The 105,611-nt window shown below is 39.2% G+C and carries 98 protein-coding genes and 2 tRNA genes (1 of these 100 cut by a window edge); 52 read left to right on the top strand and 48 right to left on the bottom strand.

The window, feature by feature from the left end; translation table 11 throughout:
• The first annotated feature begins 298 nt into the window (after positions 1-298).
• Together I6F49_RS01280 and I6F49_RS01275 are read left to right on the top strand one after the other, a co-directional pair.
• On the top strand, positions 299-1,612 hold the full coding sequence (locus I6F49_RS01280) for an adenylosuccinate synthase (RefSeq protein ID WP_024600222.1): 1,314 nt from the start codon (positions 299-301) through the stop codon (positions 1,610-1,612).
• Positions 1,613-1,722: 110 nt separating this feature from the next.
• Positions 1,723-2,361 carry a tetratricopeptide repeat protein gene (locus I6F49_RS01275; RefSeq protein ID WP_197178061.1) on the top strand — a complete coding sequence of 213 codons (639 nt, stop codon included), beginning with the start codon at positions 1,723-1,725 and terminating at the stop codon, positions 2,359-2,361.
• Positions 2,362-2,430: 69 nt separating this feature from the next.
• Here the strand turns inward: I6F49_RS01275 and I6F49_RS01270 are convergent, their stop codons facing one another.
• Positions 2,431-4,278 carry a cation:proton antiporter gene (locus tag I6F49_RS01270; RefSeq protein ID WP_166420416.1) on the bottom strand — a complete coding sequence of 616 codons (1,848 nt, stop codon included), beginning with the start codon at positions 4,276-4,278 and terminating at the stop codon, positions 2,431-2,433.
• An 871-nt stretch (positions 4,279-5,149) separates the two neighbouring features.
• Between I6F49_RS01270 and proB the strand changes: the two genes are divergently transcribed.
• A complete protein-coding gene (gene proB / locus I6F49_RS01265) occupies positions 5,150-6,256 on the top strand; it encodes a glutamate 5-kinase (RefSeq protein ID WP_166420417.1) in 1,107 nt (368 codons plus the stop codon).
• Positions 6,253-7,500 (top strand): glutamate-5-semialdehyde dehydrogenase, encoded by a 1,248-nt coding sequence (locus I6F49_RS01260; RefSeq protein ID WP_149593763.1) that lies wholly within the window; start codon positions 6,253-6,255, stop codon positions 7,498-7,500. Before proB ends, I6F49_RS01260 begins: the two co-directional genes overlap by 4 nt.
• Positions 7,501-7,574: 74 nt before the next feature.
• Here I6F49_RS01260 and I6F49_RS01255 read toward each other — a convergent pair whose 3' ends face one another.
• From I6F49_RS01255 to I6F49_RS01240, 4 genes are all read right to left on the bottom strand, one after another.
• Entirely contained in the window at positions 7,575-9,782 is a 2,208-nt protein-coding gene (locus tag I6F49_RS01255; protein WP_197178060.1) for a two-component system response regulator, read from the bottom strand.
• A 59-nt stretch (positions 9,783-9,841) separates the two neighbouring features.
• Positions 9,842-13,060, bottom strand: coding sequence for a response regulator (locus I6F49_RS01250; protein ID WP_197178059.1), 3,219 nt, complete (start codon positions 13,058-13,060; stop codon positions 9,842-9,844).
• Positions 13,060-14,322 (bottom strand): ABC transporter substrate-binding protein, encoded by a 1,263-nt coding sequence (locus I6F49_RS01245; protein WP_166420420.1) that lies wholly within the window; start codon positions 14,320-14,322, stop codon positions 13,060-13,062. The genes I6F49_RS01250 and I6F49_RS01245 overlap by 1 nt, the downstream gene beginning before the upstream one ends.
• A gap of 178 nt (positions 14,323-14,500) precedes the next feature.
• Positions 14,501-14,576 (bottom strand) — tRNA-Ala (locus I6F49_RS01240).
• 169 nt (positions 14,577-14,745) lie between these two features.
• Here I6F49_RS01240 and I6F49_RS01235 point away from each other — a divergent pair.
• Both I6F49_RS01235 and I6F49_RS01230 read left to right on the top strand, forming a co-directional pair.
• Complete coding sequence (locus I6F49_RS01235; protein WP_197178058.1) at positions 14,746-15,141, top strand: hypothetical protein; 396 nt, start codon at positions 14,746-14,748, stop codon at positions 15,139-15,141.
• Between the two features lies 1 nt (position 15,142).
• Complete coding sequence (locus I6F49_RS01230; protein ID WP_197178057.1) at positions 15,143-15,643, top strand: prolyl-tRNA synthetase associated domain-containing protein; 501 nt, start codon at positions 15,143-15,145, stop codon at positions 15,641-15,643.
• Here the strand turns inward: I6F49_RS01230 and I6F49_RS01225 are convergent.
• On the bottom strand, positions 15,610-16,758 hold the full coding sequence (locus I6F49_RS01225; RefSeq protein ID WP_197178056.1) for an MFS transporter: 1,149 nt from the start codon (positions 16,756-16,758) through the stop codon (positions 15,610-15,612). The genes I6F49_RS01230 and I6F49_RS01225 overlap by 34 nt on opposite strands.
• A 198-nt stretch (positions 16,759-16,956) precedes the next feature.
• Here I6F49_RS01225 and I6F49_RS01220 point away from each other — a divergent pair, with 198 nt between their 5' ends.
• The 4 genes from I6F49_RS01220 to I6F49_RS01205 all read left to right on the top strand — a co-directional run bounded on the left by I6F49_RS01220 (position 16,957) and on the right by I6F49_RS01205 (position 20,124).
• Positions 16,957-17,496 (top strand): DUF2058 domain-containing protein, encoded by a 540-nt coding sequence (locus I6F49_RS01220; RefSeq protein WP_197178055.1) that lies wholly within the window; start codon positions 16,957-16,959, stop codon positions 17,494-17,496.
• A gap of 183 nt (positions 17,497-17,679) precedes the next feature.
• On the top strand, positions 17,680-18,003 hold the full coding sequence (locus I6F49_RS01215) for a c-type cytochrome (RefSeq protein ID WP_197178054.1): 324 nt from the start codon (positions 17,680-17,682) through the stop codon (positions 18,001-18,003).
• Positions 18,004-18,154: 151 nt separating this feature from the next.
• Positions 18,155-18,922: a class II aldolase/adducin family protein gene (locus I6F49_RS01210; RefSeq protein ID WP_197178053.1), complete on the top strand. Its 768-nt coding sequence runs from the start codon at positions 18,155-18,157 to the stop codon at positions 18,920-18,922.
• Between the two features lie 26 nt (positions 18,923-18,948).
• Complete coding sequence (locus tag I6F49_RS01205) at positions 18,949-20,124, top strand: mandelate racemase/muconate lactonizing enzyme family protein (RefSeq protein WP_024610450.1); 1,176 nt, start codon at positions 18,949-18,951, stop codon at positions 20,122-20,124.
• A 94-nt stretch (positions 20,125-20,218) separates the two neighbouring features.
• Here the strand turns inward: I6F49_RS01205 and I6F49_RS01200 are convergent, their stop codons facing one another.
• The 8 genes from I6F49_RS01200 to I6F49_RS01165 form a co-directional block, all read right to left on the bottom strand.
• Positions 20,219-20,590, bottom strand: coding sequence for a hypothetical protein (locus tag I6F49_RS01200; RefSeq protein WP_197178052.1), 372 nt, complete (start codon positions 20,588-20,590; stop codon positions 20,219-20,221).
• Between the two features lie 49 nt (positions 20,591-20,639).
• Complete coding sequence (locus I6F49_RS01195) at positions 20,640-21,479, bottom strand: amidohydrolase family protein (protein WP_197178051.1); 840 nt, start codon at positions 21,477-21,479, stop codon at positions 20,640-20,642.
• 24 nt (positions 21,480-21,503) lie between these two features.
• Positions 21,504-22,232, bottom strand: coding sequence for an SDR family NAD(P)-dependent oxidoreductase (locus tag I6F49_RS01190; RefSeq protein ID WP_010554366.1), 729 nt, complete (start codon positions 22,230-22,232; stop codon positions 21,504-21,506).
• A gap of 21 nt (positions 22,233-22,253) precedes the next feature.
• Positions 22,254-22,742, bottom strand: coding sequence for an FKBP-type peptidyl-prolyl cis-trans isomerase (locus I6F49_RS01185; RefSeq protein WP_007586440.1), 489 nt, complete (start codon positions 22,740-22,742; stop codon positions 22,254-22,256).
• 66 nt (positions 22,743-22,808) lie between these two features.
• The gene (locus tag I6F49_RS01180) at positions 22,809-24,278 is read right to left on the bottom strand and encodes a LysM peptidoglycan-binding domain-containing protein (RefSeq protein ID WP_197178050.1); all 1,470 of its coding nucleotides are present in this window, start codon (positions 24,276-24,278) and stop codon (positions 22,809-22,811) included.
• Between the two features lie 55 nt (positions 24,279-24,333).
• Positions 24,334-25,353, bottom strand: a complete 1,020-nt coding sequence (locus tag I6F49_RS01175) for an MBL fold metallo-hydrolase (protein WP_197178049.1) — start codon at positions 25,351-25,353, stop codon at positions 24,334-24,336.
• 63 nt (positions 25,354-25,416) lie between these two features.
• The gene (locus tag I6F49_RS01170) at positions 25,417-25,722 is read right to left on the bottom strand and encodes a cell division protein ZapA (RefSeq protein WP_166420432.1); all 306 of its coding nucleotides are present in this window, start codon (positions 25,720-25,722) and stop codon (positions 25,417-25,419) included.
• Positions 25,722-25,952: a cell division protein ZapB gene (locus I6F49_RS01165; RefSeq protein WP_166420433.1), complete on the bottom strand. Its 231-nt coding sequence runs from the start codon at positions 25,950-25,952 to the stop codon at positions 25,722-25,724. The genes I6F49_RS01170 and I6F49_RS01165 overlap by 1 nt, the downstream gene beginning before the upstream one ends.
• A 238-nt stretch (positions 25,953-26,190) precedes the next feature.
• On the opposite strand from I6F49_RS01165, the gene I6F49_RS01160 reads away from it, so the two are divergent.
• Positions 26,191-27,030: a 23S rRNA (adenine(2030)-N(6))-methyltransferase RlmJ gene (locus tag I6F49_RS01160; protein ID WP_197178048.1), complete on the top strand. Its 840-nt coding sequence runs from the start codon at positions 26,191-26,193 to the stop codon at positions 27,028-27,030.
• 49 nt (positions 27,031-27,079) lie between these two features.
• Here I6F49_RS01160 and I6F49_RS01155 read toward each other — a convergent pair whose 3' ends face one another.
• Complete coding sequence (locus I6F49_RS01155) at positions 27,080-27,646, bottom strand: PhnA domain-containing protein (RefSeq protein ID WP_166420435.1); 567 nt, start codon at positions 27,644-27,646, stop codon at positions 27,080-27,082.
• A gap of 465 nt (positions 27,647-28,111) precedes the next feature.
• On the opposite strand from I6F49_RS01155, the gene I6F49_RS01150 reads away from it, so the two are divergent.
• From I6F49_RS01150 to I6F49_RS01120, 7 genes are all read left to right on the top strand, one after another.
• Positions 28,112-29,377 carry an EAL and HDOD domain-containing protein gene (locus tag I6F49_RS01150; RefSeq protein WP_197178047.1) on the top strand — a complete coding sequence of 422 codons (1,266 nt, stop codon included), beginning with the start codon at positions 28,112-28,114 and terminating at the stop codon, positions 29,375-29,377.
• A gap of 2 nt (positions 29,378-29,379) precedes the next feature.
• Positions 29,380-29,994 (top strand): paraquat-inducible protein A, encoded by a 615-nt coding sequence (locus I6F49_RS01145; RefSeq protein ID WP_197178046.1) that lies wholly within the window; start codon positions 29,380-29,382, stop codon positions 29,992-29,994.
• Between the two features lie 94 nt (positions 29,995-30,088).
• Entirely contained in the window at positions 30,089-30,451 is a 363-nt protein-coding gene (locus tag I6F49_RS01140; protein ID WP_331460748.1) for a hypothetical protein, read from the top strand.
• A 256-nt stretch (positions 30,452-30,707) separates the two neighbouring features.
• A complete protein-coding gene (locus I6F49_RS01135) occupies positions 30,708-32,084 on the top strand; it encodes a TolC family protein (RefSeq protein ID WP_197178045.1) in 1,377 nt (458 codons plus the stop codon).
• Positions 32,074-33,630: an efflux RND transporter periplasmic adaptor subunit gene (locus I6F49_RS01130; protein WP_197178044.1), complete on the top strand. Its 1,557-nt coding sequence runs from the start codon at positions 32,074-32,076 to the stop codon at positions 33,628-33,630. Before I6F49_RS01135 ends, I6F49_RS01130 begins: the two co-directional genes overlap by 11 nt.
• Positions 33,631-33,638: 8 nt before the next feature.
• Positions 33,639-36,758, top strand: coding sequence for an efflux RND transporter permease subunit (locus tag I6F49_RS01125; RefSeq protein WP_166420440.1), 3,120 nt, complete (start codon positions 33,639-33,641; stop codon positions 36,756-36,758).
• 189 nt (positions 36,759-36,947) lie between these two features.
• Positions 36,948-37,403 (top strand): hypothetical protein, encoded by a 456-nt coding sequence (locus I6F49_RS01120; protein WP_166420441.1) that lies wholly within the window; start codon positions 36,948-36,950, stop codon positions 37,401-37,403.
• 181 nt (positions 37,404-37,584) lie between these two features.
• Here I6F49_RS01120 and I6F49_RS01115 read toward each other — a convergent pair whose 3' ends face one another.
• Positions 37,585-38,091 carry a glycine cleavage system protein R gene (locus tag I6F49_RS01115; RefSeq protein WP_197178043.1) on the bottom strand — a complete coding sequence of 169 codons (507 nt, stop codon included), beginning with the start codon at positions 38,089-38,091 and terminating at the stop codon, positions 37,585-37,587.
• Between the two features lie 381 nt (positions 38,092-38,472).
• Between I6F49_RS01115 and I6F49_RS01110 the strand changes: the two genes are divergently transcribed.
• The 7 genes from I6F49_RS01110 to I6F49_RS01080 all read left to right on the top strand — a co-directional run bounded on the left by I6F49_RS01110 (position 38,473) and on the right by I6F49_RS01080 (position 47,118).
• A complete protein-coding gene (locus I6F49_RS01110; RefSeq protein WP_197178042.1) occupies positions 38,473-40,707 on the top strand; it encodes an ABC transporter permease subunit in 2,235 nt (744 codons plus the stop codon).
• 15 nt (positions 40,708-40,722) lie between these two features.
• Positions 40,723-42,372, top strand: coding sequence for a phosphate ABC transporter permease PstA (pstA, locus tag I6F49_RS01105; RefSeq protein WP_197178041.1), 1,650 nt, complete (start codon positions 40,723-40,725; stop codon positions 42,370-42,372).
• A gap of 27 nt (positions 42,373-42,399) precedes the next feature.
• A complete protein-coding gene (gene pstB, locus I6F49_RS01100) occupies positions 42,400-43,227 on the top strand; it encodes a phosphate ABC transporter ATP-binding protein PstB (protein ID WP_166420445.1) in 828 nt (275 codons plus the stop codon).
• 46 nt (positions 43,228-43,273) lie between these two features.
• On the top strand, positions 43,274-43,975 hold the full coding sequence (gene phoU, locus I6F49_RS01095) for a phosphate signaling complex protein PhoU (RefSeq protein ID WP_166420446.1): 702 nt from the start codon (positions 43,274-43,276) through the stop codon (positions 43,973-43,975).
• A 150-nt stretch (positions 43,976-44,125) separates the two neighbouring features.
• Complete coding sequence (locus I6F49_RS01090) at positions 44,126-44,803, top strand: TIGR00153 family protein (protein WP_166420447.1); 678 nt, start codon at positions 44,126-44,128, stop codon at positions 44,801-44,803.
• A gap of 37 nt (positions 44,804-44,840) precedes the next feature.
• Complete coding sequence (locus I6F49_RS01085; protein WP_166420448.1) at positions 44,841-46,109, top strand: inorganic phosphate transporter; 1,269 nt, start codon at positions 44,841-44,843, stop codon at positions 46,107-46,109.
• 82 nt (positions 46,110-46,191) lie between these two features.
• Positions 46,192-47,118 (top strand): hydrogen peroxide-inducible genes activator, encoded by a 927-nt coding sequence (locus I6F49_RS01080; protein WP_197178040.1) that lies wholly within the window; start codon positions 46,192-46,194, stop codon positions 47,116-47,118.
• Positions 47,119-47,148: 30 nt separating this feature from the next.
• Here I6F49_RS01080 and I6F49_RS01075 read toward each other — a convergent pair whose 3' ends face one another.
• On the bottom strand, positions 47,149-47,361 hold the full coding sequence (locus tag I6F49_RS01075; RefSeq protein ID WP_166420449.1) for a hypothetical protein: 213 nt from the start codon (positions 47,359-47,361) through the stop codon (positions 47,149-47,151).
• A gap of 190 nt (positions 47,362-47,551) precedes the next feature.
• Positions 47,552-50,083, bottom strand: a complete 2,532-nt coding sequence (locus tag I6F49_RS01070) for a two-component system response regulator (protein ID WP_197178039.1) — start codon at positions 50,081-50,083, stop codon at positions 47,552-47,554.
• A gap of 187 nt (positions 50,084-50,270) precedes the next feature.
• On the opposite strand from I6F49_RS01070, the gene queA reads away from it, so the two are divergent.
• The 6 genes from queA to I6F49_RS01040 all read left to right on the top strand — a co-directional run bounded on the left by queA (position 50,271) and on the right by I6F49_RS01040 (position 56,943).
• On the top strand, positions 50,271-51,302 hold the full coding sequence (gene queA / locus I6F49_RS01065) for a tRNA preQ1(34) S-adenosylmethionine ribosyltransferase-isomerase QueA (protein ID WP_197178038.1): 1,032 nt from the start codon (positions 50,271-50,273) through the stop codon (positions 51,300-51,302).
• Between the two features lie 182 nt (positions 51,303-51,484).
• Positions 51,485-52,612 carry a tRNA guanosine(34) transglycosylase Tgt gene (gene tgt / locus I6F49_RS01060; RefSeq protein ID WP_007586471.1) on the top strand — a complete coding sequence of 376 codons (1,128 nt, stop codon included), beginning with the start codon at positions 51,485-51,487 and terminating at the stop codon, positions 52,610-52,612.
• A 25-nt stretch (positions 52,613-52,637) separates the two neighbouring features.
• Positions 52,638-52,973: a preprotein translocase subunit YajC gene (gene yajC / locus I6F49_RS01055; protein WP_197178037.1), complete on the top strand. Its 336-nt coding sequence runs from the start codon at positions 52,638-52,640 to the stop codon at positions 52,971-52,973.
• Positions 52,974-52,992: 19 nt separating this feature from the next.
• A complete protein-coding gene (gene secD / locus I6F49_RS01050) occupies positions 52,993-54,852 on the top strand; it encodes a protein translocase subunit SecD (RefSeq protein WP_197178036.1) in 1,860 nt (619 codons plus the stop codon).
• 9 nt (positions 54,853-54,861) lie between these two features.
• Complete coding sequence (secF, locus tag I6F49_RS01045) at positions 54,862-55,809, top strand: protein translocase subunit SecF (protein WP_197178035.1); 948 nt, start codon at positions 54,862-54,864, stop codon at positions 55,807-55,809.
• Positions 55,810-56,133: 324 nt separating this feature from the next.
• Positions 56,134-56,943, top strand: a complete 810-nt coding sequence (locus tag I6F49_RS01040; RefSeq protein ID WP_166421658.1) for a substrate-binding periplasmic protein — start codon at positions 56,134-56,136, stop codon at positions 56,941-56,943.
• 46 nt (positions 56,944-56,989) lie between these two features.
• On the opposite strand, the gene suhB is transcribed toward I6F49_RS01040, so the two are convergent.
• Positions 56,990-57,793, bottom strand: a complete 804-nt coding sequence (gene suhB, locus I6F49_RS01035) for an inositol-1-monophosphatase (protein ID WP_166421657.1) — start codon at positions 57,791-57,793, stop codon at positions 56,990-56,992.
• 255 nt (positions 57,794-58,048) lie between these two features.
• Here suhB and I6F49_RS01030 point away from each other — a divergent pair, with 255 nt between their 5' ends.
• Complete coding sequence (locus tag I6F49_RS01030) at positions 58,049-58,465, top strand: VOC family protein (RefSeq protein WP_166421656.1); 417 nt, start codon at positions 58,049-58,051, stop codon at positions 58,463-58,465.
• Positions 58,466-58,503: 38 nt separating this feature from the next.
• Here the strand turns inward: I6F49_RS01030 and I6F49_RS01025 are convergent, their stop codons facing one another.
• A complete protein-coding gene (locus tag I6F49_RS01025; protein ID WP_166421655.1) occupies positions 58,504-59,166 on the bottom strand; it encodes a LiaF domain-containing protein in 663 nt (220 codons plus the stop codon).
• A 327-nt stretch (positions 59,167-59,493) separates the two neighbouring features.
• On the opposite strand from I6F49_RS01025, the gene I6F49_RS01020 reads away from it, so the two are divergent.
• From I6F49_RS01020 to I6F49_RS01005, 4 genes are all read left to right on the top strand, one after another.
• Complete coding sequence (locus tag I6F49_RS01020) at positions 59,494-60,060, top strand: BON domain-containing protein (RefSeq protein ID WP_166421654.1); 567 nt, start codon at positions 59,494-59,496, stop codon at positions 60,058-60,060.
• A 73-nt stretch (positions 60,061-60,133) separates the two neighbouring features.
• Entirely contained in the window at positions 60,134-60,292 is a 159-nt protein-coding gene (locus I6F49_RS01015) for a YqaE/Pmp3 family membrane protein (protein ID WP_166421653.1), read from the top strand.
• Between the two features lie 340 nt (positions 60,293-60,632).
• Entirely contained in the window at positions 60,633-61,130 is a 498-nt protein-coding gene (locus tag I6F49_RS01010; RefSeq protein WP_231614991.1) for a hypothetical protein, read from the top strand.
• A 253-nt stretch (positions 61,131-61,383) separates the two neighbouring features.
• Positions 61,384-61,460, top strand: a tRNA-Ile gene (locus I6F49_RS01005).
• 320 nt (positions 61,461-61,780) lie between these two features.
• On the opposite strand, the gene I6F49_RS01000 is transcribed toward I6F49_RS01005, so the two are convergent.
• The gene (locus tag I6F49_RS01000; RefSeq protein ID WP_166421783.1) at positions 61,781-62,110 is read right to left on the bottom strand and encodes a 5-carboxymethyl-2-hydroxymuconate Delta-isomerase; all 330 of its coding nucleotides are present in this window, start codon (positions 62,108-62,110) and stop codon (positions 61,781-61,783) included.
• A 209-nt stretch (positions 62,111-62,319) separates the two neighbouring features.
• Between I6F49_RS01000 and I6F49_RS00995 the strand changes: the two genes are divergently transcribed.
• The 6 genes from I6F49_RS00995 (at position 62,320) to I6F49_RS00970 (ending at position 67,366) form a co-directional block, all read left to right on the top strand.
• Positions 62,320-62,805 (top strand): CreA family protein, encoded by a 486-nt coding sequence (locus I6F49_RS00995; protein WP_197111571.1) that lies wholly within the window; start codon positions 62,320-62,322, stop codon positions 62,803-62,805.
• Positions 62,806-62,834: 29 nt separating this feature from the next.
• Positions 62,835-63,608 (top strand): hypothetical protein, encoded by a 774-nt coding sequence (locus I6F49_RS00990; RefSeq protein WP_166421781.1) that lies wholly within the window; start codon positions 62,835-62,837, stop codon positions 63,606-63,608.
• An 11-nt stretch (positions 63,609-63,619) separates the two neighbouring features.
• Complete coding sequence (locus tag I6F49_RS00985; RefSeq protein WP_166421780.1) at positions 63,620-64,246, top strand: LysE family translocator; 627 nt, start codon at positions 63,620-63,622, stop codon at positions 64,244-64,246.
• 32 nt (positions 64,247-64,278) lie between these two features.
• Positions 64,279-64,773, top strand: coding sequence for a gamma-glutamylcyclotransferase family protein (locus I6F49_RS00980; RefSeq protein ID WP_166421779.1), 495 nt, complete (start codon positions 64,279-64,281; stop codon positions 64,771-64,773).
• 15 nt (positions 64,774-64,788) lie between these two features.
• Positions 64,789-66,330, top strand: a complete 1,542-nt coding sequence (locus I6F49_RS00975) for a serine hydrolase (protein ID WP_166421778.1) — start codon at positions 64,789-64,791, stop codon at positions 66,328-66,330.
• 118 nt (positions 66,331-66,448) lie between these two features.
• A complete protein-coding gene (locus I6F49_RS00970; RefSeq protein WP_197178034.1) occupies positions 66,449-67,366 on the top strand; it encodes a histone deacetylase family protein in 918 nt (305 codons plus the stop codon).
• Positions 67,367-67,374: 8 nt separating this feature from the next.
• On the opposite strand, the gene I6F49_RS00965 is transcribed toward I6F49_RS00970, so the two are convergent.
• From I6F49_RS00965 to rsmD, 14 genes are all read right to left on the bottom strand, one after another.
• Positions 67,375-67,668 (bottom strand): hypothetical protein, encoded by a 294-nt coding sequence (locus I6F49_RS00965; protein WP_166420918.1) that lies wholly within the window; start codon positions 67,666-67,668, stop codon positions 67,375-67,377.
• Positions 67,669-67,675: 7 nt separating this feature from the next.
• Positions 67,676-68,485: a DUF2797 domain-containing protein gene (locus I6F49_RS00960; RefSeq protein ID WP_197178033.1), complete on the bottom strand. Its 810-nt coding sequence runs from the start codon at positions 68,483-68,485 to the stop codon at positions 67,676-67,678.
• Positions 68,486-68,507: 22 nt separating this feature from the next.
• Positions 68,508-71,048 (bottom strand): EAL domain-containing protein, encoded by a 2,541-nt coding sequence (locus I6F49_RS00955; protein WP_197178032.1) that lies wholly within the window; start codon positions 71,046-71,048, stop codon positions 68,508-68,510.
• A 112-nt stretch (positions 71,049-71,160) separates the two neighbouring features.
• Positions 71,161-72,444: a phosphoribosylamine--glycine ligase gene (gene purD / locus I6F49_RS00950; RefSeq protein ID WP_166420921.1), complete on the bottom strand. Its 1,284-nt coding sequence runs from the start codon at positions 72,442-72,444 to the stop codon at positions 71,161-71,163.
• Between the two features lie 15 nt (positions 72,445-72,459).
• The gene (locus I6F49_RS00945; protein WP_007586523.1) at positions 72,460-73,281 is read right to left on the bottom strand and encodes a class I SAM-dependent methyltransferase; all 822 of its coding nucleotides are present in this window, start codon (positions 73,279-73,281) and stop codon (positions 72,460-72,462) included.
• Positions 73,282-73,387: 106 nt separating this feature from the next.
• Positions 73,388-74,974 (bottom strand): bifunctional phosphoribosylaminoimidazolecarboxamide formyltransferase/IMP cyclohydrolase, encoded by a 1,587-nt coding sequence (gene purH, locus I6F49_RS00940; RefSeq protein ID WP_197178031.1) that lies wholly within the window; start codon positions 74,972-74,974, stop codon positions 73,388-73,390.
• A 191-nt stretch (positions 74,975-75,165) separates the two neighbouring features.
• Complete coding sequence (gene fis, locus I6F49_RS00935; RefSeq protein WP_002957804.1) at positions 75,166-75,456, bottom strand: DNA-binding transcriptional regulator Fis; 291 nt, start codon at positions 75,454-75,456, stop codon at positions 75,166-75,168.
• A 19-nt stretch (positions 75,457-75,475) separates the two neighbouring features.
• Positions 75,476-76,447 carry a tRNA dihydrouridine synthase DusB gene (dusB, locus tag I6F49_RS00930; RefSeq protein ID WP_024603689.1) on the bottom strand — a complete coding sequence of 324 codons (972 nt, stop codon included), beginning with the start codon at positions 76,445-76,447 and terminating at the stop codon, positions 75,476-75,478.
• Between the two features lie 282 nt (positions 76,448-76,729).
• Positions 76,730-77,611 (bottom strand): 50S ribosomal protein L11 methyltransferase, encoded by an 882-nt coding sequence (gene prmA / locus I6F49_RS00925; protein ID WP_197178030.1) that lies wholly within the window; start codon positions 77,609-77,611, stop codon positions 76,730-76,732.
• 67 nt (positions 77,612-77,678) lie between these two features.
• Complete coding sequence (rpoD, locus tag I6F49_RS00920; protein WP_165741636.1) at positions 77,679-79,529, bottom strand: RNA polymerase sigma factor RpoD; 1,851 nt, start codon at positions 79,527-79,529, stop codon at positions 77,679-77,681.
• 124 nt (positions 79,530-79,653) lie between these two features.
• A complete protein-coding gene (gene dnaG / locus I6F49_RS00915; protein WP_197178029.1) occupies positions 79,654-81,405 on the bottom strand; it encodes a DNA primase in 1,752 nt (583 codons plus the stop codon).
• Positions 81,406-81,648: 243 nt separating this feature from the next.
• A complete protein-coding gene (locus I6F49_RS00910) occupies positions 81,649-82,095 on the bottom strand; it encodes a GatB/YqeY domain-containing protein (RefSeq protein WP_165741272.1) in 447 nt (148 codons plus the stop codon).
• A 19-nt stretch (positions 82,096-82,114) separates the two neighbouring features.
• Positions 82,115-82,330, bottom strand: coding sequence for a 30S ribosomal protein S21 (rpsU, locus tag I6F49_RS00905; protein WP_002957797.1), 216 nt, complete (start codon positions 82,328-82,330; stop codon positions 82,115-82,117).
• A gap of 145 nt (positions 82,331-82,475) precedes the next feature.
• Positions 82,476-83,081, bottom strand: a complete 606-nt coding sequence (gene rsmD, locus I6F49_RS00900) for a 16S rRNA (guanine(966)-N(2))-methyltransferase RsmD (RefSeq protein WP_197178028.1) — start codon at positions 83,079-83,081, stop codon at positions 82,476-82,478.
• A gap of 228 nt (positions 83,082-83,309) precedes the next feature.
• Here rsmD and ftsY point away from each other — a divergent pair, with 228 nt between their 5' ends.
• The 4 genes from ftsY (at position 83,310) to rpoH (ending at position 88,362) form a co-directional block, all read left to right on the top strand.
• The gene (ftsY, locus tag I6F49_RS00895) at positions 83,310-85,454 is read left to right on the top strand and encodes a signal recognition particle-docking protein FtsY (protein ID WP_442961237.1); all 2,145 of its coding nucleotides are present in this window, start codon (positions 83,310-83,312) and stop codon (positions 85,452-85,454) included.
• Positions 85,455-85,541: 87 nt separating this feature from the next.
• Positions 85,542-86,219, top strand: coding sequence for a cell division ATP-binding protein FtsE (ftsE, locus tag I6F49_RS00890; RefSeq protein ID WP_166420927.1), 678 nt, complete (start codon positions 85,542-85,544; stop codon positions 86,217-86,219).
• Positions 86,216-87,202 (top strand): permease-like cell division protein FtsX, encoded by a 987-nt coding sequence (gene ftsX / locus I6F49_RS00885; RefSeq protein ID WP_197178026.1) that lies wholly within the window; start codon positions 86,216-86,218, stop codon positions 87,200-87,202. The genes ftsE and ftsX overlap by 4 nt, the downstream gene beginning before the upstream one ends.
• A gap of 296 nt (positions 87,203-87,498) precedes the next feature.
• The gene (gene rpoH / locus I6F49_RS00880; protein WP_149593817.1) at positions 87,499-88,362 is read left to right on the top strand and encodes an RNA polymerase sigma factor RpoH; all 864 of its coding nucleotides are present in this window, start codon (positions 87,499-87,501) and stop codon (positions 88,360-88,362) included.
• A 98-nt stretch (positions 88,363-88,460) separates the two neighbouring features.
• Here the strand turns inward: rpoH and I6F49_RS00875 are convergent, their stop codons facing one another.
• From I6F49_RS00875 to gpmM, 5 genes are all read right to left on the bottom strand, one after another.
• Positions 88,461-89,024, bottom strand: a complete 564-nt coding sequence (locus I6F49_RS00875) for a hypothetical protein (RefSeq protein ID WP_197178025.1) — start codon at positions 89,022-89,024, stop codon at positions 88,461-88,463.
• A gap of 145 nt (positions 89,025-89,169) precedes the next feature.
• Positions 89,170-89,931, bottom strand: a complete 762-nt coding sequence (locus I6F49_RS00870; RefSeq protein ID WP_197178024.1) for a divergent polysaccharide deacetylase family protein — start codon at positions 89,929-89,931, stop codon at positions 89,170-89,172.
• 50 nt (positions 89,932-89,981) lie between these two features.
• The gene (locus I6F49_RS00865) at positions 89,982-91,247 is read right to left on the bottom strand and encodes a S41 family peptidase (protein ID WP_197178023.1); all 1,266 of its coding nucleotides are present in this window, start codon (positions 91,245-91,247) and stop codon (positions 89,982-89,984) included.
• 35 nt (positions 91,248-91,282) lie between these two features.
• Positions 91,283-92,422, bottom strand: a complete 1,140-nt coding sequence (locus tag I6F49_RS00860) for a murein hydrolase activator EnvC family protein (protein WP_197178022.1) — start codon at positions 92,420-92,422, stop codon at positions 91,283-91,285.
• A gap of 3 nt (positions 92,423-92,425) precedes the next feature.
• The gene (gpmM, locus tag I6F49_RS00855) at positions 92,426-93,970 is read right to left on the bottom strand and encodes a 2,3-bisphosphoglycerate-independent phosphoglycerate mutase (protein ID WP_197178021.1); all 1,545 of its coding nucleotides are present in this window, start codon (positions 93,968-93,970) and stop codon (positions 92,426-92,428) included.
• 592 nt (positions 93,971-94,562) lie between these two features.
• Here gpmM and I6F49_RS00850 point away from each other — a divergent pair.
• From I6F49_RS00850 to gpsA, 4 genes are read left to right on the top strand one after another with little or no spacing between them, the layout of a single operon-like run.
• A complete protein-coding gene (locus I6F49_RS00850; protein ID WP_007376037.1) occupies positions 94,563-94,994 on the top strand; it encodes a rhodanese-like domain-containing protein in 432 nt (143 codons plus the stop codon).
• A 31-nt stretch (positions 94,995-95,025) separates the two neighbouring features.
• Positions 95,026-95,283 carry a glutaredoxin 3 gene (gene grxC, locus I6F49_RS00845; protein WP_165740928.1) on the top strand — a complete coding sequence of 86 codons (258 nt, stop codon included), beginning with the start codon at positions 95,026-95,028 and terminating at the stop codon, positions 95,281-95,283.
• 34 nt (positions 95,284-95,317) lie between these two features.
• A complete protein-coding gene (gene secB, locus I6F49_RS00840) occupies positions 95,318-95,803 on the top strand; it encodes a protein-export chaperone SecB (RefSeq protein ID WP_166420933.1) in 486 nt (161 codons plus the stop codon).
• A 3-nt stretch (positions 95,804-95,806) separates the two neighbouring features.
• Positions 95,807-96,814, top strand: coding sequence for an NAD(P)H-dependent glycerol-3-phosphate dehydrogenase (gpsA, locus tag I6F49_RS00835; RefSeq protein WP_197178020.1), 1,008 nt, complete (start codon positions 95,807-95,809; stop codon positions 96,812-96,814).
• A gap of 69 nt (positions 96,815-96,883) precedes the next feature.
• Here the strand turns inward: gpsA and trmL are convergent, their stop codons facing one another.
• Positions 96,884-97,348, bottom strand: a complete 465-nt coding sequence (gene trmL / locus I6F49_RS00830; RefSeq protein WP_007582820.1) for a tRNA (uridine(34)/cytosine(34)/5-carboxymethylaminomethyluridine(34)-2'-O)-methyltransferase TrmL — start codon at positions 97,346-97,348, stop codon at positions 96,884-96,886.
• A 160-nt stretch (positions 97,349-97,508) separates the two neighbouring features.
• Here trmL and I6F49_RS00825 point away from each other — a divergent pair, with 160 nt between their 5' ends.
• Complete coding sequence (locus I6F49_RS00825) at positions 97,509-98,375, top strand: cation diffusion facilitator family transporter (RefSeq protein ID WP_165722175.1); 867 nt, start codon at positions 97,509-97,511, stop codon at positions 98,373-98,375.
• Here I6F49_RS00825 and I6F49_RS00820 read toward each other — a convergent pair.
• From I6F49_RS00820 to I6F49_RS00810, 3 genes are read right to left on the bottom strand one after another with little or no spacing between them, the layout of a single operon-like run.
• Complete coding sequence (locus I6F49_RS00820) at positions 98,335-99,282, bottom strand: alpha/beta fold hydrolase (protein ID WP_197178019.1); 948 nt, start codon at positions 99,280-99,282, stop codon at positions 98,335-98,337. The genes I6F49_RS00825 and I6F49_RS00820 overlap by 41 nt on opposite strands.
• 3 nt (positions 99,283-99,285) lie before the next feature.
• Entirely contained in the window at positions 99,286-100,701 is a 1,416-nt protein-coding gene (locus I6F49_RS00815) for an ATP-binding protein (protein ID WP_197178018.1), read from the bottom strand.
• Positions 100,679-101,368 carry a response regulator gene (locus tag I6F49_RS00810; protein WP_197178017.1) on the bottom strand — a complete coding sequence of 230 codons (690 nt, stop codon included), beginning with the start codon at positions 101,366-101,368 and terminating at the stop codon, positions 100,679-100,681. Before I6F49_RS00810 ends, I6F49_RS00815 begins: the two co-directional genes overlap by 23 nt.
• Before the next feature lie 177 nt (positions 101,369-101,545).
• Here I6F49_RS00810 and I6F49_RS00805 point away from each other — a divergent pair, with 177 nt between their 5' ends.
• Positions 101,546-102,034, top strand: a complete 489-nt coding sequence (locus tag I6F49_RS00805; protein WP_197178016.1) for a periplasmic heavy metal sensor — start codon at positions 101,546-101,548, stop codon at positions 102,032-102,034.
• 282 nt (positions 102,035-102,316) lie between these two features.
• Here the strand turns inward: I6F49_RS00805 and yacG are convergent, their stop codons facing one another.
• The 4 genes from yacG to I6F49_RS00785 form a co-directional block, all read right to left on the bottom strand.
• Positions 102,317-102,547 carry a DNA gyrase inhibitor YacG gene (gene yacG, locus I6F49_RS00800; RefSeq protein WP_165741263.1) on the bottom strand — a complete coding sequence of 77 codons (231 nt, stop codon included), beginning with the start codon at positions 102,545-102,547 and terminating at the stop codon, positions 102,317-102,319.
• Between the two features lie 114 nt (positions 102,548-102,661).
• On the bottom strand, positions 102,662-104,338 hold the full coding sequence (gene pilB / locus I6F49_RS00795) for a type IV-A pilus assembly ATPase PilB (RefSeq protein WP_197178015.1): 1,677 nt from the start codon (positions 104,336-104,338) through the stop codon (positions 102,662-102,664).
• Positions 104,339-104,464: 126 nt separating this feature from the next.
• Positions 104,465-105,106, bottom strand: coding sequence for a dephospho-CoA kinase (gene coaE, locus I6F49_RS00790; protein ID WP_197178014.1), 642 nt, complete (start codon positions 105,104-105,106; stop codon positions 104,465-104,467).
• A 1-nt stretch (position 105,107) separates the two neighbouring features.
• On the bottom strand, positions 105,108-105,611 hold the 3' portion of the coding sequence (locus I6F49_RS00785) for a prepilin peptidase (protein ID WP_197178013.1). It continues 390 nt past the right edge of the window; only the last 504 of its 894 coding nucleotides appear in the window; its start codon lies off the right edge, out of view — the gene reads right to left on this strand; the stop codon is at positions 105,108-105,110.

The raw sequence follows: 105,611 nt of genomic DNA, 5'->3' as shown, positions 1-105,611 counted from the left end.
TCAAGTAACCAATGACTAAGCATAAAAATACCCTCATAATCAAAAGATGATAAGGGTATTGTGAAGCAACCAAAAGATCGGTCAACCGATCAAAAATACCTTAACTGATCGGTGTTATCGCATTTGCGGGGCTTTTTGTTAAATGTAATCTAGTGCTTTAAATCACTGTTATTTATGTGGTTATTAGCTGATATTTAGGTAGAACAGTTGCGAGCAGAAAAAATAAGCTGAACAGGGGTGATCTTTACTTTAGTTTTCTGGTAAAATCTCGTCCTAATTTTCTCTAAGTGAATTTACGATGGGTAAAAACGTTGTTGTATTAGGCACCCAATGGGGTGACGAAGGAAAGGGTAAGGTAGTTGATCTCCTTACAGACAAAGCATCTTTAGTAGTTCGTTATCAAGGTGGCCACAATGCGGGTCATACTTTAGTTATCGAAGGTGAAAAGACGGTTCTACACCTTATTCCATCGGGTGTATTACGTGACAATGTTAAATGTGTGATTGGTAATGGTGTAGTTTTATCACCAGAAGCGCTAATGAGAGAAATTGGCATGCTTGAAGAACGCGGCGTACCTGTACGTGAGCGTCTTTTAATAAGTGAAGCATGTCCGCTAATCTTGCCTTTCCATGTTGCATTAGATGTAGCCCGCGAAACTGCTCGTGGCGATAAGCCAATTGGTACAACTGGCCGTGGTATTGGTCCAGCGTACGAAGATAAAGTGGCGCGCCGTGGTTTACGCGTAGGCGATTTATTTAATCCTGAAGTTTTTGCAGCTAAATTAAAAGAAGTTCTTGAATACCATAACTTCACTTTAGTTAACTACTACAAAGTAGATGCTGTAGATTTCCAAAAAACGTTTGATGATGCAATGGCTGTTGCAGATATCTTAAAAGCAATGGTTGTAGATGTAACTGAGCTTTTAGATCAAACGCGTTTAGCAGGCGAAAACATTTTATTTGAAGGTGCACAAGGTACATTACTTGATATCGATCACGGTACTTACCCTTATGTAACATCTTCAAACACTACCGCTGGTGGCGTTGCGACTGGTGCTGGTTTTGGTCCACTAAACCTTGATTACGTTTTAGGTATTATTAAAGCGTACACTACACGTGTTGGTTCAGGTCCTTTCCCTACAGAGCTTTACGATGGTCTTGAAAAACAAGATCCGGTTGGTAAGCACCTAGGTGATAAAGGTCATGAATTTGGCGCAACAACAGGTCGACTTCGTCGTACTGGTTGGTTAGATGCAGTGGCTATGCGCCGTGCAGTTCAAATCAACAGTATTTCAGGTTTTTGTTTAACTAAGCTTGATGTTTTAGATGGCTTAGAAACACTTAAAATCTGTACTGGTTATAAGCTTGAAGATGGTACTGTTACTAACATAACGCCATTAGCAGCTGAAGGTTACGATAAAGTAACACCAGTATACGAAGAAATGCCAGGTTGGTCAGAAAACACTGTTGGTGTAACGAGTCTTGACGGTTTACCAAAAGCTGCGATTGACTACATCAAGCGTATTGAAGAAATTACGGGTGTTCCAATTGATATTATTTCTACAGGTCCTGACCGCGTAGAAACTATGGTACTTCGCAACCCGTTTGCGTAATTACTGTTAGATAAAAAAAGCTGCCTAGTGCAGCTTTTTTTGTGTCTAAAATTCACCTTGGAACGATCTTTGTATATCATTTAATAAGTTTATTTTTATAAGTGGTGAGCATGCGTTTATTTTCTCGTAATTGCGTATTAAGGCTTTCGTTAATTTCGTTGTCTTTATTTATATCAACCAATAGCTTAGCTACAGAAAGCCCAGCTGCAGTGCCGCTGTACACTGAATCTGAGCTAATTGCGTTAATAAATAAAAATACACATTTAGCGCGTGTAAAGGCAGATGATTGCCAGTTAGTGCAAGATATAGAAGCACGAGCCAATAAAATGGCATTGCCGTCTTATCAATTCTTATATGGCGACATGCTGGCTTATAGCGTGTGTGTTGATCGAAATGTAGAGTTAGGTGTGTATTACATGCGAAAAGCAGCTGAGCAAGGCTTAGCGGCAGCACTGGAGCAATTAGGGCGATATTACGACACCGGGCGTTTAGTTCAACAAGATAAAGCGATGGCAATTACATATTTGCGTGAAGCTTCGTCGCAAGGGAATTTAAAGGCACAACTGCGTTTAGTTAAATTATTTAATGATGGCTATGGCAGCCCGCGTGATTTTGAAGATGCTTACCGTTGGCTCTTTAACTCTATGGTGGCAGATAAAGCGACTCATAAAAAAATTGAGCGAGCGCTGACAAAGTTAGCGCAAAAAATGCCTGATAGTGTGGTTGCCCGCGCCCGGCTTCCAATTTAATGCCTCTTAAAAAACAAAACCCTAATTTTATAAGTTAGGGTTTTGTGTTTTTACAGGTAGTAAAAGTGTTTAACTTTCTTCTTTAGCCTTTGGTTGTGGGTCTTTTAAAACCGACATTTTGGGTGGCTGCAATGCAACAATACGCTCGCCTTCTTGCGGCGGCTTTTCCATGTTGATTGTAAAAGGTCTTAACTTAACTGGCGTATCGTCGTCGCTATCTTTATCACCTTTAAGAATAAACAAAGGGATAGCCTCAGGATTCATTTCTAGGTATTGCTCCCAGGTGAATTCATCAGAGATACGTGTTGAACTTACCTTACCGCCTTTGGCAATAATACTGCTTAAACGTGCATACGAGCCTTCGTCGCCAAACAGTATTTGTCTTGATAAAAACGTTGCGCTGTCTTTGTTTGCTTTAGCATGCGACGTTGATGAGCGAAGCGAAAATACATTTTTTTCATTAAGTAAATGCGAAAAGTATTGAACGCCTAGCGCATTATGATGACGGTTTGGCGATAAGGCTAATACACTACGAATAGTAGTTAACGGTAAATAGCGTTCAGCATGTTCTGATTGCGGATTACCATAATAACAAGCTAAGCCATCCATACGCGCCATTCTACAGTTTTCCCATGCTGGGTCTGAAAGGTGAACCGGAATATTTTGCTCTTGTAAGCCACGTCCAATTGCACGCGATACATGGTTTGCACCAATAATTAATATTGTATTTGGCGATGGTTGGCGTACACCTAATAGCTTGGCAACAGGAATGGCTGTTAAGCTTTGTAGCACAACCGTAATGATGATTACCGTGAATATAAGTGGCACCATTTTTTCAGCATCGGCAACGCCAGCTTCCATCATACTTAGTGCAAATACCGACCCAACAGCAGCGGCAACTATACCTCGTGGAGCAATCCAGGCAAGCACCAAGCGAGACTTCATTGGTAAGTCAGTACCAAAGGTCGAAATTGCTATACACAGTGGGCGTGCAATAAAAAGTACTATGGCTAAAAATATAAATACATCGCTATCGAGCATCATTAAATCAGAGAGCTGTAAGCGTGCTGCAAGTAAAATAAACAGCGTTGATATTAATATCATCGACAAGTCTTCTTTAAACTCAAGTACAGAATCTATTTCTAAATCGTCTTGGTTCGCAAGCCATATACCAAATACAGTTACTGCTAATAGGCCTGATTCATGGCTTAAGTGGTTTGATACAGAAAAACTAATAAGTACTAAAGCTAAAATACCAAACTTATGTAATTCAAATGGTAGCCACTCTCGGCGCATTAGTAGCGTTGTGATCCAACCTGCTGCAACACCAATACTTAAGCCAACGCCAAGTGTTTTAACTAAAGCAATAATAGTATGGCTAAATACTTCGCCTTGGCCTACAAGCATTACAGCTTCAAATACTAATACGGCAAATAATGCGCCAATAGGGTCTATTACAATACCTTCCCAGCGAAGAATGCGGTCTATGTCTTGTGTTGGGCGCATTGAGTTTAATAGCGGTGCTATAACGGTAGGGCCAGTAACAACGAGTACTGCGCCTAACACCGCAGCCACACGCCAATTGAGCTCAAGCAACCAGTAGGCGCTTAGGCTAATAATAATGCAGGTAGTAAGCATACCGATTGAGCAGAGATTCCTTACAACTTTTCCTATCCCTTTTAATTCTCTGAAATGCAGAGTTAAGGAACCTTCAAATAAAATGATGGCAACGCTGAGTGATACTACTGGAAACAGTAAATCACCTAAAAGTGCATCAGGGTCTAAAACACCACTAAATGGTCCAAGCAAAAGACCAGTAAGCAATAAAAAAAGAATAGCGGGTACTCTAAAAGCCCACGCGACCCATTGGGCAAGCACAGAGCAAAGTGCGATACCGGCTATGTAAATTGCTGACATAGATTAAGAATTCCTTATTTATGACGGTTTGTTTAGAAAGTATAACTTTTGTTAATTATTAATACAGGGGTATACACGGGAAATTCAAATATTACTAATCAATTTTAGCTGCTTATAAAAGATTAGTAGGCTTAAATTATTTAGCGAGAACTTAGTCATCTTATTTTAAAGTGTATTAATTGTTTAATTTATTGAATTTTAATAACAATATAAAGGGTATCAGTGTTTCGTATTAGCTTAGTTCGAATTTTAACCTTGATTTTAAAGGGGTATTTAGTGTATTATACTTCGTGTTCTAATAATTAGTCATCTAATGAAGTTTATTAAAGATAATACAGGCTTGTTAATCTTAACGTCATTTTTAATCTTTATAATCATGCATTAGTGATGTTGCTAGTATTTGAACATTACAAAATATCATTTACCGAATTCTTGGTATTGTTTTGCCAAACAAGTTTATTTAATTATTTAAGTAAATAAAGGTTTGAGTTGAACTATTACTTTCAATATTTAGCCCCCCATCGTGGCGGTTAAATCTCGGTCCTTTGGTCTTCACCCTATCTGTTGGTGTATCAGACTTTAGAGGCTCTATGTATGTTGTTAATAAAAAAGCCACACACAGCTTTTTACAGCGATGCATAAACAACACTTTTAAATTTTTTGATTAGTGCTGCTCAATATTATTGGGTTGTTACTACTTTGTACTTAACCTTAAATCTAAGCCTCTCGTTTTAGATATGGTTTTCGCGTGTGTGTAAAAAAGTGTTGCCTAAATGAAAAGAAAAATTCGAAGCTATGTTTTAAACCTAGCTACTTAGTTTTAGCTCGTCTAATTAAGGCGAGCGCAGATAAAATGGAAAGTTGAGCATTTATGCAAAAGTTAAATTGGCGACGTATCGTACTTAAAGTAGGTAGTGCATTAATTGCACCAGATCAAGATGGCTGCCGTTCGCGTTACATATTAACCATCGCACAGTTCATTGTTCGTTGTCGTGCCCGCGGGATAGAGGTGATTTTAGTATCATCTGGTTCAGTAGCGGCTGGCGCGCATTTATTCCCATCAGACAAACCTCGATCTGTGGTAATGAAAAAAGCAATGGCGGCAGCAGGCCAAACAGAAATGATTGCCATGTGGGACCGCTTTTTTGACTTTCCTTCTGCGCAGTTATTATTAACACACGGCGATTTACGTGACCGTGAGCGTTACCAAAGTATTCGCGAAACCGTATTCACTTTACTTGAGCATGGTGTACTCCCTATCATTAATGAAAATGATGCCGTCACCACTGACGAGCTGCGAGTAGGTGACAACGATAACTTATCAGCAATGGTTGCAGCAGCAGCAGATGCTGATGCGTTATTAATATTCTCAGACGTTGATGGACTTTATGATAAAAATCCTAATTTGCACGACGATGCCGTGTTACTGCCTGAAATAAAATCAATTGATGAATCTATTTATGCTATGGCAGGATGTGCAACAAGTGCTGTTGGCACTGGTGGCATGAAAACTAAAATAGAAGCAGCCGAAAAAGCAACGTCACATGGTATAGCGACTTATATTATAAACGGCTTTAAAGAAGAAACATTTACAAAGCTGCTAGCTGGAGAAAACCCTGGCAGCGTATTTTTACCGTACGAAAAACCAATGCAAGATTCTGTACACTGGATGACACACACAGCAAACGAGCAAGGCGAAGTTGTTGTTGATGGATCATTTGACGAATCGCTAGAAGGTGAAAGCGGATGTATTCGTGGTGATGAAATCATGGAAGTTCATGGTGAATTTGCTGTTGGTGATACCATTTTAGTACGTAGTGAAGACGGTACGCGTTTGGCGAAAGCGACCGCAAATTATAGTAGCTGTTTGTTAAACTTTATTGCAGACAACGAACAGAGTGAATTCAGCGAAAAAATGCAGGATTCAATTGGACCAGTTATATCTGAAAAACATATCGCATTATTGGAGAAGTCATGAGTTTAATTACGGACATTTCACGTCAGGCAGCAAAAGCTGCACATACACTTGCTTTACTCGATACCGAGACTAAAAACCAAGTATTAGTTGAAATGGCAGCGGCACTAAGAGAGCAAAAAGCATTTATAATCAAAGAAAACGAAAGTGACCTAAGCGCAGCACGCGACAATAACTTAGCAGCCTCAATGATCGACCGCTTAACGTTAAACGATGAGCGCATTGAAGCAATGGCAGAAGGTATTGAAGTAATCGTAAGCCTGGACGATCCTGTTGGTCAGCTACGTGATATCACAGAGCGTCCAAATGGCATTAAAATTCGTAAAATGCGCGTACCTCTTGGCGTTGTATGTATGATTTACGAAGCACGCCCAAATGTTACAGCGGATGCCGGCGCATTGTGTTTTAAATCGGGTAATGGTGTTATTTTACGAGGCGGTAAAGAAGCCCTTAAAAGCTCACAAGCTATTGCAAGCGTAATGCACAGTGTGCTTGAAAAGCATAACTTACCGGTATCACTTATTTCAGTGATTCCAGATCCGGACCGCGCACTATTAATGGAACTAATGCAGCAACGTGAAAGTATTGATTTAATCATTCCACGTGGCGGCGAAGGTTTAATTAACTTTGTTACTGAAAACAGTACGATCCCAGTAATTCAGCATTACAAAGGTGTTTGTCATCTATATGTAGATAAAGATGCAGACCTAGAAATTGCGCTTAACTTACTACTAAACGGTAAAACACAGCGTACGGGTGTTTGTAATGCACTCGAAGGCTTAGTCGTTCATCAAGATGTTGCAGATGAATTTTTAAATCTGTGTGCCGTCGTATTACGCCAAGAAGGTGTAAAAATAAACGCAGACAGTTTTGCTGCTAAATACTTTGATAACGCAACTGTTTTAGCCGATAACGAATTTGGTGAAGAATACCTAGACTTAGAAATCGCTATTCGCGTTGTTCCAAGCTTTACAGCAGCGGTTGAGCACATTGCCCAGTTTGGTTCAAACCATACTGAAGTAATTTGTACTAAAAACGAAGCTGCTGCAGAGTTATTCCAACGCAGTGTTGATGCTTCTGTAGTGATGGTTAATGCGTCATCTCGCTTTTCTGATGGCTCACAACTAGGGTTAGGTGCAGAGATTGGTATAGCAACTTCTAAGCTTCATGCTTACGGTCCAATGGGGCTTGAGTCGCTAACTACTGAAAAGTATTTAGTTAATGGGGTAGGCCAAGTTCGCGGATAACGACTAAAGCTTAATTCTGTTAAAAAGCCGAGCATGAAAATGCTCGGCTTTTTGGTTTTTAGACTACTCTGTAATTAATTTAATTTATCAAGCCAGTCATTTGCAGGTTCAGGTTTATGCAAATGGTAGCCTTGTAATATTACTTCAGGGTATTCTTTAAATAAATCAAAGTGAGATTGATTTTCCACACCTTCAGCCACTATTTCGAGTTCAAATACACGGCCTAAGTTTACAATCATATCAATAATTAATTTATCATTATTATCGGTAGGTGCTTCTAAAACAAAAGAACGGTCTATTTTTAGTTCTTGTATTGGTAATTTTTTTAGGTAAGTTAAGCTCGAATACCCAGTACCAAAGTCATCAATAGATACTCTTACACCTAACTTTTTAAGACGATGGACAGCGCTAATGGCTGCTTCCATATGATTAAGTAAAGTCCCTTCAATAATTTCAATAGTCAGCTGTTGAGGATTAATCCCATATTGTTCTATTTTATTGCTGATGAAGTCTAAAAAGCGTGGCTCATGAAAGTGGCGTCCACTTATATTTATAGATAAGTTTAAATCAGGGTGTGTTTTACTAATCTGCGTTAAGATTTTTAGAGCGTTTGAGCTGACCCAGCAATCCAAATCATAAATAATATCAGACTCTTCAGCAATGGATATAAACTCCCCTGGGCTAATAAACCCTTTTTGGGGATGTTCCCACCGCAATAAAACCTCAGCACCTTTAAGTACTTGATTTCTGTCAAATTGAGATTGTAGATAAAGGGAAAGTTCATTTTGCGTAATTGCTTTGCGTAAATCTTGCTCAATTTCAAAACGACGCTTTGCTTGCTCGCCAAATGAAGTATCAAAAAAGGTAATTCTGTTACCCCCTTTCTCTTTTGCTTTGTAACAAGCAGCTTCGCAGTTTCTAATTGTTTCTATAGCGCTTTCCCATTGATCTTCTCGAGGGAAAATATACGTGCCAATACTCACAGTTAAACTTATTTCTTGTTCATCAACAAAGAAAGGCTGATTTACGGCAATTAATAACTCTTGTGCTTTTCTCTGGGCAACTATTTGAGCTCTAGTTCGGCCTATACCTTTATCAAGTGTACACAATACTGCAAATTCATCACTGCCTAAACGAGCAATAATATCTTTTTTATCAAGATGGGAATGAACACGCTTAGTAAGCTCTTTTAGTATTTTATCGCCGGCAAGTAAGCCTAAACCATCGTTAATTGAGTGGAAGCTATCTATATCAATAATGTAAATATAAGCGTAATTTTTTTCAGAGGTGCAGACTTGGAGCTGTTGTTCTAATTGTTTTAAAAATCCATTTCGATTAGGTAGGCCTGTAAGTTCATCATGCCATGTTAGGTAATCTATTCGTTCTTGAGTGACTTTTAAGCTCGATATATCGCTAAATACACCAATGTAATGTACGTTTGTATCTTGATCGCCTTTAACCATACTGAGAGTTAGTAATTCGGGATAAAGCTCGCCATTTTTTCGTCTTGTTACCAGCTCACCACTCCAGTAACCCGCTCTATTTGCATGATGCCAAACTTGATCAAAGCTAATACTTGGATGGTTATTTTGTTTTACATCGTGCAACTGCATTTGCAGGGAGTCAGCTTCACAGTAACCTGTAATACGACAGAAAGAGGGATTTACAGCAATTATTTTGCCATCACTATCTGTAATAACAACGCCATCTGCAGTGCCTGTTAAAGCTTGATAAAATAATTTTTGTTTTGAAGAAAGCTGTTTGAGTTCTTCTTCACGCTCACTTAATTCTAATGCAAGCGATTCTATTTCGAGGAGTTTATCGTGCAGATCAAAGTTTTTTTCTATAAGCCTATCTAGCATGCCTTGCGCTGTAATGTGGGTACGAATACGCGCTCTAACGAGTGCTAATTTATAAGGCTTATGTATGTAATCAATTGCGCCCATGGCAAAGCCTTTTTCTTCAGACTCCTCTTCGGTAAGTGCTGTTACAAATATGACAGGGATCCCTTTCGTGTTCTGTTTAGCTTTAAGTATATTACATACTTCATAGCCATCCATGCCCGGCATCATTATATCGAGCAAAATTAAATCTGGACGTGTTGACTCAACAAATACGAGGGCTTGTTCACCACTTGTAGAAATACGTACGTCATAATCAGTTAAAAGTCCTTCAACTAATACGTGTAAATTACTAGGTTCGTCATCAACAATAAGAATTAAAGGTTTTTGCTTTTGCTCTGCAGTTAATCCATTGCCATTTGCGAGATAATTTGAATGCACTATCTATCCTTCTTTGCGTTCTTTGCAACATTAAATCTAGTTCAGGTTGGTGGTTATGCCTAATTTTTATTATCGTTTCTATAGTTATCAACTAGCTCAATTACTAACGCGTAGTTAAAATGATCGATAGCTTCTTTGAGCTTAAATAAAGGATGGTCTCGATCGTACTTATTTCTGTCTAATTGCCTAATCAAACTACTAGGTACGGGGCGAGCCGTTAAGGCTAATGAATATATATCATCAATAGCTGAATCTTCACTTCCTAGTTCTTGTAATTGTATATGCTCTTTTTTTAGGTTTTCAGCTACTAAAAACTGTTTTACAGCAAAAAGCGTGAGTGTTAATTGATCAGTAAAGTTGGATAATTTAATGCTTTTTTCATCAATTAATTTTTTCTCAATATTTTGGGTACTTTGTTCCAGTAGTTCCAAACCTAATGTACCAGCTAACCCTTTAAGTGTATGCACGAGTCGAGTTAGGCTTTCGAACTCTTTATTTTTGATTAATATATCAGCTATAATCGAAAAGTCATTGTAATCGTTGACGAATTGAGTAAATAATTTCACTAATAATTCGTCATTATTCTCTAAGTTTTCTTTTGCTAATGGGAGGTTTATAGTGCTTAGTGGTTCGCTACTTTGTAGGTGCTTTTCTATACTGTTGTAAAGCGCATCAAAAATAATTGGCTTGACTAAAAAGTCATCCATACCCGCTCTAAACGCTGCTTTTCTATCACTAGGATCGGCGGCGGCAGTAATTGCAATTATTGGGGTTTTGAAGCCTCGTTCTCTTAATATTCTTGTTGCCTCTAGCCCATCCATAACTGGCATTTGAACATCCATAAAAATAATATCGATATCATTTTTATCTATTTTCTGTAAAGCCTCTTGTCCATTATCAGCAATGATTACAGTCATATCTAGTCTGGCTAAAAGAGCTGAGGCTATTTCTTGATTAATTTTGTTGTCATCAACAACCAGTGCATTAAATCCAGAAAATTTAGGATGAGGTTTTAATGGCTTTTCTTTAAAGTTACTAGGTGAAAGCTTTCTTAATACTTCTACTTCGCTATTTTTATTACCAATAATGATAATGTCTATATTTTCATTTTTTGCAATTGGTTCCGGGGACTCTTCATCGGTAATTAATAAAATGAGCGTCAATTTTTCATTAGCGTTTTTATTTTTAGCGTACAGTTGTTGTAAAATAAAGTTATCGTTGAGCTCTTTTTTTTCTATCGACATTATTACAATACTAAATGGGCTACTAGGCTGAGACATTTTTGCAATGGCCCTTAATGGTTCTTGTGTTGTTTCTGTTGTTATATTTATATCACTTAGTAAGTCCATTAATTTTTTAATTTGCTCATTATCGGGGCTAATTAATAGGGCATGTTTTTTAAGTTTTTGCTGCTCAGATAAGGTAAAGGGTAGAGTAAAGAAAAACTCGCTACCTTGATTAATCGTGCTTCTTACTTGAATATCTCCGCCAAGCAGTTTAGCTAATTGTTTGCTTATAGTGAGTCCTAAACCGGTACCGCCGTACTTCCTTGTTGTGCTCGAATCACCTTGTGAAAAAGACTGAAATATAATTTTTGATTGATCTTCCGTCATTCCAATTCCGGTATCTTTTATACTAAAGTGTAGGTTTATTGTTTTTTCGTGTTGAGATGTTGCTTCTATAATTAATGATACTTCACCATGCTCTGTAAATTTAATTGCGTTGCCTACACAATTATTAATTATTTGGTTTAGGTGCATTGGGTCGCCAATAAGTTCAAGTCCCGCATCTACATGTAAAATAAAGTTTAATCCTAAGCCTTTTTGTTTTGCATTAGTTGAAAACAAATTTTGAACGTTAGAAACTATAGTATGTAAGGTAAACGGGATTTGCTCTAACTGAACTTTGTCTGATTCTAGTTTAGAAAAATCCAGAATATTATTTAAAATCTGCAATAAATTTTGAGCACTTGAAAAAGCTTTATCTGCGTAGTGTTTTTGCCTTGAGGGAAGCTCGCTGCTTTGTAAAAGTTGCAACATACCTAATATACCATTCATTGGGGTGCGAAGCTCATGGCTCATGTTAGCTACAAAATCTATTTTTGTTTTATTGGCTTTATCGGTTTGCTGCATAGCACTCGTTAGATCGGCATTCATTGCCTCCATTTGAGAATTTAATACACGAGTTTCGTTAAGTAGCTCTTTGGTTTGCTTATTTTTAAGATATAAAGCATTAGCTGCTTTTATTACCGATGCTATTTCAGTTTGATTTTGGCTGTAATTAGAAATAGTTACTGGCTTTTCGCTATTCATATCTTTAAGCAATAAAGTGAGTTGAGTAATCGGTTTTATAACCGATCTAAAAATAAAATAGCTTAAAAATAAAACGATTAACATAATTAAAGCGGCAAATATATTCGCCTGCTCTGTATTTGTAGTTAAGTGATTACTTAGCTTATCTTCAGTTTTAGCTAGTTTGTTTTTTTCTATCTTTTTAATTTCATTTGTTAAGTATAGTAATTCGTTTTCTATACCTGTTAAAACTACATTTACAGAAAAAGTGTAGCTGCGGGTAAGCAGTACAAGTTGGTTGTAAGCTTGTTTTAAATTTACTGCTTTATTAGAAAATGATTCATTAATTATCGAGGTGCTCGTTAGCTTTTTATATAAGTGATCTAAGTTTTGTTTAACATTTTGTGCTTCATCAAAATTAGGCTTATAGAGGTAACTTACCGCTGCGTGTTTTAAATTACTAATTGTAAGTAAAACATCGTTAAAAATAACTTTATTGCTATTGTTTGAAGACTCTTCTAAGTCACTAATTGTTACTTGTAGGTCATCAATAGGTTGTTTAAATTGAGTAGTGTAAAGATGTTCACGTTTCTTTCTGTTTATGACAACTTGGCCAAATGTATCTTGATAACTATTTAAATACTCGCCAAGGCGAACTAATGAGTCACTGTGTTCTGGTGCGTGGTTTAAGGTGCTTGTTTTTAGTTGTTCAAGATTCAGATTTGCCTTATTTAAATAAAAATTAAATTTGGTAATCGTATTTTCATTTGCATGGTCAATAAATGAAACCGCATGCCCTTGCAAAGAGATTATGTCGTTTTCTAAATGCGTTACTGCCTCGCTTTGAATTAGCGCATTATGCTGAGATTGTTGTAAGCTAAGTAAAGCGTTTTGCGAATAGTTAAATAGGTAACTTTGCAAAAGGAGTAGCCCAACAAGTAAGCATAAGGCTAAAATTATTTTTGATTTAATAGAATTTATTATCATTATCGGCTAATCAACTCATACCATTTTTGCAAGCTGTAGTCATAGGTTGGCATAACTGTATTCCATACTGCTACATTGCTAAAGCGTTTATGGTAACTACCGCCATTACGCTGCTCACCCGCTTTTACTGCTACTTCGCCATTGGTATTTAATAAATCTACGTTTGTTACTTTTCCATCGTACCAGTAATCCCATTCAGCCGGAGATAGTAGTAGTTTAGAGCGTTGTGGATTACTAATGTAATAACCTTGGCGAGCGATAAATGCGCCTGGCCAGCCCGAAAGCCACCAGTTCATATAATCGTAAGCTGCATCTTTTACGCTATTTTGTGTTTGTGATGATAAGCACATAACACCATGCCAGCCTCTGTACCCTTCTTTTGGTGCAGCAAAGCGTACATTAACGTTTTGGCTGTTTAAGGCTGAAACCGCAGGCGAAAACATACTTTCTATATGGGCACGTTTACTTTTCATAAACTCAATTGACTCGGGAACTGAGTTCCAATAGCCGCTAAAGTGACCTTGGCGTTTAAAGTCGAGTAATATGCTAAACAATCTATCAAGTTCTGGGCGGGTTATTGCACCTATATCGTTAAATTTTATAAGCCCTTTACTTTGTGCTGCTAGGGCCAGGTCAAATAACCCAATGGTAGGCGCATTTACGATAGCTACTTTACCTCTGTTCTCGTCATCAAGCAGCCAACTCCAGCTTTCTGTTTCGTATGCTATACCGGGCTTAATAAAGTCGGTGTTGTAACCAAAAGAGTCAACATTATGCACATAAGGTAAAAAGCTAATATGATCGCTTTCTTGTGAGCTTAATGTGCCATCGGGTTGAACATTTAATAATTTATAGGGAGCATCACCTGCACCAATACTTGCAGTTTCGGTTAGTTTTCCCGTTTTAGTAAGTGGATTTATCTCGTTAAAGTAGGTGAGTCGTTTTTTTTCTATTGGCTGTATAGAACCTGCATCCCAAAGCACATTAATGCTGTTTGACCATTGTTCGTATAAATCAAAGGAGCTAGGGTCCATTGATGCCTTTTGCAAAACGGCAGCGCTGCCTGCGGGGGTAAATTCAATATTAATACCTAGGTCGCTCATCGCTTGTTTGCGAATAGCTTCTTGGAGTGTTACATGAGTACCAAGCACTCTTAACGTCACTTTTTTTCGGGCAAAAACATAAGGCGCATGTGTTATTGCACCAGCTGTTAAACCTATTGCAGCTAGCTTTTTTAGCGTTGAACGCTTAGGGTTGTCCATGTTAAGCCTAAAGTACTAATGTGTGACATTATGTATAGCTAAGAACTTGTAAAGACACAAGTTGAACGGATAAATTTTAAATTATATAAAATGAAAAATTAGAATAGTAGGGTGTTTAAAAATAGTTAAAACAAGGAAAAAACAGAAGAATAAAATGATTTTGAAAGGAGTAGGAAAGTGGTGGAGCTAAGCAGGATCGAACTGCTGACCTCCTGCGTGCAAGGCAGGCGCTCTCCCAGCTGAGCTATAGCCCCACATTCCTAAGTTACATATAATAATGTAACTGCTTGGCTGCTGAGTTCCAAGCGGGACGAACTTTAAGTTTTTTTATAAATTTGGTCAAGTATTTTTTCGTAAATTTTCACTGTTTACGTCAATTTTTGTTAGACTCGGCTTAATTCAAAACTAAAACGATAAAAAACAATGAAAAAATGTGTTCTAGCGCTTATGGTTTTACTCGCTGGTTGTGCCTCAAATGATGGTCCTCCTTTTGAAATAAATAATAAACAGTTTCACGAAAGGCAAGATGAGCAAGGCAATAAACTTTTTGCTTATGTTGTTTCGGTAAAAGCTAAAAATCGTGAAAACTTTAACCTAGACCGTGGTCCTAACAACAGACCAAGCCGTGGTGAAGTTAAGCAGTATATTGAGCAAGAGCATTTTGAAGAGTCAAGTGTGCTAAAACTGCAGTTAGAAGATCAAGCTGTTGAGTTATTAAATCAAGAGTTAAAAGAGCGTCAGTATTGCGATAATAAACACGAAGTAAGTGAAGTTTTATGGCGAGACCTAAGCGTACAATTAAGAGGGCGTTGTTTGTAATATGTTGGCTGATAAAAGCAAGTTAGCAGAGCTTTTAGCACAGCTAAGTATTAATTACGATGTGATAGAACACCCGCCGCTACATACAAGCTTAGCGGCTGATGAGTTTATGGTTGAACGTCCGGGTACGCGTCTTAAAAACCTATTTTTGCGTGATAACGAAGGTAAGCGACACTTTTTAGTTATTACAGCGCATGATAAGCAACTCGACTTAAAGACATTGTCAAAGCAGCAAGGACTTTCACGTTTAGGATTTGCTTCAAGTGAGCGTTTAGCTAAGTATTTAAAGGTAGCGCCTGGGTGTGTATCAATGTTGGCTCTTTTAAATGATAAGCAAAACGAAGTAAGCTTATGGGTTGATCAAGAGATTTGGCATGGAGAGTTGTTTCATTGTCATCCGTTTGAGAACACCCAAACATGGTTACTTAGTAAAGCCGACTTAAACACATTTTTTAATCACACAAAACATCAGCCACGCGTTGTATTTCTGCCCTCTAAGTAAGCCCACAAAATTAGCAATAAACCACATAAGCAAACAGCAAGCAGCGTAAACATAAACGCTGTTTGCCCATGATGTTGGTACACCACACCGGGTAATAACGAGCCAAGCGCTCCACCACTGTAATAAAACGATACATACCCGCCATTGGTCACACTGGGTGGTGCTTTGCTTGTTTTATTAACGAGCGGCGCTGCGGTTGAGTGAATCACAAACATTGCACCACAAAACAAAGTAAATGCGATTAAAAATAAGCTGAGCTGGTGGCTCATTAGTAAAATAATACTCACGCTATAAAAACTAAAGACTGCAGTTAATAAATGCCAAGGAGAAGGGGCTTTTTTAAGTAACCAAGGCGCGGCAATCGAGGCTAGAGCCCCAATTAAATAGCCACTGTAAACTAAACCTATGTCGCGAGTATTTGTTATTAAAAACGTATTTTGTAATATAAACGGTAAGTAATTAAGTAGTGCAGCAAAGCAAAAAAACATACAAAAAACGGCACCGTAAACTTTAAGTACAGCGCCTTCTTTAAGTTGTTTAATGTAGTCAAGTGGCGAAAGCTGAGACTTTGTTGCTGGGTTCGAAAATTGAGAATGTTTGATTGTTAAAGCTAAAAAAATAAGCATAAAAGCAATAACGTAGTAAAAGCTCTGCCAATTCCATAAATCGCTAAATAAAGCCGCGAGGACACGGCCAAAGTAGCCTCCAACTATACTACTACCAATATATAGGGTCATATTTTTTTGAAGTGTATCAGCGCTATAGCTCATACCTATATAACTAGTCATTGCAGTTAAGGCTGCTGGAAGCGTTAGGCCTTGTAAAAATCTAACTAATAACAAAAGCTCAAAGCTATGTACATATATAAAAAGCAGGCAGCTAAGCCCTAAAAACACCATTGCAATACGTAATATTAGTAATGGATTTCTTTTTGCTAAAAACAAACCATAGACGAGCGGGGCAATGGCTAAGGGCAACATAGTTGCAGTCATTAAGCTGCCAGCTACTGCTGGGGCTACATTAAATTCGCTTGCAAAAAGGCTAAGTAGAGGTTGTGGTGCATAAAGTACAAAAAATATAAATACCGAGCAAACGAGTAGATGAGGTAAACGCATTATATGGCTTATACATTTGCTGATTGGTTACGTGACATTGTATTAAAAATTGTTTTTAATTAATAATTAAAACCATGCTCTTTGCGTCATATCATGGATTGTTTTAATTAGTTTGTTAGATTAATGTCGATAGCGCTGTTATTTGAACTCGTTGGTGATTAAAATAACCCTAATATTAGTTTTTAGTGGAACAAAGCCATGGGTTCATTACAAGACCAATTGCTTCAAGCAGGATTAACAACATCGCATAATGCTAAAGTTGCTAAATCAGAAAAGCGTAAGCAACAAAAAAAGCAAAAGAAAGGGGCTACTAGTAACCCAAGTGATCTGCAAAAGCATATACAACAAACCAAGCTAGAGCAGCAAAAAAAAGCTGAAGAGCTTAACCAAACACGCCAAGTGAGCTTAAAGCAACGCGAGCAAGAAGCGCGTGTTAAACAAATTTTAGAGCACCACAATCAAGACGCTATTCGTGGTGAGCGCACATTTAATTTTACTTATCAAAACAAAGTAAAAAACCTAGACGTGAACGAGAAAACGCAAAAAGCGTTATCGGGCGGTCGTTTAGCTATTTGTGTACTAGAAGGGCAATTTTACGTATTAGACGACGAACCAGCACGCAAAGTGGCTGAAGTTGACGAAAAGTATATTGTTTTTCATGTGGAGCCAGAAAACAAACCAAAAGATGAAGATGACCCATACGCAGACTTTGAAGTACCAGATGATATAGTGTGGTAATAGTCTATTAAGGGTAAGCTCATTTTTATTTGTTAAAGTATATAAAAGTGAGACAGAAACGAGTTAGCGGTTTTTGGTTAAGTTGATCGTCTAGCATCGTTTCGTACGTATGCTTTTTATTTGATTGTTTACTACAATCAATAGAACAGTTTTTCTAACCGTCAAAAAAGAAGAGTAAATACAATGAGCAAGATGAAAACACTACTATTAGGCGCGGGTATTACTTTAGCCGCAAGCTTCTCGTTTAATGCAGCTGCTGCCGATGGCGCTGCACTTTATACCGCTAAAAACTGTCAAACCTGTCATGGCGCTGAAGGTAAAGCACCAATTATGGGAATGTACCCTAAACTAAGTGGTCAAAACAAAGACTACTTAGTAGCGCAAATGAAAGACATTAAATCAGGTGCACGTAATAACGGTATGACTATGGCAATGAAAGCAATGGTTGCAACGGTAACTGATGAAGAGTTTGAAGCAATTGCAGATTATCTAGCTAACGTAAAATAATTTACGCAGTAATTTAGCTTTATAAACACCATAAACAGCCACACAATAGTGTGGCTGTTTTGTTTGGTGTTTGCTATAAAATAAAGACTGCTTTAGACTTCTAAACATCTGTTCGTACAGGTTAATAATGTACGTTTTTAAAAGGCTTATTATGTTTGATTTACCCCAACTCGATTTAAAAAATAAAGTATCGGCACAAGAGTGGCAACTGCGTATTGATTTAGCTGCGTGTTACAGACTGGTAGAGCACTTTCGTTGGGGGGATTTGATCTATACGCATTTATCAGCACGTTTGCCTGGCACAGATCACTACCTAGTAAATGCCTTTGGTTTAACCTTTGATGAAGTAACTGCGTCTAATTTAGTAAAGGTCGACTTAGACGGTAACATTATTGACGATACGCCATTTAGTATTAATCCTGCTGGCTTTACTATTCACAGTGCGATTCATGAGGTACGCGAAGACGCTCATTGTGTTATTCACCTTCATACCAAAGAAACAATCGCTGTCGCTACACAAAAAAATGGTTTATTACCGCTTAGCCAGTATTCAATGTTTTCACTGCCATCGCTTTCTTATCATGGCTACGAAGGGCTTGCAGTAAACGACGACGAGCGAAAAGTGTTGCAAGATGATTTGGGCAGCACCAACCATATGTTATTGGTAAATCACGGTGGCTTAACGGTAGGCCCAACGGTAGGCGATGCGTTTATGCGCTTTTATGATTTACAGCGCGCGTGTGAAATACAATTGGCATTGCAATCAAGCTCGCAAGAGTTTATTGAAGTGCCGCAGCCTATAATCGATAATATTTATAATCAAGCAAATGTAGTGCACAGTGGCAGTACTGGCGGGCAACTTGCGTGGCCTGCTATGTTACGTAAAGCGTATCGACTTGACCCTAGTTTTGCAAAATAACCCATAGCGGTTAATAAGGAATTTTAATGAAAGTAAATCGCGTTGAAGTATTTGATATTCACTGTCCTGATAGACCTTCTTGGACGCCAGTATTTGTACGTATTCATACAGATGAAGGCATTAGTGGTGTTGGCGAAGCGGGCCTTGCATACGATTTAGGTCATAGTGCTGCAGCGGCTATGATAAAGGAAATGGCAGATGCTTTTTTAATTGGTCACGACCCATTTCAAACAGAAAAGTTATGGTCACGTATGTTGCGTGAAAGCTTTTGGGGCTTAGGCGGCGGACCTGTTGTATATGCCGCAATGAGCGCAATAGACACCGCTCTTTGGGATATTAAAGGAAAAGCGCTTGGTTTACCGGTCTATCAATTACTAGGCGGTAAAGTTAACGACAAGCTACGTACATACGCATCGCAATTACAGTTTGACTGGGATAGCGAATTTAAAGCGCTAGTACAGCCACAAGAGTATGCAGAAGCTGCTTTAAAGGCAATAGCTGAAGGTTACGACGCAGTAAAAGTAGACCCAATTCAGTATGATAAAGACGGCAATACTTATTACGACCGTACAAAAATAATCTCACGTACTGAAATGAAGCTATACCGTGCACGTATGCAAGCTATTCGCGAAGCGGTAGGCGACGAAGTTGATATTATTTTTGAATGCCATAGCTTACCTGGCGTTACAACGGCTATTCAGTTAGGTGAAATTGCAGAAGAGTTTGACTGTATGTACTTTGAAGAGCCAGTTAACTATTTAAACCATTCATTACACGCAAAAGTAGCTGATAAAGTATCAGTGCCTATTGCTGGTGGTGAGCGTCTGTATAATCGTTGGGGTGTACGTCCGTATTTAGAAGATCAAAGTATTGATGTACTACAACCGGATATTGGTTTGTGTGGTGGTTTTACCGAAACCAAAAAAGTGTGTGATTACGCTGATATTTTTGATGTGCGTATTCAAGCTCACGTATGTGGCGGGCCTGTTGCAACAGCAGCATCACTGCACTTAGAAACGGCTATCCCTAACTTTTTGATTCATGAGCACCACACTTATGCGATTAAAAAGTGGAACCGCGAGTTATGTTTACAAGATCCACAACCTAAAAATGGTTTCTTTGAAGTGTCAGAAGAGCCTGGGTTGGGTATTGAATTAAACGATGAGATTGTTATGCGTTCTCAACGCGTAGAAATAAAATAATAGCCTTTTAACCTAACTTTAGGTCTTGCATTAAAAAGCCGGTAAGTGATTAGTCACTTACCGGCTTTTATTTGTTGGGGGGAGGTAAAGCTTGTTATAACTCATTAATTTTACATTCGACATCTTTAAGCTCAATAGTTGCTTTGCTATCGAGATGGCGTATATAGCACTGATTACCTTTAATCATCAATTCAAACTGATCGGGTGTATTGCGACTTTGCGTGTCGATAATATTATTACCATCTACATTGCTAAGGGTTACTGTGCTGCTGGTAGTAAATACATCATCAGCTAATTGAGTCTCTTGCATATGTACAAGTGTTTTAATTGCTTTGCTAACCGCTGTTTTATTTTGCTTTGCCAGTAGAGCATGTTGCAGCTTAGGTGTCGGGTCTGGATTTTGAGATATGCAGCCATTGAGAAGAAGCGCTGAAAATACAACGATTAGTAAAAAGTACATTTTCATAAATTGGCCGTATTATCATAAAAAGAGAGTTTAATATAACTAGTTTTACTTACACTTGGTAGTAGTGCTTAGCGTTTGTATAGCTAAGGTCATGCCATGTCTTATTGTTTGAGCATAACGCCTTATGGCAGTGCCATAGATTGTTGTAGCTTGTATTTATTTGGCACACAGGGAAGTTGCTAGCAAACATAATACGCTGCTGGCCAAAGTGATTAAAAAGAAAACTAAAACACGCGGCTTGTTGCTCGCTGGTGAGTTGTAGTAATTCAAAACCAGAGAATTTAATTGCTATGTTGTCATGCTGAGCAAGTAACTCAACACCTTGTCGCCAATCATTTAAATTACTTGGCAACCCTGCATGATTAATTATAATTTGAAGCTGCGGTAGCTGCTTAGCGTAGTAAGCCACTCGTTTGGTTATTTCGCTATTTTCAATATCAAACTGAGCTTCAAAATGCAGTTGGGTATCTGATAATATTGTTAGGTTTTTAAAACTATTAGCATCTAATAAACGCTTTGCGTCAGTACCTTCGGTTATATCTCTAATGCCACACAAACTCAGATGAGTTAAAGCTTCTAACGAGTTTATAAACTCATCAGCCGATGAGTCAATTTGGTTGTAACTAATAGCCTTAAATGAAAGGCTTTTTAAATGCGAGTCTAGCCAGTTTAGCTCGTTAATAGGGGAGGTGTTATCGAATCCGGCTTCTATATGAACAAGCCCTACTAGCTCAAAGTCAGTACTTTTAACAAGTTGCTGTGCACTTACTGGCTGTTTTATTTTTTCTAAATTTGGCCACGCTGGTGGGTTAGCGCCTTGTAGCCATGAGTATTGACCTTCTACTAAATTAAAAAAGTGTACGTGTGGGTCAATAATTTTTAGGCTCATTGCAGATTACTCATTGGGCAGTATTCATTGCGCTGTGTAACCACCATCAATACTTTGTAGGCTGCCAGTAATAAAGCTGGCATCGTCGCTTGCTAAAAAGCTCACAAGGGCGGCAACCTCGTCGGCTTGACCTAATCGGTTAAGCGGTTGCAGACTTGCTTCCTCGGCAACTATTTCAGCTTTGTTTGCGCCACTTTTTGCGCAGTACGCATCTATCGCGTTATGAAATAGCGGGGTTTCTATTGTGCCAGGGCATACCGCATTTGCTCTAATATTAAAACCCGCATAATCAAGCGCTGTTGTTTTAGCCATTGAGGCAAGGGCATGTTTTGTTAGGTTATACGCAAAAGAGTTTTGCTTACCTATAATTGCTTGATCGGAAGCGACTAATATAATAGCGCCGCCATTTTGCGCTTTCATGCTTGGCAATACGCTTTGTATTGCGGCATAAGCGCCTTTAACATTAAGCGCAAAAAGTGCATCGAGAGTTTGCTCGTCGGTGCTTTCTATATTTGCGCTTAAGTGTTTTCCAGCATTAGAAACAAGTACATCAATACGTTTGCTTTGTTCACAGATAGCGTTGATACAGCTTTGTACCGCCGATACATCACTTACATCACACTGATGAAATATACCGATTTCGCTCAGCTCTATATCAAGGTTATGTACTTCATAGCCATTGTTTAGCAAACGCTTAACTACGGCTAAGCCAATACCTTTTGTACCACCTGTAACGACTGCAACTTTAGACATACTTACTTCCTTTATTGCTAACTAGTGAGAGTGACCACAGCCGCCTTCAGCGTGCACATGTCCGTGAGAAACTTCTTCACTTGTTGCTTCACGTACCGATATAACTTCAACGTCAAACGTTAGCGTTTTACCAGCAAATGGGTGGTTTAAATCACAATCTGCGTTAAAACGACCAACCTTAACAATAGTAACCTGATGACGACCTTGGTTAGAGCTAACCATTGCTGTCATACCAGGTTTCCATACTTTAACATCGCCTTGTAGATGCTTAAGCGGAATACGCTGAATTAAGTCATCAACACGCTCGCCGTATGATTCACTTGGCTCTAGAGTTACACTAAATTTTTCGCCAGCTTCTTTGCCTTCAAGTGCTTTTTCTAAACCAGGAAGCATGCCTTCGCTGCCATGAATGTAAGTAAGTGGCGCTTCGTTTGTGCTACTTTCAATTTGCTCGCCCGCTTCGCTAAGGGTGTAATGAAATTCAACTGCTGAATTTTTGCTAATTTGCATGCTTGTCTCTTAAAATAATAACTATGTTAGGGCGCAATTTTACGCGAAATATACTTGTTTATAAACTTAACGTGGCTGATTTAGTGTTTTTTGTAAATTTAGCAGAAAATCTTTTTTTGTTGGGGCTGCTTTTTGCTTTTCAGCCTGTGGTATAAACAGTACTAATTGAGTACCAGGCTTTAAAATGCTCGATGCAGAGAGTTTGTTCCATTTTGCCAAGTCGCTATGGGGTACATCGTAAAGCTGACTTATACTCCAAAGGCTATCGCCCGACTTAACTTCGTAATCTATTTCAATGGTGGGAATCGCAATCTCTTGGTGTTCTAAATAAGGGCTAATTTTGTAATCAACTGTTAATGTGCTTGGCAGGGTTTTAGGTTGTCCAACTAATAACTTTTCTCCAACGCCTATTAAATTATTATTTTTGTTATTAAGTTGTTTTAAAGCTTTTACCGACATACTAAAACGTCTAGCAATACCGTAAAGCGTGTCGTTTTGTTTAACGATGTACTCTCCAGCAAAGTTTGATTTAAAAAACTGACTTTTTAATAAGGCCTCTTGCCCTATAGGCAGCAGTAAAGTATGCGGCCCGTTAGGTGAGCTTTGATTTTTTAAATATCCCTGATTAATCGCGTGTAACTGCTTTGAACCTATACCAGAGAGCTTAGCGATGACTGAAAAGTCGAACTGCTGGCCTATATTCATCTGTGTTGTAAATGGCTTATATGCAAGCTTTGGGTGTTTAATGCCCTTTTGTGGGTGCTTAACTAAATAGCTTAAAGCGAGTAACTTGGGTACGTAGTCGGCAGTTTCTTTTGGCAGACTGAGTGACCAGTAATCGGTGCTTTTACCGCGTTTTTTATTTTTTTCGATTGCGCGTTTAACGCGGCCCTCACCACTGTTATAAGCAGCCAAAGCATGTAGCCAATTACCATCAAAGCGTTTATGTAAGTAGCTTAAGTAATCAAGTGCAGCATCGGTTGAAGCAAGTACGTCTTGGCGACCGTCGTACCATTGGTCTGACTTAACTCCAAAGTGATGCGCTGTTGCGCCAACTAACTGCCAAACACCAACAGCTTGCTGTGATGAGGCTATCGTTGGTCTAAAATCGCTTTCTACAAATGGTAGTAAAGCGAGCTCCATAGGTAGTTGCTTTTGCTCAATTTTTTTTACGATATGATACAGGTAAGGCGCTGCGCGTTTACTCACAGTTTGTAAGTAGTTAGGTTGCTTTGCGTACCAGCTGATACGCTTTTTTAACGCGCGATTTTGATAAACCGTAAAGTGTAGATTGTTGGCTATATGCACCCACAGATCGGTGGTTTTTGGTGGGCGCTTTTTTACGATTGTTTTTTTGAATTGAAGTGGCGTAACGTGCTCACTAACTTGGGGCGTTTGAGCTACTTCATCATCAATATCATAAGTATAGTCAGGCTCAAAATGAGTAAATATTTGTGGAGCTTCTTGTGGTTCTTGCTCCGTTGATTGACAACCAAATAACAAAATACCCAAACAACATAAAACCAAACTGCGCATAGTGATCACTTTTGTGAATTCCTTTTATTATTTTAACACAATCCGTTGTGTTGAGTTATTCTGCGCTTTTTGCGCGATTTAGGCCAGCTTGTAAAAAGAAGTTGCTCGATTTTATATTAAGCGCTTCTTGTTTATAAGGCTCAATAACTGATTCAGGAAACGACAGCATTAACTGCTCAATACTTTGATCTTTATTGTTTTTAACGTGCTCTGTTATGGCTGTTAAAAATGATAGAGGCTGTTTCAGCTGCTCTTTTGTTAATGTACCGCCGTGCCCAGGTAAAATAATAGTGAGCTTTTCGTCGTTAATATATTGCTTAAGCAACGTTTGCCAACTTTTAAGTTCACCGTGTCCAGGGTAAGGAAGCCAGTCAACGATATCGCCACCAATCAGCACACTGCCATTATTAGTAGTAATAGTTAAATCACCGTTAGTATGGGCTTGCTGCGGCTCAATGGTTATCTCAAAACCACCAAGGTCGATAGTTTTATGATTATCGATTATTATTTTTGGTTCGCCAAGTTGATATTCTTGCCAGCGAAAAAGTCGTTTTTTTGCAAGCTCTAACTTATTTCGCCATTTAGCTTGTTCATCTTTTTCTACGCTTGCTAATCGTTGGTAGCTTAGTTCTATACTTTTTTCATAGGTCTCTAGCTTGTCGGTATATGCTGTTTGATAAAGGTTAAAATTTTTATTTACTTGCTGATGAACAATGAGCTTGGCTTCAGGGTAAAAATTTTGCATGACTGCCATACCTAATAAGTGATCATCATGGTAATGCGTGGCAACTAAATAACATAAAGGCGTTTTAAGACGTTTTTTCAAATCTTCAGCAAGTTGCTCAACTGCGGCAAAATTGGCACTGGTATCGACAAGCAGGGCACATTTATCGCCTTCAATTAATACTTGATTAGAGTCGTAAAAACGAAGCTTGTCTTGTTGCTTTAAAAACTGAATATGAGGGTTTATTGTATTCCAAGTGACGGCAGCGTAGGTGTTAGGTACTATTAATAGTGCATATGCCAATAGTAAGTGCTTACATGAAGAGGCTATGTTTGAAAGTTTTAACTTCATTTATTATCTCTACGCTGGTGTTTAATTATTTTAATAATAAATAAAAAGCGCAGTATGCGCTTTTTATTTTTGGTGTTTGGGGTCATTTGCCAAATGCTGACTGAGTTTATCAATCAATTGGTCTTGATGCTGTTGTTCAACTGTAGCCTGTGTTTTTGCTTCTAGCAATTCGTGGCTTAAGTTTAATGCAGCCAGTAGTAGGGCTTTTTGATCGCTTCTAACGGTTGAACGTAGTTTCATTTGTTCAACTAAGTCATTTAGATTTTTAGCTGCTGCTATTAATGCATCTTCCTGCCCTTCGGGGCAAGCAAATTGCTGCTCTTTACCTAGCAACTCAACAGTGACCCGCTGGTTTTGCAGCTCAGACATTAGCTAGCCTGTTGTGCGCTTTGTAACTTATCAAGAAGACCAGATAAAGTAGTGCTGGCATCTTTTTGCTTTTCTTCATTTTCTAAAGCTTCAAGCTGTAGCAATTCGTTATCATCGCTTAGTTTAGTATTTTGTTCTTTTAAAGTAGCAACATCTGTTTGTAATTGGTTATTACGTTCGATTAAAGAATCGATCAGTTGTTCGAGTTGTTGAAGAGTAGTGTTATTCATAAAGGCGCTCATATAACTGTAATTAATGTCATGCAAATGTAAAGCAAAGTGTATTGATTTGCCAGCATTTATGGCGGTTTTAGCTGATTTTTCTTCTACGTTAAGGGATAATTCAGCATATGAGCTTTTTCATTCAGAAATGGTTCACTTAAACACTCCCTTATCTTGGTGTAAGTTGCCAAAGCCCAGTGCTTATGGTTCACTTACGATATTAAATTGCGTATGGCGAAAATAAATAATGCTTAGTTACAGACACTCATTTCATGCGGGTAATCCTGCCGATGTACTTAAACATTTAGTACTGGCACAAGTACTAAATTATCAAATAATTAAAGATAAACCGCTTGATTATATAGACACGCATTCAGGTGCTGGGTTTTTTGAACTTGCCGCTGCCGATGCGCAAAAAACGCAAGAGTACCAAGATGGTATTGAAAAGCTTTGGCAACATAAAAGCGAGCATGCTGAACTTAATGAGTACATTGAATTAATTAAGTCATTTAACGACACTGACGAACTTGCGTTTTATCCGGGTTCACCAAAAATTGCAGAGCATTTTTTACGTCGTCAAGATAAGGGCTGGTTTTTTGAGCTGCATCCGCGCGATTTATTATTGCTTGAAGAAAACATGCAAGGTAAGCGCTCTATTCGGGTGCGAGGCGAGGATGGTTTCGCAGGTTTAGTTGGTTTATTACCACCAGCATCTCGCAGGGCATGTGTATTAATTGATCCACCATACGAAATTAAAGATGACTACGAAACAGTTGTAAAAACCTTAGTTAAAGCTCATCAGCGTTTCGCTACTGGTACTTACATGATTTGGTATCCGGTAGTAGACAGAGAGCGTATTGATAATATGGAGCAAGGCTTAATTGATTCGGGTATGCGCAACATTCAGTTATTTGAATTAGGCACCGAAGCCGATACCGATGTACACGGTATGACAGCATCTGGCATGATTGTAATTAATCCTCCATGGAAACTAAAACAAACGATGGATGCATTGCTACCAGAGCTTATGGCTTTATTAAGCAAGCCGAGCGGCTTTTATCGTAGCGAACAATTAGTGAATGAATAGCTAAATATTAAATAAAAGCGCTGTGCAATACAGCGCTTGTTTATATGTCTTATTTTTTAACGTATTTAGTTAAAATCACAATACGCTGGCCATCAACACGCCCTTCAATATGTTCAGGGTTGCTGGTTAGGCCAATATTTCGAACAGCTGTTCCACGTTTAGCGGTAAGGCTACTGCCTTTAACGTCTAAGTCTTTAATTAGGGTAACAGTATCGCCCGCTTGAAGAACTACACCGTTGCTATCTACATGCTTTAAATCGTCATCTTCTGCAAGTGCTTTTTTAGCCCATGTTAGCGTGTCTTCTTCAAGATAAATCATGTCTAGTGCATCTTGTGCCCAGCCATTATCTGGTGCTAAACGCGAAAGCATTCTATAAGCTACAACTTGCACAGCAGGTGTTTGACTCCACATGCTGTCGTTTAAACAGTGCCAATGTGTAGGCGTTATGTCACTGTTATTCTCGATTTGATCTTTACATGTTTGACACGTGTAAATGCATTTATCTGAGTGGGTTTCAGTTACTGGTGGTACTTCGTAAACAGATAAGTTTTCGGTTGCACCGCATAATTCACATTGACTACTACTACGTTCGATTAAGGCTTTTTCAATACTCATGGGGCTCTTTCTAGTTCTGGTCGAGTTAACATTTGCTGCTATTATACTCCAAAATATGAGCTCTGCGCCATTAGTCCCTTAATTTTGTGTGGGTATATTACTCATATACTTATCTTTAATACTTTTTATATAGCCTTGAGGCCTTTTTTGATTATTCCTGGGAGAATGCGGTTTGGCCGAATCGTTTTTATAAAATTGATAATGGTTGTCTGATACACTCTCATTATATTTTAAAGGCGCGGTGTTAGGCTTCGCTAAAGTTGAAAATATAAATAGCAAAGGATAAACCTTTAATATCTGAATAAAGTTGGTCAAAGCGCCACCTTTTATATTAAAGTTATTATATGAGTGTTGTGTAGTTTTAGCTGTTTTGTAATGATTACTATGTTTATCTTATGCGAGTTGCATTAAAGTACACGTATTATTGGCTGTTTTGCCATCTCTTATTTATAGGTTTAGAGCCAAGTGAAATTACATAATATCTCTGATGAGGCCCAAAAAATAACTCAGTTTGTCGCGCGGCAACCTATTTTTGATATTGATCAAAATGTTTTTTCGTACGAATTGCTTTATAGAGACTCAGCCAATAATGCGTTTCCTGTAGGTACTTCTGATGTGCATGCGACAAGCCGATTGTTTTTCAATGCGTTAATGCTATTAGGGCTAGATAGACTAACAGCGCATCACTTGGCGTTTATAAATTTATCATCAGAAACTATTTTAGATAATTTTCCCAAACTTTTATTGCCAGAAAATAGCGTTATTGAAATAGTAGAGCGCACGGGGAATATTCCTGCGGTTGCTGAGCGTGTGCAAGAACTTAAAAAAGAAGGGTATGTTTTTGCGCTGGATGACTACGATGGCGATCCAAAATGGGAGCCACTATTAGCACATGTTGATTACATAAAAATTGAGATAGATGATCCGGTTATTAAAACCAATATGCGCATTAAAAAAATAAAACGCGCAAATCCACATGCAAAAATAATTGTTGAACGAATAGAAACGCATGAGCAATTTAATACATTAAAATTGGCAGGCTGCGATTTATTTCAGGGGTTCTTTTTTTCTCGCCCAGAAATGATTACGTATAAAGGTGTAGAACCTTCAAAGCTAACAGTATTTGACCTTTTGCGCTTTACCGCAAAACAAACACTTTGCTTTAAAGAAGTTCATCAACGTGTAGCTAGAGATGTAGCCATAACAGCGCGAGTTTTAAAGCTGGCTAATGCGCGTTCAGGTAAAGCAAATTTAGTCATTACTTCGATTTCGCAGGCTGTCATTTATTTAGGTGAAGATACAATTAGGCAATTTGTACGTGTTTTAGCAATTAGTGAGTTAGGTGTCGAAAAGCCAACCGAATTAACTAAGCTTGCTTTAACGCGTGCGCAATTTATGTCGCTTATTTTGGAGCAAAACAACAGCGATTTGACCGAACAAGGCTACTTAGTAGGTCTGTTTTCTGTGCTTGATGCCATTTTAGATGCTGATTTAAAAGATATAGTTAATGAATTCACCTTGGATGCAGCTATATCAGATGCCTTATTGCTTGAAAAAGGTATTTTAGGCAAGTGTTTATCATTAATAAAAGAGTTTGAAGTAGATAACCTTGATAAGGCGATGGCTCTGTTGGCTAAAATAAATCCTGAGCTACATGTTGGGTATATGTTTAATTTTTTACTGGATGCTGTTTTATACAGTGATGACATTATTGAGGCTATAGCAGAGTAAATATGCGTAATTGGTTGTCGGTTATAAGTGTAGTGATTGCTCTTTGTTTATTGTTTCCTGGTATTACAAAGCCAGTATTAACAATTGAAGGCAATATAGACAAATCAAAATTAGCCCAAGCGGGTATAGAGATGCTGGCTGAAGAAGGTGATGGTCGAACTCGCAGTATGCTAATGATGTTCTCGAACATGCTAGGGCTTGATAAGTTAGAAGGTGAGATTAGCGCCTACAACAAAACACAAAGTATTTTAGGCACAGTTAAAGAGCTTGCTAGCAATAATAATTTATTTGTAGCCGCTTTAGTGGGGTTGTTTTCTATTGTTATTCCAAGCTTGAAGCTGCTATTACAATTGCTTTATTGTTGCCTTCCTTTGAATGGGTTTAAGCAAAAGCTCGGTCTGGTTATTTGTGCATTAAGTAAGTGGAGCATGGTTGATGTATTTGTTATTGCATTAATAGTGACTTACTTAGCAGGTAACGCCCATGGTAAAAGTGGTGAGCTACTTGTTATGAATGCACAATTTGGTGAAGGGTTTTGGTATTTTAGCGCATATTGTATATTTGCAATTATCGCGAGTAACTTAATAAAAACACCTGATAAACCGCAGTCTACATAATTAAAGTATTTGTAGTTGCCGTTAGGTTACCTTACAATCATTTTAAAGTTTATTAAAAGGCATAATGTTGCAACGTTTTTACTCTAGTTTACTCATGATAACTTTGCTGCTCACTTTTGTGGGTCAGGCAGTTGCGTCTGTAGCTATGGTATGCGAAATGCCTCATATGCCAACTAAAAAAGCAATGCATGCCCAAATGCCAATGACACAAAGTAGTGATGCAACCGCTGTCGCTAGCATGTCTGATAATATGATGCAGATGGATTGTTGCGACGACGAAAGTACGCCACAAAATGACTGTAAATGCCCTATGAGTGGCTGCGCTGCTAATTCAATGCTTAATGTTGATACTTTATTTAGCGTTACTTTACTTGAATCTGAAAAAGTAAATGTACGTGTATTTACTACACAAATTAATATACCTCGTTCACTCTACCGCCCTCCTATGTCTGCTTAATAGCAAGATAGGTGTAATATCAATTGTATTGAAAATATGCTCATTCTAGGATCTAAATACCTCTCTAACTGCGTTAAAAATTACTTATATAAAGCAGATATACTGCGTAATTTTTTCCTTGTTATAGAGCTATTTCCCCACCGCAATAATAGATCATTAATTCAATGCAATTGATATAGAAGGTTTTGTAAAACTCCTAAACACCTTTTTTGCTTCCTAATTTAAGATTTTCTTTTATTTTTAGATGGAGCAGGTGATGAACCACGCTGTAAGTATTAAAGTCGTATTATGTAGTGTTGTGTTATTTAGCACCGCTGTTAATGCGCAAAACAATCAAAATAACCTAAATACCGAAATACTAAATCAAACTAGTAATGAGCAAACGCTAAGCTTAACGCAAGCGCTTAATTATGCGCTAACGCATGAGCCATGGCTAAAAGCGAGTGGCTACCAAGAAGATGCAGCAATAGCGCAAAGCATTGCCGCAGGCACCTTACCCGATCCTGTTTTAACGGTTGGCTTACTCAACTTACCTACTAACGGTTATGCGTTTGACCAAGAAGGGATGACGCAGCTTAAAGTCGATTTGAGCCAAAAGTTTAGCCGAGGGAATAGTTTAGCGCTTAAACAAAAAGCATTAGCACAGTCTGCTCAACAATACCCTTGGCAGCGCGCCGATCGCTTAGCACAAGTAAAAGCAATTGTGATTGAGTCGTGGTTAAACGCGTATCGTGCTCAGCGTAGTATTGCTTTAATTGAGCAAGATAAAGGGCTATTTACTCAGCTTATTGACATTACCGAAGCAAGCTACGCAAGTACCTTAGGTAAAACACGCCAGCAAGATATTATTCGTGCGCAATTAGAACTCACCCGTCTTGAAGATAAGCTGGTTATGCTTGAGCAGCAATTTGAAAGTGCTAAAAACCGTTTAGCACAGTGGTTACCTATGAATATGCTTATGCAGCCTTTAAATACAGAGTTTACTAAAACCACAGGGCTGGTTGATTTTGCGAACCTTGAATTTGATAAATTAATACAGTTACTTATGGCGCATCCCGCAATTATTGCGATAGATAAAACCGTAATGGCAAAGCAAACCGAAGTTGCACTCGCTAAGCAAAGCTACAAACCTCAAATGGGCGTTAATGTGGGTTATGGTTACCGAGATGATACCCCGATGGGGGAGTCGCGAGCTGATTTACTCTCGGTAGGGTTTAGTATTGATTTGCCATTGTTTACCGATAACAGACAAGATCAACAGGTTAAATCGGCTATCGCTAGTGCAGAAGCGACTAAAACACAAAAGCGGGTGGCGCTTCAAAAACTCAAAGGCATGTACTTTAAGGAGTTTAGCCAACTCGCTCGTTTGCAAAAACGCGATGCGCTTTATCAAAATACGTTATTACCGCAAATGTCAGAGCAATCTCAAGCAACACTTAATGCTTATACGCGCGACGATGGAAATTTTTCTGATGTGATGCGCGCGCGCATTAGTGAACTTAACGCCAAAATAGACGCACTGAACATTCAAGTAGATCAACATATTATTACCGCCCGCCTTAATTATTATGCAAGTAGCTTAGACACCCAAGTAATGAGCGAGCAAACTGGAGAATTACACAATGAATACTAATTTAAAGTTACTTGTTGCCGCCTTAATTGGCGCAGGCGCCTTTGGGTTAATAGGCGGCTTAGTTATGCAATTTTTACCTAGCAACTCGGCAATGAATGAACAACAAAGCGCTGACAAACAGCCCTTATATTGGGTAGCCCCTATGGATAGTAATTACAGGCGTGACGCGCCAGGGCTTTCCCCAATGGGAATGGATTTAGTACCTGTGTATGAAAACGCTAGCAACGCTCAGGATGGACCAGGTGCTGTCACTATTTCGCCTGCAGTCGTTAATAACTTTGGTGTAAGAACTGCCAAAGTGCAGCTTAAAACACTTCACAGCGATATAAATACTGTGGGTTATGTGCAATATAACCAAGACCAACTTATTCACATTCATCCGCGTGTAGAAGGCTGGATTGAAAGTTTATATGTTAAAGCACAAGGTGCAGAAGTTAAAGCCGGTGAGCCTTTATATACATTGTATTCACCACAATTGGTGAACGCACAGGAAGAGTTTTTATTGGCAGTTAATCGTAATAATACCGTGTTAATTCGCGCTGCAAAGGCGCGTTTAGAGTCGTTAAATGTGTCTGATGGATTTATTGAACGTTTACAAAAAAATAAAAAGGTAATGCAAAATATTACTTTTTACGCAAAGCAAAGTGGTGTGGTAGATGAGCTAACAGTACGAGAAGGCTTTTACGTTAAACCAGGCACATCAATGATGAGCATTGCCCAGCTAGATGAAATTTGGGTAGAGGCGGAAGTGTTCGAGCGCCAATCAGAACAAGTGAGTGTTGGGTTGCCCGTTACAATGACGCTTGATTACTTAAAAGGTCAAAAGTGGGAAGGTAAGGTTGATTACATTTACCCCGCGCTTGATGCTAAAAACCGGACTCTGCGTGTAAGGCTTAGGTTTGAGAACGCAGATCATCGGTTAAAACCAAATATGTTTGCACAAGTGAGCATTCACGCTAAAGCGAGTCAGGCGCAATTTACAGTCCCTAAAGAAGCGGTAATTCGCACGCAGCATCAAAACCGTGTGGTTATTGCATTAGGTGAGGGTCGTTTTAAATCGGTTGAAGTCGAAGTTGGGCAAATTAATAGTAATGAAGCGGTCATTTTGTCAGGTGTAATGACAGGTGACACGGTAGTGACCTCAGCGCAATTTTTAATTGATTCTGAGTCGAGTAAAAGCTCCGACTTTAAACGAATGGAAATACCTGGCTCTGGTATTAGCTCAAGTATGAGTTCTGGTTCAGGCTCGAATATGAACATGGATATGCAGCCACAAAGCGCCACGGTTAACGGTACTATTAATGCCATAGATACACAAAATCGCATTATTAATATTAGCCGAGAAGCCATTGAAAAATGGAATCGAGAACCCGCCACAATGGACTTTGTATTAGCGCCAGATATTGACATTACTCAGTTTGAAAATGCCCAGTATATTAATTTTACTTTTAGCATTATTAACGATGAGTTTGTAATTACTAAAGCGCAAAACGCAGAGCCGATTGATCATTCTACTATGCAACCTATGCAAAACAGTTCTCACTAGGAGCCATTATGATAACCGCCATTATTCGCTGGTCTGTTAGCAATCGCTTTTTTGTGTTGTTGCTTACATTAATTTTACTGGGTGGAGGAGTGTTTGCACTAAAAAATACTCCCGTGGATGCCTTGCCTGACTTATCTGATGTTCAGGTCATTATAAAAACTACTTACCCGGGGCAAGCGCCGCAAGTAGTGCAAGACCAAGTTACATTTCCGCTCACCACAGCAATGCTTTCTGTTCCGGGTGCACAAACTGTAAGGGGTTTTTCGTTTTTTGGTGACTCGTACGTTTACGTTATTTTTGACGAAAAAACTGATTTGTATTGGGCGCGTAGCCGAGTACAAGAATACCTAAGCCAAGTAGCAAGCAGATTACCCGATAGCGCTACGCCAGAGCTTGGCCCTGATGCAACTGGTGTAGGTTGGATTTACTTATACGCACTCGTTGATAAAACCAATAAACACGATATTAGTCAGCTACGAAGCTTACAAGATTGGTTTTTAAAGTTTGAATTACAAACCGTGCCTGGAGTCTCTGAGGTGGCTGCTGTTGGTGGCATGGTTAAGCAATATCAAGTTAATGTTGATCCCGATAAATTACGTGCGTATGGTATTCCGCTTAGCCTTATTCAAACCGCTATTCAACAAGGCAACCAAGAGATGGGCGCCTCGGTAGTTGAAATGGCTGAAGCAGAATACATGGTAACAAGCACCGGCTATATTAAAAGTGTTGCCGACTTAGAAGCGATTCCGCTTGGCGTAAATGCTAATGGTACTGCGCTGCAATTACGTGATGTAGCCGATATTAGAGTCGGACCGCAAATGCGCCGTGGTATTGCAGAGCTTAATGGCGAAGGCGAGGTAACCGGCGGCATTGTTATTATGCGCTATGGCGAAAATGCACAAAAAACTATTGAGCTTGTAAAAGCAAAATTAGAATCGCTTAAAAAGGGATTACCAGAGGGCGTTGAAATAGTTCCTGTGTACGATCGCTCCAACTTAATAAATAACGCGGTAGATAACCTAACAAGTAAGCTAATTGAAGAGCTTATTGTAGTTGCTTTAGTGTGTGTGGTGTTTTTGTTTCATGTGCGCTCATCGCTGGTGGCGATTATTACGTTACCGCTTGGGATTTTAACGGCATTTATAATTATGTATTGGCAGGGGATTAACGCCAATATTATGTCTTTAGGAGGAATTGCAATAGCCATAGGCGCAATGACCGACGGTGCTATCGTCATGATTGAAAATATGCACAAACATATGGAAAAAACGCCTCTTACCAACGAAAACCGCTGGGAAGTTGTGGCTAAATCGGCGAGTGAAGTGGGTCCTGCATTATTTTTTAGTTTATTAATTATTACCGTCAGCTTTATGCCGGTATTTATTTTAGAAGCGCAAGAAGGGCGTATGTTTGCGCCACTGGCTTACACTAAAACCTATGCTATGGCTGCGTCTGCTGGGCTTGCGATTACCCTAGTGCCGGTATTAATGGGTTACTTTATTAGAGGTAAAGTCATTTCGGAGCAAAAAAATCCAGTTAACCGATTACTCGTCGCAGCGTATCGTCCACTACTTAACTGGGTGCTTAAATTTCCAAAAATGACATTGGTACTCGCGGTGGTTGTTTCTGTTATTGGCTTTTACCCGGTAAATAAAATAGGCAGTGAATTTATTCCGCCACTCGATGAGGGCGATTTAATGTATATGCCCACAACGTATCCTGGTTTATCGGTAGGTAAAGCGCGCGAAATACTACAGCAAACCGACAAGTTAATTGCCACAGTACCCGAGGTTAAAACGGTATTTGGTAAAGTGGGGCGAGCAGAAACTGCAACAGATCCTGCGCCGCTTACAATGATAGAGACGTTTATTCAGTTAAAACCAAAAGACGAATGGCGCGAGGGTATGACTCTTGAAAAGCTTAAAAAAGAACTCGACGGTTTGGTTAAGTTTCCGGGGCTGACGAATGCGTGGGTAATGCCTATTAAAACGCGTATTGATATGCTCGCAACCGGCATTAAAACCCCAGTGGGCATTAAAGTTGCGGGACCAAAGTTGAGTGAAATTCAAAAAATTGGTCAACAAATAGAAGTGCTTTTAAAAGATGTGCAAGGCACCGCATCGGTTTACTCAGAGCGAGTAGCCGGTGGACGTTATATAAAAGTAGATATAAATCGTGAAAAAGCCGCGCGTTATAGCTTAAACATTAGCGACGTACAGCAAGTTGTATCTACTGCAATAGGCGGCACAAACGTAACACAAACGGTAGAAGGGCAAGAGCGTTACCCTGTTAATTTACGTTATCCGCAAGCATACAGAGACTCGCCAGAAGAGTTAATGTTGTTACCTATTGTAACGCCTACAGGGCAGCGTATAGCACTTGGTGATGTAGCCGATGTATTTATTGAAGATGGACCGCCTGGTATAAAAAGCGAAAATGCACGTTTAAACGGTTGGAGTTTTATTGATATAGATGGCGTTGATATTGGTACTTACGTTGAGCACGCTCAGCAAGTGCTCGATAAAGACCTAATACTACCTGCTGGCTACTCAATTACGTGGGCTGGGCAGTATGAATACATGCAGCGCGCTAAAGACAAACTGACTTATGTATTACCACTTACATTAGCGATTATTATTGTATTGCTTTACCTTAATTTTAGAAGCTTTGCTGAGGTCACTATTATTATGGCTACGTTGCCACTGGCAATGATTGGGGGCGTATGGCTAATGTATTTAGAGGGCTTTAACTTTTCAGTTGCAGTAGGTGTGGGCTTTATTGCCTTAGCCGGTGTTGCGGTAGAAATAGGGGTTATTATGTTGGTGTATTTAAACCAAGCCTATCAAGAAAAGTGCCTCGAAGCAGAGCAGGCTGGTAAGCCACTTAGTTTAGTGCAATTACAGCAAGCTATTATTGAGGGAGCAGGGCTTCGAGTACGCCCAGTTATGATGACTGTCGCGACCATTATTATTGGCTTGCTACCTGTGCTGTATGGCACAGGCACTGGAAGCGAAGTAATGAGCCGAATAGCAGCGCCTATGGTTGGCGGTATGGGCAGTGCAATTGTACTCACCTTACTTGTTATTCCTGCGGTTTACCTACTATGGCGTAAACAAGGACTTAAATAATAAGGCTATAGAGCAATGCGTTAACTACTCACGCATTGCTCTATAAAAATTACCTATAATTTGTAAGTTGTTCTATTAAATAGCTTGTTATTACTCATATTTAAATTAACCAACTGTTTTTAAATAGCTTTTTAATTGGCACGCTTTACGCAATGTATTATCTATACAGTCAACAAGTAAGGAATGCACATGCAAGTTAAAACAATTAAAGAGGTATACGATTGGACCGTTTTGTTTCATACGCAAATGGCGGCTAATTTTTATAGCGTAAAGGATTTACTCGATGAACATAACGCAATGCTGGTGGACTATTACCTAAATTACGAAAAAAAACTCGCTGAAGATTTAGTTGGCTTTAAAGCGATAACCGAAATAAATACGCTCGATACATACAGCTACGAATATTTTGCTAAAAATCCTGAGTTAATTACTTTTAAAGATATTAGCAAAGATCAAAAATTTGATGAGCAAGCTATTCAAGGTTACTTATCAGAGCAGCATCAAAAAGTAATTGAGTTATATGAATACTTACTTGAGCGAGCTGAAACCGAAAGTGGGCAAGAAAAGCTTCAACAAATACTAGAGCTTGAAAAGCAAGGCATTAAACAAATGATGCAAAGCACTAATCGACATATGGATATGTAGCTTTATAAAAGAGCGGGATTACTGAGTTTATCTTGCTCTTATTAGCTTTAAGGTCGTTATTTAAAATAGCTGATGCTTGCATCGGCTTATTTTATGTCTGCGTTAAATAATCTGCAGAGCATTTTGATAAAATTAGTTAGAATGAGATGCGTGTCAGCAGAGTGACACGCAAAAAGGGAGGTTAAACTTCTTCTGTATCTACAATCAAATCGCTTGTGATTGATTCCAGCGCTTCAATCACTTCATCTTTGTCTATGCCTTTTGGTAAAGTTACGGTCGCAACAGCGCTAAAAATAGGCACTCCCCAATTAGGCGCACTTTGCTGCCTTGAATTTAAATGAGTAATGTTAGCGCCTTTGTGGCGTATTACACTTGCCAGTTCTTGCACAATACCAGGACGGTCGTTGCCTGTTATTACTAAATTAATTTGCTCTAGTGTTGATGGTTCAACTTCAGTGTTTCCGGTTTCAATACGAACGTCTAACTTAGGTAACTTATTTAAAGCACTCTGTAATGATTGAAAATGCTCCTCAGCAACTTCAAGTTGAATAATACCTGCAAAATGACCTAATAAATGGCTCAAGTTACTGCTTAGCCAGTTACCATGATTTTGTAATACGACTGATGAGATGCTCTCTACTAAACCAGGGCGGTCTTGCCCTAAAATAGTTATAACCAACTGCTTCATAAATAATTCTCTTTTTAAGCCCAAAGAAAGTAAATGCATAGGCATTAAGTGTGTTGTTCAATCAAAATTGTGTGTTGTTGCACTCTTTATAAATCTTTGATTTTAAATTAATAAAAATGAATATAGTTGTGTTGACTATACGCAGTATTAATAGTAATTATTATTTACTAAGTACTCTTTTAGTATTGACCTCGATAAATACTTTGTCCAATTATTTTATGATTTAGTTCACTCATAAATCTTCAATTTGAAGCTTATTTAGACATTTTATCCGCTAGTTTTATTTAAAATCGTTTTAAAGTGCTTATTATTACTGCTGTAACATTACTGTCATCTTGATGAAATATAATTTATGCAACGTTAAGATTTAAGGGTGTTTTGATGACTTCAAATCCGAATAAACCGACTTTTAATACGGATCGAAGCCGTCTATTTAAAGATCGGTTTGCCAAATTTGGTATAACCGCAGGTGGGATAATGGTATTGGTAGCACTGCTACTGATATTCTTTTACCTTCTTTATGTAGTACAGCCAATTTTTAAATCAGCAAAAGTAGAAAAACGCGATAGCTTTCATGTCGCTAATTCACAGCAAATAGCAGGCTTAGGCGTAGAAGAGCAAACTGAAGTTGCTTATTTACTGAGTCAGCAAGGTCAAGTTGATTTTTACAGTGTTGAGTCAGGTAGTTTTGGTAAAAAACTCAAAACGCTTAATGCAGAGTTACCAAGTGATGCAACAAGCTTTGCGACTAGTGCGCCTTTTCAAGGGCATTATGCGTTTGGTTTAGAAGATGGCACCGTAATGGTTGTTGCACCTAAATTTTTGGTTACCTTTCCAAATAACGAGCGTAAATTAACACCTCGTTTAGGCTTTCCTCTTGGGGAAGCAGCTTTAGAAGTAGATGAGCAAGGCGCTGCCATTAAACGCTTTGCATTTAGTCACTATGAAGACAAAACAGCGGTTGTAGCACTTACAGAGGACAAGCGTGTTCTGTTTAGTAGTTTTGTTGCTGAAGAAAACATGTTTACCGGTGAAGTTGAATGGGTTATTGAACGTACCGAGCTTGATGTTGAAGGACGTGTAGACGAGCTATTAATGTCGCCAGATACAACACGCACTTTTGTACGTTCTGCCAATCAAGTTTACGTATACGATACGCGTGACCCAAGTGATGTAGAACAAATTCAGTTGCTTTCGGCTAACGAAGAAAATGCAAATATTGTATCTGCACAACTGCTAGCGGGCGCAAACTCACTCATGCTTGCTAATGATAACGGTGAGGTTTCGCAGTGGTTTGAAGTAAACACTGATACTGGCCGTGAATATCAAAAAATCCGTTCATTTGAAACAACTAAGCAAAGTAAATTAAATGTATTTACTGAGTTTTATCGCCGTACTTTTTTTACTACCAGCAGTAATGGTGAGCTAGGTGTGTATTACACAACCAGCGAAGCAAAGCTTTGGCAAGGTAGAGTAAGTGAAGGCGCTATAGAGAACTTTGCAATTGCACCGCGCTCAAACGCTGCACTTATACTTGCTGATAACAAATTAACGGTTCTTGAAATTCATAATGAGCATCCAGAAGTTACTTGGTCGGCACTTTGGCAAGAAGTATGGTACGAAGGTTACCCAGAGCCGGGTTATATTTGGCAGTCAACATCAGCTAGTGATGACTTTGAATCTAAATTTTCACTCGTGCCTATTTCGTTTGGTACGCTAAAAGCTGCGCTTTACGCGATGTTATTTGCGGTACCTATCGCGCTTTCAGCGGCTATTTATACGGCTTACTTTATGTCGAGCGAACTACGTAAAGTGGTTAAGCCTACAGTCGAAATAATGGAAGCATTACCAACGGTTATTTTAGGTTTTTTAGCGGGTCTTTGGTTAGCACCGTTAATAGAAGAGCACTTACCGGCCATTGTTGGATTGCTCGTACTATTACCGCTAAGTATGCTAGCGACGGGTTTCGCCTGGACTAAATTACCAGCAAAAATTCGCCACAGAATTCCTGAAGGTTCTCATTCCATTATCCTTATTCCGGTCGTTTTACTTATAGGTTGGTTTTCGTTTGCGATGAGTGGATTTGTTGAGCTTTGGATGTTTGACGGCAATGTGCGTCAGTACTTAACAAATGAGCTGGGTATGACATTCGATCAACGTAATTCACTTGTTGTAGGTATTGCGATGGGTTTTGCGGTTATTCCTACCATATTCTCAATTGCAGAAGATGCTGTATTTAGTGTACCTAAACACTTATCAAATGGCTCATTAGCATTAGGTGCAACACAGTGGCAAACACTAATACGCGTTGTATTACTAACAGCAAGCCCAGGTATTTTCTCAGCAGTAATGATGGGACTTGGGCGCGCCGTTGGCGAAACCATGATTGTACTTATGGCCACGGGTAATACACCGATTATGGATTGGAGTATTTTCCAGGGCATGCGTACGCTTGCGGCAAATATTGCAGTTGAAATGCCAGAGTCTGAAGTAGGCAGTTCGCACTACAGAATATTGTTCTTAGCAGCCTTTGTACTATTCATATTCACATTCATTTTTAACACAGTCGCTGAGTTTGTTCGCCAGCAACTGCGTGAAAAATACAGCTCGATGTAAGCGGAGAGACACGACATGGTAAAGCAGTGGTTTAAGTCTGGTTCTCCTTGGATTTGGATGACCGGTGGTGCAGTGAGCATCAGTTTGATTTCAGTTTTAGGCTTATTAGCAATGATAGCCTGGAAGGGATTAAGTTTTTTTTGGCCTTCAGAAGTTGTGCAGTTTGAACTTGAAGGGTCAATTGCAAAGCAAACCGTTATTGGTGAAGTTTACGACCGTGAATTAGTGCCAAAATCGCGTTTAGCGGCAACAGGTATTGACGTTAGCGGGTTTGAAAAAGAAGAAATAGAGCGTTTACTTATTAAAACAGGTAACCGTGAGTACGTAGATTTAGATTTTCGTTGGATATTAGAAACCGACATTAAAAATAAAACAGCACCAGCGGCGCTTGCTGTATTTGAGCGTAGTAAAAACGGTAACTTTTATGGTTATGTTGAAAATGTTATTAAAGACGGTCAACCGGTTAATGGCGATAAAATAGAAGCGCTACATGAACTTGTAGAGCGTGCTGTTGATTTGAACGACGAAGCACTTGATTTGCAAAATGGTGACATTGGGCATATTAACTACGCACTTGAACGCCTTCGTTTAAAAGAAAAGGGCTACTTACTCGATAACGCACTTACTGATGAGCGTGTTGCTGAACTAGCTCAAGAGCGTGCTGAATTACGTGCAGAATATGGTGTACTTGAAAAAGATTTATTTGCACTACGCAAACAAGCTAAGCGTGACCATGTAACTGTAAAAGATATGCGCGGCGAAATTGTAACGATTCCAATGTACCAAGTCCTTGATGTTTGGTTTCCAAACGACATGGGCTTTTTTGCAAAACTAGGTCATTACTTTGTGCAGCTAGGTAAGTTTGTATCTGATGACCCACGAGAAGCAAATACAGAGGGCGGTGTGTTCCCCGCTATATTTGGTACTGTATTTATGGTTATGTTGATGGCTGTAATAGTAACGCCGTTTGGTGTGGTTGCAGCAATTTACTTACACGAATATGCCGCTAAAAATGCAGTGACTAAAATGATTCGTATCGCGGTGATTAACTTGGCCGGTGTTCCTTCAATTGTATACGGTGTATTTGGCCTCGGCTTTTTTGTATACATGCTAGGTGGCAGCTTAGACCAATTATTTTATCCTGAATCGTCACCAACGCCAGTATTTGGTACGCCTGGTGTTATGTGGTCAGCGTTAACGCTCGCTATACTTACTCTGCCAGTTGTTATTGTATCGACTGAAGAAGGTTTATCTCGTATTCCAAGTACGGTTCGTGATGGTTCACTAGCGCTAGGCGCAACAAAGGTTGAAACGTTATGGCGTATTATTATTCCAATGGCAAGCCCTGCAATTATGACCGGTTTAATACTGGCAGTTGCGCGTGCTGCAGGTGAAGTTGCACCATTAATGTTAGTGGGTGTTGTAAAAATGGCGCCTACATTACCACTTGATGGCAACTTTCCGTATTTTCACTTAGACAGAAAGTTTATGCACTTAGGCTTTCATATATACGATGTTGGCTTCCAAAGCCCTAATGTTGAAGCGGCACGCCCGCTGGTATACGCAACGGCCTTTTTATTGGTGTCGGTGATTATTACCTTAAACATAACGGCCATTGGTATACGTAACCATTTACGTGAAAAATTCAGATCGCTTGAACACTAATTAGTAAAGATTTTATAGGTAATAAAAATGATTACAGTCGCTCCACGAGTAAACCAAGCTAATATAGGCCAGAAGTTAGACCTAGAAAACTTAACTGATGACCAAAAAGCGCTAGAGATTAAAGACCTCGATCTTTACTACGGTGATAAGCAAGCGCTTAATAAAGTAAATATGAACATTCCTAAAGGCCAAGTAACTGCGTTTATCGGACCATCGGGTTGTGGTAAATCAACATTACTGCGTTGTATTAATCGCATGAATGATTTGGTTGATATTTGTCGTATTGAAGGTGAAATATTACTTCACGGTCAAAATATTTACGATAAGAGCGTAGATGTCGCTGCACTTCGTCGTAATGTGGGCATGGTGTTTCAGCGTCCTAACCCATTTCCTAAATCAATTTATGAAAATGTAGTTTACGGCCTGCGTTTACAAGGCATTAAAGAGAAACGTAAATTAGACGAAGTGGTAGAACAATCACTTCGTGGTGCTGCTTTGTGGGATGAAGTAAAAGATAGATTACACGATAGCGCATTTGGTCTATCGGGTGGTCAGCAACAGCGTTTAGTAATTGCTCGTTCAATTGCAATTGAACCAGAAGTGCTTTTACTTGATGAACCTACATCGGCACTCGACCCTATTTCTACTTTGGTAATCGAAGAGCTAATAAACGATTTAAAAAACAAATTTACCGTTGTTATTGTTACACATAACATGCAACAAGCAGCGCGTGTATCTGATCAAACAGCCTTTATGTACATGGGCGAATTGATTGAATACTCAGATACAAATACCTTATTTACTACACCAAAAAAGAAAAAGACCGAAGACTATATTACCGGTCGTTACGGTTAATTAGCCCGTTATAGCGTGTTGTACAAGATTAAGAGAGAAGGTAACTATGGAACATAATATAAATAAGCATATTTCTGGGCGCTTTAACCAAGAACTAGAAAATGTACGTAATCATGTATTAAGCATGGGTGGATTAGTTGAGCAGCAATTAAATAGTGCGCTTGATGCGGTGAGTCGTAATGACGCTGAGCTTGCTCAAAAAGTACGTCAAAACGATTACAAAGTAAATGCGATGGAAGTCAGCATTGATGAAGAGTGTACGCGTATCATTGCTCGTCGTCAGCCTGCAGCAAGTGATTTACGTTTGGTGATTGCAATTGCTAAAACAATCGCCGATTTAGAGCGCATTGGCGATGAAGCAAAGCGAATTGCCAAAGTTGCACTAGACTCATTTACTAAGGATCAACAAGACCTATTAGTAAATATTGAGAATATGGGCCGCCAAGTTTTAAAAATGTTACACGACGTACTCGACGCATTTGCACGTATGGATGTGCAACGCGCATTTCAAGTACACAAAGAAGATGCAAAAGTTGACCGTGAATATGAAGCCATCACACGTCAAATAATGACCTATATGATGGAAGATCCGCGCTCAATCCCGAAAATTATGGACCTAGTTTGGTCTGTTCGCTCATTAGAGCGTATAGGAGATCGCTGTCAGAATATCGCTGAATACATTATTTATTTTGTGAATGGCAAAGATATTCGTCATACATCTCAAGAAGATATAGAAAAATCGCTATAATTTTTTACCTGTTTTTATTTTTTATTAAAGCGGCTTAGTGCCGCTTTGTGTATTGCAAGCTTGAGTGAAGTAATAAAAAGCGTTCACAATCTTGGTTAATACTGTAAAATTCATGCTGCAAAGCATATCAATTTGATTAAAGGGTCAGTTATGCCTACAAACGCGTTTTTAGGAGTATTTGCAAAATCTCCTATCAAACCAATGGAAGAACACATCAAGAAGGTTCATCAAGCAAGTAAAGCCTTGATACCTTTTTTTAATCACGTATTTAAAGAAGAGTGGGTACAAGCAGAAGAGCTTCGCATCACTATTCGCAATTTAGAACGTGAAGCTGATGATATGAAAAGAGATATACGTTTACAATTACCACGTGGTTTATTCATGCCGGTAGAGCGTACAGATCTTCTCGAATTAGTAACCCAACAAGATAAGATTGCCAATAAAGCAAAAGATATTGCAGGACGAGTGATTGGTCGTGAAATGACCATACCAAAAGTTATGCAAACTGACTTTCTAGCTTATTTAACGCGTTGTGTAGATGCAACTAAACAAGCATCTAAAGCAATTAACGAGTTAGAAGAATTGCTAGAAACAGGTTTTAAAGGTCGTGAAGTGACCTTAGTAGAAAAAATGCTAGTTGAATTGGATGCGATAGAACAAGACACGGATGAAATGCAGATAAAAGTACGCCGCCAGCTACGTGCAGTAGAGGGTGAGTTAAATCCAATTGATGTGATGTTTTTATACAAAATCATTGAATGGGTTGGCGAGCTTGCAGATATTGCAGAGCGCGTAGGTTCACGTCTTGAGCTGATGTTAGCTCGTTAATTTACTCAGTTCAATCACGAAAGATTAAGGTTTTACAATGGATATCATTGCATCTTACGGCACGGTATTAATTTTAATTGCCGCAGCAGTCGGCTTTTTTATGGCTTATGGTATTGGCGCGAACGACGTAGCTAACGCCATGGGTACATCTGTAGGTTCAAAAGCACTTACAATCAAACAAGCTATTTTTATAGCGATGATTTTTGAATTTGCAGGCGCTTACTTAGCAGGTGGTGAGGTTACATCAACAATTCGTAAAGGAATTATTGATGCGGCACCATTTGCAGATATTCCGGAGCTTATGGTTCTGGGTATGATTTCGTCTTTATTTGCAGCGGGTGCTTGGTTATTAATGGCCTCGTTCTTAGGTTGGCCAGTATCAACGACTCACTCAATCATTGGCGCAATCATTGGTTTTGCGTTAGTTGCAGTAGGTACTGAGGCGATTCAATGGGATAAAGTAGGTGGTATTGTTGGTAGTTGGATTATAACGCCCGCCATATCAGGCTTTATTGCATACTTAATATTTATGAGTGCACAAAAACTCATTTTCAATACCGATGCACCACTAAAAAACGCTAAACGCTATGTACCACTTTATATGGGTTTAGCAGGTTTTATAATGGCCTTGGTTACAATTAAAAAAGGCTTAAAGCATGTTGGTGTTGATTTAGGTGCAGCCGAAGGGTATGCCCTTGCAATCGCAGTTGCAGTAGTTGTTGGTGTAATTGGTAAGATTGCTATTTCGCGCTTAAAAATTGATCCTAAAGCTGATAAAAAAATGCAGTTCAACAATGTTGAAAAAGTATTTGCAGTATTAATGGTATTAACAGCATGTTGTATGGCTTTTGCACATGGTTCTAACGACGTTGCTAATGCAATTGGTCCACTAGCTGCTGTTGTAAACATTGTTGAAAATAACGGTGAAATTGCTAAGAAAGCCGCTATTGCTTGGTGGATTCTACCTTTAGGTGGTTTTGGTATTGTTGCGGGTCTTGCTATTTTAGGTAAAAAAGTAATTAAAACGATTGGTGAAGGTATTACACATTTAACGCCTAGCCGTGGTTTTGCTGCTGAACTAGCTGCTGCTTCTACCGTTGTTATTGCCTCAGGTACTGGTATGCCAATCTCTACTACTCAAACCTTAGTAGGTGCGGTATTAGGTGTAGGTATGGCACGTGGAATTGGCGCGCTTAACATGGGTGTTATCAGAAACATCGTAGTTTCTTGGGTAATTACATTGCCAGTTGGCGCTGCCCTTGCTATTGTTATTTTCTACGTACTAAGAACCGCATTTGGGGTTTAATAAAAAAGTACTAAAAGACTTTTAGCTTGAAAAGATCTCAATGCCCTAGGTGTTGGGGTCTTTTTATTTGTGGAAAGAAAAAATGACCAATCTTCCAAGTATTAAACAGCTACAGTATTTATTAGCTGTTCATCAACATCAGCATTTTGGTAGAGCCGCTAGTGCCTGCTTTATTGGACAATCTACTCTAAGTAGTGCAATTCAAAACCTTGAAGAAACGTTGGGTTGTCAGCTTATCGAGCGCGAAAATCGCAGCCTTATGTTTACCAGCATTGGTGAAGAAGTTGTTGAGCGTTCTCGTAAAATAATTAACGATACAATTAGTTTAAAAGAGCTCACTAAAAGCTTTTTAACACCTCTGAGTGGTAAATTAACGGTGGGTGTTATACCTACAATCGCGAGCTTTATAGCTGCGCCGCTTTATCATTTTTGCAAAGAAACCTTTTGTGATTTAGAGCTGGTACTAATAGAGGATACGAGTGATAAGCTGCTTGATAAACTTGAGCATGGTCATATTGATTTAGCGTTACTTGCACTGCCATACGAAACAGATAAGTTTCATACGCAAGTGCTGGCAAAAGATCACTTTAGTTTAGTGCATCATAAGGACTACAGCGCTGCCAAGGGCGTAGTCGACTTTAATTTGCTGCCAGAGGCCAGCGTATTCCTACTCGAGCGTGAGCACTGTATGACAGGCCATGCGCTCAGTGCATGTCATTTAAACCGTGCTAGTTGTATTAACCCATTTGAAGCAGCAAGCTTGCATACATTATTGAGTATGGTTGAGCATCAGCTCGGGGTGACTTTTTTACCACAAATGGCGATTAACGCCGGTATTTTAGATAATAAGAATATGGTGGCCACACCATCACAAAGTGATGCATATAGAGATATTGGCATATTGTGGCGTAAAACTACGGGGCGTATCCGCGACTTTAGGTTATTTAGTCAACAGCTTGAGGTGTTTTTAAAGCGGCAATGTAGTTTAGATTTTTCTAAAGCAGAATAATACGTGAACTAATAAGTTAGCAAAAGCAGCCTATAAAGGCTGCTTTTGATTTTGAAGATGGCTTTCAAAAGGCTCAAGTTCGGGTAAAAATAGTAAATAAATCCACACCACCAAATTAAAATAAGGCACGCAGCCTAATACAGTAAAAACTTTAACTGGGTAGCCTTTAATATTCGCGTAGCGATAACACTGATACGCAATTGCAAAATGTATAATCAGTAACAATATAACTAGTTGTGTCATACCTTTCTCCTTAAAAGCTTAAATAGCTTTGAAACCCACTATAAATATCAGTACTACATCGACAAAAGGTAATGTCATGTTTTTAAAGTGAAATGCATTAAAAGGCACGACATTTTTATTTGATACTGAAAGTATAGGCAAGAAAGGTAATATTGGTAGTAATAAAATGATTAAAATTGTTCAATTTTGTTTATTTTGAGCTAGCTTGTTGTTGGTAAAACGTTTTATTTTTTGAAATTTTTTCAAGCTCATCTTTTACTTTTTCAACTGGTATTGGGCGTGCAATAAAATAGCCTTGCCCATAATCAACACCAATTTCTTTTAGAGCAAAAAATATCTCTTCGTTTTCAACGTACTCAGCTACAGAGCGCTTATCGAGAGACCGACTAATATCATTTATTGCTTTTACTAAGGCTAAGTCAATAGGGTCATTAAGCATGTCGCTTACAAATGAGCCATCAATTTTTACATGTTGTGCTGGAAGCTGCTTTAAATAGTTAAACGTACTAAAGCCCGTTCCAAAATCATCAATAGAAAAATGACAGCCTAGACTATTAAGCTTCTCGATCATTTTACGAGTCGCTTTTAAATTGTTAATACTTGCAGATTCAGTTATTTCAAAAATTATCCGCGAAGCGGGTACGTTATACTTTTCAAGATTAGACTCAATTAAAGGCAGTAAGCGCTCATCTAAAAATGATTGTGCAGACAAATTAATAGCAACTTGATTTAACTCAGGGTGCTTAGACACACAAGCAACGGCATTACGTATAACGCATTGATCCATCAAAAATGTATCGTTGAGCATTTCTAAAGAGGGAATAAATTGATTTGGGTATATGAGCTCACCTTTGAGTTTTAAGCGTAAGAGCGCTTCAAAGTAAGCAACTTTACACTCTTTAAAATCCCAAATAGGTTGGTAATGCAGCTCAATATTATCTTGCTGCAAGGCTTGGCGAATTTCGTGACCCCATTCAAGCCCTGTTTGAAGCGTATTGTTTTGAGCATCTTCTTTTGAGTAGCAGTGTACTAAATTACGCCCTAGGTTTTTAGCAATATACAGAGCAATATCAGCTTGTTTTAAGCACTCATTAGGGTCATTGTTTTGTGTTGTAATTTGAGTTAAACCAATAGAGCAGCTAATTGTGTATATTTGATCTTCTGATTTAAAAGCATGTTTTTCTATCGCACTGCACACGCCTTCAGCAATGAGGTGGGCATCCAATAAATTCATATCAGTAAGTATTACTGCAAACTCATCGCCGCCTATTCTGCAGACTAGGTGATCGTCGCCAATATTTGCTTTAAATAATTTTGCCACTTCTTTTAATACAATATCGCCTTGGTGATGACCTTTACTGTCATTTATTATTTTAAAGTGATCGAGGTCGATATAAATAACAGCATGTTCGATACCATCATACGTGTATTTATCTTGGCATATTTTATTAAGCTGTTGGTCAAAGTAATAACGGTTATGTAAACCTGTTAAGGGATCATGATGGGCTAAATGACGTAGTTGAAGTTCTGCTTGCTTGCGTTCGTGTATATTGTCGATAGTTGCGGTGATAGTTGCGTTATTACGGCTATTTTTTATTAGCTGTAATCTGCATTCAACCCAAATTAAGTTGCCATTTTTATGGGTTAGCTTTACTTCTATTTGTTGTTGCTGCTCGCCACCATGTAAAATGTCGTTAATAGTATAATTTAGTCTTCCCTTATCTTCATTATTACAATAAGCGCTTAATGAGGTTTGTAGCGACGATTTAACACCAAAGCCACTTAAGGTTTCCCATGCAGGGTTAATAAAACGAATATTACCTTGTTGATCAAGCTCTAAAACAACAGTATTCAGATGTAATAAAATACGCTGATGAGCTGAAAATAGCTCTTTATAGCGTACTTCACTGACGCTTAGCTGCTCTACTTTATAAGCAAATTCAGCGTAACTCACCATAAAGTCTTCACGTCGTGCAGCGTGGTCACACACTTTATTTAAAAATGAAGGGTCGTATGGGGCTCTAATAAAGTCGGTAACACCAGAAAGTAAAAGCTGCTCAGCGTAATCGGCATCGTCGCTTTCTATAATTGTAACAATAGCTTGTTTAGAATTATGCTGGAGAATTTCTTCAACGAGTACACTTGAGCTCTCTGCACTTGATGTCGTGGCATCGAGTAGCACAATTGAAAACTGCTGTTGGTTATAAGCGTTAAGTGCCGCTTTAGCTGAAGTTACGTGAGTAATAGCAAAGTTTAACTTTAACTGTTCACTAATTCTGTCGGCCGTATTTTGAGCTGGCTCTAATAGTAATAAGTTTAGTCGGCTGCTTTTTTCTAGGTGAGTAGATAAAACATTCGCAAGTACTTGGGGTAGCATGTCTTTATGCTCAAACGGCAATACAGCATCTATCCCATAGCTTCGGGCTGTTGTTTCGGCAATACGCTCACAGTAAATTGGCGGAATTAGTAAAATAGGAGTATTTTTTGGTGTTTTTAATAATCCTGAGCGGATCATCCTCGAAAAGCGCCAGCCGTCAATTTTTCCAACATTAATGCCCGTTATTATAATATCAACAGGATGTTGTTTTAAAAGCTTTAAAGCTTGTTGGCTATCTTGCGCATCAATAAAGGTAAATACATTTAAGCTATCTAAAGTGCCCTTAATCGCGCGACGTTCAGCACTACTTGCGTTTAATATTAGCAATTTAAGCTGGTTTGGCACGTGTTGAACACCCCTAATGAAACTTATAATAATTCAGCCGAACAAGAATAATGATATTTAACCATAAGAACAAGAAAATTTAATGATAAACACGCAAACAAAGTATTATAAGTTTGGCTGAATTCTTGAGCTTAATACCCGATACATATACACTTGGCGCGATTTTAAATGATGTGGATTACTAATTATGCGCGTGGCTGACTTTAGCTTTGACTTACCTGATGAATTAATAGCTCGCTTTCCTAAAGCGGATAGAACCAGCAGCCGTTTACTTACTTTAGATGGCCCTAGTGGCAACATTGAACATAAAGTGTTTAGTGACGTGCTTGATTTAGTTAATGAAGGCGACTTACTTGTATTTAATAATACCCGAGTGATCCCTGCGCGTATGTTTGGTCAAAAAGCCTCTGGTGGCAAAGTTGAAGTACTTGTAGAACGAGTGCTTGATGAACATAGAGTATTAGCACATGTTCGCGCCAGTAAATCACTCAAGGTTGGTAACGAAGTTATTCTTGAAGGCAAAGCCAAGGCAATAATGGTTTCGCGCCATGATACCTTATTTGAGCTTGAATTTGATCATAGCCAAAACGTGCTAGATATACTTAATGATATTGGCCACATGCCACTGCCTCCTTATATTGACCGACCAGATACCGAAGCTGACCGTGAGCGTTATCAAACTGTTTATGGCGAAAAGCCAGGTGCAGTTGCTGCGCCAACAGCGGGCTTACATTTTGACGATAAGCTAATGAATGCACTGAAAGAAAAAGGTGTAAACATGGCTTTTGTTACGTTGCACGTTGGTGCAGGTACTTTTCAGCCAGTACGAGTAGATAGTGTTGATGAGCATGTAATGCACTCAGAGTACATAGAAGTACCCGATGATGTAGTTGCTGCCGTTGCACAAACCAAAGCAAATGGCGGGCGAGTAATTGCGGTTGGTACAACTTCAGTACGTTCATTAGAGTCGGCAGCTAAAGTTCATGGCGGCAAATTAGATACGTATTTTGGTGATACCGATATATTTATTTTTCCGGGTTACCAATTTAATGTTGTTGATGCCATGGTCACTAATTTTCACTTACCAGAGTCAACGCTTATAATGTTAGTCAGCGCTTTTAGCGGACAAGACAATATTATGGGTGCATACAATACGGCAATTGAACAAAAGTACCGATTTTTTAGTTACGGTGATGCGATGTTTTTAACACGCAAGTAACCGTTTATTATTTAATACTCAGTAAATAATACAGAAAATCCCAGCGACAAAGCTGGGATTTTTGTTTACGTAATAAGCAAAACTGAATTCATCGCAGCTAATAGTATTAATGAGGTAAAAAGGGTAGAATCGAGCGGTTAAATTATAGCTTGTTGGACTGTTTTTCTGACATTGAGGATGATATGAAATTTGAATTAGATTGTACTGACGGAAAAGCGCGCCGCGGCCGCTTAATTTTTGACCGTGGTGTAATAGAAACTCCAGCATTTATGCCTGTTGGTACTTACGGTACTGTAAAAGGCATGACGCCAGATGAAGTAAAAGCCACTGGTGCGCAAATATGTTTAGGTAATACCTTTCATTTAATGCTTCGCCCAGGTACTGAAATCATTAAGCAACATGGTGATTTACATGACTTTATGAATTGGGATTTCCCAATTTTAACTGACTCAGGCGGTTTCCAAGTATTTAGCTTAGGCGCAATGCGTAAAATCACTGAAGAAGGCGTGTTATTCCAATCTCCGGTAAATGGTGATGAAATTATGATGTCGCCTGAAAAGTCGATGGAAGTACAACGCGACTTAGGCTCAGACATCGTTATGATTTTTGACGAATGTACGCCATATCCAGCAACTGAAAAAGAAGCTAAAGATTCTATGGAGTTATCTCTTCGTTGGGCTAAACGCTCAAAAGAAGGGCATGGCGACAATCCATCTGCTTTGTTTGGTATTATTCAAGGTGGTATGTACCCAGAATTACGTGCACAATCACAAGCAGGCTTAGAAGAAATTGGTTTTGATGGTTATGCGTTAGGTGGCCTATCAGTAGGTGAGCCTAAAAACGAAATGATGAATATTCTTGATCATTGCGCGTTTAAAATGCCAGAAGATAAACCACGTTACCTTATGGGTGTAGGCAAGCCAGAGGATTTAGTTGAGTCTGTTCGCCGTGGTATTGATATGTTTGACTGTGTTATGCCAACACGTAATGCGCGTAACGGCCATTTATTTATTACCACGGGTGTAGTTAAAATACGTAACGCAGTACATAAAACAGACACAGGGCCACTTGACCCTGAGTGTGATTGCCATACGTGTGGAAACTATTCACGCGCTTATTTGCATCACCTTGATAAATGTAACGAAATTTTAGGTGCACGACTAAACACAATTCATAACTTACGTTACTATCAACGTGTTATGGAAGGTTTACGTAATGCAATTAGCGAAGGTAAATTAGAAGAATTCGTACAAGATTTTTATGCTCGCCGAGGCCAAGACGTGCCAGAGCTAGTAGATATAAAAAATTAAACTTTAAAATTAAAGAGGAAGTATCATGAGTTTATTTATTTCAAATGCACACGCAGCAGCCGGCCAACCAGCAGCAAGCGGTGGTTGGGAAATGCTAATAATGTTAGCTATTTTCGGTTTGGTTTTTTACTTTTTGATTTATCGCCCGCAAGCTAAGCGCGTTAAAGAGCACAAAATCTTAATGAGTATGATGGCTAAAGGCGATGAAGTACTTACCCAAGGCGGTTTAGTGGGTAAAATTGTGAAAATTTCTGAAGAGAAAGATTTCATCGTTATCTCTTTAAACGAGCAAGCAGAAGTAACAGTACAAAAATCTGCAGTATCTGCAGTATTGCCAAAAGGCACAATGAAGTCGCTATAAAAATAATAAGGACGACCCCGTGTTAAACAAGTTTCCAGTTTGGAAGTATTTACTTGTTTTAGCTGTGGTAGCCATTGGCCTTTTATATGCCTCTCCAAACTTGTATGGTCGCGATCCGGCTATACAAGTTTCAGGTGCTAAAGGCGCTGATGTAGATCTCAGTGTTGTAGACAAAGTAAACGCAATCCTTGAAAAAAATAATGTAACCGCTAAATCGACAATACTTGAAGATGGGCAAATTTTAGTTCGTTTAAAAAATGTTGAAGAACAGCTTAAAGCGCATGACTTACTGCGTGATTCGCTGAGCGACGATTACATTTCTGCCATTAATATGGCACCAGCTCAACCAGCTTGGTTAAAAGCGGTTGGTGGTGACCCTATGAAGCTAGGTCTTGATTTAAGTGGTGGCGTACATTTCACCATGGAAATCGACATGGCAACAGCGGTTAATAACCAGCTTGAGCAAATGGAACAAGATTTCAGAAGCGATTTACGCGAAGAAAAACTACGCTACCGTAGTGTTCGCCGTGTAGCAGGCTCCGATCGTATGCGTGTAGAAATGCGTACCGAAGCAGATAAAGAGGCAGCAGAGAGCTTCTTAGAAACTAGCTACCCGCTGAATGTCTATATTGATGACAGCAGTAACGATAAAGCATTTTTTGCGACAATGAGTGAGCAAAAACTCAAAGAAATTCGTGACTACGCTATCAAACAAAATGAAACGATTATTCGTAACCGTATCAACCAAATCGGTGTTGCAGAACCTAACGTACAACGCCAAGGCGCTGAGCGTATTATTGTTCAACTACCAGGTATTCAAGACACAGCTCGTGCTAAAGAGATTTTAGGCGCTACAGCAACGCTTGAATTTCGTGAAGTAGACGAAAATGCTGATACAAGTGCTGCTGCTCAAGGTCGTATCCCAGCGGGTACTGAAATGATCATGAGCCGCGACGGTTACCCTGTTGTACTTAAAAAACGCATCATCCTAGAAGGCAGCCATATTACTGGCGCGCAATCTGGTGCAGATGAATACCAACGCCCGCAAGTAAGTATTACGCTTGATAGCAAAGGTGGGGCAAAAATGAATGCCTTTACCAAACGTGCTATTGGCAAACGTATGGCAACGGTATTTATTGAGTACAAGCCATCAGGTAAAAAAGATGCAGACGGTAAAGCGCTTCCACCTATTAAGGTAGAAGAAGTAATTAACGTAGCAACGATTCAAGCACGTCTTGATCGCTCGTTCCGTATTACAGGCATCGACAACCCAGCTGAAGCACATAATTTAAGCTTACTTCTTCGTGCAGGTGCACTAGTAGCGCCAATTCAAATTGTTGAAGAACGCACAGTAGGTCCAAGCTTAGGCCAAGAAAACATTGAAGCGGGTATGACTGCGGTTGCACTTGGCTTTGCGTTTGTACTTGTGTTTATGCTTGTGTACTACAAAGGCTTTGGTATGGTTGCAAACCTTGCGCTTGCGGCTAACTTAGTACTAATTGTAGGTGTTATGTCTTTAATTCCGGGCGCTACACTTACGCTACCTGGTATTGCTGGTATTGTATTAACGGTAGGTATGGCGGTTGATGCTAACGTACTTATTTTTGAACGTATTCGTGAAGAGCTGGCCGATGGCCGTAGCCCTCAACAAGCTATTCACTTTGGTTACGATAGCGCATTTAGCACCATATTTGATGCCAACATCACCACGCTAATTGCTGCCATTATACTGTTTGCAGTAGGTACCGGCCCAATAGCTGGCTTTGCAGTAACACTTGCGATTGGTATTTTAACTTCAATGTTTACAGCCATTGTTGGTACCCGTGCGGTAATCAACTTGTTCGTTGGCGGTAAACGTATTGATAAACTTTCGATTTAAGGAGCTGACATGCAAATTTTAAGTTTGGGTAGTAGAACCCTTCGTTTCATGTCTCTTCGTAAAGTGGCTATGGGTTTTTCGACGTTATTAATTTTAGCGTCGTTTGCATCAGTTTTCGTTAAAGGTCTAAATTTTGGTTTAGATTTTACCGGCGGTACTGCGGTAGAAGTTGGTTTTTCACAGCCAGCAGACCTTAAAAAAGTACGTGCTGCGCTAGCTGATAATGGTTTTGCTGATGCATCAGTACAACTATTTGGTTCAAGCCAAGAGATTTTAGTTCGCTTAGCACCACGCGGTAGTGATGTTAAAGCTGAAGTGATTGGTAACCAAGTAATCGATGCGCTTAAAAAAGCAGACGACAGCGTAGTAATGCGCCGTATTGAGTTTGTAGGCCCAAGTGTAGGTGAAGACTTAAAAGAGCAGGGTGGCCTTGCCATGTTAACTGCACTTATTTGTATCTTAATCTATGTAGCATTTCGTTTTGAATGGCGCTTTGCTGTGGGTGCGGTAGGTGCATTAATACACGACGTTATTATTACTGTGGGTTTATTTTCGATATTAGGTTTAGAGTTTGATTTAACTATATTAGCGGCAATTCTTGCGGTAATAGGTTATTCACTTAACGATACGATTGTTGTATCTGACCGTATTCGTGAAAACTTCCGTAAAGTACGCATTGACGACACTATCGAAATTATTGATATTTCACTTACGCAAACACTTAACCGTACACTTGTAACTTCAATCACGACTATTTTAGTATTGATTGCTTTGTTTGCATGGGGCGGACAAACCATTCATGGCTTTGCAACTGCATTGCTGTTTGGTGTGTTTATTGGTACTTATTCTTCAATTTATGTTGCCAGCTCTGTTGCCATAGCAATGGGCGTAAGCAAAGAAGATTTAATACCAGAAGTAATAGAAAAAGAAGGTGCTGACCAAGACGCTATGCCGTAATTGGGTTTGTACTTAATAAAAACCGTTCTTATGAGCGGTTTTTTTATATCTGCAATTTATTAATTATTCAGGCGTCTAAGTTTTCATTAGCGAGTATAACAGTGCAAGCTTACGAAAACAGTGCTAACTTTGTAGTATGAATTGGTAGGGCCTTTTTGCAATAATGTACAAATCGCTGCAGGTTAAGGCACAGGCCACTGAAGCTAAAATAAACCAAGCGTTATCGCTAAAGTTATCTATTTATTTATATGCTCAAAGGGGGCTCTTGAAGCGCTTATCCTTTCAGCCAATAAATAGGTAATTTAAATAAAGTAGGTAATTATTATGTTGCCAATAAAACTTTCTATTAGTGTGTTAAGTCTGTTTATAAGTTTTGCACTTATGGCGCAAGAGCAAATAATTAATGTAGCTCAAAAGCAAGATACCCAAAATGCCCGAGAAGAGTATCTCAATGAGTTACTGGTACGTGCACTGGAAAGCGTAAACTACCCCGGTGTTATCCGAATGATCCCCATATCAGATCTGCAAAAGCGTAAGTTAATAAACCTAGATGATAGCGAATTGGATATGTATTGGAGTATGAGCAGCCCAGAGCGAGAGGCGCTTGCCTTAGCTATTAAAATACCGCTATTTAAAGGTTACATAGGAAAGCGGGCTTTACTCACTAATAAACAAAATGTAGCACGTTTTAAAAACGTAAAAACTCTTGAGCAGCTAGGAGAGTTTTCAGCAGTACAAGGCCATAACTGGCCGGATACAAGAATCATGTCGTATAACGGATTACATGTAAGGCCGCTTACTAACTACCAAGCCATGTTCACTTTAACGAGCCGAGGGCGAATAGATTACTTTCCTCGCTCGTTTATTGAGGTTAACTCTGAGCTTATTGAAAACAAACAAAGTAATTTAGTAATCGTGCCTAATTTATACATAAGTTATCCAACCGGTATTTATTACTTTGTGACAAAGAGTAAACCTGAATTGGCGAAGGCAGTTGAAGAGGGCTTGATAAAAATGCAAGAAAACGGTGAGTTTGACGCATTATTTAATGAATACTTCGCAAAGGGTTTAAATACCCTACCTTATACAAAAGGCAAAACGGTTGAAATTAAGCTCGATAACCCTTATTTTTAGGCACAAAAAAAGGAGCCTAGGCTCCTTTTTTTCATCATGCTATTTATTAGCGAAGTAACGACTCAGGTAATACTGGACGAATTTCGCGAACAATTGCTTGAGTCAGTTTTGGTGAGCCACAGATGATATTGCCGCTGTGGTTATAGTTATTACCACCAGCGAAATCTACAACCATACCGCCAGCTTCTTTAACCATAAGTTCGCCTGCAGCAGAGTTCCAAGGTTTTAAGCCGATTTCAAAAAATCCATCAACACGGCCAGCGGCAACGTATGCCATATCTAAAGCAGAACAACCTGCACGGCGAATGTCTGCAGTGTGTACAAACAGTGCTTTAAACGCTTCTGTGTATGCATCCATGTGGTTTTTGTTTTTGAAAGGAAAACCTGTAGCAAGTACAGTGCCTGCAAGAACTGTAGTTTTGCTAACACGTAGACGTTTGCTGTTTAACTGAGTGCCTTGACCGCGAGAAGCAGTGAAAAGCTCACCACGAATTGGATCATAAATAACAGCTTGGTCTAAACGACCTTTAACTTTAAGTGCGATAGAAACCGCGTAATGAGGGATGCCTTTGATGAAGTTAGTTGTTCCATCGATAGGATCTACAATCCATTGGTAATCATCATCCTTGCCTTTATGCTCACCTAGTTCTTCACCAACAATAGAGTGAGTAGGGTAAGACTGTAAAATAGTGTCACGAATTACGGCTTCGGCTTCTTTATCAATGTTAGTTACTAAGTCGTTAGCGCCTTTTTGTTGCACTTCAACTTTTGATAAATCTTCACTTGCGCGAAGTAAAATTTTGCCTGCGTTGCGCGCAGCGCGAACCGCAATGTTTAACATTGGATGCATGGTATTACCTTTGGGTTGTAAAAGAACGTTTATATATTTCAGCCGGCATATTTTAGCGACTTTTGACATAAAGTAAACAATAAACCCTAAATACTTATGTTTGTTTTTTATACAAGATTAAAAAGTGTATATATTTTTTCAAGATAATAATTAAGTCACAGGCCCTAATTAAATCGAATTAATTTTAAATAACACTTTACCTAAAGCTAGCTTGAGGTTTTATCGTGCTGTTTACTTAATTGATAGGACAACATTATGTATTTAGAGCACGTAAACTTAGTCGCGAGTGATATAGATAGTATGCTTAAATTTTATCGCGCTGTATTTCCGCATTGGTCAATCAGAAGTGAGGGTAGAGGTGATTGGCACGGAAAACCAAGACACTGGGTACACTTTGGAGATGACACGCATTACATTGCGATAAGCGACCATGGTGAAGGTGAAAACAGAAACTTATCGGGCCATCAAGTTGGTTTTGCACACTTTGCTTATGTGACTAATAACTTAAATGAGGTAGTGATACGCTTAAATAAAGCGGGTTTTCGGATAAGTAAGCAAGGTAGTGAGAATCCTTTCAGAAAGAATGTCTACTTTATTGATCCCGCTGGGTTTGAGGTGGAATTTGTAGAGTATTTAAGTGATATACCAAGCGAGCGAAATAACGATTTATAACAGGTTAAGCACCGCAAAGAGCGGTGCTTAAGCAAGCTTTATGAACGATTATTTCCAGCGCCTAATTGTGTTTTTAGCTCATTAGCAAAACTCATAAACTTTTCTTTAATAGTCCGTTTTATTTTTATTTCGACAGAGCCCATTACCGCTTTACCTTCAATATGAATAGTCGGGCCTTGGCGCTTGTTAAGTGATACCGATTTATTTTCAAGGCTGCTTAATATACAAAACATTTTGGAGACTACGTTTACATGCTCTGGTACATATATTTCATCGCTACCAAAAATACAGTTAACGTGAATAGTTACATTTTGATGCGCAAAAATGGCATCGGTAAAATCGAGCACCACCGATCCCATAAAATTACTGAGGTAAATGTTTTTTGGTACTACCCACTGGCCGCTTCGCTCGTTAGAGCCTAAAATACTGCGTAGTGTAAAGTCATCATCACTGTTTTGTTGTGCACTATAGTGTGGAGAAAATTGCGACTGTTTTTCTGCTTTATATTGCTGGTCTGTATTAAGTGTTAAATCCTCTACTAAGGCTAAAAGAGCTTCGTTGTTAGATGCATCCATCGCGTCATCTAAACGTCTCTCAAATGCATCAACTGAAATAACCCCATGACTGTAATTATAAATTAATTGATCAATCACCTGTTCGCGTACTTGCTCTATTGGACGGTCTTCAACTTTTACAGACATGAGATATTCCTTATTATATTTACTATTGATACTTATCTTAATGTTTAATTGCAAACCGCGTACCAAATATAATTACTTTAATTATCAATTGGTTATTTTTTAATGGTGTTTTTTTCTTTGTTATATTAACGATAGATTAACCAAAAGAGCAATTATCTAGCTATTTTCACTATTTGAGAAAGTTTTACCGAGTAGCCTGTAAATAGTTACACAGCTATAGTTAAAGCTTTATCGCAAAACAACCTAAGCAATTGAATTTTAAGAGTAAGTAAACTTGGCCTAAAGCTCGCATAAGTTAAAGTGTCTTTAATCAAAAGGAGAAAGATTATGAAAACATTTAACAAATCTATTATCGCAGCTTTAGTTCTTGGTACTACGGCTATGGGTGCCCAAGCGAACAGCTGGGAAAACGAAAGTAAAGATGCTTGGATTGATGGTAAGGCAGAAACAGTTCTTCTTATGAACACTAATCTAAACAACTTTGACATTAACACTGATGTAAAAAATGGCAAGGTAGTACTTACAGGTAAAGTTAATAGCGAGCTTGATAAAGAGCTAGCAGAAGAACTTGTACTTAGCCTAGATGGCGTATCCGATGTTGAAAACAGCCTTACCGTTGTTAAAAGCATGGACACAAAAGATAGAAGCAAAGACATGATGGACGATGATGATAACGACCTAACGGACGCTAAAATCACCACTGTAATTACAACTCGCTTCCTGTTTGACTCGGAAGTTGGTGGTACAGACATCGATGTTGATACCGATAACGGTGTAGTGACTCTTAATGGCTCAGTAGAGTCTGAAGCTGAAAAGCAGTTAGCAGTTAAAATTGCTAAAAATGCTGAAGATGTTCGTGACGTAGTTGATAAGTTAACTATTGTTGCTGAATAACACAGTTATAGTTAAGGCCCAGTAAAGCTGGGCTTTACCCCTTTCTAATGCTTAATTTAAATGGAGTTTGGTCATGGATATTATCCGTATAATATTTTCAGTTTTATTACCGCCAGTGGGTGTATTTTTGCAAGTTGGCTTAGGTATGCATTTTTGGTTAAATATTTTATTAACACTGCTAGGTTATTTCCCAGGGTTAATACATGCAATCTACATTATTGCGAAAAAATAATGACACATTATATATTGTGTAAGCCGACTGCTGAGGTTTAGCTAAATACTTCAGTACCGATCGGCTCACAATATTAGTTTTTAAAGTAAACATTTTTTAATTTACTCAAACTAAGTGATTTATTTCTTGTAACTCGCTCCCAACATTCCCCCAGCTATTATTTACTTCAATTAAGCTTTCTAACTAACAGCAGTGTTCTGATTCTGTATTGATGCCATTTAGGAAATATTTAACATTAGTTTGTTTATATATCTACAATACGCGATTAATTACTCTATTATTTAGTGACAATATTACCATCACTTCTAAACCAAGTTTTTACACATATTGAGGTAGTTAATTGAATATTCGACTTATAATGTCAGGTGTTGTGTCATTCGTTTTTTATTTTAGTTGGGCCTACTGGGCAAATAATGCGGTAGACATTGCAAAATCGGTCACGCTTCAAGCTGCATTAGTGCAAGGCTTGTATAGTGGATTTGTAACGCTGTTTTTTACTTTTATTTTAGAAAAGGTCGTCAACAAGTATAAGTCGAGTTATGTAGCGCTTGCATTTGTAACTCCGATTATTTGTATGTTTCATTCTAAAACACCACAAAACGTAGCAATACGACAAAGCTTTAATAATGCAATTAACTCCAGCGCCTCATATTTAAACAACAAAAAAATAGCTGGAGTACTTTTTGCGCCTGTAATTCCGATTACTGTTCAATCGAGCTTAGTAATTCTGGTGAATGTAATTAATCAGACACCTAATTTGGCACTTACAGTAGCCCCAAGCATATTTTTTACAGCCTTGTATGCCTACACATATATGTTAGCTTTACTTAAAAAGTAGAGCGTTAAATATAAAAGACTGATGTGGGAGGAAGGTTTTTATAATTTAATGCAGTGAATATCATGGGAAATATCTTACATTTTATGTTTATATCCGCATAAAAGATTACTATTTAAGCAGTTAGCTTACTGATTGTTAAAATAAAGGTGTTTGGTAGTGACAAGCACCTAAAAAGTTTTTATACTGCAACCCGCTTTAGTCGCTCTGTGACTGAACGCTTCAAAAATTAGCTGCCTAGCAGTTATATAAAGTTGGCCCCTTAGCTCAGTTGGTTAGAGCACACGACTCATAATCGTTAGGTCCCCAGTTCGAGTCTGGGAGGGGCCACCACTTTTACAAGCTTTCCAAGTAAATACCTACTCAAATTATTCAAAGCTACATGAATTTAATTTCGTGTTATTTATTATTTTTTAGTTACCCCTAATAATAAACGTAATCTAAATAAAGTTAATCCATAGATTAAGCTAAGCTTTCTTAAATTAGAAAGAGTGCAAATACATTATTAAATTTCAGCGTTAGATCAGATGCTATGTATGCTCTGCGCTACAAATGACAGTGAGCAGCATCTAATTTAAGAATACAAAAAAAGCCCCAATCGGGGCTTTATGTTATTAGTGTTTACTTTTATTGCTCAAAACTACAAGAGTTAACTAATTTTTACGGTATATCTCATGCTCAATATCGTAAATGTTTACGCTTAAGCTATCTGAATCGCGACAATACGTTTTTAAGCACGAAAGTAATAGTTCGCTTAGCATTTGCTTTTGCTCAATTGAGCGCCCAGCCAATATATGTACCGCAATATGTATAAACCCTGATTTTCCTGCGCCTAGTTGATATTGCTGATAAGCAATAGCGCGCGTTTTTATGGTTTCTAATTCAAATAAGTTACTTTGGAAGGCGGTGTTGTGGATTTTTTCTACGAGAACTTGTGGTAATACAGGGAGATCTTCTGAGTGTTCAATAATAATATGCGGCATTACAGCGTTTCCTATTATGAGTTACTACTTGCGACGAGAGCCTTATTGTACCAAATACGTCGATACTCGCTAACCCCTCACGACATTAAAATGTTTACTTTAAACTAATTTAGTCGTATTTATTTTTGATGTTAGTATAAAAACAAACAGGTGAACCTTCGCTTAGTAACTTAGCTACTAAGTTACCTATATATTGATTAAGGATAAGTATGAAATTACCACAAAAATTTAAACGTTTAGCGTTACTTGCAGGTGCAGTTGTTACGTTAAGTGCTTGCTCTGATGACGTTGCGTCGGTAAGCCTTGGGTTATTTACAACTAAAGATGTTGTGGTGAATTCGCAGCAAGATCCAATCCTCGAAGGTGTTACTTGTCATATTAGTCATATAGAGGCTAATTTGGACTTTTCAGATCCCTCTGATATGTCTATTGCATGTCGTCAAACGGGGCCTATTACAGCGCAGCAGCTACAAAAAATAGACCGTAGTAAATCAGGTGAAGTGATATTTAAATCATCTAAAAGTATATTATTTAAATCACTAAAAGTGCGCCGTATTTACGATGCTGAAAACCGTACTTTATTGTATTTATCGTATTCAACTAAAGAATCTAGTGGTAGCCACCACCATGCACTATCAACAGTGCCGCTATACAATACTCAAGCGTGGGATTGGGCGCTTACACAAAAAAACTAAACTAGCACTAAAACTTATAAGAGCACCTTATGTTAGCTTTATTTAAATCGGCACCTTTATTGGAAGATCAAGAGCAGCAATGGCTTATTGATACATTTATTTGGGCTGTAGAAAATTTTGAGGCTGAATTTTTTACTAAGCACACCCAAATAATACTGCCAACAGCCACGTTTTTTCCTGATTCAGTGTCGAGCATTGAAGAGATGGCGACCAACGTTTTTACCCGCGTTACTAATTACGCGGGTATGAATGGATGGCCTATTCAGTTAGTTGCACCTCAGCAATTACAACCGCAGGTTTTTCCGCATTTTGAATTTAGTGAACAAATACGTGGCGAAGGTAGTCATTTAATTGTGCCGCCAAGCCATACTATTAATGTCTCGTTTAATCCTAATCAGATAAATCAGCCACAAGATTTGGTAGCAAGTTATGCGGGTACACTGGCAACCATACTTATTCATCATGTTGGTGTATTACCACCTGGGGGTAAAGATTATTTACCACAAGCTGCCGATGCGCTTGCCTGCTTTTTAGGGTTTGGTGTAATGATGAGCAACACGGTGTATCAGTTTAAAGGGGGTTGTGGCTCTTGTTATAACCCATACGCTAATCGTGAAGCTAAGTTAAGTGAAACGCATACGGTATTTATGCATGCTCTTATTAGTTACTTTAAAAACGATAAAGACTCTAAAAAGCACTTAAAGCCGCATTTGCGCGGTCAGTTTAAAAAAGCGCAAAAAGAAATTAAAGCATTGGTAAATAACTCGGCTAACCCGCTGTTATTAGCTTATTCACCAAACTAGCAAGGATCTGCGTGGAATACTTAGATGAATTTTTACTGATTGTTATTGCTCATTTTTTTGCAGTAGCAAGCCCAGGGCCTGACTTTGCCGTAGTACTTAAGCAAAGTGTGCAACAAGGTAGACGCAATGCACTGTGGACAAGCGCCGGTGTTGGCGCTGCTATTTTACTGCACGTTGCCTATTGTGTTTTAGGTGTTGCGCTTATTTTAACGCAGTCACCTAGTTTGTTTATGGCGCTTAAATATGTTGCTGGTGCGTATTTAGCTTATTTAGGCGTACAAGCGCTTAGAGCGGCAAAACCACCAACAAGTAATCAAGACAATATAGAAACAAAAACGGTAGCCGAAGAGCCTGTTTGGTTGGCCTTTAGGCGCGGCTTTTTCACAAATGCATTAAACCCAAAAGCTACGTTATTTTTTATGTCGTTATTTACACTCGTGATTAGCCCAACAACACCTACTAGCGTACAGGTCGGCTACGGCGTGTACATGGCATTGGCTACGTGGGCGTGGTTTTCAATGTTATCGTTAGTGCTTTGTAAACCGAGTGTGCGTGGCTTTTTTCAAAAAAGTGGTTACTGGTTTGATAGAGGTATAGGTGTGATTTTAATTGCTTTGGCTATTCGCGTTGTTATTTAAGTTATATTTTTAATTAGAGAGTAGGAGATAACATGCCGTTATATAATTTTTCGTTTGGCTCTAATATGTCATCTAATCGTTTGCTAGCGCGCTTACCCAATGTAAAGCGTGTAGGAACGGCGGTACTTAAAGGCTATGAGCTTACTTTTGATATGCTATTTAAAGATGGCTCAGGTAAATGCAGTATTTGCCCAAGCGATAAAGAAGGCGCGCTGGTCTACGGCGTTATTTATGAGCTCAATGAAGATGAAAAAGCTATTTTAGATGGTATTGAGGGCGTAGGTTACGACTGCGTAGATATAACCCCAACGCTTTTAAGCGGTGAGACTGTAGCCGCACATTGTTATATAGCTAATACGCACGATAGCGATGTACTCCCATACGATTGGTACATAAAACACGTTCATCGCGGATCACTTGAAGCGGGCGTACCAAAAGAATACAGTGATGCCATATTAAATCGCGCACAAAAAAGCGATACCAATCAAGAACGCGCAGCCATTGAGTTTGCAGTTCATCAAAAATAATAAAATAGGATTGATATGAAATTAACCAAACTTGCCGCAATTGCATTATTAGCTAGCACTACGTTTAGTAGCTGGGCACAAGTTGATACCAACAAAATTGACGATGCTATTAAAGCGTCAATGGCACGTTTTGACGTACCCGGTATGGCAGTCGCTATTGTTGAAAACGATAAAGTGATATTTGCTAAAGGCTTTGGTGTAACTAATCTCGATACCAACAAAAAAGTAAACAAAGATACTTTGTTTGGTATCGCCTCAAATACTAAAGCGTTTACGACAGCGGCACTGGCTAAGCTGGTTGATGAAGGGAAATTAAGCTGGGATGACCGCGTAATTGATCATTTACCAGAGTTTAGGTTATACGACTCATACGTAACTCGCGAAATGCGTATTCGTGATTTATTAAGTCACCGCAGTGGGCTCGGGCTTGGGCAGGGCGATTTAATGATTTGGCCAAGTACCGACAAGTCAGTTGATGAAATTTTAGCGGGATTACAGTATTTAAAACCGGCTAGCAGTTTTCGCAGCAAGTACGCTTATAACAATTTAATGTTTGTTACCGCTGGCGAAGTGGTTGCTCGTGTATCAGGTATGAGTTGGAACGATTATATCGAAAAAAACATATTACAGCCGCTGCACATGGATAATTCACGCGCGGGCTTTTCACGTATTCCTAAAAGTAATAAAAACTGGGCTACAGGTCATATTCCTATGGATGGCACGCTTCATCCATTTTTTGTGAATTACCTAGAAGATTTTAGAGGCGCAGGTGCCATTGCTTCAAGTGTAAGCGATATGAGCCAGTGGCTTCGTACGCAATTAGCGGGCGGTAAAATGCCAAGTGGTGAGCAACTCTTTAGCGAAAAGCAACAAGCGCAAATGTGGCACCCACATATTACGTCTATGGCGTCTAAAAGCGCGTTTGAGTCGTATCATCAGCAGTTTAGAGGTTATGGATTAGGTTGGAGTATTGAAGACTACCACGGCTTTAAAAAGTTAGGTCACGGTGGTGGTATTTTAGGAATGGTATCGCAAGTTACTTTATTGCCTGAGAAAAAGCTCGGTATTGTTATTTTATCTAACCAACAAGCTTTTGGTGCACTTTCGGCAGTAACCCATGAAGTACTTGAAGATGCGCTTGAGCTTGAAGATAAAGACTGGGTAGAAGATTTAGCTAAAAGTCATTTTGAAGGCAAACAGCAAGCATACGCTAATGTAAAACCAGAAGCCCCGGCTGACTACCAACCACAATTACCAAACATTAATTATACCGGTACATTGCACGATGATTGGTACGGCGATGTAATTATTGAGCAGCTTGATAGCAAATTGCATATTGATTTTACGCATACTAAGCGCTTAAAAGGCACGCTTGAGCATTACACCGGTAATACATTTATAGTTAAGTGGGATGAAAAGCTGCTTGAAGCAGATGCGTTTATTACTTTTGATATGAGTACAAAAAATAGAGTGAACAGCGCTAAAATGCGTGCAGTATCAACGCAAGTTACCGACTTTAGCTTTGACTTTAGAAACCTGCATTTAAAAGCAAAGTAGCTAATAGCTTTGATATTTAAAGTATCGATACTTTAAATATCAATATAAACCAAAGTCGCAAAGCCACCTGTCGGTGGTTTTGTTATATTAAGTTTTTACACCTTGTAAGGGACTTTTTATGCGTACCGCTGTTATTTCTCATCCTCATTGCCGTAAACATAAAATGATAGATGACCATCCCGAGTGCCCAGAGCGCCTAGATGCAATTACCGACCGATTACTTGCAAGTGGTGTAGATGTTGGCTTAACACACCTACAAGCGCCTAAGGCTGAGCGTGAGCATTATTTATTAGCCCATGATGAAGCGCTCATTAAACACGTAGAAAACACGCTACCAACCGAAGGGCTCGCTAATTTAGACGGCGATACGTGGCTGTGCCCCGATTCGTTTAAAGCGATTGAGCGTGCAGTAGGTGCCGGGTTGTTAGCGGTTGATGAAATACTTGCCGACAAACTCGATGCTGCGTTTTGCTCAGTACGCCCGCCAGGGCATCATGCTAATAAAGATTCGTCATCTGGGTTTTGTGTGTTTAATAACTTAGCTATTGCCGTTAAGTACGCACAAAGCAAAGGGATTAAGCGGATTGCGATTGCTGACTTTGATGTACACCACGGTAATGGCACACAAGACATTTTTATTGATGACGAAAACGTACTGCTTTGTTCGTTATTTCAGTATCCGTTTTACCCAAATACAGCGGTTAAAAATAATAGCCATATAGTTAATTCTCCTTTGCCAATTGCCAGCAATGGCGATGACCTAAAAGAGGTATTTACTCAGCAATGGTTACCAAAATTAAAAGCGTTTAAGCCTGAATTACTTTTTATAAGCGCAGGGTTTGATGCCCACCTAGAAGATGATATGGCGAGCTTAAAGTTTGTTGAAGATGACTACATTTGGCTTACCGAGCAGCTATGTAAAGTAACAAAAGAGGGCGGATGCAAAGGTGTTATCTCGTATTTAGAAGGTGGCTATGCGCTATCAGCGTTGGGTAGAAGTGCTGTAGCGCATATAAAAGTGCTTACTGAGCTTTAAAGAGGGTTTTATAACTCTAGTAAATCAAACGCCTGGGTTGTGCTTAGGGTTTTAATTTTACCAAGGCAACATTGTCCTTCATTTAATAAGTAAGCTGTAACAAGCTGTGCTAGCTGCTCGCCATTCAATTCAGGGCAAACAGTGCCTTGTAAATTAAGGAAGTCACCTTGCTTATTAAGTACTCGCACATCGCCTAGCTCACTTTGCATAACGCTGTGTAAGCACTCTTGTTGCTCTTGTTGGTTATGGGCTATTTCAAGCTCATTATAAATAACCAATAACTGTGGGTAGCTGTTTAACATAGCCCAGTTAGCCTACGGTTACTTCGTAAGACGTAAATTTACGAATATTAATAACGCCTTTTTCAAAGATTAAGTACTGACCTTTAATACCTTGTAAAACACCGCTTACAACGGGGTCTTTATCAAAGTTAAATGAGCTGATTTTTGTTGGGTACTCGGTTACCGGAAAATCTAAATCAACCACATCTTCATCAAGCTGTTCTATTGCTGTTGCGCCAAATAACTCACTTAACTCGTTTAGCTTTTCACTAATTTGCGGAATAAGCTCTGCTGCAGCTGCTTTTAAGTCAATTGCTTCGTTTTGACCTTTTAGCATATTGCGCCAATTAGTTTTGTCGGCAATAAATTCAGCCAATGCAACTTCCACTAAACCTGATTGCAGGCGAGTTTGTACTTTAAAAATAGGCAATGCTTGAGTCGCACCCTGATCAACCCAACGAGTCGGTATTTGCGTATGGCGAGTAATGCCCACTTTTAACCCTGACGTATTAGCAAGATATACATAGTGTGGGAGCATGCAGTTTGCTTCGCCCCATTCTGGTTCTCTACAGGTGCCTTGGTCGTAGTGACAAGTTTCTGGTTTCATAATACACATATCGCAACTAGCGAGCTTGCGCATACATACAAAACAGTGACCTTGAGAATAGCTTTTTTTAGTTTTTTTACCGCAGTTAGAGCATAAAATAGTGCCGCTAAAGGTAAGTGTAAGTTCTCTACCTATAAATGCATTTAAGTCTACTAGGTGTTCACCTACAGGTAAGTGATATTGTACTGGTTCGGTTAAGCTCGATTTTAGTTTACGCAGTGTGCCTTGCATCTTTACTTGGCCCCTAAAGATGTTAAAAAGAGGAGTCTAACATTTTTAAGCTATATTGGCTTTTTAAGAAGTGTAAATAGTCGGTGTAAGGCAGTGCTTTTGCGTATAAATAACCTTGGGCGTTATCAGCGTTCATATCTTTGAGTAAGTGATGAATCTCTTGTGTTTCTACTCCTTCAATTGTTATTGATAAATTAAGGTTATGCGCCATATCAATGGCTGTTTGTACAATAACTTGATGGGTTGGATTATTAGGTAAATCAAAAACAAACGACTTATCTATTTTAAGCTCACTAAAGTGATAATTAACTAAGTAACTAAGTGACGCATAGCCAGTTCCAAAGTCATCCAATACCACTTTAATACCTAATGCTGTTAACTCATCAACTAACTTTATAAGTGCATCTTGGCTGTCTACAAAGGCAGATTCGGTTAGCTCAAATTTAAGTAAGTAAGCTGGCACTTGGTATTTAATTAAAATGTTTTCTACTTTTTCGGCTAAGTTATTTATAGTTAGATTTTTAGCACTCAAATTTACACTAATTGTATGCTCGTTATAGCCATTTTTTATAAGCTCAACTATGTCTTTACAGGCTTGCTCTATTACCCACAGTGTTAGCTCGTTAATAATGCCGGTGTGCTCAGCAAGTGTTATCAACTCCTCTATTGATAAGTTACTGTAAGTTGGGTCTGGCCAACGTAATAAAGCCTCAGCACCACTGACGTTGTTACTCAATAAATTAATTTGAGGTTGGTAGTAAAGCGCTAGTTGATTTGTTTTGATAGCTTGCTGTAATTTAGCTGCTAAAGCAACGTCCATCATCAGGTTATTACCGTTTGACGATGACCCTACTTGGTTAACGCTACCTTTTGCTTTTTTAAGGGCTAAATAACCACGCTTTAACCAATATTCAAAATCGTTACTCTTACCTGCACTACTAATACCTATACTGTAACTAAGCTGTAGATTTAGCCCTTTAATTTCATATTGTTTTGGTAGGCTGCTAATTATTTTAGTCAGTAGTGCTTCTAGCATTTCTTGGTTTTGTGTTTTAGTAGAAATACAGGCAAATACGCCACTGCTTAAATCGGCTAAGCGTGGGCTGGTGTTTAAATCTGTTTCGAGGTTTGTAAATTCGCGTTCATGGCTCAGTTCTAATTCAAGCTCTTTGGCCACATGCTTTATAAGTGTGTAGCCCTGAGATGAGGTAATAATAGTATTGAGTGAATTAAAGTGACGTATTTTTATTAAACACAAAGTTGTTGAGCGATTTTGGCTTTGTAGTGCCATAAATGCTTGTTTTAGTTTAGAGCTATTAAGTAATTTTGTTTGTTGTGTGTGCGTGGCATGGTAAAGCGCACGTTCGCGCTGATACCTTACTCGGTCTGCTAGTGCCATGGCCATTAAAATAACTTCGCACAAAATAGCGACTAAAAAGGCATGGCGGGTTGTAAAGGTATACGGTAAAAAGCCGGTGAGTTCCATAGGTTGAATTACCGCACCAATTATTAGCGGTATCCATGAAAAAACATAAAATTTAGCCCATCTAAAACCACTGCGTAACTTGTTATATATTAAAATAATACAGGTAATATAAAGCAGTGCCATCACACCAAAAAATATAGGCGCCGCTATGTTTTCAGAAATAAACAAGCTACACACAGCAAGAATAAACATAAGCCAAAGTAAGGTTATGCTCATTTTATAGCGCCAGCATTTATCTTTATGATAGCGTAAAAACATGGTGCAAAAGGCAAGGGTAAAAAAGGCGACCCCGTAATTACTAAACACGACTTGCTCGTGAATAAATAGTTGCCATTGCTTAGGCCATAAATAAAAGCCAAAGCCTAGTACGGCTCCCATTAACGTTATAGCGCTAACGATGTAACCAATATAAATTAAATAAACACGGTCCTTTATACCAAAGTAAAGCACCAAGTTATAAAGTGCAGCCATTAATAGCACGCCTACAAAGATTCCCCAGATCCCCGTTTGTGAGCGAACTAAATCAATAAACTCTTTATCACGATATAAGTTTACAGGTGTTTTACTTATACCGATTGTGTCTATTTTCATTACCAAACGCTGTGAAGATCTTCTCTCTACCAAAAAACGAATATGCGGCACGCTATATTCAAACAAAGAGAGGCCTTCCTCTTTATCGCCTAACTTGTATGTTTCAATTAGTTTATTGTTTTTATCAAGGCGATAAACCGTAAGATGGTCGACCATAGGATTGTCAAAGTGCGCTACAACATTTTGCTTATTAAGGCTTTTATTTTCTAAATCAAGAAATAACCAATAGTTTTGCTGGCTAAAACTCCATGGAACATCTGAAAATGGTTGATGGGTAAGTAGTTCAGGTTGGTTAATAATAGTGTCGAATGTTTTAGTTTTGGTTTCGTCAATATAGTAGGCGTAATCGAGGTACATTGGAGCCGTTTTATCAATTGTATATCGTGTAGGCACGACTAAGTTTGATGCCAATGTACTGATTATAAAAAATATAAATATCAGTATGGCAACAGCAATTGAATGATAGCGTAAAGTTCTTAGTTCCAACGTTTGTGTACTTTTAAAAAACCTTTTAATTAGTGTAGCACTAAAAAAGCGCAGGTAAACTGCGCTTTTTTAGTTAAATTAACTGGTTATACCAATGAATAGGCATTATAGGCTATTGCTCGCGTGCAATAGCACGGTAAGCTATATCTGTACGATATTCCATACCATTCCAGCTAATTTCTTTAACAAGCTCATAGGCGCGCTGCTGTGCTTGCGTAACAGTGTTACCGAGTGCTGTTGCGCATAATACGCGACCGCCTGCGGTTACAACGTCATTGCCACTTTGCTTAGTACCTGCATGAAACACTTTTTCACCTGCAGGGTAATCAACTTTTAGTCCTGAAATTGCATCACCTTTAGGGTAATCACCAGGGTAACCTTTAGCTGCAAGTACAACACCCACAGCTGCGCGTGGGTCAAACTTAATCGTTGTTTTATCAAGTTCTACACGGTTAGCAGCCTCAATCAATTCAACTAGGTCTGATTGCAAACGTAGCATCATTGGTTGAGTTTCAGGGTCGCCAAAACGACAGTTGTACTCGATTACTTTAGGGGTACCTGTTTCGTCAATCATCAAACCTGCGTATAAAAAGCCGGTGTACGGATGGCCTTCGCTTGCCATGCCCTCTACCGTAGGGTAGATCACTTCGTTCATAATACGCTGGTGGATTTCATCAGTAACAACTGGCGCAGGTGAGTATGCACCCATGCCACCCGTGTTAGGACCCGCATCGCCATTGTAAGCGCGTTTATGATCCTGACTGGTAGCAAAGGGTAATACGTTTTTGCCATCAACCATTACAATGAAAGACGCTTCTTCACCCTCTAAAAACTCTTCGATAACAACACGACTTCCCGCATCGCCAAACGCATTACCCGCAAGCATATCGCGAATAGCCTCTTCAGCATCAGCTTCGGTCATGGCGACAATTACGCCTTTACCAGCAGCTAAACCATCTGCTTTTACAACAATTGGCGCGCCTTTTTCTTTTAAATAAGCAAGGGCAGGGTCAATTTGTTCAAACGTTTGGTAATCGCCTGATGGAATATTATGACGTGCTAAAAAGTCTTTAGTAAACGATTTAGAGCCTTCAAGCTGAGCTGCACCCGCTGTAGGGCCAAAAATAGCCATGTTATGTTCACGAAACTTATCAACAACACCTAGTACTAAAGGTATTTCTGGACCTACAATAGTAAGCTCTACCTTATTTTGCTGTGCAAAACTAAGTAGACCCTCTAAGTCGTCAACGTTTATTGCTACGTTTTCAAGTTTTGGTTCAAGTGCAGTACCTGCATTACCAGGGGCTACAAATACAGTATTTACTTTGGTGTTTTGAGCGGCTTTAAACGCAAGAGCGTGTTCGCGGCCGCCGCTGCCAATGACTAAAACATTCATGGCGAAAATTCCTATTTAAAGCGGTTTCTTAAATTTCAGCGTCATGCGGTCGCTTTCACCAATGGCTTTATATTTGTCGGCATCTTGTTCGCCGAGTCTTAAGCTTGGTGGTAGCGTCCATACACCCTTAGGATGATCGGCTGTATCTTTTGGATTTGCATTTATTTCACTGCTTGCAACTAATTCAAACCCAGCTTGTTTAGCTAGGTCGACTACGTAGCTCTGCTTCATATAACCTGATGTTTTTTGATCTTCGTCAGCACGCTCTTCAGCTAAACGGTGTTCAACTAAACCTAATGTACCACCTGGTTTAAGGGCTTTATAAAAAGCTTGGAATGCACTTAATGCACCGCTTTTATCTTTGCCCATATACCAGTTATGCACATTACGGAACGTTAAAACCATATCGGCACTGCCAGCTGGCGCAATATCTAAATGTGTTACAGGTGCAAACTCAGTAATTTTAACGCTACTAAAGCGCTCATCTTCAGCTACTTTTTGTTTAAAGCCCGCAAGAGAGCGTTGGTAGTAGCCAACTGATGAATCAGCAGGAAAGTGCGCGGCATAGTAAGTGCCTTGCTCTTTTAGTGCTGGCGCTAAAATTTCACTATACCAACCACCGCCTGGCGCAATTTCAACAACTGTCATAGTTGGTTTAAAGCCAAAAAATGCCAATGTTTGAGCCGGGTGACGATATTCGTCACGAACGCTGTTTTTAGCGCTGCGTTCGCTTGATTGAAGTGCATGCTCAAGGCTCGATTCGTGGTTATGGCTAAGCGCCATAGTCGATGTCATCGTTAGTGTGGCTACAAGTAGCGATTTTAGCGCAAATTTCATTGTTTGTTCCTTCACATTATAATTTTAAATAGGTTATTGAATAATCAGAATACGTGAATTTATAGCAAACAAAAAGGGTTAAACCAACGTTTAACCCTTTGTGTGATTAGTGGCGGAAATGGCGCATACCAGTAAGTACCATTGCCATACCGGCTTCATCAGCGGCTGCAATCACTTCTTCATCACGCATTGAGCCACCAGGCTGAATTACCGCAGTAATACCAGCGGCTGCGGCTGCGTCAATTCCATCACGGAATGGGAAGAATGCGTCAGATGCCATTACTGAACCTTTAACTTCAAGGTTTTCGTCAGCTGCTTTAATGCCTGCAATTTTAGCTGAGTATACGCGGCTCATTTGGCCTGCACCTACACCAATAGTCATGCCGTCACGGGCATAAACAATCGCGTTTGATTTAACAAACTTAGCTACTTTCCAGCAAAACAGTAAATCTTTAAGTTCTTGCTCTGTAGGCTGGCGCTTAGAAACAACTTTTAAGTCGCCTTGCGTTACCATGCCTAAGTCGCGATCTTGAACTAAAATACCGCCATTAACGCGTTTAATATCTTGTCCTGCAGCTTTACCTGTCCACTGACCGCATTCTAATAAGCGTACGTTCTTTTTAGCTTCAACAATTATTGCAGCGTCGCTCGAAATACTAGGTGCAATAATTACTTCAACAAACTGACGGTCAACAATTGCTTGTGCTGTTGCTGCATCTAGCTCTCGGTTAAAGGCAATGATGCCACCAAATGCTGATGTAGGGTCTGTTTTAAATGCACGGTCGTATGCTTCAAGGATGTTGTCCCCAATTGAAACACCACACGGATTTGCATGTTTTACAATTACACACGCAGGTACATCAAATTCTTTAACACACTCAAGGGCTGCATCGGTATCTGCAATGTTGTTAAACGAAAGGGCTTTACCTTGCAATTGAGTGGCCGTTGCAACTGATGCTTCAGTAATGTCACTTTCAACATAAAAAGCAGCATCTTGGTGTGAGTTTTCACCGTAACGCATATCTTGCTTTTTAGTAAACTGCATATTAATAGTACGTGGGAATTTAGTCTCTTCAGCCGCTTCCTCTGTGTAATCAGGAACCATTTTACCAAAGTAGTTCGCAATCATGCCATCGTATGCGGCTGTATGCTCGTAAGCAGCAATAGCTAAATCAAAACGTGTTTTGTATGTTGTTGAGCCATTGTTGCTTTGCATTTCACTAATAACACGGTCGTAGTCGCTCGCGTTTACCACAATAGTTACGTCTTTGTGGTTTTTAGCTGCTGCACGAACCATTGTAGGGCCGCCAATATCAATATTTTCAATGGCATCTTCAAGGCTGCAGTTTTCTTGAGCGACAGTATTCGCAAAGGGGTATAAGTTAACTACAACTATGTCGATAGCAGAAATGTTGTTATCTGCCATTACGTTTTCATCTTGTCCGCGACGGGCTAAGATACCGCCGTGAATTTTTGGGTGAAGTGTTTTTACACGACCATCCATAATTTCTGGATGACCTGTGTGATCTGACACTTCAGTCACTTTTATGTTGTTTTCAGCAAGAAGTTTACATGTGCCGCCAGTTGATAATATATCAACACCTTGCGCTTCTAGTGCGCGGGCAAATTCAACAATACCGGTTTTATCAGACACACTTAATAGTGCGCGACGAATGGGACGATGAGTATCCATTGTAGTTTGATTTCCTCAGTTAATGAGCTAGCTTAGAAGCGGGCATTTTAACTGATTACTACTCAAAAAACGACTTATAAAGGCTTAATAAGCGTGAGCATTCTGCAATTTGGTTAATAAGTTGTAGGCATAAAAAAAGCACCCGAGGGTGCTTTTTTAATAATTAGCTGCGATAAACCACAGCCAGCATATTAGTTCATGCCGTATTTTTTAAGCTTTTTACGTAAAGTACCACGGTTGATACCTAGTAAAATAGCTGCACGAGTTTGGTTACCACGTGTATATGTCATTACTTCTTCAAGTAATGGCGCTTCTAGCTCTGAAAGAACAAGGTCGTAAACGTCTTGCACATCTTGACCGTTAAGCTGTTTTAAATAGTGGTGAACAGCTTTTTTTACTGCATCACGCAATGGCTGCGGTTTCTCGTGTGACTGAACATGAGGGTTAGTGATAAATGGAGAAGTCACGTTTTGTTCGAACATTATTAAGTCTCTTTCTTTCTTAGTTAGCTGCTAGTGTTTTAAAGTATTGCTCTAATGCGACGACCTGTGCCTGTGGGTTGTCGAGCGCATTAAATACTCGCCTAAACTGACCATCACTGTCATGGGTTTGCAAATACCAAGATACATGTTTGCGAGCAATTCGCGCTCCCATTGGCTCACCGTAAAACATATGGAGGTTTGTTAAATGCTCCATTAAAATACTGCGTACCTCTGCAATAGCAGGTGGCTGTAAATGTTCTCCAGTTCGCAAATAGTGGTCTATCTCCCTAAATATCCAAGGGCGACCTTGGGCGGCTCGGCCAATCATAATGGCATCTGCACCCGTATAGTCTAAAACCTGCTTTGCTTTTTCTGGTGATGTAATATCACCATTGGCAACAACAGGAATCGACACTGAACGTTTTATATCCCTAATCGTGGCGTACTCGGCATCACCTTTGTACATACATGCGCGCGTACGCCCATGTACAGCAAGTGATGCAATGCCATAACGTTCAGCTATTCTCGCAATCTCTACACCATTACGGTTATCCGGATCCCATCCTGTACGGATTTTAAGTGTCACAGGTATATCAACAGCATTAACGACTGCATCAATAATCTCTTCCACAAGTTCAGGAAACTGTAATAAGGCAGAGCCTGCGAGTTTCTTGTTCACTTTTTTTGCTGGGCACCCCATATTGATATCTATGATCTGTGCACCGTTAGCAACATTGAATTGTGCGGCCTGCGCCATAAGCTCAGGGTCTGCTCCTGCAATTTGCACCGCGCGTATACCCGATTCACCGCTGTGATCCATACGGTTCATCGACTTTTCCGTTTTCCAAACCTTAGGATTAGACGATAGCATTTCAGAAACAGCTAGCCCTGCGCCTAAACGACGGCAAAGTTGTCTAAATGGTCTGTCTGTAATGCCAGCCATTGGCGCGACAATTACATTATTCTCAAGTTGGTATTTACCGATACGCACTATATTCAATAGGCCTCTTTTCAAGGGGCGCTAAGTTTACGGTTTTTTTAGCAAAAATCAAAGGCTATAAATTGAACAAAAGTAACTTTTTTTTGCCCTTTTCGTATTGACATTTGATAACCATATGACAATTGGGTTTATTTGTTTGAAATTCGTACAGTCTTTATTTTTTATACAATAATCAGAAAATATTTTGATATGTAAAAAAATAGTAAAGCCTGTTAAATACAGGCTTTACGTAGACGTTTTGAGTTAATGCTCTAAATATGGTTATACGATTTATTAGGCTTTTTTGGTGCCACTTACTCGAGTCCAATCACCTTCAACGGCAATATCATCTAGCTCAATAAAGGGTGCATAAATATCAGCAACTGATTGCGCTTGTTCTTCTAAAATACCCGACATGGCAATTTTACCGTCAGGCTTTAATAAACCTAAAATTACACTGTGCAATTCGCGAAGTGGCTGGGCTAAAATATTTGCCACTACTATATCGGCAGTAAATTCAGGTTGGTTTTCTGGCAGGTACACTTCAAGTTTGTCTGCAACACCATTTCGGTTAGCGTTATCTAGGCTTGCTTCGAGTGCTTGAGGGTCAATATCAATCCCAATCATGCGCTCTGCACCTAATTTTATCGCTGCGATACCTAAAATGCCTGAGCCACAACCAAAATCAACAACCGTTTTACCTGTTAGGTCTTGGCTTTCTAACCACTTAAGGCATAAGGCCGTTGTTGCATGTGTGCCGGTGCCAAAAGCAAGGCCAGGGTCAAGTAGTACATTTACCGCAGTAGGGTCTGGAATATCGCGCCAGCTTGGACAAATCCATAGCCTTTCACCAAATTGAATCGGGTGAAAGTTATCCATCCATTCACGTTCCCAGTCTTTATCCTCAAGTTGCTCTATTTTGTATACTAAATTGTCTTTTAGCTCATCATGGCGTTTCAATAACGCAACGACTGCATTCATATCGTGATTAGCTTCAAACAAGCCAATTACTGTTGTATCAGCCCAGAATACAACGGTGCCAATTTTGGGTTCGTAAATAGGGGTGTCTTTTGCGTCAATAAAGGTTACTGAAGCACTACCCGCTTCCATTAATAGGTCACTTACTGCATCTGCTGTTGCAGCATTGGCGTTAATACGAATTTGGATCCAAGCCATGATTATTTCCTTCAAATAGAAAAAAGGCCGCTATAGCGGCCTTTTTAGTTTATATAGTAGCGCTAAATTATTTAGCGTCTAAAAAGCTTTTCAGTAAATCTGAGCGAGAAGGGTGGCGTAATTTACGCAGCGCTTTCGCTTCTATTTGACGAATACGTTCACGTGTTACGTCAAACTGTTTACCTACTTCTTCTAAGGTGTGGTCGGTATTCATATCAATACCAAAACGCATACGTAGTACTTTAGCTTCACGGGCTGTTAGGCCTGCTAGTACATCGTTAGTTGCGCCACGAAGAGACTCCATTGTTGCCGAATCGATTGGCGAATCAATAGTTGTATCTTCGATAAAGTCACCCAAGTGAGAATCTTCATCATCACCGATTGGTGTTTCCATTGAAATTGGCTCTTTAGCAATCTTAAGTACCTTACGGATTTTATCCTCAGGCATCATCATGCGTTCTGCTAATTCTTCTGGATTTGGCTCACGACCCATTTCTTGTAACATTTGACGAGAAATACGGTTAAGTTTATTAATCGTTTCAATCATATGTACCGGAATACGGATTGTTCTTGCTTGGTCAGCAATAGAGCGAGTGATTGCTTGACGTATCCACCACGTAGCATAAGTAGAGAACTTATAACCACGGCGATATTCAAACTTATCAACCGCTTTCATCAGACCAATGTTACCTTCTTGAATTAAATCCAAGAATTGTAAGCCACGGTTTGTGTATTTTTTAGCAATTGAGATTACAAGACGTAAGTTAGCTTCAACCATTTCTTTTTTCGCACGGCGTGCTTTCGCTTCACCAATGCTCATTCGACGGTTAATGTCTTTAATACGCTCAATGCTTAAACCTGTTGTTTGTTCAATAACAGATAATTTATTAATGCTACGAATGATTTCTGGCTTAACTTCTTCAAGTTTAGCTGAATACTTTTCGTTACCTGAAATTTCTAAATCAACCCAAGATGCGTCAGTTTCGTTATTAGCAAAGTGCTTAACGAATGTTTTCTTCGGTAATTTAGCAATTTGAACAGCATGTTTCATGATTAGACGTTCTTGAACGCGAACTCTATCCATCATTTCACGCATGTTATTTACCATGCGGTCAAACTGTTTAGGTATTAATTTAAAGGTTCTGAAAAGCTCACCAATTTCAAAAATGGCGGCTTGTGATTCTGGATGCGAACGACCTTTAGCTTCAAACGTATCACGTGCTTTATTGTATAAATCACGTAAATTTTCAAAGTGAATACGAGCTTCTTCAGGATCTGGACCTGTGTCTACTTCTTCTTCATCTTCGTCATCGCTATCAGCATCATCTTTGTCATCTTTATCGTCATCATCAAGTTGTTTAGCACTTAATTCTGAACCGATGTTAGTTGCTGAAATTGGCGCTGTATCTTCATTCGGATCGATAAATCCAACGATGATATCGCTTAAACGCATTTCTTCAGCTTCAAACTTATCCCACTGCTCTAGCAGGTAAGTAATTGCTTCAGGGTACTCTGCAACAGAAATCTGTACTTGGTTAATGCCTTCTTCAATACGTTTAGCGATTACAATTTCGCCTTCACGTGTAAGAAGTTCAACAGTACCCATTTCGCGCATGTACATGCGAACCGGATCCGTTGTACGGCCGATTTCTTTTTCTACAGTCGCAAGGGCTGCAGCGGCAGCTTCAGCTGCGTCTTCGTCTGTCGTTGTTTCTTGCATCATTAATTCATCAGCATCAGGCGCGTTTTCGCTAACCTTGATACCCATATCATTAATCATGCTTATGATATCTTCTACTTGATCTGAGTCTATAATGTCTTGTGGAAGGTGATCATTTACTTCTGCAAAAGTTAAGTAGCCTTGCTCTTTACCTTTTTGAATCAGAAGTTTTAATTGTGACTGAGGAGTTGGATCCATAGAGATTGTTTCTTCCACTCTGATAAGTTGATACAACAGGCGCCATCATGTAGTTTGCATTAAAGCCAACTAGAATAATGTGACGCAGTGAATAGCACAGTATAACAGTTTAAATCAATTTTGACTAGCTGTTAGTGGCTTTTAACGCTGTCATTAACAAATGACACTCAAGTCTTTCGTCGCTACTGAGGCCTTGAGTCTTGTCCTTTATTAATAGGGTCTCGAGTCGATAATTTAAACACTGATCTTCAATAAACTTGAAAGTATTTTTAAAAACCGTCTCTAAACGCTCTTCATTTATTTCGTGTTGCCACGTTGCAAGCTTTATTAGTGGCTCATAATCTTCAGTTCCTCTGAAAAATTCGAGCAGTTGTGCTGTGGTAATGCTTTCTTTTTCTAGGGCTTGTTCTTGTAAGCGTAATAACAGGCCTATGCCAGCAATATTCATTTGTGCGAGTTCTGGTAAGTACGGCACACTTTTAGCTAAATTAGGGTGCTGAATTAAAATACCAATCGCTTGGCGCATCGGTGTTATTTTAAATTTACGTTCAATTGAATACTGCTGCTTAGGTGTTTTTAAACGATTATTAAGTTGCTCTCGTGTTCTTCCGATTAAACGCCCTAATTGTTCAAGAATGTTTTCTTGGTAAAATTCACTAGGAATTTTTTCAATTAGTGGTAGCGCTGCACTAAGCAATTTAGCTTTTCCTGAGTCGAGTGTTAAATCAACTTCTTGGCTTAATTTATTAAACAATACTTTGGTAAAGTCATCTGCTTGGCCTAGGCGCAGCTCAAATTGTTCTTTACCTTCTTTTTGTACAAGAGAGTCAGGATCTTCGCCATCGGGTAAAAATGCAAATTGCAGTGCTTTACCATCATTTAAATAAGGAAGTGCGTTTTCAAGCGCTCTCCAGGCTGCATCGCGACCAGCTCTGTCACCATCGTAACAACAGATTACTTTATCAGTAGTTCTAAACAATGTGTGCATGTGCTCGCTTGTTGTTGCAGTCCCCAGTGATGCAACAGCGTATTCAATTCCTTGCTCCGCTAGGGCAACAACATCCATATAACCTTCAACAACCATGATATGGTCAAGTTTTTTATGGGCTTGCTTTGCTTCATAAAGTCCGTAAAGCTCAAAGCCTTTATGAAAAATTCGGGTTTCTGGCGAGTTTAAATATTTTGGCCCTTGGTCGGCTTGCATTACACGCCCACCAAAGGCAATAACGCGCCCACGCTTATCGCGAATAGGGAACATTAAACGATCGCGGAAAAAATCAAACTGCCTACCAGGTGTTTTTTCTGAGGCTAGTTTTAATTCAACTAATTGCTCTTTTTGTTCTTTGTTGCGGCCAAGTTGTAGGCATAGCCCGTCCCACTCGCTGGGAGCATAGCCAATCATAAACTTTTTAACTGTTTCGCCACTTAAACCACGGCCTTTTACATATTCAATAACGGCGGCAGAATTACTGTGGTGTTTTAATTGGTGCTGATAAAAGCGCGCAGTATGAAGCATTAAGTCGTAATCAGAGCGCTTTTGCGCAGCTGTACGTTCTGGTGCTGAGTTTGTGCCTTGTTCTCGAGGTACTTCTAAGTTGAGCATGCTGGCTATTTCTTCAATAGCATCTACAAACTCTAGCTTTTCGTACTCCATTACAAACGAAATAGCATTACCATTAGCGCCACACCCAAAGCAGTGATAAAACTGTTTGTCTTGCGATACAGTAAATGAGGGCGATTTTTCGTTATGAAATGGGCAGCAAGCTTGATAATCTTTACCTGCTTTTTTTAGACCTATTTTTGAGTCTATCAGGTCGACAATATCGGTTCTGGCAAGTAAATCATCTATAAAGTTACGTGGGATCTTTCCAGCCATTAGTAAAATACAGTCCTGAAATAATAAGAAGAATAACGAATATGAAATTTACTTTTTATACTTGCGTGGTGCAAAGTATAGCGTGCTTTAACTTACCAAAATGATAGCAAAATAAATAGGGAAGCTATAAAAAATTTCATTTTAAAGTAACCTAATAGGTATACTTTTTATTAAAGTTAAAAACAAAGAAACCGAGCGCAAGGCTCGGTTTACTTCAATCATACTTTAATGTATGTGGGAGTATTAGGCAGTTAATCGTTGCTTAATTAAACCAGAAATCTTGCCCATATCGGCACGACCTTCGGCTTTGCTTTTGATTATACCCATTACTTTACCCATGTCTTGCATACCTGCTGCGTTAGTATCAGCAATAGCCGCATCAATGAGAGCAATAATTTCTTCTTCACTCAATTGTTGAGGTAAAAAAGTTTCAAGTGCTACTATTTCATTGGCTTCAATATCAGCTAAATCATCACGCCCAGCATCTTTGTACTGAGTGTAAGAGTCACGACGTTGTTTAACAAGCTTCACTATAACGGAGGTAATACCTGCGTCGTCTAGTTCTATGCGCTCGTCAATTTCACGTTGCTTGATTGCAGCAAGTACCATACGAATAGGGTTAAGACGTTGTTTGTCTTTAGCTCTCATCGCATCTTTTTGCGCATCTTTTAGCGTTATTAAAAGGCTCATTTATACAAGACCTAATATATTAGTATAATTTAACGCGACGTGCGTTATCACGAGAAAGTTTTTTCATGTGACGTTTTACTGCAGCAGCTTTTTTACGCTTACGCTCAGCTGTTGGTTTTTCATAGTGCTCGCGACGACGAACTTCTGAAAGGATTCCTGCTTTTTCACATGAACGCTTGAAGCGACGAAGTGCTACGTCAAACGGTTCGTTCTCTCTTACTTTAATTACTGGCATTAAAAATTCACCTACCTAAATTATGAGCGTTGCTCAAGTTGATCAAACATTGATCAAGTGGTTCAAAAATGGTGCGGTATTGTAATCCGAAGCAACACCACATGTAAAGGACAATATTAACAGAAACGCATCATGTAAAACAGTATTAATTTGCTTGGCGCTGGTAGAGTTTACAAAACACTTGTCCTGCCTTTTTTTCTTTAATTAACAACCAGTTGCTTGGATTGTTAAAGGTGGTTAATTCAGTTTCTACTTCAACATAAATTAATGCATTGTCGCTTAACCATTGGTTTTTTTCTAATAAATCGCAGGTTGTTTGTGCTAAATCTTTACGAAATGGTGGGTCAACAAATACAAGATTAAACGCTTCACTTGTGTTTTTTTGCTCTAAAAAGGAGATCGAATTAGTATGTTTAACGTGTGCATTGTCGAGTTTTAAAGTGCTGATGTTTTGCTCTAATTGCTTAGCTGCTGATGAGTCGAGCTCGATAAATATAGCACTTTTAGCAAAACGAGATAGCGCTTCAAACCCTAATCCGCCAGAACCTGCAAAACAATCAAGTACATTTGCGTCACGCGTATCTTGCATTAACCAATTAAATACAGTTTCTTTAATTCGGTCGGTAGTAGGCCTTAAGCCATCTACATTTTTAACGGGAAGTTTTCGGCCTCGAAATTGTCCGCTAATTACTCTAATAAAGCCATCACTGGGCTTATTAGTAGCTTTATTTTGCGTTGTTTTTTTTCTCATTTAGCTCACTAAAAAATGGTATATGGTATCTAGCTCAGATAATATTATCGGCGATTACGTATAGCTTCATTTTTCAACCGTATTAAAAGTGTTACTATTGAACACTTACGTTTTGAATGGTTGTATTTATTTGCAACTATTGCTGGGCATTGCCAAGCTATTTCAAATTTTAGTTTATCAGATTTTTATAAGTGGTTATTAGCAAGTATGACAAAAAAAAGTAAATTCATGTCGTGGCTCGGTTTTGGCAAGTCAGATAAAAAAGAAGCAGAGCAAAAAGCAGCAGCTGATAAACAACAAGCATTAGCGCAAGAAGAGGCGCAGAAGCTAGAGCAAGAAAAGCTTGCGCAGCAAGCCGAGGCCGAACGTTTACACGCTGAGGCTGAAACAAAGCGTTTAGAACAAGAGCGTATTGCAGCAGAGCAAGCAGAGGCCGAACGTTTACACGCTGAGGCTGAAACAGAGCGTTTAGAACAAGAGCGTATTGCTGCTGAACTAATTGAAGCAAAACGTTTAGAGCAAGAGCGTGCTGAAAACGCAGAAAAGATTGCTATTGAGCAGGCCAATGCTGAATCACTTGCAAAACAACAAACGGATGCAGAAGCACAAAGACAAGAACATGCACAACGTTTAGCTGAACAAGAATCACAGATGCTCTTAGAGCAAGAGCGATTGGCTGCAGAAAAAGTAGAAGCTGAACGACTAGAGCGAATTCGCCTTGAAGAAAAGAATGAGGCAATAAAGGCTGAAAAGCTTGCAATAGAGCAAGCGAATGCTGAGTTGTTAGTAAAAGAACAAGCGGACGCTGAAGCTCAAAGACAAGAGCAAGTAAAACGTTTAGCAGAACAAGAAGCGCAAATGCGTTTAGAGCAAGAGCGCATTGCTGCTGAAAAAGCACAGAACGAACGCCTAGAGCAAGAACGTATTGCTGCTGAAAAAGCACAGAGCGAGCGTTTAGAGCAAGAACGCATTGCTGCTGAAAAAGCAGAAAATGAACGTTTAGAGCAAGAGCGTATTGCAGCTGAAAAAGCAGAGAACGAACGCCTAGAGCAAGAACGCCTAGAGCAAGAGCGCATTGCAACGGAACAAGCAGAAAACGAGCGCCTAGAGCAAGAGCGTATTGCTGCTGAAAAAGCACAGAGCGAGCGTTTAGAGCAAGAACGTATTTTAGCTGAAAAAGCAGAGAATGAACGTTTAGAGCAAGAACGTATTGCGGCTGAAAAAGCAGAAAACGAGCGCTTAGAGCAAGAACGCATTGCAGCGGAACAAGTAGAAAATGAACGTTTAGAGCAAGAACGCCTTGCTGCTGAAAAAGCAGAGAATGAGCGTTTAGAACAAGAACGCATCGCAGCGGAACAAGCAGAAAACGAGCGCTTAGAGCAAGAGCGACTTACTGCTGAGCTTGCAAAAGATGAAGCTAAAAAAGCAGAAAAGCCGAAAAAAGAAGGGTTTTTCTCTCGTCTTAAAAAGGGCTTGTTAAAAACTCGTGTAAATATAGGCTCGGGTTTTTCATCTATTTTTAGTGGTAAAAAAATAGATGACGAATTATTTGAAGATCTTGAAACACAACTTCTTACCGCCGATTTAGGCGTTGATACCACCATGAAGTTGATTGATAGCCTAACTGATGCTGCAAACCGTAAACAGCTAAAAGATGGCGATGCGCTTTATGAACTGATGAAGCAAGAAATGGCGGCTATGCTAAAAACGGCTGAACAGCCTTTAGTTATAAGCGAAGATAAAAAGCCGTTTGTTATTTTAATGGTTGGCGTTAACGGTGTTGGTAAAACAACGACTATTGGCAAAATGGCAAAGCAATTTCAAAATGAAGGTAAGTCGGTAATGCTTGCTGCTGGTGATACATTTAGAGCCGCAGCTGTAGAGCAATTACAGGTTTGGGGAGAGCGTAACAGCATCCCTGTTATTGCCCAGCATACAGGTGCAGATAGTGCATCGGTTGTCTTTGATGCATTTCAAGCTGCAAAAGCACGTAATGTAGATGTGTTAATTGCTGATACAGCTGGACGCTTGCAAAATAAAGATAATTTAATGCAAGAGCTTGAAAAGATTGCTCGCGTAATGAAAAAGATCGACCCTGATGCGCCGCATGAGGTGATGTTAACCATCGATGCTGGTACAGGTCAAAATGCAATTAGCCAAGTAAACTTGTTTAATCAGTGTGTTGGTTTAACGGGTATTACGCTTTCAAAACTTGATGGAACTGCAAAAGGTGGTGTTATTTTTGCGGTCGCAGATAAGTTTAATATTCCAATTCGTTACATTGGTGTTGGTGAAGGTATTGATGATTTACGCGCTTTTAAAAGCGATGACTTTATTGATGCGTTATTTAGCCAAGATGAGGACGACGTTTAATTTACCAAAATAGGGAGCTTGCTCCCTTTTTAATTGCGAGGATTACCAGCGTTACTAATAAACTAATGGCGTTGGCATAATAAAAAGATGATAAATTTTCAGCAAGTAAGTAAAACCTACCCAGGTGGGCACCGTGCCCTCGAAAAAGTGAATTTTCATATTAAGCCTGGTGAACTCGCTTTTTTAACGGGCCATAGTGGCGCCGGTAAAAGTACACTGCTCAAGCTAATTAGCTTAATGGAACGTCCATCGGCGGGTAGTGTGTCTATCAATGGAGTTGATTTAAACAAAGTTAACTCGCGTCAAATTCCTTATGCTCGTCGTGATATTGGTATTATTTTTCAAAATCACCGTTTATTAGAGCGTTATACTATTTTTGATAATGTGGCTTTGCCACTAATTATCGAAGGTACTCACCATAAGCATATTGCTAAACGGGTTCATGGTGCGCTCGATAAAGTAGGCCTGATAGATAAAATAAAATGTCATCCGTCTATGCTCTCAGGTGGTGAACAGCAACGTGTTGGTATTGCCAGAGCAATAGTGAACTCCCCGCCAATTTTATTAGCAGATGAACCTACAGGTAACCTCGATCCTGAGCTTTCAATGGAAATACTAAAACTGTTTGAAGACTTTAATAAACACGGTACAACTGTATTGATAGCAACGCACGATCTTGGTTTGGTAGCACGTATGAAGTATCGCAGCTTAACTTTAAAAGATGGCAGAATGCTTCAAGATCCGCTTGCTGAGGGCGCACTATGAGTTTACTTTTTAAGGGTCGTCAAAATAGTAACGACAAGCAAAAAAAATCAGTGTTAGCTGGCGGTTATTTTTTTATTATTAATATATTTCGCCAAGGTGTGCATAGTTTAGGTGAAATGTGGCGTACCCCGCTGGCCTCATTAATGACTATTGCAGTACTTGGCTTGAGCTTAACGCTTCCTGCAACACTTTATTTAGTTGTTAAAAACGTACAGCAGGTAAGCAGCGGTTTTGAAGAAGCGAGTGAAATATCGTTATTCGTAAAAGAAAGTATGAACGAGCAAGAAACGCAAACTTTAGTAAAGCGTTTAGCACTTTACCCAGAAGTGGAGAGTGTTGAGTTTATTTCAAAACAAAAAGCACTCACCGAGTTTAAAGATGTTTCTGGTTTTGGGCAGGCTTTAGAGTATTTGGATAAAAATCCATTACCTGATGTAGTACTTGTTACGCCAACAAAGCGTAATAGGCAGCCAAACGCCGCTAAGGCGCTTCTAACTAAACTTGAGAGTGAACGTGAAGTTGATTTTGGTAAGCTTGATATAGCGTGGTTAGAGCGTTTAAATGCTTTGCTAGATTTACTCAAAGAAAGTGTAATAACCATCGCATTATTACTGCTTACCTCAGTGACGCTTATTATTGGTAACACCATTCGTTTGTCGATCATGGATAAAAAAGAAGAAATACAAGTAATGAAACTTGTAGGAGCTACTAACACCTTTATACATGCCCCATTTTTGTGGACCGGTATTTGGTATGGTGTAATAGGCGGGCTATTTGCTTTTATATCTGTTGCTTTAATGATGTGGTGGTTATCTTCTGCGGTTAGCAGTGTGGCAGGGGTTTACCAAGCAAGCTTTTCTTTAATTGGCTTAACATTGAAAGAATTCGGCTTTTTAGTTTTACTTGCAACAAGCTTAGGTTTTGTAGGTTCTTATCTTTCTGTAAATCGTTATATTAAAGAAATAGAACCCGATAAAGTATAAGTGAACCAACCCAGCTTGATATGCGTAATATATCAATCTGGGTTGTACCTCCTGTTATTAAAACTGTCATATTTGTGTACTATCCTCCAATGAAGTAATGAGTTGTAAATAAGGTGATGCTATGAGGTTAACCTGCTGCAACCCCTTAATTCATCACTTATTCAGTCGCTTGTAGTAGACTAAATACATACCAAAAAACTACTTGATTTATACTTTAAAAAAGTTTTAAATTGGGGTTAGCACTCTTAAAGAAAGAGTGCTAAGATAGTTTCAAATGTTTATCACCGAGGTGAAAAATGAGTAAAGATTTATACGCAATGGCACTTACAGTCGGACAACAAAGCGCAAGCATGGACGGTTACCTTCAAGCGGTAAGCACTATTCCTATGCTTAAAGTTGAACAAGAGCAAGAACTTGCTAAAAAGCTTCAGGAAGAAGGCGATCTTAGTGCTGCCAAGCAACTCATTATGTCGCATTTACGCTTTGTAGCACATATTGCTAAAGGCTACTCGGGATACGGCTTGCCACAAGCTGACCTTATTCAAGAAGGTAATATAGGCCTGATGAAAGCGGTTAAACGTTTTGACCCTTCAGTGGGTGTACGCTTGGTATCGTTTGCAGTGCATTGGATTAAAGCCGAAATTCACGAGTTTGTGCTTAAAAACTGGCGCATAGTTAAAGTTGCAACCACTAAAGCGCAACGTAAATTGTTTTTTAACCTTCGTAAAAACAAAAAGCGTTTAGGTTGGTTTAATCAAGCAGAGGTTAGCACTGTTGCTAGTGAGCTAGGTGTGAGTGAGAAAGAAGTTCGTGAAATGGAATCGCGCATGAGCGGCCAAGACATGGGCTTTGACCTAACGGGCGACGATAACGACGACGCACCAACAAGCACGTACTCTCCAGTACAGTACTTAACAGATGGCGCAGCTGATTTAGCTGACGACGTTGAACAAGAGCAGTGGAAAGAGCAAGCGCATACTCGTTTATTTAGCGCACTTAAAACACTAGACGAACGTTCACAAGATATTGTTAGCGCACGTTGGTTGTCGGATGATAAGGCTACTCTTCAAGAGCTTGCACAAAAGTACAGTGTATCTGCTGAACGTGTTCGCCAGCTTGAAAAAACAGCGATGAAAAAGTTACAAAGCGCTATGAGCTAATACTGCTCAAGCAGCAAAACTTAAAAGCCCTGCATTAAAATGCGGGGCTTTTTTGTTTTATGAAGACCAAATAACTAAAAAATAAGGGAAGATTAACCTTAAATACCATCAATTAAATAGATAAAGATAAATATGAAAGCACATGTATTGAGGAAAAATGAGACCCAATACCACTTTGTGTATTTTTCTTCTATTTCATCCTTATCACAGTCTATCTGAAGGTTATCTTTAGTTTTCCCTGCTTGGCAGTGAGAATGAAGGAAATAAAGAGAAATTAAGTAACCAATAAACATTGTAAAGCTAAATGCAGAATATTTGTTATTGCTTTCAACAGTATTTACAAACATCCATATACAATTAAAGCCAGTAACACTTGCAGAAGTAATGGCGTTAACGCACATTAGCATAAGAGGGTAGCCTGATCCTTTCCTACAAAAGTATATATAAATGCGTCCAAATACTGATGCAAGTGAACCTTCAAGTAAGAAGAATAAACAAGCAACAAATACCAAGTCGACACTAATTCTAATGGGTATTAAGTTATATCCAAAAATAATAGTAGGAACTGCATAGAAGGTATTTATTATTGCTATGATACTCGCAATTGAGCCCACAAATGAAATAGGTTGATTCCTTGCTTCAGCAATAATTGTTTTTAACAATTGATATCCCTAAATTATGGTTTGAGGTTACAAGCTTTAATAGCTGAGGTGCAGCTAGTGTTTTTATTATGAATAATTATATCATTTAATAGTTTAAATTATATTAACTTAAATACCTCACGACTAAGTCTGGACACTCATCATCTCATCGAGCACTAATCCCTTTACCCTCAGCCTGCGCTAACTGAATGTATTTACGCTCAACCAGCTGCGAAACCGGCACGAGCTCAAAACCTTGCTTAGTTAGCTCGGGTAAGGCATGACGTAAAAATTCGATTGTTTCTGGGTAGGGGTGAGCAATTGCAATAGCAGAATTATGGATGGTGGCTAGTTGTTTTAATTCTTCAAGCCTTAGCTGCAGTTGTTCTGGTGTAGTTATATTATCTAAAAACACTTGGCGACTAATATTGGCAACACCTAAAAAGTTAGCAGCATTTTGTGCTTGGCTTAAATCGGTTGTGCGGCTATCTAAAAAATATAAATGGCGCTTTTTAAGCACTTCCATTGTCCACTTCATAGCTTGGCTTTGCTGCGTAAGTGCTGAGCCCATGTGGTTATTAACGCCTTTAACTTGCGGCAAACTGGCGAGAGCTGTTCCTAAAGTTTGCTGAAGCTGCTCTTTATTCATATTTAAAGTGAGCGCGCCTGGTCCTAGTTCTTTACCGTTAAGTGCCTGCATAGGTACATGGAGTAATAGTTCTTTATTTGATTGACTGGCAAGCGTTGCAAAAATTTGCGAATAAGGGGTATGGGGCAAAATTGAATACGACAATTGCCCTGGTAAGGAAAGGAACTCTAAGTCCCGTTGATGATAGCCTATGTCGTCTATCACTATTGCTATTTGCTTAGCGCTAATTGTTGCTGAGCTAAAACAAATAGCTAATATTAGCCATTTTATTATTTTCACGTTTATAGTTTTTATTATCTTTTTAGCTTTATTTATACAGCTTATACAAGCTATTGCATGCTGAGTAATTGTTTTGCTTTAACTAACTGTAAATCGGCTAAGTTACTCGTGAGTAATTGCGCGTTACTGTTAATTTGCTCACTTTTTATTATAACGGCTTTATTACTTTGTGAAAGGGTTGTTTGATTAACAGCCACATCTGGGGTTACTCCTATCCCATCAATCGACTTTCCTAGCGGCGTAAAATATTTAGCAGTAGTGAGCTTTAATGCAGTATTGCCATCACCGAGTGGGATTAGCGATTGCACCGATCCTTTCCCAAAAGATTGGCTGCCAACAACGGTTGCTCGTTTATTATCTTTAAGGGCTGCGGCTAGTATTTCTGCTGCTGAGGCAGAGTTTTCATTTATAAGTACAACAATGGGGGCATTTTTTAGAATGTCGCCACGTTTAGCGTAAAAAGCTTGGTTTGCATCGTAAAAGCGTCCTTTGGTGGTTACAATAGTACCGCTTTGTAAAAATAGATCTGATACTGCCACTGCACTTTGTAATGTACCGCCAGGGTTGTCGCGTAAATCAATGACTAAGCCTTTAAGTGGGTAACCAAAATGACTTTGTAGGGCGGCCACTTGCAGAGCAACCTCATGTAAGGTGTGGTTAGAAAAACTATTAATAGCTATATAACCCGTACCAAAATCTAACAGTTCGCTTGTTACGCTTTCGAGGTTTATTTGGCGGCGTGCAACATGAAACGTAATTGCATTTTTATTGTTACCGCGATTTATAATTAGATCTATATTTGCAAATTTACTTTCTCGTATTAATGTTGCTACTTCATCGATTGTACGGTTTTGAGCTGTGTGGTTGTTTACACTTACAATAATATCGCCAGGCAGAATACCTGCTGCTTTTGCGGGGGAATTATCAACCACATTAACAATAGTCATATTCTCGTCGATATTTTTAACTTCAATACCAATGCCTGTATAGCGCCCGTTTGTGTTATCAAATAATGAGGTTAATTCGTGTTCATTTAAGTATTTAGAGTAAGAATCGAGCTTTGAATATAAGCGCTCAAACTGTTGGTTATTATATTTAATGTGGTGGCTATTTTGTAAGGTGAGATCTTCAACGTAGTAGGCGTGAATATTAAAAAGTATTTCGTCGATTTGCTGTCTTTTAAGATCTTTAATCGAGCTTGCTAATACACTGCTAGTAAAGGTGATTAAGATTAGTAATACAAGTAAATACAGGCTTATATATAAGCCTGTATTTTTTTGATTGATGGTATTTATTACGTTTTTTTTAGTTGTCATCAGCTGCTCCTAATGCGGTGCAGCGGTTTATTCAATTAAATGCGTCTGCACCATTTTACAGGATTTACTGCGCGTCCTTTGTGGCGTATTTCAAAGTATAGACCAGAAGTAGCTTGTCCGCCGCTTTGGCCAACTAGGGCTAATGTTTCACCTTCACGTACCATATCGCCTACATCTCTTAATAGTGTTTGAGCATGGCCATATAGGCTCATAAAACCTTCACCATGATCTACAACAATTACCCAACCATAGCCCTTTAGCCAATCGGCGAATACAACTTGACCGTTATGGACGCTATTAATATTAGTGCCTTCTTTTGCACCAATTAATACGCCTTTCCAATCAATACCACCATGTTTACGTTGGCCGAATGTGTGCTCTAACTTGCCTTTGCTCGGCCAGTCTAATTTGCCCTTGCTTTTATTTAGGCCGAGCAATTCAATTTTTTGTGTTTTTTCTTTTTCGAGTTCTTCAATCGTTGTTACTAACGTTTGTTGGTTTTCTTTTAAATAGTTTATTGAGCTTTTAGTGCTGTTGAGCTGAGCTTGTAAGTTTTTAAGATTAGTCTGACGTTCACTTTGTGCATTAAGCAATGCAGTTTGGCGCCTTTTTTGCTCATTATACAAAAGCGCTAGCTTTTCTTGAGTTTTAACAAGTTCTTCTTGGTTTTGTGCTATTTGTTGTTGAAGGTTTTTTAGATCTTCAATTTGTTCAATACGGGCTTTATTTAAGTAGTTGTAATAACTCAGTGTGCGCTCAAATTTTGCGGTGTCTTCTTGATTTAACAGCATTTTAGAGTAGTCGTCGCCACCGGCCATATAGGCGCTTTTAAGTTGCGCGGCTAAGACTTTTTGAAACTGAGTATGCTTTTTATCGAGCTCGTCGGCTTTATTTTGTAGCTGCTTTTGCTGTGTTTTTGTTTCTTTTACTGATTGTTCTGCCATGTTAAGTGCTTTAGCATTTTTAGCTATATCGAGTTCATGGCTTTTGAGGTTTTTTTGTAGTGACGCTATTTTTTTTCTTTGGGCGTTATACTCAGCTTGGCTTTGCTCAAGTGCATTTTGAACTTCTGATAAGTCTTTTTTAGTACGATCTTCATTAGCAACTGCAGATGCAGTCACTAATGAAGTGAGTATTAAACCGCACTTAATTAACCGGTTAATACGTCTATTCATGCGTTATTTCAACATCATGATAGGCGTACCAGTCATTTCGTTTGGCTGCTCCATGCCCATTAAGTGAAGCATGGTAGGGGCTACATCGCTTAATGCTTTACCTTGCATTGGCTCTGCATCGCGACCCACATAAATAAAATGTACCGGTTCGCTAGTGTGAGCTGTATGGGCTTGGCCTGTTTTAAGGTCTGCCATTTGCTCTGCATTACCATGATCAGCTGTTATTAGTGCTTCACCACCAAACTCTTCAAGTGCATCAACAACGCGGCCAATACAGCTATCTACCGCTTCACAGGCTTTAACTGCAGCGTCAAACACGCCAGAGTGACCTACCATATCGCCATTAGGGTAGTTACAAATAATAGCATCGTATTTACCGCTTTTAATTGCTGCTACTAACTTGTCGGTCAGCATTTCTGAGTTCATTTCAGGTTGTAAGTCGTAAGTTGCAACTTGCGGCGAAGGAATTAGTTCGCGTGTTTCGCCTTCAAATTCGCTTTCGCGTCCGCCACTAAAGAAAAACGTAACGTGTGCGTATTTTTCGGTTTCTGAAATACGAAGCTGTGTTTTGTTGTTTTTTTCAAACCACTCACCAAGTACATTTACTAACGGTGTTGAACCAAAGGCAATAGGTGCATCTATATCAGCTGCGTATTCCGTCATCATTACAAAAGCGCTAAGCTTTGGTGTTCTTTTTCTTGTGAATCCATCAAAATCAGGCTCAACAAAAGCGCGAGTAATTTCGCGGGCTCTATCTGCTCTAAAGTTGGCAAAAATTAGAGTGTCGCCATCGTTAATTGCGGCTGGCTCTGCACCTGTTGGTGTAATAGTTGTAGCAGCGACAAACTCATCGTTTTCGTCGCGCTCGTAGGCTGCATTAAGTGCCTCTACACCGTTATCAAAATTAAAGTCGCCTTCGGCTAGCGCTATTACATTGTAAGCTTTTTCTACTCGGTTCCAGCGGTTGTCTCTGTCCATTGCGTAATAACGGCCAATAAGTGACGCTAAACGACCGCATTTAAGTTCGCTAAACAATGCTTCAATACGTTCGATTGATGCTTTAGCGCTACGTGGAGGTGTGTCGCGGCCATCTAAAAAGCCATGAAAGTAAACTTCTTTAGCGCCACGTTTTGCAGCCAGTTTTATACTGGCAACAATGTGATCTTCGTGACTATGTACTCCACCTGGGCTTAAAAGTCCCATAATATGAACTGCTTTGCCTGCTTTTACGGCTTTATCTATGTTTTCAACTAAGGCTGGTGTTGAATCAAATTCGCCATCGTTAATTGCTTTGGTGATACGAGTAAAATCTTGATAAACGATGCGCCCAGCACCTAAGTTTACATGGCCAACTTCAGAGTTACCCATTTGGCCATCAGGAAGACCCACATCTAAACCCGAAGCTGATATTAATGTGTGAGGGCGTGTTGCCCATAAATTGTCTAATACCGGTGTGTTAGCTGCAAGAATAGCATTGCTCTGCGTATCTTCGCGGTATCCCCAACCGTCTAAAATCATTAATACCAGTGGTTTTTTATGCTCTGTCATAATAGCTCCTGAAAATTAGTATCTGTTGATGGATACTGTGCACCTAAAAAGGTTTATTAGCGTAGTTTTAGCATACCGTGTTTTTAAGCTAGGATCAGCATTGAAAACAAGATATTAATTTTTTTCACTTACTTTATATATGGGGGGCTTTATCGTTTTTTAAACGTTTCTAAGTGCTCCTAAACTCGCATTTTAGGTTGGTTTGGGTATACTTGCGTGGCTAAAGTACAAAATCCTTAAAATATTAGGGCGTGTTGCACTTTGGTGGTTGAATTTGCAGCAGTGTGTTTGGTTTTTAGGCAAGGCAGAGCCTATGAAGTGTGGTTACTCCCCATAAATAGGCGATAACGTAGCATAAATACCAAACATACGCTGCCCGTTGGGTTCTTTCTAGGGACTATTACCTCTTTGTTGCCTACATGGATGTAGGTAAGGGGCGTGAGCAGGACGCGGAAGCTTTGCTCGGTTTTTACTTAGCCCACTAGGTTACAAATCTCGCGCCGCGATTTAATCGCCCCTAGATTGAACAAATTTCAATCCACAAAGGCCAACATGCCCTAGGTTTAAAACATAATTTCATAGTGGAAGTAGAATGGATCAATATATTGAATTTATTACAAATCATCCCATTTTAAGCCTTGCTTGGGTTGGTATTGTTTTCCTTATTGTTAGTGGCTGGATAAAAAGTAAGTTTTCAGCTGTTCGTCAAATAAATCCTCAGCAGCTTACGTTACTTATTAACCGTGATGACGGCCAAGTAATCGATATACGTGCGCAAAAAGAGTTTAATGCAGGGCGTATTTCTGGCGCTGAGCACTTAAGCCCAGAGAATGCGAAAAAATCTGACTTTTCAAGCCTTGAAAAGTACAAGACTAAACCCATTATAGTTGTATGTACTACAGGTATGACTGCCCAAGGTACTGCAGCCGCTATGAGTAAAGCTGGTTTTGAACGAGTTTACTTATTAGCAGGTGGCATGGGTGCGTGGCAATCTGCCAGCTTACCAACTACAACAGGTCGCTAATCAGTTTAGCTAGGCCGATAGAGGATTTATTATGAGTAATGTTGTTTTATACACCAAGGCGTATTGTCCATTTTGTCAGCGTGCTCTTTCGCTTTTAAATAGCAAAGGCGTTGAATACACTAATTATGATATTGGTGTACAACCAGAGCTACGTGCTGAAATGATTACTAAAGCTGGTGGCGCAAGCACAGTACCGCAAATATTTATTAATGATGAACATATCGGTGGCTGCGACGACATGATGGCTATTGAAGCGCAAGGTAAACTTGACGCTAAGTTAAACGCTTAATTTAATTATAATAACGAACAAGTTAGGAATAACAATGAACGAAGAAAATCAAAACGTAGCAGCTGCAGAAGCCGGTGCACAATTTACTATTCAACGTATTTACACTAAAGATGTATCGTTTGAAACGCCAAACTCTCCGGCCATTTTTCAAAAAGAATGGACGCCAGAAGTTAAGCTAGACTTAGATACACGCTCTAACAAACTAGACGAAGGTGTATTTGAAGTTGTTTTAGCACTAACTGTAACTGCTTCTCTTGGTGAAGAAACTGCGTTCTTATGTGAAATTCAACAAGCGGGCATTTTTACTATTGCTGAAGTTGAAGAAGTGCAACTAGCACACATGCTTGGTGCATTTTGTCCTAACGTGTTGTTCCCATATGCACGTGAAGCTGTTTCAAATCTTGTTAACCGTGGTACTTTTCCACAGCTTAACCTTGCGCCAGTTAACTTTGACGCACTGTTTGCACAATACATGCAACAACGTACTGCGCAAGCTGACCAAGTTACAGCAGACGCATAACCTATGAGTACAGCAACTACAGCTGTTACTGTATTAGGGGCGGGGTCTTACGGCACCGCCCTTGCTATTTGTTTAGCCCGAAATGGTCACCACGTGACACTTTGGGGAAGAAATAGCGACGACGTTGGCACGCTTGCAGCTGAGCGGAAAAATCAACGTTACTTACCTGATGCTCCTTTCCCAGACACTCTTACTCTTGAAGCTAACTTACAACATGCCGTTGCTAGCAGCGCTATTGTACTTGTTGTTGTACCAAGCCATGCTTTTGGCGACACACTTGCGCAGATTAAACCAGCATTGCAAGACGGAGCTAAAGTTGCGTGGGCAACTAAAGGGCTCGAGCCTAATACTGGACGTTTGTTACAAGAAGTGGCTTTACAAGAGTTAGGTGACGATATTCCGCTTGCCGTACTGTCGGGCCCTACATTTGCAAAAGAAATGGCAATGGGTTCACCTACAGCTATTTCAGTGTCTTCTACGTCACCAGAGTTTGCTCAGCAGCTCGCTGATTTACTTCATTGTGGTCGCTCATTCCGTGTTTATAACAATGATGATTTTATTGGTATACAGCTTGGTGGCGCGGTTAAGAATGTAATTGCCATTGGTGCCGGTATTTCGGACGGTGTTGGTTTTGGTGCTAATGCGCGTACTGCGTTGATCACTCGTGGTCTTGCTGAATTAACGCGATTAGGCTGTGCTTTGGGCGCAAAACCAGAAACTTTTATGGGAATGGCGGGTCTTGGTGATTTAATACTCACCTGTACCGACAACCAATCTCGTAATCGTCGATTTGGTTTAGCGCTGGGTAAAGGCGAAAGCGTCGATGCTGCTATTGAGTCTATTGGCCAAGTAGTGGAAGGCTTTAGAAATACCAAAGAAGTGTATTTATTAGCGCAACGTAGCGGTGTAGAAATGCCGATTACCGAGCAAATTTATAAAGTGCTTTATGAAAATAAAGATATGAAAGAAGCTGCAATGGCGCTATTAGGCCGAGAGCAACGTTCTGAATAATTTTATAAGCGTTTATAAAACTAAAAAACCGACGTTATGTCGGTTTTTTGTTGTTTAGCTCAAAGCTATTTACTGCGCGTTAGGAAAACCCAACTGGCGCCACGACTCGTAAACAAACACAGCTACTGCGTTTGACAAGTTCATGCTGCGGCTATTGGCTTGCATAGGAATACGCACACGCTGCTCTTTTGGCAGTGCTTGGATCATATCATCCGGCAGGCCGCGAGTTTCAGGCCCAAAAACTAGGCAATCGCCAGCTTCGTAACTAGCTTCATGGTGAAATTGACTGCCTTTGGTTGTACATGCATATATTTTTTTAGGCTTGCACTTCTCAAGGTAATCTTCAAAAGAAGCATGGCGTTGAACATGGCTAAATTCGTGGTAATCAAGGCCAGCACGCTTTACTCGTTTGTCGTCCCATTCAAAACCTAACGGCTCAATTAAATGCAGTGCATAGCCCGTATTTGCGCACAGACGAATAATATTACCTGTATTAGGTGGAATTTCAGGTTGGTATAAAACAATATCCAGCATAGTGAGCCTTTTAAATAATCTGTAGTTTAACGATTTTCAGTATACACGAAACCCTTCAAAAAAATGATATACTTACACTATTGAGTACTCCTAATTATCGGATTAAAACGTGCATAACCGTAGCTACGAATTTTGGGTTAAAACTTCCAGCATTGTTACCATGGTAATGGTTAGTTTAATGATTGGCGCAAAAACATGGGCGTGGCTTGCTTCGGGCTCGGCCTCAATGCTTGGTTCGTTAACTGATTCGTTAATGGATATAACAGCCACTGCTATGAGCTTTTTAGTTTTAGGTTACGCACTGCGCCCAGCAGATGACGATCACCGATTTGGACACGGTAAAGCCGAAGCACTTGCAGGACTTGGACAAGCCGCGTTTATTGCAGGCTCAGGTTGCCTACTTGCTTTTCATGGTATTGAGCGTTTATTTAATCCTATACAGTTAAGCCATTCTTTATTAGGTGTATGGGTAAGTATTTTTGCTATTGCGTGTACGCTGGTGATTGTATTTGTACAAAACAAGGTGGTTAAGTATACCGATTCAATTGCTATAAAAGCCGACTCAGTACATTACAAAGGTGATTTAATATTAAATGCCGCTGTGCTATTAGCTATTTTGTTAGCTTATTATGGTGTGTTGTATGCCGATCCGGTTTTTGCGATAGGTGTAGCGGGTTACTTACTTTATAACAGCTGGGATATTGCTCGCGATAGCGCCGATCATTTAATGGATAAAGAACTTCCAGATGATGAAAAGCAAAGCATATTTGATATAGCTAGAGCTCATGCAGATGTACACGGTGTACATGATATTCGTACTCGCCAAGGCGGAAAAGTTAAGTTTATCCAAATGCACTTAGAGCTTGATGATCATTTAAGTTTAATACGTGCTCATAACGTAGCTGATGAAGTAGAGGCAATGCTTAAAGAACGTTTTGAGTCTGAGGTAGATATACTGATCCACCTCGACCCTTTGTCGGTACTTGTTAAGCCGTCACCGACTCACAAAACTGATACAAGCTTTTAAGCAATGGCTCGCGTATTTCATCACGTTCAAAAAACAGTTCGTGTTTAGCGCCTTCAAAGCTTTTAAGTACTGTATTTGCGTGTCTGTTTGCTAATTTATATTGGGCATTGTTATCGACTACTTCGTCGTTTTGCGCACTGGCAATATAAAGTGGGATAGTCACGCTTAAATTATCCACCGAGGTTATAAATGCAAATGTCGCATTTAGCCAGCCGTAAGTAACACCGCCGAGCTGTAGTAATGGCTCTTCTTGATATGTTTGCCTAAATAGCTCGTAACGCACTGGGCTGCTGGTTAATACATTTGTAGCAAACTCATCGGGTATATAATCGGTTTGCCCTAGCGCGTAGTTGTCTTTTTGACCCAAAAGGGTAGCGGTACTGGCTATTAATTTAGCTAAAGGTTTTGGTGTGCTTTTTGTGTAAATATCAAGCATAGGGGCTGATAAAAACGCGCCACTAAAATTGTGTTCAAAATGCGCAAGGTAATCAAAAGCAATAGCGCCGCCCATTGAATGACTCACTAACACTTTTTTGCCCTGCCAATAAGTATCCACAACCTGTTTATTAAATAAGTTTAGATCGGCACTGTAATCGTTAAATTGGTTAACGTGGCCTTTATGCTTATTTATTAAGTGGCGATAAGAGCGGCCTTGTCCTTGGTGGTCGACTATGAACACGGCAAAATTATTGTTATAAAGCTCCCACAACAATTCTTTATATTTATCTAACCCTTCAAGGCGCCCAGAGCTTATTACAATGGCATTTTTGGCTTTGTCTGGTATGGCATAAGCATAAAATAATTGCCCGTTAGGCGTATCTAAATAAGCTTTAATTAGCGTGTTTTTATAAAAGTTATTAATTGTTATTTGATTACTTTTAAGCTCACGCTCACTACTATAAAACATGGTTTACTCTTTTATTAATGGCAGCGTGATATTAGCACAAAGTCCACCCTCTGTTTTATTAGATAACACTAATTCACCGCCATGCGCAGTAATAGCATTTTTAGCAATAGCGAGCCCTAAACCCGTGCCACCACTTACGCGGTCGCGCGCATCAGACTGCCTAAAAAAGGGTTCGCAAAGCTTGCTTAGTTGCTCATTTGGTACACCAGAGCCATCGTCACATATTTCTATATAAATGGCATCAGCATGCTTTAGAGTAATGCTAATCGTATTATTTGCGTATTTAATGGCGTTGCGAAGTAGGTTTTCAAGTGCACTGGCAATAAGACTTTCATCACAATCAATATTTACGTCTACAGCGCCTATTATATTTAGCTGCTTATTATTTTGTTTTGCTTCAAACTGCGCATCGTTAAGTACATGATCAACAATTATTTGTAATGATTGTTTTTGTAGTGAAAGCGCTTGGCTTTTGGCCTCTAAGCGAGACACTTGCAGTACGTCGGCAATCATTTTATCAAGCTGATTTGCTTCTTTTTCTATGCGTAATAAATATGATTGGCTAGCGTCGTTAGCTTGCATTTGTGCAAGGCCAGTAGCCATTTTTAAACGTGTAAGAGGCGAGCGTAACTCATGCGATATATCGGCTAATAAGCGCTTTTGCGAGCTAATTAAAAGCTCTAACTGATTAGCCATACTGTTAAAATCTCGCCCAAGTATTCCTAGCTCATCTTTTCGGTTTACAGAAATATCGGCTCTTGCACTTAAGTTACCTGCAGATAATTTAATAGCGGCTTTTTTAAGACTATTTATAGGAGCTATTAAGTTACGGCTAAATACAAAGCTTAAAATAAGAGAGGCAACAATTGCGATGACTATTTTCATCCAATTAGGCATTAGCTTAAAGCGCATTATTAGCGGTGGTTGATGGTTAATATCTATTTCATAAAGATAAAAACTTCCTTCAGGCACGTTTATATTAACAGGGCCAAAGGCTTGGTATTTTTCAGTGAAAATAATTTGCGGTGACATATTTTGGGTAAAGTTCAATAAACTTAAGTCGATGCTATCAGGTACCTCTTTACTACTAAGAGAGTCTTCGCTTTGAGCTGCGCTTAAGTATAAAAGTTTACGCTTTGAGAGGCGAGGGTGTACTAATACTTCGCTTAGGCTGCGCTTATGTTTAATAGCAGTGCGCTCAATACTTTTGGCGGTGTATATTAGGTTTTTTTTCATCGGGCCATAAAGTGGCTCGTTAGTTACCGCGTTAATAGCGGTAATGTTACTTAAAAAGATAAGGGCTGCAACGGTGCCGATTATAGTTAACCAAAACCAAATAAATATTTTAAAAAACAGGTAATGCCCAGGGTGTTTTAACCAAGTAAAGTAAGTGCTTTTATTCGCCTTGGATAAAGACATAACCCGTACCTCGCATCGTTTTAATTCGCTCGCCTGTAATATGTACTGCTATTTTTTTACGAATATTACTAACATGCATATCGATAGAGCGGTCGAATGAGGCTAAACGCCTACCCAGTACTTCTTCACTAATTTGCTCTTTACTAACCACTTCACCTGCATTTTTACACAATAGCGTGAGTATTTCGTACTCTGTACCAGTAAGGGTTAATGTAGAGCCGTCTATTGAGGCCTCTCGCGCAGCTAGGTTAACGGTAATACCATTCACTAGTAACTTACTCGTTGCAGCAGCATTTAAACTATTAATGTGTTCTATACGGCGTGTTATTGCTTTAACGCGGGCTAGTAATTCACGATGATTAAAAGGCTTTGGAATATAATCATCGGCGCCGAGCTCTAAACCAAAAATACGGTCAAAGTCTTCACCTTTTGCAGTAAGCATTATTACCGGTGTGAGTTTTGTTTGCCTAAGCTGTTTAAGTACTTCAAAGCCATCTAGCGTTGGTAGCATTACATCTAGCAGTATAAGTGCGTAATCGTTCGCTTGTGCTAGTTTAAGGCCTTGCTCACCGTCGTGTACGCTTTGTATTTCAAAGCCTTGGGCAGTTAAATATTCACTTAATAGCTCACAAAGGCCCGTATCGTCATCAATCATTAATAGTTTCATTTACAAACCCTTAGAGTTGTTTATAGCGTTATTTTACCCGCTAAATAGTGCAAAGGTGAATCTTTACACAACCTTTACACTGCTTTGCGTTACTTTGCGTTGAGTTAGGTATAGTTAACTCACTGGCTTAGCAGCCACAATCGCTCAACCAACCAATTCAATATTAAGGTAATGATTATGACTAAATTAAGCACACTTTCAAAATTAGTACTTATCTGTGGCTTAGCAACAGCAACTCTTGGTGCTGGTAGCGTATTAGCTAAAGGCGACGGGCATAAGCAAGGCCATTCTCAAGCTCGTTTTTTACTTTCTGAGCGCGGCGTTGAAAAATTAAGCCTAACAGATGAGCAGCAAACTAAGCTAAAAGCTATTTTTGAAGCGCAAAAAACACAAATGAAAGCATTACGTGGCGACAATAAAGAAGCCCGTAAAGCGATGCGTGAAGCGCATAAAGCAAAAATGGATGCATTATTTTCGGCGGCAACATTTGACGAAAATGCAGCAAAAGAATTGTTAAACGAACGCCATGAAAAAGGTGAGCAATTCGGTTTAATTAAACTAAAAACGCAACACCAAGTAATGCAAGTACTTAACGCTGAGCAAAAAGAGAAATTTGCTAAAATGCAAAAGCGTATGAATAAAAAGCATCGCAAACAAAAAAGTTAATTATACTTTTTTGTAAATACTAAAAAACCAGCGTAATGCTGGTTTTTGCTTTTATACCAATTCGCTTAATTAAGTGATCTATTTTGAGGGAAGAAAATCGTGTCGATAACAAGGCAAAAATTTCGTTATTTAGTTGTTCTCGGCAATTGCTCCTGCATTGCTCTACCTCCTGCATCCATATAGTCGTATATCAAAAATTTTTAACGTAGTTAACGTCAGATTTAACCCCTTAAATTGATTAAGTATTATTGCGGGTTGGTATTAGGGCATTATGAAGATAAATTACTTAAAAAAGTCATCTTCATTTTTCGCCAGCATAGCTTCAATATCTTCAATCATGTCTTGGCTAAACTCTTCAGCTGAGGTCATTGGTGCAGAAATTTTATTATTTTCAAACGACCATTCACCTAAATCAATTAGCTGACAGCGTTTTGAGCAAAAAGGACGAAATGGGCTTTGCTCTGACCATTCAACTTTAGTTTTACAGGTTGGGCAGTTTACAATAGTAGGCATAATTTACTCTTTACAATCTTTTTCTGCATTTTACATTACTTAGATACGAGTCTCTAGGTATAAGTAAGGCTCTGAATTTAGTGTTCAGAACCTTGTAGCTTTTACTATGGGCTTTTAAAAATTAGTCACGCGATTAATTTCACCAAGGGATGTAAGGCCATCGGCTGCTTTGCGTAAACCTGATAAACGTAAATTATTAAATCCGGCTTTAAGTGAAACGTCAGCTATTTCAAGCGAGTTACCACCGCGCATAATAATTTGGGCAATTTCAGGGGTAATTTGCATTACTTCGTAAATACCCACTCGGCCTTTATAACCATCGGTACAGCTATCGCATCCTTTAGGAGTATACAACGTCATTTCTTCAATTTGCTTTGTACTGAATCCTTGGCGAGCTAGTTCTTCGCTCGGCAGTTGTTCTGGCGTTTTACATTTAGGGCACAAACGACGTGCTAAACGCTGGGCTATAATTAAGCTGATCGAACTTGCTACGTTATAAGCTGGCACACCCATATTTAATAAACGGGTGATTGTTTCCGGCGCTGAGTTTGTATGCAATGTTGATAAAACCAAGTGACCTGTTTGCGCCGCTTTTATTGATATTTCTGCAGTCTCAAGGTCACGTATTTCACCTACCATAACTACATCAGGATCTTGACGTAAAAATGCACGCAGTGCGTTGGCAAAAGTCATATCGGCTTTAATATTAATTTGTACTTGGTTTACACCTTCAAGGTTAATCTCAACCGGATCTTCCGCAGTACTAATATTTCGCTCTGGCTGATTCAGTATATTTAAACCAGTGTATAGCGATACTGTTTTACCAGAACCGGTTGGCCCTGTTACCAATATCATCCCTTGAGGCTGGGCAAGCGCATCCATATAGAGCTTTTTCTGCTCGGGCTCGTAACCTAATACATCAATACCTAACATGGCGCTTGATGAATCAAGGATACGCATTACTATTTTTTCGCCCCACAAGGTAGGCATAGTACTCACACGAAAGTCGATACTTTTGCGTTCAGTAATTTTTAGCTTTATACGACCATCTTGTGGTTTGCGTTTCTCGGCAATATCGAGTCGTGACATAACCTTAATTCGCGCAGAAAGCTTGGTCGCTAATGTATTAGGTGGGCTTGCCACTTCATGCAAAATGCCATCAATGCGAAAACGAATACGGTACTTGTGCTCGTAAGGTTCAAAGTGTAAATCAGAGGCGCCTTTTTTAATGGCATCCATTAAAATTTTGTTGATGTATACGATGATAGGCGCATCATCTTTATCGTCATCTTGCTGAGATGTATCTTTTTGGCTTTCTGAATCTAAGTCAGCAAATTCCTGAAATTCGTCATCGGTTAAATTTAAGCTGCCAGCGGCATCTAGTAATTGCTCAATTTTTGCATCAAGTTGAATATAATCAACAACAACAACTTCGCATGAGAGACCAGTACTAAACTCAAAATTTTCGAATGCGCCGTAATCTGTAGGATCGGATGCTGCTATATAAACTTTTCGATCTTTTTGAACAAGCGGCAAAATGTGATGCTTGCGAATAAGTTTTTCTTTTACAAGATCGGCCGGGATTTTTGTAGGGTCGAAATCTTTTAAATCAAAATAGGGTACGCGAAACAAATCAATACATTGCTCAGCTAAATCTTTACTATCGATTTTTCCACATTTAGAAATAAGCTCAGCTGTTGAGGCAAATTCATTTTGTTTGTTTTTAACCGTGTCGGCATCAATGCGGCCAAGGGTTATAAATTTTCTCAATAACGGTGAGTTAATATTCATTGCGCACCTGTTTTATTCCTTCAATAGTAAGCAATTTATCAGAAAAAAGAAGGTGATTACATCACCTTTCATTCTTTGTTGTGATTTTACTAACTAAAATACGAGTTTGTGTGAGTTAGGACAGTGTTAATGTGAGTTAGTTTTGTTGTGTAATGCATATTGTAGGTACTTTTTATGAAGATCAACAAGTTCTATATGCACTAGGTCTAAACTTCGGTCATTATTTAAAATATCATCCGCTTTTTGTTGTTTATCGGCGCGTGACATTTGCGAGGCAATAATACTTTTAACTTGCTCACTACTTGTGTTGTCACGTTTTGCCGTACGCGCTATTTGTACTGAGGTTGGTACGTCAATAAGTAGGGTGTGGTCGCAATATTTATCAAGGTTGTTTTCAAACAATAAAGGCGCTACTAAAACAACATAAGGGCTAGTTGCATTGTTTAAATCGGTTAGTATTTTTATCCGTATAAGAGGGTGCAATAACGCATTAAGCCATTCTTTGTCATTGTTGTTAGTAAATATTTTTGCGCGCAATTCTGCTCTATTTAATGTGCCATCAGGCAATAAAATATCTTTGCCAAAGTGGGCTGTAATCGCTTTTAGCCCTTTGCTATTTGGGAGTACTACTTGACGCGCAATTATATCGGCATCAACTATTATAATACCAAGTTCTTCAAACATATTGCTTACGGCTGTTTTACCACAGCCAATACCACCTGTTAAACCTAATACCCAGCTATTTACTTTAGTAATTTGCTCACTCATTTTAATAACCAATTAAATTAAAATAAGCGCCTTGAATTTGGTTACCCCAAAGCATTGCAATCCAGCCCGCTATCGCTAAATAAGGCCCAAAAGGGATAGGGGTAGCTTTGTCTTTACCTTGTATGCTTAATAGTGCAATACCTATAATGGCACCTACTACGCTCGAAAGCAGAATAATAGTAAGTAATGACTGCCAGCCAAGCAAAGCACCAAATACAGCAAGCAGTTTAAAGTCGCCATAACCCATGCCTTCTTTACCGGTTAATAACTTAAATAACCAAAACACGCTCCATAAGCTTAAATAACCGCAAGCAGCACCAATAATGGCATCAGTAGGTGTAATTGTGTAACCCATTACAGAGGCAATAAGTGCAAGCCATACTAGCGGAAGTGTAAGCTGGTCTGGCAGTAACATGTGATCAATATCAATAAAGGTCAGCGCGACTAAAATCCACGTTACAAAAATATATAAAAGGGCTTGCTCGCTCGCACCAAAGCTATAAGC

The sequence above is a fragment of the Pseudoalteromonas sp. SWN166 genome (genome assembly GCF_015864485.1).
GTDB lineage: Bacteria > Pseudomonadota > Gammaproteobacteria > Enterobacterales > Alteromonadaceae > Pseudoalteromonas.
Note: the sequence above shows the minus strand (reverse complement) of the source record. Positions and strands in the feature narration are given on the sequence as shown.

Excerpts from the sequence above, each read along its gene's own strand:
- I6F49_RS01280 (WP_024600222.1), top strand. The coding sequence starts at position 299 with ATGGGTAAAAACGTTGTTGTATTAGGCACCCAATGGGGTGACGAAGGA.
- I6F49_RS01275 (WP_197178061.1), top strand. The coding sequence starts at position 1,723 with ATGCGTTTATTTTCTCGTAATTGCGTATTAAGGCTTTCGTTAATTTCG.
- I6F49_RS01270 (WP_166420416.1), bottom strand. The coding sequence starts at position 4,278 with ATGTCAGCAATTTACATAGCCGGTATCGCACTTTGCTCTGTGCTTGCC.
- proB (WP_166420417.1), top strand. The coding sequence starts at position 5,150 with ATGCAAAAGTTAAATTGGCGACGTATCGTACTTAAAGTAGGTAGTGCA.
- I6F49_RS01260 (WP_149593763.1), top strand. The coding sequence starts at position 6,253 with ATGAGTTTAATTACGGACATTTCACGTCAGGCAGCAAAAGCTGCACAT.
- I6F49_RS01250 (WP_197178059.1), bottom strand. The coding sequence starts at position 13,060 with ATGATAATAAATTCTATTAAATCAAAAATAATTTTAGCCTTATGCTTA.
- I6F49_RS01245 (WP_166420420.1), bottom strand. The coding sequence starts at position 14,322 with ATGGACAACCCTAAGCGTTCAACGCTAAAAAAGCTAGCTGCAATAGGT.
- I6F49_RS01235 (WP_197178058.1), top strand. The coding sequence starts at position 14,746 with ATGAAAAAATGTGTTCTAGCGCTTATGGTTTTACTCGCTGGTTGTGCC.
- I6F49_RS01230 (WP_197178057.1), top strand. The coding sequence starts at position 15,143 with ATGTTGGCTGATAAAAGCAAGTTAGCAGAGCTTTTAGCACAGCTAAGT.
- I6F49_RS01225 (WP_197178056.1), bottom strand. The coding sequence starts at position 16,758 with ATGCGTTTACCTCATCTACTCGTTTGCTCGGTATTTATATTTTTTGTA.
- I6F49_RS01220 (WP_197178055.1), top strand. The coding sequence starts at position 16,957 with ATGGGTTCATTACAAGACCAATTGCTTCAAGCAGGATTAACAACATCG.
- I6F49_RS01215 (WP_197178054.1), top strand. The coding sequence starts at position 17,680 with ATGAGCAAGATGAAAACACTACTATTAGGCGCGGGTATTACTTTAGCC.
- I6F49_RS01210 (WP_197178053.1), top strand. The coding sequence starts at position 18,155 with ATGTTTGATTTACCCCAACTCGATTTAAAAAATAAAGTATCGGCACAA.
- I6F49_RS01205 (WP_024610450.1), top strand. The coding sequence starts at position 18,949 with ATGAAAGTAAATCGCGTTGAAGTATTTGATATTCACTGTCCTGATAGA.
- I6F49_RS01200 (WP_197178052.1), bottom strand. The coding sequence starts at position 20,590 with ATGAAAATGTACTTTTTACTAATCGTTGTATTTTCAGCGCTTCTTCTC.
- I6F49_RS01195 (WP_197178051.1), bottom strand. The coding sequence starts at position 21,479 with ATGAGCCTAAAAATTATTGACCCACACGTACACTTTTTTAATTTAGTA.
- I6F49_RS01190 (WP_010554366.1), bottom strand. The coding sequence starts at position 22,232 with ATGTCTAAAGTTGCAGTCGTTACAGGTGGTACAAAAGGTATTGGCTTA.
- I6F49_RS01185 (WP_007586440.1), bottom strand. The coding sequence starts at position 22,742 with ATGCAAATTAGCAAAAATTCAGCAGTTGAATTTCATTACACCCTTAGC.
- I6F49_RS01180 (WP_197178050.1), bottom strand. The coding sequence starts at position 24,278 with ATGCGCAGTTTGGTTTTATGTTGTTTGGGTATTTTGTTATTTGGTTGT.
- I6F49_RS01175 (WP_197178049.1), bottom strand. The coding sequence starts at position 25,353 with ATGAAGTTAAAACTTTCAAACATAGCCTCTTCATGTAAGCACTTACTA.
- I6F49_RS01170 (WP_166420432.1), bottom strand. The coding sequence starts at position 25,722 with ATGTCTGAGCTGCAAAACCAGCGGGTCACTGTTGAGTTGCTAGGTAAA.
- I6F49_RS01165 (WP_166420433.1), bottom strand. The coding sequence starts at position 25,952 with ATGAATAACACTACTCTTCAACAACTCGAACAACTGATCGATTCTTTA.
- I6F49_RS01160 (WP_197178048.1), top strand. The coding sequence starts at position 26,191 with ATGCTTAGTTACAGACACTCATTTCATGCGGGTAATCCTGCCGATGTA.
- I6F49_RS01155 (WP_166420435.1), bottom strand. The coding sequence starts at position 27,646 with ATGAGTATTGAAAAAGCCTTAATCGAACGTAGTAGTAGTCAATGTGAA.
- I6F49_RS01145 (WP_197178046.1), top strand. The coding sequence starts at position 29,380 with ATGCGTAATTGGTTGTCGGTTATAAGTGTAGTGATTGCTCTTTGTTTA.
- I6F49_RS01140 (WP_331460748.1), top strand. The coding sequence starts at position 30,089 with ATGATAACTTTGCTGCTCACTTTTGTGGGTCAGGCAGTTGCGTCTGTA.
- I6F49_RS01135 (WP_197178045.1), top strand. The coding sequence starts at position 30,708 with ATGAACCACGCTGTAAGTATTAAAGTCGTATTATGTAGTGTTGTGTTA.
- I6F49_RS01130 (WP_197178044.1), top strand. The coding sequence starts at position 32,074 with ATGAATACTAATTTAAAGTTACTTGTTGCCGCCTTAATTGGCGCAGGC.
- I6F49_RS01125 (WP_166420440.1), top strand. The coding sequence starts at position 33,639 with ATGATAACCGCCATTATTCGCTGGTCTGTTAGCAATCGCTTTTTTGTG.
- I6F49_RS01120 (WP_166420441.1), top strand. The coding sequence starts at position 36,948 with ATGCAAGTTAAAACAATTAAAGAGGTATACGATTGGACCGTTTTGTTT.
- I6F49_RS01115 (WP_197178043.1), bottom strand. The coding sequence starts at position 38,091 with ATGAAGCAGTTGGTTATAACTATTTTAGGGCAAGACCGCCCTGGTTTA.
- I6F49_RS01110 (WP_197178042.1), top strand. The coding sequence starts at position 38,473 with ATGACTTCAAATCCGAATAAACCGACTTTTAATACGGATCGAAGCCGT.
- pstA (WP_197178041.1), top strand. The coding sequence starts at position 40,723 with ATGGTAAAGCAGTGGTTTAAGTCTGGTTCTCCTTGGATTTGGATGACC.
- pstB (WP_166420445.1), top strand. The coding sequence starts at position 42,400 with ATGATTACAGTCGCTCCACGAGTAAACCAAGCTAATATAGGCCAGAAG.
- phoU (WP_166420446.1), top strand. The coding sequence starts at position 43,274 with ATGGAACATAATATAAATAAGCATATTTCTGGGCGCTTTAACCAAGAA.
- I6F49_RS01090 (WP_166420447.1), top strand. The coding sequence starts at position 44,126 with ATGCCTACAAACGCGTTTTTAGGAGTATTTGCAAAATCTCCTATCAAA.
- I6F49_RS01085 (WP_166420448.1), top strand. The coding sequence starts at position 44,841 with ATGGATATCATTGCATCTTACGGCACGGTATTAATTTTAATTGCCGCA.
- I6F49_RS01080 (WP_197178040.1), top strand. The coding sequence starts at position 46,192 with ATGACCAATCTTCCAAGTATTAAACAGCTACAGTATTTATTAGCTGTT.
- I6F49_RS01075 (WP_166420449.1), bottom strand. The coding sequence starts at position 47,361 with ATGACACAACTAGTTATATTGTTACTGATTATACATTTTGCAATTGCG.
- queA (WP_197178038.1), top strand. The coding sequence starts at position 50,271 with ATGCGCGTGGCTGACTTTAGCTTTGACTTACCTGATGAATTAATAGCT.
- tgt (WP_007586471.1), top strand. The coding sequence starts at position 51,485 with ATGAAATTTGAATTAGATTGTACTGACGGAAAAGCGCGCCGCGGCCGC.
- yajC (WP_197178037.1), top strand. The coding sequence starts at position 52,638 with ATGAGTTTATTTATTTCAAATGCACACGCAGCAGCCGGCCAACCAGCA.
- secF (WP_197178035.1), top strand. The coding sequence starts at position 54,862 with ATGCAAATTTTAAGTTTGGGTAGTAGAACCCTTCGTTTCATGTCTCTT.
- I6F49_RS01040 (WP_166421658.1), top strand. The coding sequence starts at position 56,134 with ATGTTGCCAATAAAACTTTCTATTAGTGTGTTAAGTCTGTTTATAAGT.
- suhB (WP_166421657.1), bottom strand. The coding sequence starts at position 57,793 with ATGCATCCAATGTTAAACATTGCGGTTCGCGCTGCGCGCAACGCAGGC.
- I6F49_RS01030 (WP_166421656.1), top strand. The coding sequence starts at position 58,049 with ATGTATTTAGAGCACGTAAACTTAGTCGCGAGTGATATAGATAGTATG.
- I6F49_RS01025 (WP_166421655.1), bottom strand. The coding sequence starts at position 59,166 with ATGTCTGTAAAAGTTGAAGACCGTCCAATAGAGCAAGTACGCGAACAG.
- I6F49_RS01020 (WP_166421654.1), top strand. The coding sequence starts at position 59,494 with ATGAAAACATTTAACAAATCTATTATCGCAGCTTTAGTTCTTGGTACT.
- I6F49_RS01015 (WP_166421653.1), top strand. The coding sequence starts at position 60,134 with ATGGATATTATCCGTATAATATTTTCAGTTTTATTACCGCCAGTGGGT.
- I6F49_RS01000 (WP_166421783.1), bottom strand. The coding sequence starts at position 62,110 with ATGCCGCATATTATTATTGAACACTCAGAAGATCTCCCTGTATTACCA.
- I6F49_RS00995 (WP_197111571.1), top strand. The coding sequence starts at position 62,320 with ATGAAATTACCACAAAAATTTAAACGTTTAGCGTTACTTGCAGGTGCA.
- I6F49_RS00990 (WP_166421781.1), top strand. The coding sequence starts at position 62,835 with ATGTTAGCTTTATTTAAATCGGCACCTTTATTGGAAGATCAAGAGCAG.
- I6F49_RS00980 (WP_166421779.1), top strand. The coding sequence starts at position 64,279 with ATGCCGTTATATAATTTTTCGTTTGGCTCTAATATGTCATCTAATCGT.
- I6F49_RS00975 (WP_166421778.1), top strand. The coding sequence starts at position 64,789 with ATGAAATTAACCAAACTTGCCGCAATTGCATTATTAGCTAGCACTACG.
- I6F49_RS00970 (WP_197178034.1), top strand. The coding sequence starts at position 66,449 with ATGCGTACCGCTGTTATTTCTCATCCTCATTGCCGTAAACATAAAATG.
- I6F49_RS00965 (WP_166420918.1), bottom strand. The coding sequence starts at position 67,668 with ATGTTAAACAGCTACCCACAGTTATTGGTTATTTATAATGAGCTTGAA.
- I6F49_RS00960 (WP_197178033.1), bottom strand. The coding sequence starts at position 68,485 with ATGCAAGGCACACTGCGTAAACTAAAATCGAGCTTAACCGAACCAGTA.
- purD (WP_166420921.1), bottom strand. The coding sequence starts at position 72,444 with ATGAATGTTTTAGTCATTGGCAGCGGCGGCCGCGAACACGCTCTTGCG.
- I6F49_RS00945 (WP_007586523.1), bottom strand. The coding sequence starts at position 73,281 with ATGAAATTTGCGCTAAAATCGCTACTTGTAGCCACACTAACGATGACA.
- purH (WP_197178031.1), bottom strand. The coding sequence starts at position 74,974 with ATGGATACTCATCGTCCCATTCGTCGCGCACTATTAAGTGTGTCTGAT.
- fis (WP_002957804.1), bottom strand. The coding sequence starts at position 75,456 with ATGTTCGAACAAAACGTGACTTCTCCATTTATCACTAACCCTCATGTT.
- prmA (WP_197178030.1), bottom strand. The coding sequence starts at position 77,611 with ATGGCTTGGATCCAAATTCGTATTAACGCCAATGCTGCAACAGCAGAT.
- rpoD (WP_165741636.1), bottom strand. The coding sequence starts at position 79,529 with ATGGATCCAACTCCTCAGTCACAATTAAAACTTCTGATTCAAAAAGGT.
- dnaG (WP_197178029.1), bottom strand. The coding sequence starts at position 81,405 with ATGGCTGGAAAGATCCCACGTAACTTTATAGATGATTTACTTGCCAGA.
- I6F49_RS00910 (WP_165741272.1), bottom strand. The coding sequence starts at position 82,095 with ATGAGCCTTTTAATAACGCTAAAAGATGCGCAAAAAGATGCGATGAGA.
- rpsU (WP_002957797.1), bottom strand. The coding sequence starts at position 82,330 with ATGCCAGTAATTAAAGTAAGAGAGAACGAACCGTTTGACGTAGCACTT.
- rsmD (WP_197178028.1), bottom strand. The coding sequence starts at position 83,081 with ATGAGAAAAAAAACAACGCAAAATAAAGCTACTAATAAGCCCAGTGAT.
- ftsY (WP_442961237.1), top strand. The coding sequence starts at position 83,310 with ATGTCGTGGCTCGGTTTTGGCAAGTCAGATAAAAAAGAAGCAGAGCAA.
- ftsE (WP_166420927.1), top strand. The coding sequence starts at position 85,542 with ATGATAAATTTTCAGCAAGTAAGTAAAACCTACCCAGGTGGGCACCGT.
- ftsX (WP_197178026.1), top strand. The coding sequence starts at position 86,216 with ATGAGTTTACTTTTTAAGGGTCGTCAAAATAGTAACGACAAGCAAAAA.
- rpoH (WP_149593817.1), top strand. The coding sequence starts at position 87,499 with ATGAGTAAAGATTTATACGCAATGGCACTTACAGTCGGACAACAAAGC.
- I6F49_RS00865 (WP_197178023.1), bottom strand. The coding sequence starts at position 91,247 with ATGACAACTAAAAAAAACGTAATAAATACCATCAATCAAAAAAATACA.
- I6F49_RS00860 (WP_197178022.1), bottom strand. The coding sequence starts at position 92,422 with ATGAATAGACGTATTAACCGGTTAATTAAGTGCGGTTTAATACTCACT.
- gpmM (WP_197178021.1), bottom strand. The coding sequence starts at position 93,970 with ATGACAGAGCATAAAAAACCACTGGTATTAATGATTTTAGACGGTTGG.
- I6F49_RS00850 (WP_007376037.1), top strand. The coding sequence starts at position 94,563 with ATGGATCAATATATTGAATTTATTACAAATCATCCCATTTTAAGCCTT.
- grxC (WP_165740928.1), top strand. The coding sequence starts at position 95,026 with ATGAGTAATGTTGTTTTATACACCAAGGCGTATTGTCCATTTTGTCAG.
- secB (WP_166420933.1), top strand. The coding sequence starts at position 95,318 with ATGAACGAAGAAAATCAAAACGTAGCAGCTGCAGAAGCCGGTGCACAA.
- gpsA (WP_197178020.1), top strand. The coding sequence starts at position 95,807 with ATGAGTACAGCAACTACAGCTGTTACTGTATTAGGGGCGGGGTCTTAC.
- trmL (WP_007582820.1), bottom strand. The coding sequence starts at position 97,348 with ATGCTGGATATTGTTTTATACCAACCTGAAATTCCACCTAATACAGGT.
- I6F49_RS00825 (WP_165722175.1), top strand. The coding sequence starts at position 97,509 with ATGGTAATGGTTAGTTTAATGATTGGCGCAAAAACATGGGCGTGGCTT.
- I6F49_RS00820 (WP_197178019.1), bottom strand. The coding sequence starts at position 99,282 with ATGTTTTATAGTAGTGAGCGTGAGCTTAAAAGTAATCAAATAACAATT.
- I6F49_RS00815 (WP_197178018.1), bottom strand. The coding sequence starts at position 100,701 with ATGTCTTTATCCAAGGCGAATAAAAGCACTTACTTTACTTGGTTAAAA.
- I6F49_RS00810 (WP_197178017.1), bottom strand. The coding sequence starts at position 101,368 with ATGAAACTATTAATGATTGATGACGATACGGGCCTTTGTGAGCTATTA.
- I6F49_RS00805 (WP_197178016.1), top strand. The coding sequence starts at position 101,546 with ATGACTAAATTAAGCACACTTTCAAAATTAGTACTTATCTGTGGCTTA.
- yacG (WP_165741263.1), bottom strand. The coding sequence starts at position 102,547 with ATGCCTACTATTGTAAACTGCCCAACCTGTAAAACTAAAGTTGAATGG.
- pilB (WP_197178015.1), bottom strand. The coding sequence starts at position 104,338 with ATGAATATTAACTCACCGTTATTGAGAAAATTTATAACCCTTGGCCGC.
- coaE (WP_197178014.1), bottom strand. The coding sequence starts at position 105,106 with ATGAGTGAGCAAATTACTAAAGTAAATAGCTGGGTATTAGGTTTAACA.